Consider the following 115,343-nt stretch of genomic DNA (forward strand, 5'->3'; position numbering starts at 1 on the left):
TGCTTTTAATCGAATACAGCCCAGGCTGAGCCATGTATAGACAAAAAAGAGAGCACCACTATTGTGATGCTCTCTTTTATTATAAAGCGATTTATTAGTAGTCGTTTCTTCTTCCACCGAACTTGTTCTTGTTGTATTGTGCGAACTGAATTTTATCGATCAATAGGATTACTACAGTTCAAGTGTGCGACGCAACAATGTCTAACAGAAATCCCTCAGGTGACCCAATAAAAGACTTGTTTTAGAATTTAGGACAAGGAATATTTTTCTTACCGTCGCTTGCCTGTTTAATGTAAATCAGTGAAATTTCGATGCCGCCACGACTTTGGCTGGCCGTTTTAAGGCTTGAAGTATTAACATCGTAGGTTGCGCCCAGTCTAAAATCAGAAAACTCAAAACCTACGTACGGTATAATGGCATCTTTAAAACGATACCAGCTTCCAATATAAAAGTTTGTAGGATGCTCTTCATCGCCTGTTGCATTTATAGCAACCGCACCACCAATAACAGTTTCATAAGCACCACTTTGGCGACTGTGTAAACCACTGACGTGGAGAACCGCATTATCTGCAATGGGAAAATAGCCGCCGGCATGAAATGTTACTCTTGGGTCTAGAACGTAATATCCGTTTGTGAAAGATTCTTTAGGTCTGTTAATGTGATAAACCGAAAATCCCGCGTAAAAGTTATTGTAGCCTGTTGTTGAGCCGCTATAAAGGAAACCCGCGTTGAAGTCGAAGTAGTTTACATTAAGCTTTGTGTTTGCAAAGGATTCGCCGCTCGGATTTGACCAGTTTCCATCAAGGTCTAACTGGTTTTCAAAATGGAGCCTTGTTGCGTCCAGGCGTTTGTTAGAATATGCGCCCTGGAAGCCGATCCCTATTTGGTGCAAGCCGTCTTCGTCCAGGCCTTTGTGATAGGAGGTGGAGATTGCAAGAAAGTTGCTATTCAAAATACCATCTGCGGTTCTATCGGTCATGGCCATTAAACCTACTCCCCAGGTATCGGTGTAAGGAAGTTTTCCGGAAAGAACGGGGGCGTCAACAGAAACAGTTGAAGTAATAAATGCCTTACTGATTGCAGGCCATTGATTCCGGTAGTTACCGGCCACCCGAACAACTCCATCAAATTTTCCCGTAAGCGCAGGATTTAATGTAAGTGGGGAAGCAAAGAATTGAGAAAAATGGGGATCCTGGCCAAATGACTTTGTGGCCAAAAACAGTCCCATTGCACAAAAGCAGAGAATTTTTTTCATCAGCACAATTAAAATTTAGGGAGCATTACTAAAATCGGGGAATCTCAGTAAAATTTTGGATTAATCTTTTTGCGATCTGCACGGTAAGTTAGAAAAAAAATGGCTTACATCTGCACTTTATTTCCAAAAGCCAAATCACCCGCATCGCCCAGACCGGGAACGATATATCCCTTGGCAGTTAACTCGTCGTCAATGGCTCCGCACCAGATCTTAGCCTTGGGTTCACTGCGGAGAACATACTCAATTCCAACGGTGCACGCAATGGCACAAACAACGTGAATTTCTGCCGGGTGTCCTTCGTCTCTTAAGTACTGAATTGTCTTTACCAATGAAGCGCCGGTCGCGAGCATTGGGTCAGAAATAATCACTGTTCTGTCTTCGAGTTCAGGACATGAAACGTACTCGAGGCTTATTTCGAATGAGCCGTCTTTATGGTGTTTGCGATAAGCTGAAATAAAAGCATTGTCTGCCCTGTCAAAATAGTTAAGCAAGCCCTGATGCAAAGGAAGTCCTGCTCTTAAAATGGTTGCTAAAACGGGTTGCTTGCTGAGAAGATTGCAAACTGATGTTCCAAGCGGCGTTTGAATGTCAGTAGGCGTATAAGCGAGCGTTTTGCTTATTTCTATGGCTGCCACTTCGCCAATCCTTTCGAGGTTGCGGCGGAATCTCATTCTGTCATTTTGGATATCGACGTTGCGTAACTCGGAAACCCAATCACTTAATAACGAATATTGTTTACTTAGGTTGACAACCATTTAATTTTGACTTTTGAATGATTAAATTTCAACTTTGCATCTCAAAACTATAATCTTTCGAGAGAAATTATAGAGATTTCCATCAACAATGTAAATATTAATAAAAATGGTTTATAAAGCAATCGGAATAATGAGCGGCAGTTCGCTGGACGGATTGGATATTGCGTATGTGCACATACAGGAAACAGGTGGTAAGTGGAGCTATGAAATTCAAAATGCTGCGATTTACAGTTATACTTCAGAATGGAGCAATGCGCTAAAGAACGCCGGAAAGCTTTCTGCGCTTGATTTACAGATATTTCATACAAAGTATGGGAGATTTATCGGAGAGCAAATTAACCAGTTTATTGATGATTTTAATTTGCACCATAAGGTCGATCTGATTGCTTCTCACGGTCACACTGTTTTTCACGCGCCGCAAAGTATGATGACCTTCCAGGTTGGGGACGGAGCTTCTATTGCAGCGGTTACGGAGCTTCCCGTAGTAAGCGATCTCCGGTCACTTGATGTTGCGCTGGGCGGCCAGGGAGCTCCTATTGTGCCGATTGGCGAAAAACTTTTATTGAGCGGGTATAATTTCTTTTTAAATCTTGGGGGCATTGCAAATATTTCATTCAATAACCCCGAGAAATATATTGCGTTTGATGTATGTCCTGCAAATGCGGTGTTGAATGCGTTCGCAAAGAAAGATGGGAAAGCTTATGATGAAGGCGGCGCTTTGGCGGCAAAAGGAAATGTGAATGAAAGGATTTTGAATGAGTTGTCTGGTTTGGAATATTACAGTTTGCCATATCCTAAATCTCTGTCGAATGATTTTGGGAAAGACGTTATTTATCCGCTGATAAACAATCATGGTTTATCTACGGAAGATGCACTGGCAACGGCAGTTGAGCACATTGCTTTGCAAACCAAAAAAGCGGCTCAACAAATCATCAAAGATTTTTCGCTGGCAGGAGATCAATATAAATTGTTGGTTTCTGGAGGTGGTGCTTTGAATGATTTCCTTGTAAGCAGATTACGTGAACAATTGGGCGAATGGAATATTGTTGTAGAAATGCCAGATAGAACTTTGGTTGAATTTAAAGAGGCTATCATTATGGCTTTGATTGGCGTATTGCGTTGGCGCGAAGATTACAATGTGCTTGCAAGTGTTACAGGCGCAAAGCGCAACAGCGTTGGAGGTGCATTGTGGCTGGGTGCTTCGTAGTATTGAGGAGACATTATTATCTGATCAAATAAATTTTTTTGTCACATGAGGAAAACAATCTTCGCGTGTTGTATACTGTTAGTATTTGCATTTGGAAGCACGAATTCGAATAGTGTGATACATCTTATCAGTAAGAAGCAGTATGAGAAAATGTTTGCTCATCACAACGCTATATTTACCTATGAGGCTTTCGTTCAAGCGTGTAAAGCTTTTCCAGCTTTCTGCGGTGAAGGCGATGACAAAACGAAAAAGCGGGAACTGGCTGCTTTTTTTGCAAATGCATCGCAAGAGACGACGGGTGGCTGGAAGGATGCGCCCGGTGGCAGAGAGGTTTGGGGCCTGGTGTATACAGAAGAGCAATCCTGTAAAGACGGGCATTGCACTCAATACAATATTTCAGGTACCAGTGATTATAAACCGGTGCCAGGCAAGTCTTATCATGGTCGCGGGCCTTTGCAAATTTCATACACCTACAACTACGGACTCGCTGGCGATGAACTTAAACTTCCATTACTTGATAAGCCTGAATTAGCGAGCACCAATGGTGTCATCTCTTTTAAAACAGCGATTTGGTTTTGGATGAAAGCCCAGGGAGCCAAACCTTCATGCCATGATGTAATGACGGGTAAATGGCAGCCCAATGACAAGGACAAGGAACTACACCGCGAACCTGGCTTCGGCATGACCATAAATATTATCAATGGAGGCGTTGAATGCAGTTCTACTGATCCTGCGATTGTTGACAATAAACAGAACAGGATCGACTGCTATAAATACTACGCCAAAGTTTTGGGCACTACGGTGGATGAGCATTGTGATTGCAAAGGGATGGGAACTTACTAGGAATTAGAAATTAGGAATTAGGAGTTAGGAATTGGGTTGAAACTACTGTATTCGTCGCGAGACGCCTAGGTTCTAACTCCTAATTTCTAATTCCTAACTCCTGTTACAGTCCAAGCACAGACTTCAACTTGGGGTAACCTGTTTTACTTACAGATACTTTTGAACCGTCGCGTAAAGTAGCTATGTAGCTATCTTTTTCATAAACATCGAGTTTGCTTATTTCGTTGATGTTTACGATAAAGGAGCGATGTACACGCACAAACACTTGTGGATTCAGGGTTTTTTCAAAAAATGACATCGTTTTGTTTTTCAAAAAAGCGCCTTCTTTGGTAACAATTTTTACGTAATCATCTGCAGCTTCGAGATAATTGATTGTATCAACAGGAATGATCTTGATCTTACCGCTGTTCTTTACCACCACTCTGTTGTTTTGAGAGGGCGATTCTGCTGCGCTTTCGAGCAATGCCTGCGTGTTTGCCGCACTGCTTTTTTTTGCACCATTGTTATTGGCGGATAAAAATTTTTGAACGGCTTTATCAAAACGCTCTTTGCTATAAGGCTTCAACAAATAATCTATTGCGTGGCTTTCAAATGCTTTGATTGCATATTCGTCAAATGCTGTGGTGAAGATTACAGCAGGTGGTTCTTCTATCAGCTCAAGCATTTCAAAGCCATTTATTTTCGGCATTTGAATGTCGAGGAAAATCAAGTCTGGCTTGTGTTGCATAATGGCTTTCACGCCTTCAAAACCATCGTTGCATTCCTGTGCGATTTCTATATCTGGGTATGTTTGAAGATATTCTTTAACTATCATAATAGCCAAAGGTTCGTCGTCTATAATAACTGCTTTCATCTGTGCTTTTTTATTTCAACTCAAAAATTGTTAGCTCAAACCACCGGTTCAAGTTCTTGCATTTTGGGTTGTGGTATTTTAATGGTGGTTATAAATTGGTGGTCTGTTGCGTTTGTTGTGAGCAGATCATTAGCTGAAAATAACAGAAACAATCTTCTTTGCACGGAGCTTAAACCAAAGCCTGTACCCCTTTTGGGATAAGCAGTTTCAGGATCGAATGGATTTTGCACACAAACGTTAAGGTAACCATTTTCATCTTTGTTGGCTGTGATGCTGATGGTCACTTCACCCATGGTGTCGTACAGGCCAAACTTAATGGCATTCTCAACAATAGGTTGCAGAACCATGGGCGGAAGTTGAAGTTTGCCGGTGTTTTCGTCGCATGTTACAACAGTATTGAGACGATACCCGAAGCGCACTTTCTCAATATCAAGATACAGTTGCAGGTAATCCAGTTCTTCTGAAAGCGTTGTCCATTGCTGGTCTTCTTTTTTTATACTGCCTCGCAAAAAATCGGATAGTTGCTCAATCATTGTGCGCGCTTGCTGAGGTTTAATGCCAATGAGCGCGTTGATCGAGTTAAGACTGTTGAACAAAAAATGCGGTTGTAGTTGTTGTCTGAGCTTGAAAAGTTCTGCATCTTTTGCTAGTTTTTCTATTTCATTTTTGCGATCATCTCTTAGCTTTTGCTCTTTCAATGTGTTTAAGAGAATTGTTAGTAAAGACTGCCAGCCCAACATGATCGCAATCACCCCCATTCTAACCGGAACAGAGGACTGAAAAAACTCTCTGAAGCTTGCATCGTTTCTAAAAATGGCCAACAGTATCAGGTAGTCAATTAAAACCAATATGCCGGTAAGTGCTGCGCAAAAAACGATGAGGTACCAAAGTTTTTCTTTCTGCGGCAAATAATATTGAAAGGTGTTGTTTACGATCATGAAACCGCCTACAAGCAACGTGTTGGTGATACAACTGTCTAAAATTCCAATCTTTAGCGCAAAGCCCATTTTCTGTATGATGATCGCATGCAGGATTCCCCAAATGCACCAACATACTGCAAGAATGCTGTGGAGAACTATGCGCGGAGATTTTGGTACTGTTGCCAAGGTGTTGTGTGTTTAAACTGCTGGAATTGCACTTTTTTCAAGGGAGCCTGTTAGTTTGCCTGCTTTATCTTTTATCATTTTCAGGTAGCCCGATTCATCGCTGTATTCCTGTATTTGGGAAAATACTTCTGCGCCATCTGCAAGTTCTACAATTGGCTGCAAAGTGCAGACATCAATGAATTTCCATTGTACAATTTGCTGGTCATCGTTAAAAAAAGTTTCTGATTCTTTATTTCCGATATTTCTGGCTTTATCAAGTGCCTGCGCCGGATTGACAGCTTTGATCAAGCGAAGTTGTTCGTCAAATTGTGGAGTATGATTGCCATCTCCACATATAATCTGGTACACCAGTTTTGTAAGATACCAATTCATATAATTGAAAGTTGAAAATTGAAAATTGAAAATGGAGAGAACCGAAAGTTGAAAATTGTTCCTTAAAAATTGATAGTGTTCGAAACCTCTTTAGCGTAATCGAATTACAGCATCATTTTCAATTTTCAACTTTCAATTCTCCATTAATTAAAAGCTCGTGATTTCGATTCCGCCGAAGACTGCGTTTGCTTCGAGCAACAATATTTTATCAGAGGCGACCAGGTTTTCCGGACGTTTGTCCTCTACGCCGCCAAACACACTATTGTTCTCCAGTTTGATTTGCCAGTGCGGTGGAACCAATAATCTAACGCTGCCAAACACGGCGCTAACATCCATTCTCGCAACCGTTTCTATTTCGGCTTTCAAAAGATTTATCTCAGAGCTGCCAAACACAGCGTTCACATCCCCACCCAGAAAGTTTTTAGAGATAACACTCTTTCTTGTGCTGGCAAATACTGCGTTTTCATCAATCATGTCTCCATTTACTGGAACTGCCGGTGTGCTATAATCGAACTTCTTATGTTCTTTCCAGTAGCGGTTGATGTCGGTTTGTCTTCTTTTGTCTTTGAAGATGAAGAAAAGACCAAAACATATGATTCCGATCGGCCAGGTGTAGCGATACAAATTCATTTCGGGAAAAAAGTCGCTGACAAGAAAAAAGAGTCCCACTAGAATTGGCATCAGCCATCCTATGCCGTTAAAACGATGCTTAATTCCTATGAGAATACCTACCGCTATTGGTATCATTTGCCATGACAATAACCATGACGGAACAAAAGCGCCCATTTCCCTAGCGATTAATAAACCACCGACTCCGAGCAGGATAATGCCTACAAACACTCTTGGCGTTCTAACTTTTTCGCGGTAATATTTTTCGTTGTCCATTGTGTAAATTTTATTCAAAACTATATCGTGAAAGATAGGTTAACAATTGCATTTAGGCAATTACAGTCAAAACCTCGGTAAGCGACATGAAATTGGCGGTAAAATTTTGCAGATGTCAACAATAGGCTTCACATTATAATAATGCGGCGATGAAAACCTATCCGGCTTATGATTGTTTTTAGTTGTACTTAACGACAAAATTTTACGTCATGGAAAAACTATCAGCTAATACCAATGCGTTGAATTGGTTTGAAATTCCGGTTACCGATACTGCGAGGGCAAAAAAGTTTTATGAAACCATTTTCGACATCAAGATGGAAACAAATGAAATGATGGGAATGGAGATGACTTCATTTCCTTTCACCATGGAGCCCACTGGTAAAGTTTCGGGTGCTTTGGTAAAGGGGCCCATGCACAAACCATCGATGGATGGTGCGGTAATTTATTTAAATGCCAATCCCGCCATTCAAACGGTGGTTGATAAAATTGAGGCCGCGGGCGGAAAGGTCATTATGCCAAAGACATTGATCAACGAAGACATTGGTTACATGGCATTTTTTGTGGACACAGAGGGCAATAGAATGGGATTGCACGCAGGTTCGTAAAATTCCGTAGAGACGCATGAAAATGCGTCTCTTTTAACAACGACGTGTTGCACTACAGCAGACGTTCCTGCGGTGCGACACGCCGCATGGCAGGAGACGCATTTTCATGCGTCTCTACGGGGTAAAAAATGTAAAATTGTCTCCGTCAAACAACCCTTTATCGCTCAGTTTGGCGTGTGGAATTACCAGAAGCGCCATGAAGGAAAGGGTCATGAAAGGTGCTGAAAGGGTAGAGCCAAGAGATTTTGCAGCTCTGTCAATGGCGGCGTATTGTTCTGCAATCGCATAGCCATCTTTATTACTCATTAAACCAGCTACAGGTAGCCCGAGAACCATTTCAACATCTTTTCCAACACAGCTTACGCCACCTTCTTTTTCTATTACGAGATTTACTGCTTTGCACAGGGTTTCATCGTCCACGCCAACAGCAACGATATTGTGACTGTCGTGCGCCACCGATGAAGCGATGGCGCCTTGTTTCAAGCCAAAGTTTTTAATAAAGGCCTTCGCGATCGGAGCAGGATTGTAGCGATTCACCACGACTATTTTCAGTACATCTGTTTGCGTATTGCTAACAATATTGCCATTTTCGACGGTTGGCGGTAATAGCAACTTATTAGTAATTAACTGACCGTCCAGTGCCTCCATTACCACGATTTCCTTTTCTCCGTTCCATTTGGTTGAAAAGTCTTCTACCGTTTTTGGGGAGCAATGAAAATTGTTGATGATGGAAGCCGGTTTAGGAACAATCAGCGATTTGCCGTTTTCAGCGACCAGCTCGCCATCAATAAAAGTCTTAAGCACTTTAAATTTGTCAAGATCTTCAACGGCGATGAAATCGGCTTTATCTCCCTTGCGCAAAAAGCCGACATCCAGCTTGTAATGTTCAATAGGATTGATACACGCTGCCTGCAGGACTTTGAAAACATCAATTCCTTTTTTCACCGCTCTTGCACAAAGCTCATTGATGTGACTTTCCGCAAGACTGTCCGGGTGTTTGTCATCGCTGCAAAACATAATGTTAGCGCTATGCTCATGCAGTAAGTCGACCAATGCTTCAAAGTTTTTAGCGGCGCTTCCCTCCCTGATCAGGATTTTCATTCCATACCTCAACTTATCAAGGGCTTCTTCGATGGTAAAACATTCGTGGTCGGTGCTTATACCTGCGTCAATGTATTGTTTTGCCTGATCACCTCTTAACCCCGGTGCGTGACCATCAACGGGCTTGCCTAAGCGCTTTGCGGCGGCAATTTTTGCCATCACATCTTTATCTTGATGGAGAACGCCCGGAAAGTTCATCATTTCCGTGAGGTATTTGATGTCATCGCTTGCGAGCAATTCTTCAATATCGGTAACGGTAACTTCTGCACCGGCAGTTTCAAAAATAGTGGCTGGCACACAACTCGGAGCTCCAAAGTTGAACTTAAAAGGAACCGTTTTCCCGTTTTCAATCATGTAACGAACGCCCTCCACACCGCAAACATTGGCTATTTCGTGAGGGTCGCTTATAGTGGAGACTGTACCATGCACAACAGCCAACTTCGCAAATTCGGACGGCACGAGCATAGAGCTTTCCACGTGCACATGAGAGTCGATAAAACCGGGAAGTAAATAGGGTAGATTTTTATCAGGCTCTGAAGAGAGGATTGCTATCTCTTTTATCAAGCCATCTTGTACGTTAACAGCTCCTTTAAAAATCTTTTTATTTACTATATCAACGATATTTCCTTGTATGTTAAAATTCATCTGCCAATCACTTTTTGTTTTTACAAATAAAAATCAGTGCACATCTGCCAAATCAGTGTCATCCGTGTGCCTCTCTTCTTAATTCAGGAACGGGTTATTTCTTTTCTCAAATCCAATCGTCGTCGCCTCGCCGTGACCCGGATAAACCTTTACGGCATCGGGTAAGGTAAAAAGTTTTTCCCTGATGCTGTCGATAAGTGTATTATAATCACCACCGGGAAGGTCTGTGCGGCCGATGCTTAGTTTGAAAAGCACATCGCCGGCAATAATAAACTCCTGTTTTTCGCAATAGAAACAAATATGGCCCGGAGCATGTCCGGGGGTAAAAAGAACCTTCAGTTCATCGTCGCCGAGTTTAATTGTGTCACCTTCTGTCAAAAAATGCATAGGACCGCTATAATTTTCAAAAGGAAGGTTGTAATATGTGCCTGAAACGGCTGCCCGTTCAAGCAAGGGGACATCTTTTTCGTTTAAATAAAGTGGTAATTGCCAGGTATCGTGTACGAACTTATTTCCAAAAACGTGATCAAGGTGGCAATGTGTATTTAGCAAATACTTCGGGCTTAGTTTTTGCTGCTCTATAAAATCCTTTAACCTTTCTTTTTCGTTATTAAAATAACAGCCCGGATCGATGACGCAACAATCCAAATTCTCGTTATATAAAACATAGGTGTTTTCCTGAAGGGGATTGAACGCAAAAGTCTTAACTTGTAACATAGATATATTTAACAGTGATTAAGGCGAAAAACCATAATTTTAATTAACAATTAATGGCTATGCAATTTCCGAAGAATAATTTGTTAATGAACGGTTGTCGATATTTTACTTTTCTTATTTTATCCGTATTGCTTGTTTACTCTTCCAGTGATCTGTTTGCCCAGGTGAATACAGTTGAATTTGGAAAAAACAGGGTTCAATACCGAAAATTTAAGTGGGAATATTATCAAACGAACAACTTCAATAGCTATTACAGTCAGGGCGGAGAAGGCCTTGCAAAATATGTGGCTCAAATGGCGGAGGAGGAATTGGGAGGGCTTGAAAAATTTGCGGAGTACGCTTTACAAAGACGGGCCAACATTATTATTTACAACAGTTATGATGATATGCAGCAAACCAATATTGGTTTGGCCGGCGATTTTCAGATCACCGGAGGCAATACTAAATTGGTAAACAACAAAATGATTGTCTACTACAATAGCGATCACGCCAACCTCCGCATCCAGGTAAGGCAGGGAATTGCGAAAATATTATTGGATAACGTGTTGTTTGGAGATGACCTTGGAGAATTTGCTGCAAATAAAGCGCTTCTTGATCTTCCGCAATGGCTCATTGACGGGTATGTGTCTTACGCCGGTGAAAACTGGAGCACAGAACTGGACGATCAATTGAAATCTGTTTTGATGTCTGCCGATTACAAAAATTTTTACCAGTTTGCTTACGCAAAACCACAACTCGCAGGGCATGCTTTCTGGCATTACATCGCAACGAATTACAAACAGGAAAACGTTACTTATTTTTTATACCTCGCCCGCATTTACAGAAATCTGAACACTGCATCGATGCGCATTTGCAAACAGAAGTTCAAGGATGTGCTGCAGGAGTTTATGGATAAAGAATCTGAAAAGTATTACAAAGACATTCGGGGAAGAAGAAATAATCCCAAAGGAAATTTGTCTGTAACAGAGGATATAAATCAGAACAAAGATTTTTTCAACTTTTCCCCTAACCCTGCTCCTAAAAGCCAAACGTATGCAGTGGTAGAATATAAAAGAGGAATAGAAAGAGTTGTGTTGTATGAAAACTACGTGGACAGAAAAGTGCTACTGAAAAATGGAGTTATCAATCCAGATAATAAACCCAATCCTAACTATCCGATGATGGCTTGGGATCCGAAAGGCACAAGGCTGGCGGTAATTTATAATTCTGAAGGGAAGATCAGGTTCTTTATTTATGACATGGTTTCTAAACTGAAAAAGAACAAACAGACAATCGAGGGCTTTGATCAGATACAGGACATGAGTTTTATGCTAAATGCAAATACCTTGTTGTTTAGCGCGGTTAAAAAAGGACAATCCGATATTTATACTTACGACATAGAGAAGAACGAGACGAAACAGATCACGAATGATATTTGGGATGACCTCGATCCATCTTTCGTAGCATTTCCGGGTAAAACAGGGATTATTTACTCATCTAACAGACCTTCAGGAAAAGCAATATCCTCCGATACAGTGTTGCCTTCTCACAACAGGTATAACATTTTTCTTGTAGACAACTGGAACCAGAGCGAGTTTAAGCAAATTTCACAGTTAAGTAATATGCAATGGGGAAATGCCCGTTTCCCGGTTCAGTACAACAACACACACTTCACATTTGTAAGTGACGAAAATGGTGTGGCAAACAGGTTTGCAGGTTTCTTCAGCACCAAACGAGCAGGAGTAGATACCATTTACAAAATAGGAGATGATATACTGAGAAACCCGGATTATAAAGATGTTGATTCATTGTTGCGTGCTCACAAAAAAGATGAGCCGGACACTATATATACATTCTCTGTAACACTGGATTCTGCCTATGTTTTCCCAATGACCAACTATCAAAGTGGCATTAAAGAAACAAAGGCAGCCGGTGAGCGCGGCGTTGTAAGTGAAACAAGACAAGAAGGTGATTTGAAACTGTTATACAGATTAAAGGTTGACGACAGTACTTTGAGAAGAAGAAATGTAAATCCTAAAACAACAGAATACAGGGCAAAGACGATAGCTGATGCGAGAATGAATTCTGCGGAGCTATTGCAGACACAAGACGACCAAAGCAAGAAGCAGAATAACGTTTTTGAGAATGAATTTGAAAACGAAAAACAGGACTCGGCAAAAAATGCAAATCCTGAAAATGGTAATTCGAATGTAGCACCGCCACCCCCAACGGTTTTGGACAAGGCGAAACATTATGATTACAGGTTGAAGTTTTCTGCCGATCAAATTACCACTTCCTTATTCAACAATGATGTTCTTGTTACGAGGTTTGATCCATACACAGGGTCTGTGCCGGTAACGCTTAGCAGCAATAACGGATTCAACGGTATGTTCAGCGTGTCGGTATATGATCTGTTTGAAGACCTGCGTTTCACAGGCATGATTCGTATTCCGTTAATTAACACCGGCGGTAGCGGTTCTGTATCCGTTGGAAATGGTGGGGGACAAACGGGAACGAGTTTGTTTATTCCCGGAACAGGTTCTTTGTTCAACTCAGGCGGCGAGCAAATGGCGAGGTTTGATTATCTGAAAAAGAGAATTGATTACTCTATCATTTACTATCGCAAAACTGATGTGGGTACCGATTACACCGGTCATATAATGAAACAATACACCAACTTGTTCCAGGGTATTATGAAATATCCTTTCAACAGAGTTAAGAGCGTACGCTTTTCATTTGGTGTAAGAAGCGATAAATATGTATACAAAGGAATGTTTGAAGATCCATATTCTGTTCTCATCCCCGATGTAAAACAGCTATATGGTTTGTTCCGACTGGAATATGTTCACGACAACACCGTTCAGAAAACAACTAACATCCTGAACGGCTTGCGTTACAAGGCATATGTCGATTTTAATACAAGACTTAACAAGCAGGAAAATGTTAACCCAACAGGGTTCAACGTTGGCTTCGACGGTCGTTATTACAAACCTATATTCCAGAATTTCATCTGGGCGTTCAGGGCTGCGGGCGATGCCTCTCTTGGTACACAGAAGATTGTGTACTACCTCGGCGGTGTGGATGGCTGGCTTGGACCTAAAGCTTATAGCCAACCTGCGCCTCCAACAAATACGGAATATGCATTCCAGTCACTGGCGGTAAATGTGAGAGGTTACAAACAAAATATAGCCAACGGCAATAATGCATTTGTGATGAATAGTGAGTTCAGGTTCCCTGTATTCAGTACGCTGATTAAGAAGCCGATCAATAATGCCTTTATACGTAATTTCCAGGTAACTCAGTTCATCGATCTTGGAACAGCCTGGGATGGCGAAGTAGGAGGAATTAAAAGGCCGGAGCAAGTATATGGCGAGGGTGATTTGTTAGTGAAATTGAAAGCCGGAGGTGTTGGACCGTTTGTAGGTGGTTATGGCTTTGGTGTACGCAGTACATTGCTTGGCTACTTTATCAGAATGGACACAGGCTGGCCAATGGGAAGATTCTTTGGTGGCAAACCTCTGTTGTATTTCGCCATGGGTGTTGATTTCTAAACGATATTTCAAATAAAGAAAAATATAGATTAAAGCGGTTTCGCTCTGCAAGGCTTGTAGCCTTGCAGTTTTATTTTATTGCCTCTAGCAATGTGTTATCGCCAAAATCGAGTAAAAAATAATCTGATGAAAAAATATAAATGGGGCATTTTAGGTGCTGGAAAAATTGCCGAAAAATTTGCAACGGCCATCGAATACACAGAAGGTGCAGAGCTGTATGCAATTGCATCACGTAATAAACAGAAGGGACAGGATTTTGCTGTAAGGCATGGCGTGTCTGTTGTTTACAACGACTATGAAAGCCTTGCAATGGACGCAAATGTTGATATTATTTACGTGGCCACACCGCATGCTTTTCACTGTGAACATTCCATTTTGTGTTTGCAAAACAGCAAAGCTGTTGTATGCGAAAAGCCCATGGCATTAAGCTATGCGCAAGTAGTGAAAATGATTGGAGCGGCCCGTGAGTACAATGTGTTTTTTATGGAAGGCATGTGGAGCAGATTTATGCCTTCGATCAACAAAGCACTGGAGTTGATTAAGCAGGATGTTATTGGAGAAGTGCAGTACGCAAGAGCCGATTTTGGATTCAATGCTCCGGCAGATGAAAACAACCGCTTGTATAATTTAAAACTCGGCGGAGGATCGTTATTGGATGTGGGCATTTATCCTTTGTTTTTAGCTACCTTATTATTTGGCGAACCAGGTTCCATACACAGCGCCTCAAAGCTAACCAAAACAGGTGCTGACGAGTACTGCAATGCTCTGTTGAAATACAGTGGTGGCAGGTCGGCTTCTATTTTTTCTTCCATCACCATGAACTCGGAAAAAAATGCGGAGATAATAGGAACTAAAGGAAAAATCATTTTACAAGCGCCATGGCATAAAGCAACGGACATGCTAGTCTCACTTAACGACGGAGACAAGCAATCGTTTTCTATGCCGCACGGCAGTAATGGGTTTGAGCATGAAATAATGCATGTAATGGATTGCCTTGATAAAGGTTATAAAGAATCACCACTCATGCCCCATGACTTCACATTGACAATGAGCCGCACGATGGATATTATTTTGCATCAGATGGGAGTAAGTTACAATGACTGAATAACTGATTAACTGAATAACTGAAGGTCGAATTTCAATTTTACAGTACGAATATCAAACATTCAGTTATTCAGTTAATCAGTTATTCAATTGGGCGAATTCAATTCGCCCCTACTGCAATGTCCTTCACATTTCCCGTTCTCTTCAAAACGCCCCAATGTTGGAGTTCTCCTTTGATTGCCTTGCGGAATGATTTGAACAGTATATAATACATCAGCCAGCGGTAAATCAAACGCTGAGGGAACAGCCACCACAGCTTGCCATATTTTTCTTTTTCGAAACTGAAAGCAAGAATGGATACGGCTCCATCTACCAACATAAAGATGAAGTAATACGAAAGTATTTTAGCTGCGTTTCCGGTCAATATGCCGATAATCATAAACACATCTGCTAATGGTGCAATTGCCGGTATCATAAACTGGAAGATGAGAATGTTTGGCAGTGCCAGCCAACCGAGCCATTTGTATTTCCAGTTGAACAACGCGTCACGATTTTTCCAGAAAGTTTGCATAACGCCAAAGCTCCAGCGGAAACGTTGTTTCAAAAACATTTTCAGTGATTCCGGCGCTTCTGTCATCGCGATCGCTTTGTTCTCGTTTTTAACGGTGTAGCCACAACGTAAGATGCGAATGGTTAAATCGCAATCCTCTGCGAGTGTATCTGTAGTAAAGCCACCGGCATCTTCAATGGCTTTTTTGCGGAATGCACCAATAGCACCGGGAACGACGGTAATTGCATTAACTGCCGCAAAGGCTTTACGATCGAAATTCTGACTCGTGATATATTCTATCGACTGCCACTTCGTGAGCATGTTGACTTCGTTACCCACTTTTACATTTCCTGCAATGGCGCCTATTTCATCTGCTCCTGGCAATGTTGTAAGAAACTGCTGCATCAGTTTGGAGATAGCGTCTGGTAGCAGTTTGGTGTCAGCATCAATACAAACTACATAGTCTGCTTTGCTTTGCAAAATGCCATAGTTTAATGCAGAAGCCTTACCACCGTTAGGTTTGGTGAATACTTTTACTTTTGGCTCGTCCGCAAAGAAGTTGCTCACTTTGTCGTAGGTAGCGTCTTTACTGCCATCATCGATAAACAACACTTCAAAATTTGGATAATCTGTTTTGAGCAAATTACTAAGTGAGCTTACCGCATTCACTTCTTCGTTGTAAGCCGGCACAATGATCGATACAAGCGGGAAATCCTTTATTGTTGGCGCTACCAATAGCTGTTTATCTTTTTTATTCTGTCGCGATGCAAGAACTGCCATCAGCAATATCCGCCCAAGGGATAAGAAAATAAACACCATGAATAAAGAGAACAATATTCGTCCGCCCCAGTAGCCAAACTCAGCAAGGTAATAGTTAAACTGCATCAACGTATAACCACTGCCTTTAGGAACCGGCGGCATAAGCTCGTCCTTCTTTTTATGCAACAGTTCAGAAAGCGTGATGAAGGTATATCCGTTGTCTTTAAAATACTTAATGATCCTTGGAAGTGCTTTTACTGTTTGAGTTCTGTTGTCGCCACCCGCATCGTGAAGAAGGATGATACCGCCCATTGTGTCAAGCTCTGCTTTGCGATCAATTATTCTTTGCACAATACTATCCGCACTCACACCAGGCTCCCAATCTTCCGGATCGATGGACTCGCCCACATCCAGATAATTCTTTTGACGCGCCAGTGCCACAGGTACCAATTCTTCCATTGTTTCAGGCATTGCATCCGCATTGTAAGGTGCACGGAACAGAATGGTAGAATGGCCTGTTATCGCTTCAATAAGCAAACGCGTAGATTCAAATTCAATATTGGCTCTTCGCTTACTTACGGTAGCCACATTGGGATGGGAGAATGTGTGGTTGCCAATTTCATGCCCCTCATTATAAATTCGTTTTACAAGAGGAATATTATTCTCTGCATTTATTCCCAAAAGGAAGAACGCGGCAGGTACATGTTCCTGACCAAGAATATCCAGAATTTGCGGCGTGTAAATTGGGTCAGGGCCATCATCAAACGTGAGGAGAACCTGCTTCGGACTTACCTTTCCATATTTTTTTACAACAAACATAGAAGGTAAGCTCAGGTAGTGTTCCTCTGCAATAAGCATTTGTGCAGAATCCAATTCTGTGGTGATCTGTCCGTTTGTGGGAGTAGACAATACATCCAGTATTTCACCATCGCCAATGTAATCCACATCATTACTTGATTCAACGCTGGCGAAATCTCCAAAGTCAAAATGTTGAAGTGCCGCAACACCCATGTCCTTGTCATAAAAGTCCCAAAGGCGACTATCTTCCGAACCAAGACGCCATAACGCAACACCACTCAAGCCATATTCTGTTGCAAAACGCATGGTGTTGAAATTGGTAGCGGCGTCTGTAAAGTAAACTTCATGAGGGGCATCGTTATCGTCGAAATAAGAAAAATGAAGATTGTAAGTGTTGTTGTTGAAATCAATTTTACCCTCACTTTCCCGGGCTGTTGTCAATGCTTCCTGGTAAGTTACGTTAGAAGCCTGTCCATCTTTTGGCCAGTCATAACCATAACCGGCAAGACAAAGAATTATTTTTTCCGAAGGAATATTTTTAGCCGCTTCGTCTACCGCGGCCTCTATCCATTTCTGTGCACTGACAGGGCCGGGAGATGACATGTCGTAAAACTGATCATATGCCATCAGGAAAATGTAGTCATTGCATTTCGCGAGTTCTGTGTAGTTATAGTCCTCATTGAAAGGCATTACATCCTGTGAAACCAGGTAGCCTTTTTCATGAAGGCGGCTATACAATTCTTTCTGGAACGCTATGATCGGCTCATCTTTTTTCTCAACCAGGTCCTCAAGGTCAACGTTGATGCCTGCAAAATTTCCTTTCGATAAAACTTTCAGAATATCCTGGATCAAACGCTCCTTCTTCTTTGGATCGTTAATGATGCGGTGCACTGCCGCGCCATTAAATGTTCCCTGGAAGTTGTTTGAAAGGATCGGCATGACCTTTACTTTCGACTCCTTCATCAGCTGATAGGCGCGATCATCAATATTGGTGTATAAACTATCGCCTTTAGGATCGATGAACATCCATTCAGGGATCACCAGGTTAAGTTTGGAAATATTTCTTCTTAAAGAAAAATAAGATTGTGGATCCCAGGCCACATAAAATGCAGCGCGAATACCACAATTAAAGGGGTAAAAAGGTCGTCCCTCAGCTCCGGTAAAAGGATTGAGTTTATCAACGTCCACCGGGTTTTGAGAATACCTGTTAATATAACAACCAAGCTGCTGGTTCTTGTCCATTTTCGTATCTATATATGAACGGAAGCCTGCATATTGCTTGTTGATCTTATTGTCGCGGAAAAAAGCCTGGTTTGTTTGAAGGATCTTTTTGTACGCCTCATTCTTTTCTTTCAGTTGGGGAATGCTTGGTTTGTAATCACGTACCAATGTAATAGTAATAATTACAATGCCTAAAACAGCCAGAAACAATAAAATACGACTGGTCCATTTAAAACGTTGCCAGCGGGTGGCGGAATTCGTTTGAAAGACCTGTGTAGTAGAAGGGTTCATAATGAAATGATATGAATTGCAAAGTTCTAAAGGAAAAACAAAGAAGCACCTTAATTAACTACCAGTTAACCCTGAAAAAATACTTTTAACAAGATTAATAACTGAATAACTGAGTAACTGAATAACTGATTGGTTAAATGTCGTACAGATTGATTGAGTCAAAGCACGCTGCTATCTGAATAGTTGAATAATTGAAAGATTAGATGCAGTCTCGCTGTATTACCTCCAAACATTCAGTTATTCAGTTACTCAGTTATTCAAATATTCCTACAGATCCAGCTCCAGTCTCAGTCTATCCCTCAGTTCCTTCACCGCCGGGTATTCTTCTGCTATTTTTTGGAACTGTTCTTTAGAGGTAAGCGGCATTTCTACCTTGGGAATAAGATCCTCGTTGAGCTCAACTATAACATTATAAGTAAGTCTGCGGTTACAAAATTTTTCCTGCAAATATTCTGACAGGCCAACACGTTCACCTTCGATGAATTTCTGCTGTAAATTATTGGGGGTAACTATTTCAAAACTTGCATCTGATTTGATCCGCAATACTGCCAGATCAAAGCTTTGGGCCGCCGGGTTTCTTCCTTCTTTAAGTAATACGGAAAAATTGCGCCATACTTCTTCCAAAACACTTTGAGTGAGTGGGATAGCCTGTTGCATTGCGCTGTTGCCATCACCGCCCGTAAACTGCTGGCGCATCTTTGACAGGGAACCAAGTTTGCCACCACCAGACTGCGGCGTCGCAGCTTGCTTAGCGGCAGGAGCAGGCATCGCTGCCGGTTGCTGCGGTTGCGGAGTGGGAGCTTTATATTGAACCTGGGGTTCTTCTATAATCAATTTCGCTCCACCCTGCGCGGCAGGAGGCATTTGCGGTGTACTCTCAACACCGGAAGCGATTTTAAGCTCTACAATCTTCAGATTTTTGAATGCTACAGGTCGTGTAGATTCAGCTATTTTTTTTTTGCTAATCCCGTCTCCGGAACTAGCTAACTCAAGTGCTTGCTGTAAATAGCAGAGTTTGATCAACAAAAGCTCAACATGCAGACGTTTATTTCTTGCCGCTTTATAATTGATCTCAGCCTCATTAAGAGCGTTCAAGGCGCTGATGATATAAGGAATCGAAACTTTTTGAGCAGTAGCTGTATAACGATCCCTGAAGCTTTGTACCACTTCCAGCAATCCCGCAACCTTTGCATCTTTACAAACCAGCAGGTTGCGAAGGAACTCTGCAAAACCATTCAAAACCAGGTCTCCCTCAAAACCTTTACGGTTGATATCATCGTAAAGCAGCATTGCTCCGGCGAGATCCTGTTCCAGCATGCAATCAACCATCTTGAAGTAGTAGTCCGCATCCAGGATATTCAGGTGCTCGAGTGTATTTTGATAAGTAAGTTCACCATTGGTAAAACTCACTATTTTGTCAAGAATACTCAAAGAGTCGCGCATGCAGCCTTCACTTTTTTGAGCGATTACCTGAAGGGCAGCTTTATCCGCATTGATTTCTTCTTTCTCGCAAATTTCTGCAAGGTGATCCACCGTATCGTTGATGGTAATTCTTTTGAAATCGAATATTTGACAGCGACTTAAAATGGTCGGAAGGATCTTATGTTTTTCCGTGGTTGCCAAAATAAAAATGGCGTAGGGTGGCGGCTCTTCCAATGTTTTAAGGAACGCGTTGAAGGCACTTGCGCTCAGCATGTGTACCTCATCCACAATGTACACCTTGTATTTGCCGGCTTGTGGAGCGAAACGAACCTGTTCTACCAGTGCCCGGATATCATCCACTGAGTTGTTGCTCGCAGCATCCAGCTCGTGAATATTTAACGATGTGCCTTCATTAAAAGAAACGCAGGAATGACATTCATTGCAAGCCTCACCATCCGGCGTTGGATTTTCACAGTTGATTGTTTTGGCAAGAATACGGGCGCAGGTTGTTTTACCCACTCCACGCGGACCGCAAAATAAAAATGCATGCGCCAATTGCTGGTTCTTAATAGCATTTTTAAGGGTAGTGGTAATGTGCGATTGCCCTACAACCGTAGAGAAATTCTGAGGGCGGTATTTTCTTGCCGAAACGATGAACTTATCCATGGAAGCGAAGTTAATTTGAAAATGTGGTAATTTGAAAATTTGAAAATGGCCGGCGCGACTCGCTGAGTTGAAAATTAACTCATTAATGATCGAATTAAACAATGTTACAATGTTACTATTTGTGCCGAATGTTACGCAGAATGAATTTTCAAATTAGCACATTTTCAAATTTTCAAATTAAAGCACCGGGTGACGCTTAAACTCCTTAGTTTGGTCAAACATGTACCGATATGTCGTTAAAATCCTGCTGCGGTTGGGCGTGAGGTTTTCGGCTACTGCAATCATTTTGGGATTGAAATCACCTATCCACTGCATTTCGTAGTCCTCGTAGTCCAGTTTTGTTCTGAAATCGATAGAAGCTTCTTCAATAATGTAGCTGTCGATACCCTTTGCCTGCCATTCTGGAACCACGCCAAAAACCAAACCTACACAGCGCTTGTTTTTTGACATTTTCTTGAGCCATAAAAATTTCAGTTTATGCAGCAAATTGAAATTGCCGTTCAGGTGTTTAAACCATTGGTTAAGATCAGGCAGGTTAATGAAAATGGCAATCGGCTCATCTTTATGGTAAGCGAACCAAACAATTTTTTCATCCATCACCATCTTCATTTGCTGGAACATTTTAATACACTGCTCCTTGCTCAATTGCTTGTTGCCGCCGTGGCCGGCCCAGGCTTTGTTATATACAACACAAAAGTCGTCCGCGTATTTTTTCAGATCAGATTTTACCAGATGCCTGCAGGAAAACTCGGGGTCCTTAGCAATGGCAGCATGACGGTCCTTGAATTTTTTCGAAAGCATCTCCTTCGTATGCATGCCAAAGCACACCTGGTCGAAGAATTTTTTGAACCCGTAATTTTCAAATAATGCTTTATAGTAAGGCGCATTAAAATTCATTTTAAATAAAGGTTCCTGAAACCCATGCACCACAAGCCCCCACCAGGCATCACGCTCGCCAAAGTTGATCGGGCCATCCATTGCTTCCATGCCTTTTTTCATGAGCCAGTGTTTAGCCACGTCAAATAGCATATCAGCTGCCTGCTGATTATTAATGCAATCAAAAAAACCAACTCCTCCAACCGGGCCATCATCGCCCTTGTTCTTGTATTTTTTATTGATAAATGCGGCAATACGACCAATTAATTCCCCATTTTCACCCCTTAATATCCAGCGTATGCATTCACCATGACGAAAAGCTTTGTTTTTTGTCTTGTCAAAAACACCATTCACATCGTTATCGATGGGACGGATATAATTTGGAACCGATTTGTTGATAATAACGTTCACCTTGATAAACTCCGTGGCCGTACTTACGTCATTTACTTCGATTAATTGCATAGTAAGTTTTGAGTAATATATTCTTGCAAGTTAGGGTTTCGCAGTTATTTTCAGCTTATCGGTACAACTTTTGGCTCCTCGATTTGTTGGAATAAGATTTGAATTAACACTAGAAAGTTTTAAGAGATAACTATGAGTTTTAACTTATTAAAGAAGATAAAAACTTATAACTTACAACTCAAAACTTATTACTTAACAGATTCTTATTGATAATTTTAGAAAAACTTATTTTATGAGTAGTACTAAATTTCTTGCAGGAGTAATTGTTGGCGCAGCCGCCGGAGTAGCATTGGCCATGTTCATGAACAGTGACAAGGGCCAGGAACTTATTTCAGATATTAAATCTGCCGCTGGAAAAGCAGGTGATAATCTGAAAAATAAATTTAACGACCTGAAAGATCAGGTAGCCGACACCGTGCAAAAAGGAAAACAATACGCACAAGATATAAGCGACGATGCGCAGAACTATACAGCCTAATGTTTAATCATAAAGAATGGACGAACAACAACCCGGCTTTTTTGAGAACGTTCAAAATTTAACCGAAGAATATATACAGGACCGGCTATTACTTTTAAAGCTAAGGGCGGCCGATAAATCGGCGCGCCTGGCTGGCTTATTGGTGTCGTTTCTCATAATTGCCCTGCTTGCTTTTTTTGTGCTTTTTTTCATAAGTATTCTTGTAGGATACTTTTTTGTTTGGGTAACACAAAGCTTGTTTTGGGGATTTGGTATTGTGGCAGGTTTTTATGCCCTGCTGCTAATACTGGTATTTGCATTTAGAAAAAAATACATAGAAAAACTCATAGCAAATATTGTGATAAAAGTATTCTTCGATAGAACCGCAGACGATGATGAAAAAGAAAATTGACCTCTCCCATATCAATTCGCTTGAAGATCTTGCAAAAGAACAGCATGCCGTAAAAGCGCGCATTCGCATGCGTGAGGATGAATTGAAAACGCACTTCAAACAAATACCCAAAGAAGCATTGAAATTTGGTGCCGCTGCTATTGTACCGTCAGTACTTCAAAGCAAGGCCGCTTCTTCCGCATTTGCGGTGGGAAAAAATATCCTTGGAGGCTTGTTTGCCAAAAAAGGAGAGAAGGGAGAAGCAATTTGGACCGCCGTTCGGCAAGCAGGCTTGTATGTAGTTATAAAGCAGGCTTTGAAAATATTTGCTAAGAAATTTTAGAGGAGTTGAGAATGGAGAGTTGAGATTTGAGAGTGATTCGATTTACAAACTCTCAACTCTCCATTCTCAACTCTCAACTACTTGAACATCATCTTGCTCATCTTCGCATCATGCCCATAAATATCATCTCTGAAGTTTAGCTGCCCCTTTCTATCCACAAAGGCTGTGAAATAACCGATGTAAACGGGGATAGGATTTTTTAATGTTACATACTGTTCTTTGCCGCTGTTCATGGCTTTCTGCATTTTTTCATCCGTCCATGAAGAGTCTTTGCGTAAAAGGAACTGTGCCAGTTTGGTTGGTTCGCCCAGTCTTATACAGCCATGACTAAAGGCCCGGCTGTCTTCATTGAACAAACTCTTTGCGGGCGTATTGTGTAAGTAAATATTGTAGCTGTTGGGAAAAAGAAATTTCACCCGGCCAAGTGAGTTTTTGGGCCCCGGTTTTTGCCTTACAATCGGAAGACTTCCACTGTATCCCGTGATTTCCATATTGTGGCCTGCAATGTAATTTTTGTTTCTCCTCATGCCGGGCAACACTTCATTTCTGACAATACTCGTGGGAACGTTCCAATAGGGGCTGAAAACAACATATTTCAAATTGCCCGTGAAGATCACAGTGTTATGCCCTTCTTTTCCCACTACCACATTCATGTTGAAATCGAGATTGCCATTCTCATAAACATATAATTTGTACGCAGGAATATTTACCAGCAGGTAATCGGTTTTCGGCTCTTCCGGCACCCAGCGCAAGCGCTCCATATTGATCATTATCTGGCGGATGCGAAACTGAACGGACTGGTTCATCTCCCGCAATGTAGCGCCGCCTACAACACCGTCTTCCTTCATTCCGTAACGGTTCTGAAAGTTTTTAACAGCCACCTGGAGCGAATCTGTAAACAGCGTCGAGGTGTCTGTTTGCATAAAATCTCCTGTGCGAAAAAGTCGCTTTTTAATAGCCGTAACCGCAGGAGAACGGTCGCCCTTTACAAACTTTTTTTGATCTGGCGCTATAGGCTCCCATGCGCTGTCTTTTTCTATTTTGGAGTATTTCACCAGGTAATCTCTTAGCAGTTTGTATTGCCTGTTTAAAGGTTCATATTCTCCGGTGTTTTTTCCTTTGTTAATGACCACAGAATCCAGCAGGGAAACCATATTTATTTTCTTCCTGGGAATGAACCACTGAAGATCGTTCGGGTTCAGTTCTCTTGAACCTACATATGCACGAGATGCATATCGAAAGAATTGACGCGTAAAAAGCAGCTCGGCACGCAGGCGGCTGGAGTCTGGCAATGCAATGCTATCGTTCTTGGCTGTGGCAGTATCAACGATATTTTGAAGAAAGGGGTTGTATAGGCTGCTGTCGCCGCTATAGCCAATGTAGTCGCTCTGCATGTTCCATAAACTGCGGGTTTGCTCAGCCAGGCCATTTTGAAAGAACCATGCAAATTGATAGTTCCGGCCATTATAAAAACTTCTGAATTGATCTGCCAGCGTATCAGGTATCTGCTCCTTCTGAATAAAACTTTCGAGCGCTGTGCTGTCAAAAAAAAGATCTGAAAACGAGTTGATTTTCTTTATCGTAGTATCCCTTTTTTCAACCTTAAACTTCGGAGAAGTGGACTGGTTACATGCTGCAATGATGACGCAGGCAACAGCCATAAAAAAGACATTATTCTTCAATTTCATATTAATGAATTACGCATAACGAAATTATAAGGAAGTCCTGTAACATAAAACAATAAAAAAGGTTCCTGCTTTTGCAAGGAACCTCTTTTACAAACTATTTGGAAGAAACAATCAGCCAAGCGACTTTAACCAGGCGATCAGGTCTTCTCTTGTTTTGCCTGTTTTTTGTTGCATCTTGCCCAGCCATTCGTCGTCCTTGCCTTCTTCGTATTTTAGATCGTCGTCATTAAGATCAGCAACGGCTTGTTTAAGTTTGCCCTTCCATTCATTAAGTTTTCCTTTAATTTCCAGCTTGTCCATAATCTTCGATTTTGGTAAATAAAAGTCAATACTGTTGTTAGTGTTAGTGTTTCTTTTTTACTGTTAAATAAAATGGAACAAACAATATTGACAGGGTTACCGATTCAAAAACTATTCCCCGCCGGAAATATGTTGGAAAAGATGCATTTGAAGGACCAAATGGTTGCACATTACTCAATCAAAATCAATAATATGTGGTCCGAATTTGAAATTTTTCAATTTCATTTGACCTTTTGTTGAACTTTACCCTTCAACCCTTACCTTTGCGCAAAATTTAAAAGCTCATCTTAAAAGCTTTCTTTATATGTCAACTAACGGAAAGATTAAACAAATCATCGGTGCGGTAATCGATGTTCAGTTCGAAGGGAAGCTCCCTGAAATTATGAATGCATTGGAATTGACTCGTCAAAACGGGGATAAACTAGTGCTTGAAGTACAACAGCATCTTGGAGAAGATAGTGTTCGTTGTATCGCAATGGACGGTACCGAAGGATTGTTGCGCGGTATGGCCGTAGTTGACACTGGAAAAGCGATAGCGATGCCAGTGGGCGAAGGTATCAACGGTCGTCTGTTCAACGTAACAGGTGATGCGATCGACGGTTTGCCTCAGATCGACAAATCAAACGGTCGTCCTATTCACGCTAAGCCGCCGGCTTTCGAAGAATTGAGCACTTCATCTGAAGTTCTTTATACAGGTATTAAAGTGGTTGACCTTATCGAGCCTTATGCAAAAGGTGGTAAAATTGGTCTTTTCGGTGGTGCCGGTGTAGGTAAAACCGTATTGATCCAGGAGTTGATCAACAACATCGCAAAAGGACACGGTGGTTTGTCAGTGTTTGCAGGTGTAGGTGAGCGTACTCGTGAGGGTAATGACCTTATGCGCGAAATGATCGAAGCGGGTATCATGAAATATGGTGACGCTTTCAAACATAGCATGGAAGAAGGCGGATGGGATCTTGAAAAAGTGAACATGGATGAGTTGAAAGATTCTAAAGCTACTTTCGTATTCGGACAAATGAACGAACCTCCTGGAGCACGTGCTCGTGTTGCATTGAGTGGTTTAACAATCGCTGAATACTTCCGTGATGGAGATGGTAAAGGTAAAGGAAAGGATATCCTTTTCTTCGTCGATAACATCTTCCGTTTCACACAAGCCGGTTCTGAAGTATCTGCGTTGCTTGGTCGTATGCCATCAGCGGTAGGTTATCAACCAACTTTGGCTACAGAGATGGGATTGATGCAAGAAAGAATCGCTTCTACTAAAAATGGTTCAATCACTTCCGTACAAGCGGTTTACGTACCTGCGGATGACTTGACTGACCCGGCTCCTGCTACAACATTTGCCCACCTTGACGCGACTACGGTATTGAGCCGTAAAATTGCGGATTTGGGTATCTATCCTGCGGTGGATCCATTGGATTCTACTTCACGTATCCTTACTCCGGCAATCGTTGGTGATTCTCACTACAACACAGCTGACAGGGTTAAATTGATCCTTCAACGTTATAAAGAGCTACAAGATATCATCGCGATCCTTGGTATGGACGAGTTGAGCGACGAAGATAAATTAACAGTAGGCCGTGCACGTAAAGTACAACGTTTCCTTAGCCAGCCGTTCCACGTTGCGGAGCAGTTCACTGGTTTGAAAGGTGTATTCGTGAGCATTGAAGATACAATCAAAGGTTTCAACATGATCATGGACGGTGAAGTGGATGAATATCCTGAAGCAGCGTTCAACCTTGTAGGTACCATCGAAGATGCTATCGAAAAAGGTAAAAAGATCCTTGCTGAAGCACAAGGATAATTAATTTGAAAATTTGAAAATTTGAGAATTTGAAAATTAGGAACTCCGAATTTCAAATCTTCAAATTTTCAAATTGAATAACTTTTAAAGAATGAATTTGAAGATAATTGATAGTACTTTGGGTAATGCACCCGGCATTTTCAAATTTTCAAATCTTCAAATTTTCAAATTGTACAAATGACACTCGAAATATTAACACCTGAAAGAAAGCTCTATGGCGGCCAGGTTTACGGTGTACAGCTGCCGGGAATAGATGGTTTGTTTGAGGTTCTTGATAGACACGCTCCAATGGTTTCCGCTTTGAAAAAAGGCAATTTGAAAGTATTGGTAGATAAAAGTCAGAGCAACACGGTCAACTATTCAATAGAAAGCGGTTTCGTTGAAATATTGCACAACAAAGTAACAGTGCTTGTTGAAGGCGCAAACCTGGTTGATAAATCACACTAAGCGAATTTTGAATTTTAGATATGAGTCGTCTCCAAAAGAGGCGACTTTTTTATTGCCAATAACTGAATTACTGAATAACTGAGTGGTTGATTTTCGATTTTGCATTACGGTTATCGGCCTTCCAGCTCCGCAGGCTTGTATCCTTGCAGTTTCATTTTGTTGCATCCGGCAACATGAATTGAATATTGCCGGAGGCAATAGAATAGAACGGCGAAGCTATAAGCTTCGCAGAGCGTAGATAACTGAGTGGTTGATTTTCGATTTTGCATTGCGGTTTTCGGCCATTCAGTCATTCAGTTATTCAGTCATTCAGTCACTAGAATTTCAAGATCACATCTCCACCCACCGGATACCCCACACACGTAAGCACCCGGCCCTTTGCTATTTCATCGTCCATTAGAACTTCGTTGTAACTCATCCACACTTTGCCGCTAATGCAGGTGGCGGAACAGGTGCCACAGCGGCCAGCTTCGCAGCTGTAAGGTAATGTGATATCGGCTTTTTTAGCAGCTTGCAAAATTGTCTGCGGGTACTGCGAAACAAGATCGTACACATTGCCATTCGCCTCAATGGTGATCATATGCGGAAGCGTGTCTGGCGGCAACTCCTTTGTTTCTACCTTAAATGTTGTAAAGTTCTCCTTGTGAATGTTTGGCCCGGGAACGCCTTCTGCCAATAGCTGAATAGTGGCCATCCGCATGTAATCGAAAGGACCGCACAGATAGAATAACGTTTGGTGGTATGGACAAGTACTGTATTCCTTCAACAATACATTCAACAACCACTTGCTTAACCTTGCCCTTCCGAGATTTTTTGCGTCACTAAAGAGAAACTCAATTGTGAACTTGTTTGGAAATTTTGAAGCAAGCTCTTGTAAGGCTTTATAGAAAATGGTGTCTGCAACACTTCGGTTACTGTATATCAAAACCATTTTCAAATCGGTGTTACTATGGAGCAGTGTTTTTATTAAAGGTAAAACGGGAGTAATCCCGCTTCCTGCCGCAAAGAAAAATATTTGTCTGAAGGCAGAGATGTCATCTGGCAAGGTGAAAAAGCCAGATGCTCCAATGGTTACCAATTCATCCCCCACAGAAGTATTGTCAATGAGTTTGCGCGAGTATTCACCATTATCCAATCGTTTCACCGTGATGGATAGCGGCTCGTTTAGAAGGGGTGTAGACGAAATAGAAAAACTACGCCGTTCCTCCATATCATGCTTTGAAAAAACAAATGTCAAAAATTGCCCGGCTTTATAGGTTATCTGTTTTTCAGCCAAAGGAGCAACCACGAAAGTTTTGCTTTGACTGGTCTCTTCGATAATATTCGTGATTTTCAGATGGATATAAGGTGTTGTCATTGACGGTGTTTTTGAAGAAGCACGCAGATGACGCAGATTGTCATAATTACCGCAGATCTTTTGCGAAAACGATAAAGATTGCTTTGTTTCTGTAAGAAAGATATCAAATCAGTGTTAATCATGACAATCTGCGTCATCTGCGTGCTCCCTCATAAAATTCCATCTTTTTTCCCATCCTCTGCATTTTTAAATTATTTTTACCGACACTCATATGCAAAAAGTAATTGAAGAAATAAAGGCTCTTACGGAGAATGCTTTTGGTGTTTCCGGAGTAGAAGTTGAGGTCCTGCCGCAATCAGGATCAGACCGCAGATATTTTCGCGTGTTTGTAAACGGCAAGTCTTACATCGCCTGTTACGGACCCAATGTGCAGGAAAATAAAACGTTCATCTCCTTCACCAATCAATTCAGGAAGTACAGCATTCCTGTGCCTGAAATTCATGCTATCAACGACCGTTCGGACATATACATACTTGAAGATTTTGGAACTGTTTCTTTGCTGGACGAGTTGGAAAAAAACAAATACAATTCTTACGTGTACGACCTTTTCAAAAAGAGTTTGCGCTCGCTGGCGCAGCTGCAGGTCGTTGCCGGAGAAGGGATAGATTACAACATGTGTCTTACGGCGAAGGAATTTGGCAAGCAGGCGATATTGTCCGATCTCTTGTATTTCAAATACTATTTCCTGGACACGCTGAAGTATCCATACGATAAGCAGGCCCTGTTAAATGATTTCGAGTCGTTGACTGAATATCTTACCAAACAGATCGATCAGCATTTTATGTTCCGCGATTTTCAAAGCAGGAACATAATGATAAAAGATGGCGAAGTACATTTTATAGATTACCAGGGCGGCATGAAAGGCGCTTTGCAGTACGATGTTGCTTCGCTGTTGTGGCAGGCAAAAGCGGAGCTTCCTGAAGACTGGAAAAACGATCTGCTCGATTACTATATCGGTGAAGTGAACCAGTTGCTGGACGAATCCATCAATAAAGAAAAATTTATTTACCAGTACAACGGCTATGTGCTCATACGGTTGTTACAAGTACTCGGAGCATACGGTTTCAGAGGATTGTTTGAACGTAAAGCGCATTTTCTTTCCAGCATTCCACCGGCAATTAATAACCTTAAGTGGTTTGTAGATAACAAGCAAATGGGAATCGTTTTGCCTGAGTTGGAGAAATGCTTGCGTCATTGTGTAAGCGATGAAGTCTTGAAGCGTTTTGAGCCTGTTCGTGCATCAGAAGATTCACCCCTTGTTGTCAAAATAAGCAGCTTTTCTTTTAAGCAGGGCATTCCAGGCGATGAGACGGAAAACGGCGGTGGCTTTGTGTTTGATTGTCGTGGAGTTTTAAATCCCGGTCGCTTTCAGGAATACAAAACACTTACGGGAAGAGATAAGCCGGTGAAAGATTTTCTTGAACAGCAAACAATGATGCCCGAGTTTTTAAACAGTGTTTATAACATCGTAGACATCAGTGTAACCGACTATTTAAAGCGCGATTTTGAGAGCCTGATGGTTAGTTTTGGTTGCACCGGCGGCCAGCACAGAAGTGTGTACGCTGCGGACGCATTGGCGCGCCATCTTAAAAATAAATTCAACGTTAAAGTAGAAGTGAATCATTACGTGCAGGACGCAAAGAATTGGATCAATTAAGTGGAGAGTGGAGAGTTGAGAATGGAGAGTTTTAAAGCCATTCTCAACTCCCCACTCTCAATTCTCCACTCTCAACTCTCAACTCTCTCATGAAGGCAATGATATTCTCCGCGGGTTTAGGTACTCGCTTCAAACCCTGGACAGACAAGCATCCCAAGGCACTCGCCGTTATTAATGGTAAGAGTTTGCTGCAACGCAACATTGAATACCTGCAACAATTTGGTATAACAGATGTGGTGGTAAATGTGCATCACTTTGCTGACCAGGTAATGGATGCGATTTTAAGAAACAAGGGTTGGGGCAGCAATGTTATCATTAGCGATGAACAAGACGTGGTGCTGGAAACCGGAGGTGGTTTGGTTAAGGCAAAAATTTTACTGGAAGGAGATGAGCCGTTCCTAACGGTAAATGTCGACATCCTTACAAACCTTGATATCAGTGCATTTCTTGAGTTTCACAAAAAAGAAAACGCACTCATTTCGATAGCCGTTTTGCAGAGAAAAACTTCTCGTTATTTTTTGTTGGACGAAGAAAGCCATTTGTGCGGTTGGATCAACACTCAGACCGGCGAAGAAAAGATGGTGCATAGAAAAGAAAATCTTCAACAAAAAGCCTATAGCGGCATCGCTATTTTTCAGCCTGAAGTATTTTCATATTTGCCAAAAGAAGGAAAGTTTTCTTTGGCAACTTCTTACCTCGAAATAGCTGCAACTAATACCATCGCGGCGTATGACCATACAGGTGATAAATGGGTAGACGTGGGAAAGCCAGAGTCAGTCGCGATTGCCGAGGCAATGTTTTAGAGGGAGCACGCATTGGCACACAGATGACGCTGATTGGGCTGATTTACACTGATTTTTTATTTGTATGTGTTATATACTTGAAATAGTAATTAAAAGGGTTTGAAATTTGACCAAGTGATCAAATTTCAAACCCTTTTAATTATACGGCCTGCAAGTTTTCAAAACAATTTCACCTATCGGAAAAATCCGTGTAAATCAGTCCAATCAGCGTCATCTGCGTGCTCTCTCTACGCGGCTTGCTTCCCTTCAAACAACCACCATTTTCTCTTGCGTATCTTGATGGTGTAATTGGTTTTAATATATTTTTCGATGTGCGCCATTGCTTCATCAATGCTGTCTGTAAGCAAAACAAGGTTTAGATCTTCTGGTGAAATCGTTTTCTCTTCCGCCATTTTATTCATGTATTCAAACAATGTTTTGTGATATTCTTTTCCAAATAAAACAATTGGGAAATTGATGATCGTTTTTGTTTGCACCAAAGTAAGCGTTTCAAAAAACTCATCCATGGTGCCAAAGCCACCAGGCATGATGATGAATGCGTAAGAGTATTTTACGAGCAATACTTTTCTTACAAAAAAGTGTTCGAATGTTATAGACTTTTGCACATAAGGATTGGGCTTCTGCTCAAACGGCAACTGAATGTTGCAGCCTATAGAATAGCCATTGTTCTCAAATGCGCCTCTGTTGGCCGCTTCCATAATACCGGGGCCACCGCCGGTGAGCGTTGTAAAACTCATATCAGCAATGCGTTTGCCAAATGCTCTTGCTGCTTCGTAATAAGGATGGTCCTCTTTGAATCTTGCAGAACCGAACACTGTAATACATGGTCCCACAAAATGAAGTGTTCTGAAGCCTTTCATGAATTGCCAGAAAACTCTAAGCGCGAATCTGAACTCGTACCCTCGGCTGCGTGGCCCTTCCAGGTAAATCTGTTTCTTTGCCCGAACTACTTTTTTGTCTTTTTCTGCGGTCATTTCTGTTGATCTTTAGTGAAACAATCGAGAGGCAATTCAAATGTAATTAAAAAGTAAAAAGTAAAAATTCAAAAGTAAAAAGGGTGTGAAACCTTGCACAGTTTTGAGTTATTTTTGACTTTTTAATTAAACTTTCTCTATGCGCATTATCAGCTACAACGTAAATGGCATACGTGCCGCGATGAATAAAGGGTTTATCGATTGGTTAAAAACGGATCCCGCAGACATTATCTGTGTGCAGGAAACAAAAGCACATCGCGATAATGTAAACCATAAGGAGTTTACAGATCTCGGATTCCACGATTACTGGTATTCGGCGGAGAAGAAAGGATACAGTGGCGTGGCGATTTTTAGTAAGATAAAACCAGACAATGTTCAACTGGGCAATGGCTATATGCAAAGCGATGCCGAAGGACGCGTAATACGTGCCGATTTTGGGGATGTAACGCTGATCAACGCATATTTCCCTTCCGGAACGAGCGGAGACGAAAGACAGGGCTATAAATACGTTTGGCTGAAGGAGTTTGTAGAATACCTGGACATTCTGAAAAAGACAAGACCAAAAGTGATTGTTTGTGGGGATTATAATATTGCACACAAAGAAATAGATATCCATGATCCGAAAGGAAATAAAAAGTCATCTGGTTTCTTACCGGAAGAAAGGTCATGGATGGATACATTTTTTGTAAACGGATTTACAGACTCGTTCCGCCACATCAACACAGAACCGCATCACTACAGTTGGTGGAGTCAACGCTTTCCTACGGTACGCCTGCAAAACAAGGGCTGGCGCATAGATTACATAAGCGTTACACAAAACCTGACGGATAATATAGCAGATGCAAAAATTTATCCTGATGTTAAGCATAGTGACCATTGCCCGGTGTATTTGGAACTGAAATTCTAAAACAAGTCAAAAGTAAAAATTCAAAAGTCAAAATGGTTTATGCTCATGATACATGAATGAATCGAAGCTTTTTGCCTTTTGAATTTTTACTTTTGACTTCTCAATGACTTCTCAAAAACAATGCGATGAACGACAACATTGGTTTTATATACAACGTAACATCCATGGTAAGCTGGCCTATTCATGAAGCCTGGCTGGAATGGATGCGCACCGTGCATGCGCCGGAAGTACTGGCCACCGAGTGTTTTACCTCTTTCAAAATATTGAAACTGCACGAAATAGACGAGACCGAAGGTCCAACCTATGCTGTGCAATATTTCGCGGAATCAAAAGCGCTTTACAACCGTTATATCTCCCGGTTTTCCCCCGAAATGAGGCAAAAGGGATATGATAAATGGGGCGACGGATTTGTGTCATTCCACTCAGTAATGGAGGTTGTGCACTAATTGTGGATAATAATATTAAGTTTTTAGGCACTATTGGAAAGAAATCGTAAATTCTTTTGAAAGTCAATACTGGCAAGGATTTGGCCCTTTGTGGCCTGAAATCCTTGCCAGTATTGCTTTTGGAGGAATCGCGTATATCTACGCGCCGTTATCATATATTACTGTTTTTCTCTATAATGCTTGTCACGTGCGGGTTTCTGACAAGTTTTGGCAGCATATAAAAGTTGCAAAAAAATTTTGTTGGAAACAAAAAGCGTATAAATTTGTCTTGCTTAAAAAATTTAAATTTCACACTATGAACAAAGCTGAATTAATCGCAAAACTCGCCGATGATGCGGGCATCACAAAAACACAAGCTAACGCTGCTTTGGATTCTTTCACAGAAGCAGTTACTAAATCTTTAAAAGGTGGTGGTAAAGTTACCTTGGTTGGATTTGGTACATTCTCTGTTTCTAAAAGAGCAGCACGTAATGGCCGTAACCCTCAGACTGGCGCAGTTATTAAAATTAAAGCTAAAAAAGTGGCTAAATTTAAAGCAGGTAAAGAATTGTCTGCTAAATTATAATGCTGCCTCAAATTGCATTTAGACCTCGCTCATGCGGGGTTTTTTTATGCCCATGGGTGAGCACGCAGATGACACTGATTGGGCTGATCTACACAGATTTTTTTGATCAAATATTAGACTCTCGTAGAACACGACCCGCTAGTTAATGTTTTGACAGAAAATCTACACAGGCCTGATAAACTGAATTACATACATCTTTGAGGGTTGTTGCACTCGGTTTAGTTGTTCATCAAAGATCTGTGTAGATCAGCCCAATCAGTGTCATCTGCGTGCCAATTCCTAAAATGTATCCCTTCAATGCAGGAAAAACGATATTTTTTGTGCATTTTTGCAGTTCAGTTAAAACTAAAAAATTTTAGATCATGGGTAGAGGTGATAAAAAAACCAAAAAAGGTAAAATCTTTAAAGGCTCATTTGGTAAAAGCAGAGTAGCTAGACCATTACAAGCCAAAAAAGCAGCAGCAAAAAAAGCTAGTGCTCAATAATAAAAAAGGAGTTGAATTTTGATCAACTCCTTTTTTATTAAGTAAAAATTTAAAAGTCAAAAATTAAAAACAGCTTGATTGCCGAAGTCTCCTTTTTGACTTTTACCTTTTGAATTTTAATTTTTATTGCTTGCAAATCTTGACAGCAGGCGCAGTATTTCAAGATACAACCAAACGATTGTAACCATCAATCCAAACGCACCGTACCACTCCATATACTTAGGGGCACCCTGTTTAGCAAGACTATCGATTCTATCAAAATCCAACAATAGGTTCAACGCGGCAATTCCAACTACAAATAATGAGATTCCAATGCCGAGCATGCTACCTCTGTTTCCATCGCTTACCATCATAATATCGATATTGAAGAAACGCAGGACTATGGCTATCAGATAGAAAATTGCGATTCCGGCAGTAGCCATCACAATTATAGATTTCAGTTGTTCTGTAACTTTAATAACATTGAATTTGTACAATACAAACATCGCGATCACTACTCCAAAAGTCAAACCTACGGCCTGGGTAACGATGCCGGGTGCAACTTTCGCAAACGCATTATTATAAATAGCAGAAATGCTTCCCAGAAATACGCCTTCCAGCAAGGCATAGATCGGTGCAAGGAAGCTGCCCCAAACTGGTTTAAAAGTAATAACCAATGCAGCAACAAAGCCTAAAAGCACAGAACCGATCATCCACGGCATAATGTTTACGCCCTGATAAAATGCGTTCCATGTAAATACAGCTGAAGAAATAAGCAGCAATGACATCAGGAAGAATTTATTCATAGTGCCTGATTGTGTCATTACCTGACCATCATTAAAACCGACATTTTCTTGAAATCGTTTTTCGCTTAAAACAGGATTTCCGGACTTAAAAATTGACATAATAGAAAATTTGAAAGACTAAGATATAGAAAAAATCAGAACGCAGATTTTTATGATTGTCATGATAAACACAGATGATAAATCTTAACAAATCATGACAATCATGAAAATCTGCGTTCCTGTTTTGCCCATTAAAAAAGGGAACCACTTTCGCGATTCCCTTTCAAAATTTATAACTCAAAACCTATTAAGCTTCTACCTTCATAGATTTTTGTTGTTTTTTTCTTTCTTCTTCGTCCAAAATGGCTTTACGCATACGGATGAAGTTTGGAGTAACCTCGATACACTCATCGTGTTGGATGTATTCCATGCACTCTTCCAAAGTCATAAGGCGTTTAGGAGCGATGTTGGTTGCAGCATCACTACCACTTGCACGCATGTTGGTAAGTTTTTTACCTTCATTACTGTTGATCACAAGATCACCAGGTTTGTTGTTTTCACCAACGATCATGCCTTTGTATACTTCCTCACCTGGATCTACGAAGAAGAAACCTCTGTCTTGTAGTTTATCCAAAGAGTAACCGGTTGTTGTACCTGCATCTTTAGAGATCAAAACACCGTTGTTACGGCCAGGAATTGGTCCTTTCCATGGTTTGTATTCGCTAAAGCGGTGCGCCATTACAGCTTCACCTGTAGTTGCAGTCAGCATTTGCGTACGCAAACCGATCAAACCACGTGAAGGAATATCGAACTCAAGGTGTTGCATTTCACCTTTTGTTTCCATGATCAACATTTCACCTTTACGGCGAGTAACCAAGTCAATCACTTTAGAAGCAAACTCTTGTGGAACGTCTACTACCAATGTTTCGTATGGTTCAGATTTTTTGCCGTCGATGTTTTTAACGATAACCTGAGGTTGACCTACAGTTAACTCGTAGCCTTCACGACGCATTGTTTCGATCAATACACCTAAGTGAAGGATACCGCGACCGTAAACAAGGAAGCTATCTCCACTATCTGTATCCATTACTCTCAATGCAAGGTTCTTTTCAGTTTCTTTCATCAAACGATCACGCAAGTGGCGGGATGTAACGAATTTACCGTCTTTACCAAAGAAAGGAGAGTTATTGATGCTGAACGTCATGTTCATTGTAGGTTCGTCAACGCTGATAACAGGAAGTGCTTCAGGATTTTCAAAATCAGCGATTGTATCACCAATGTTGAAATCTTCCAGACCTACTACTGCGCAAAGGTCACCAGACAATACTTCTGTAGTTTTTTTCTTGCCCATTCCTTCGAAAACGTACAATTCTCTTACTCTTGATTTTTTGATGCTGCCATCAGCCTGTACAAGAGCAATTGGTTGGTTTTCTTTGATAGAACCGCGGGTAACTTTACCTACAGCAATACGACCAAGGAATGAAGAGTAGTCAAGAGAAGTGATCTGCAATTGCAGTGTACCTTCTTCTACTCTAGGAGCAGGTACATATTTCAAAATACCGTCCAGTAATGGATCGATATTGTCGATTTGAGTCAATGAATCGTTGAACCAGCCATTTTTACCACTACCGTAGTATGTAGGGAAGTTCAATTGTTCTTCTGTAGCATCAAGGTTGAAGAAAAGTTCGAAAACCGCGTCATGCACCTCATCAGGGCGACAGTTTGGTTTATCTACTTTATTGATAACTACGATTGGTTTCAGGTTCAGTTGTAATGCTTTTTGCAACACGAAACGTGTTTGAGGCATTGGGCCTTCGTAAGCATCTACCAGGAGGATTACGCCATCCGCCATTTTCAACACACGTTCTACCTCACCACCAAAGTCGGCGTGACCAGGAGTATCGATTACGTTAATTTTAACGCCTTTATATGTTACAGCCGCATTTTTACTGAAGATAGTGATACCACGTTCCCTTTCCAGGTCATTGCTATCCATTATCAAATCACCTGTTTCCTGGTTTTCACGGAAAACGTGCGTGGTGTGTAAAATTTTATCTACCAGGGTTGTTTTACCGTGGTCAACGTGAGCAATAATTGCTATATTTCTGATTTCCATATTCTTATTTAAGTTACTAAAGAGACTTTAGTTCAGTTCAACAGGGTATAAATACCCGAAATTTAAACAAGGCGCAAAGGTACGAGGATTATATGGGCTAACCAAAGAAAGTATAGTGTTTAAGAATAACATAAAGTAGCCGCAACGGATTTTAAACGGTGGTCAGAAATTGTGCCATGTAATCTTTTAATGAAAATTTTTAATTTGTTATGATAAGTTGCTGAATTGTAATAAGTTCACTTTGGGAAATTTCGACACCTATGCTTTAATCCTCTCACCTTAATCTTAACTTTATATGAAAAGATGGATGCTTGTATTGGGTTTAATTCTGCTTGCTTTGGTAGTAATATATGTTTTGGGGCCTGCGCCATCCAAACCGGAGTATAGTAACAGTCTGCCTGTGGTGCCTTCAAACCCGGACAGTTTGAAAAATTATATAGCCAGCCACGAGTCTGAACATAAAGTAAAGCCCGATAATGAAGCAAGGATTATCTGGGCAAATGATTCCCTGAAGAATGTAACCGAATATGCAATTGTTTATCTGCATGGATTCTCCGCTTCGCAAGCTGAAGGAGCTCCGACGCACACAGATATTGCGAAGAAATTCGGATGCAATTTGTATCTCTCTCGTCTCGCAGAACACGGAATTGATACCGCTGAAGCAATGATCAATCTCACGGCAGATGAATATTGGGAGAGTGCCAAGGAAGCATTGGAAATAGGAAAGAGGCTTGGAAAGAAAGTTATTCTCATGGGCACATCTACAGGAGGTACGCAAGCACTACAATTAGCGGCGGCATTTCCAGACCAAATTGCCGGATTGATCCTGTATTCTCCAAACATTGCTATTAATGATCCCAATGCGTGGGTGCTAAACAATCACTGGGGTTTGCAGGTGGCCAGGAAAGTTTTGGGAAGCGATTACAGAGTATCTGATGATACAAGGCCGGTGTACAAACAATACTGGGATTACAAATACCGGTTGGAAGCTGCCGTGGCCCTGCAGGAGATGATTGAAACCACGATGAACAAAGAAACTTTTGAAAAAGTAAAGCAACCTGTGCTGCTTTTGTACTACTACAAAGATGAACAGCACCAGGACCCTGTTGTAAAGGTTTCTGCGATGAAAGAAATGTTTGGTCAATTAGGAACACCTGCAAATCTTAAAAGAGAAAAAGCAATGCCGAACACTGGCAACCACGTAATAGGCTCCTACATAAAATCCGGCGACGTAGAAGGGGTGAAGAGTGAAACGGAGAGTTTCATGAAGGACATTCTGGGCATGCAGGCAACTAACTAGTGCTCTGTTTCACGCAAAGGCGCAAAGAGAAAACAAAGGACGCAAAGACATGACGATGTTTTTATGTCCTTTGTTTTCTCTTTGCGCCTTTGCGTGAAAACTTCTGCGTGAAATTAAAACAGCTTCATCTGTTCTCCGGGCCTTCGGAATTGTGTAGTGTCTAGTTCCCAGCGCTCTGCGTTCAGGCCGTACAGTTTGCCATATTTTTTGTACTGCATGTTCACCATTGTGGCGATGTGTCCTTCTCCGCGCATGCGCACACCAAAGCGGCTGTCGTTCACTTGTCCATCGTGGCTTTGCTCTATCATGTGCCACACTTTGTCTGCGCGATCCGGGAAATTTTTGTATAGCCAATCATGAAATAAAAACTTGATCGCCCCATTCAATCGTATAAATGTATAAGCGCTAAACGTTGCGCCATTTTCTGCGGCAGCTTTCATGATGCGTTGCATTTCGTGCTCGTTCAATCCCGGGATCATCGGTCCAAGCATTACTCCGGCCCTTACGCCCAAATCGCTTAACTCTTTGATTACTCTTATTCTTTGTTTGCCCGTTGTTGTTCTTGGCTCCATTGCGCGGCGCAGGTCTTCATCAAATGACGTGATGGAGACGAGGATGGATACTAATTTTTTCTTTGCCATTTCCTGCAACAGATCTTTATCCCGCAGCATTCCTGCATTCTTCGTGATCATTCCAACGGGCTGGTTGAATTCGTTGCATACCTCCAGCAATTGACGCGTAATGCCAAACTTTTTCTCAGCGGGTTGGTAACAATCGGTGTTACCACTAATGCTGATGGGCACGCATTCCCATTTGGGATTCATTAAAAATTTGCGAAGCAGTTCCGGCGCATTTTTTTTAACAATGATCTTGCTTTCAAAATCTAGTCCGGCGCTGTAGCCCCAGTATTCAAAAGAGTTTCGGGCATAACAATAAATACATCCATGTTCACAACCCTGGTATGGATTCATGCTGTAAAACATGCCAACATCCGGGCTGTCAACTTTATTTACAATTGATTTTGCTTCTGTAATGATGTATTGAGTGGCTACATTTTCGTCGGTCCAATCGTCAATTCCCTCAACGTGCTCGCGAACGCGTTCGTCTTTCTGGAACTTGTTTTTTGTGTTGTATTGTGCGCCTCTTCCTTTGTGGTAAGCATTTACATTTTCATTCGGATCCACATAATCGGGGTCCATGTTATCACTATTCATGTTCACGGTTTTTCTCTCCTTCTAATTTTTTTATTCGAACAACATACCTTGTCTTGTATTCACCGGAAGATTTTGAAATTCGAATCGATGTAATATCTGGTAAGCTTTTTCTCCAACTGGTCTTTTCAACAGCAACATGCTATCTGCAATAAAACGTCCGGTAAATTCTCTGTGAGAATATTCGAGCCAGCCTTTCTCAAACTGCCATGGCTGCAGCTTTCGTGCAATTGTTACATGTGGTTCGTCAATGAAATGCGGCTTGTTATCTTTATCAAGCTTCATCAGTAATTGTGCAGCGGTTTTAATTTCCCTCACCAGGTTTTTTATCGGCATCTTCGTAGTAACGTTGATAAAAATGGTGTGAGAAGGAAATGACGCATAGTCTTTCAGCTCTACTTTAATAGGATGATAACCCATGGCAACCGGTTTGATCCTGTTGATAATCCTTTCTTCGATCATGCCCCTTTGTGTAAACTTTGCCAGGGTTATATGCGGCTTGCCTCCCAATGCGCTTGGAGCTTGATATGTGTTATAAAATTCCTGTTTGATTTTTTTGATCTTGTTTCTTAATTCTTCATGTGGATTCAATACCAGCAAGTATTCGTTCAATGGATAACTGGGAATTAATGAAACAAGCCTTTTCGTAGTAGTTGAGCTCATGACAAAATATTTAGTATAAATTTACTAATATATTTAGTAATTCAAAAATATTTGAGAAGATTAAATTGCCACAGAGGCACAGAGGACACAGAAAAGAAAAATTTTGGTGAGGCTTTATATGTCGCTAAATGATTGACTGCGGTAGGTGATGAGCAAAAAAAATCGGGAACCACATTTATGATTCCCGATTAACTATTTGAATTTATGTTGTTGTTCGCTTTACGACTACTTCCCTGCAGGCGCCGGCGTAGCTTGAGCAGGCGGCGGTGGAGGAGGCATTGTAGGTGCGCCTAAAGTTTCTTTAGGATGCGGATTGCCGTGGTGACAAGTTTTGCAGCTTATTGCCATTGCAGTATCCAATAAATTAGGGCTACTTGCTTCAAAGAATTTTTTGTTGATCTTCAATGTCATTCTCATCATGTCGCGAGCCTGGTTTTTTTCAGGTTTAGCGTCACTTGCGAAATCCAGTTTTTTAGGATCGGTGGCAGAAGCTGCGTGGCAGAAATTACATCTAACTCCTAATGCATTGTTAAAACCGCGCATAACCTTTTCGAGGTCGTCATGGCTGATGTCTTTTGGAAGAACTTTTAAATTGTTCTTTTTTGCTTCGTTGGGAAATGTTGCGGCAATGCTTATTGCAACGGTGCCAGCTAATGCGGCGATCACAAAAAATTTCTTAGATATCTTCATAAAATGACGTTGTTTAAACTTTATAGAGATAAAATAAAGGCATTCGCCTGACAAAACCATGACAAAAGATTAAAATCTTATGAACGGTAATTGAAAATTATTGAGGAAATTTGCAAAAATCGTTAGCCGTCTAAATATTATATACTCATGTCTACTATCGAAATAGATCCTAAACCCTTACTCACAGCAAAGGACTTTGCTACTGATCAGGAAGTAAGATGGTGCCCGGGTTGTGGAGATTACTCCATTTTGGCCCAGGTTCAAAAGGTAATGCCGGGTTTGGGAGTTCCCCGGGAAAATATTGTTATTATATCAGGAATTGGCTGTAGCAGCCGTTTTCCTTACTACATGAACACATATGGCATGCACTCGATCCACGGTCGTGCAACTGCTATCGCATCGGGATTGAAAGCAACAAGACCGGAACTAAGTGTTTGGATCGTTACGGGTGACGGTGATAGCCTTAGTATTGGCGGAAACCACACTATTCATTTGCTCCGTAGAAATTTTGACGTAAATATTCTTTTGTTCAACAACCAGATTTATGGTTTGACAAAGGGGCAATATTCACCTACATCGGAAGAAAGTAAAGTAACCAAGAGTACGCCGTACGGAAGTATCGATCATCCATTCAACCCTCTGGCGCTTGCAATGGGAGCAGATGCTTCTTTTGTTGCCCGCAGCATGGACCGTGATCCGAAGCATTTGCAGGAAATGCTGGTACGCAGCCACGCCCACAGAGGCGCATCTTTCCTGGAAATCTATCAAAACTGTAACATCTTCAATGATGGTGCCTTTGAAATTTTCACAGAAAAATCCAGCAAACCAACAGAGGCGATCTTCCTTCAACAAGGCAAGCCGCTGGTATTTGGAGCTGAACAAAATAAAGGTATCAAACTAGATGGCTTTAAACCGGTTGTTGTGGAGCTCGGCAATGGCGTAAGTGCCGACGACCTTTGGGTTCACGACGAAAAAGATTTTTACAAAGCACAGATACTGGTGCGTATGTTTGATGATCCTCGCATTGAGGGACACTTACCGCGTCCGTTCGGCGTTTTCTACGAGAATGACAGAGCTTGTTATGAAGATGTGTTGAACCTCCAGATTGAAGAAGTGATTGCAACGAAAGGCAAAGGAGATCTGGACAAGATGCTGAGGGGAAATGAGGTGTGGACGATTAGCTAGGAATTAGAACTTAGGAATTAGGAATTAGATGTTATATAGAATGAGGGCGTGAGTTTTACTTGCGCTCTTTTTTTATCCAGATTTGTCAGATTAAGGGATTTTGGGATTGTGCTACTGATAGCCTAACCTTCACTATAGGGATCGAAAATCATTTTTCAATGTCGTTTCCTTAAAAGTATTTAATAACATCGTTGCTGTTTAAACGAGGCTTCGACAAGCTCAGCCTGACACTCCGCTTTCGCTGTCAGGCTGAGCTTGTCGAAGCCTTCTGGCTGAGGAAACGGCATTGAATTTTTTTTGGTTAATGACCATTCAAAGACCCAATCAGCAATCCCCAAATCTGACGAATCCAGATAAAAAAATAGCCAGCGATTGAAATCGCCGGCCTGTGCTTACCTCTGAAACCACAAAAAGAAAGAGGTGAGTGTATCTGGTTTATCAATAATAATAATTTGGAATAACCGTAGCCTTACCAATGGTAAATCGAAAAATAGTTAACGAGGGAGCCGGGTTATTCGGGGAAAAAGGTCAGATCAAATGTATTTTGGTAAATACAGGAATGGATTCGAATATCTTTATTGCGGACAAGGTATTTATCTGTTACGGAAATTGGAGCAGTTGTGCATGGGATTGGAGGTGTTCCGAAATGGAGATTGGATAAAACTGTTTAGCATCACACGGAACGACTCAGCTATAAATTGCTAGGCTTTAAAATTAAAGACTGTTTAAATAATATGCAAGATTTTTTACAGTAAAAAAAAGTTCTTTTTTTAACACGAATTGCACAATTTGGGTATGCGGGGTAAAAAACCGCACATACCTGTTCGTTATGAAGCATTTGCAAATTCAAATGTTTTCTCTTTTTTGTAGTTGTACCACCACTCCGGTGCGGTTTTTTTCATGAGCGTATCAATGTTTCTCATACCAAAAAGGTTCCAGGCGCCCTTTAATTTCCCCACCACGGAAGATTGTAAAGCCCTAAGGCTCATAGCAAAACCACTGTCGATGTATTCCATATGGTGCCAGTAACCGGCAGGCATAAAAAGTGTGTCGCCGTGCTCCAGGATCACTTCGTAGCCCCTGGCTTTTGCCACTTCCGGGAATTTATTGAGGTCGAGTTTGCTTTTTTGGGGATCGAAATAGTTCTCAAAGTTTGCAAAACTCAATACTTCCCATGGTTTGCGGTAAAGTCTATGCTGTTCTTCAAAAGGAAAAAGAAGTACTCTTTTTCTGCCGGCAAACTGTGTATGCAGGATATGTGAAAGGTCAATGTCAAAGTGCATGTGTGTAACAGAGCCGGCGCCGCCCACAAACAGCATTGGGAATTTCTTTACAAAGCCCCGCATCAGGTCCTCGGGCCAGTCAAAATCATTCACCAGATCCGGCGCATGCTGAAATAAATTGAAAAGGAAAATGCGGAGTTCCACCGGACCTTTCTTTACGAGATCAAGATATTGGCCAAATTTCATGTAATCGTCCGCCTTATTGATAGGAGTAAAGGCGTCACTTTTTACATTGTTATAAACCCCTACTTCCACTTCTCCCACTGCTTGCGTAAAATAATCCCAGTTCCATTTTTCATATGCCGGCCATTGCTTTGCAAGCTGTGTAATCACTATTGGCTTCATTCCATTGTAAAACTCATTCTTAAATTCTTCCGGTGTAATGCTAGCAACTTTAATTACAGGTTTCAGTTCCATAGCGAGAATTTTTAACTACCTAAATTTAATATTAATTCATTGTTAAGTTTAGAATGTGCAGGTGGTTTTTAAGGATAGGAATGCAAAAATAAATTTAAGTAATTTAGTGACATGCTTTTACACCTTCATCCGGAAAATCCACAACCCAGGAACATTAAAACTATTGTTGAATGTCTTAACGATGGGGGTACGATTATATACCCGACTGATACAATTTACGGTTTGGGCTGTGACATATTCCAACACGATGCCATCGAAAAGGTTTGCAGGATAAAGAACATGCAGCCTGCAAAAGCTCAGCTGTCGTTTATTTGCTATGATCTTAGTGACCTAAGTAATTATACAAAAAGCATTTCAACTCCCTTGTATAGAATGCTGAAAACTTATTTACCCGGTCCGTACACTTTTATTTTGCCTGCCAGCAAACAGGTGCCTAAAATTTTAAAGAGCAAAAAAGATACAATTGGTCTTCGTGTGCCGGATAACATCATTGCCCAAACAATGATCAAGGAGCTTGGTCACCCGATATTAAGTACTTCTCTTCCCGGAGAAATGGTGGAAGAATACACCGATCCGGAATTGATGTACGAGAATTTCAAGAACATCGTAGACATTGTTGTAGACGGCGGCATCGGCGGCATTACTCCATCTACAGTTGTAGATTGTACGCAAGACGAGCCGGTATTGATAAGAAAAGGTTTGGGCGAATGGGTAGAGGCGTAAATACCTGAAATTATTTTTTACCTGTGCTCTTTTCTTTCCGAGATGTTACGTATTTTAAGAATCCATTTTTCGTGGACCGTGCCCAACCGGGAATAATATTTTTATCACTCTTTAAAAGGGGAAAAATGGATTTAACACTTAAAGCAAAAGAATACATAGCAGCCATTGAAAGTGGTAAAACGGGAACCGAGCTTTCTTCTTTCTTTCAAAATGATGTAGTGCAAATAGAATATCCCAACCGCTTATCAGTAAGAGGCACAAAACGTGATATTGGTGCTATTTTAGATTCTGCAGAGAAAGTAAAAAAGATAATTGCACGGCAACAATTCATTATTCGCAATGCATTTGTGATCAACAAAACGGTAATCATGGAAATTGACTGGTCAGGAAAACTGGCCATTGCCCTGGGCCACTTAAGAGCCGGCGAGCTACTCAATGCTCACTTTGCTATGTTTCTCGATTATGTGAATGACAAGATAGCGGGCGTGAGGAGTTATGATTGTTTTGAATCCTTTTAATAAACTGAATAACTGAATGACTGAATAACTGAAGGGTTGAACGTTATAAACTCTATTTGAATTTCAACCACTCAGTTATTCAGTTATTCAGTTATTGCTTAATCCCCAGCCTCTTCTTCATCGTCTGCCACACAGGCAAAATATCCGGAGAAAGATTGAAGTATAGAGCAGCTGCGCCAAACAGTGCGACATATACTCCACTTGTTAAAAACAGTGAGAACCAGGAATGCATATTGTGAAATAAGAAATAGCATATAAAATAACAAACAAGCGATATTACGAGTGCGTAAACAGTCTTGATAGTGAAAGGTTGCAGGTTGAATTTTTTCCAAAGGAAGACGATCCTGATCGCATTATAAATGGTGTAGGCAATGAGATTTGAGTATCCCGCGCCGATGATGCCTAAATGTTTTACCAACACAATGTTCAACGGTGCAATCAATGACAAGAGTATGACCCCACACGTAAACTCGAACCTCCAATAGGTGGAAGTTCCAATGATCTGCGAGTTTACGCCTGTACCCATGTCTACAATGAATTTGAAACCGAAAAGCAACACAACCATTTTGCCCTCGCGGTATACTGGATTAAGAGGTAAAATGTCCATCACCGTATCGTAGTTCAGCCAGATAAGTGTAAAAAGGAAAATAGATATCAATAAAAGATTGATGCTGCTCCTTGAATAAATGCGTTGAATGGTGGCGAGGTCCTTGTTTCTCCAGGCTTCCGACAAATAAGAAGTGCTGATGGCAACAACACTTTTTTGCGGAACGCTAATGATGTTTGATATGTAGTTACTCACATCATATATCGCCACAGAACCAATACCCCAGTAGCTTGCAATAGTAAATGTATCCAGGCTGGCGGATAAAGTAGTAATGACCAAACCAGCATATACAAATCCCATGAGCAGGGCCATTTTTTTCCAGTACCTTTTTGTAACCCTGCTTATTTTAAAGGTGAAATGTAATTTTCCAACCTTCATTAAATAGAAAAACAATCCCAAAAAACTGATGCCCCACAGGCAGGAAAAAATTTTAATAAACAAGCTGAAACTGAAGCCGCAAACAATGAACAAAACAATAAGGATAGTAACGGAAATACGGTTGCCGGCTTCACGCAGAAAGTTGGAGATCACCGTTTCCTTTACACTCCACGCATATGCTTCAAGTATATTGAAAAAGAGATAGAAGAAGAGATATGGAAACACCAGGAAGTAATATTGAACAAACAGTGCTGATTTGTCCGAAAACTTTTTGATAACCAACGGTTCAAAAATAAAGCCCACCAATGTTGTCATTACAAACCCAATAAAGGCAAGCACCAGCGCGACTGATAAAAGATCATTGTCCTTATCCTTAAGATTTCCTTTGTAATAGGGCGCAAATTTATAAATAACAGAAGGCAGGGCAAGGCATGCAAAGCTGTTAAATAAATTTCCTGCAATAAGAATAACCCTTGTTAACCCGAACTGGTCGGTGGTGAAAAAATTGTTTCTGGCAAATAAGTAAGTATTGATTGCGCCAAATGCAAAGCCCATATAAATTAAGACGGAGGAAATAATACTTTGGCGCCTAATGTTACTCATGTAAACCGGTTAAATTGTAAATTTTGATTGCAAAGATGGGGAAATTAGGAATTAGAAGCTAGGAATTAGGAATTAGAACAAGCTGAGGATGCGCGTTATAAAATGAGTAGAACCAAGGGGATATTTACTTAGTTGACCATTTCTACTGCTCTAAAATCAATCGAGGTTGTGCGTCCTAATTTCTAATTCCTAGATTCTAATTCCTTAAATTTATAATATGAACGTAAAGGATTATTATAAAATTTTGGGCGTTGACAAAACGGCGACCGCAGAGCAGATAAAGAAGGCCTACCGCAAGCTGGCCGTGAAGTATCACCCTGACAAAAATCCTAATGACAAGGCGGCGGAAGAAAAATTCAAAGAGATTTCTGAAGCTAATGAGGTGCTGGGAGACCCTGAGAAAAGAAAAAAGTACGACCAGTTTGGAGAAAATTGGAAGCAGTATGAGCAACATGGAGGCAATGCCGAAAATTTTGACTGGAGCCAATGGCAGAATAATGGCGGTGGCAATCAGTACTACAGCGGCGATATGAACGACTTTTTTGGCGGGGGTGGCGAAGGGGAGCATGATTTTTCCAGTTTTTTTGAAACGCTTTTCGGACAATCGGGTGGCCGCAGGCAAAGAAGCACGCGACCAGCCAAGGGCAGGGACGTACAAGCAACGATGCAGGTAAGTTTGCAGGAGGCGTATTCGGGTGGAAGCCGGCATATTGAAGTAAATGGCGCAAGACTGAATTTGAAGCTGAAACACGGTCTTTACGAAGGACAAATCATTAGACTTAAAGGAAAAGGCAATCCCGGAATAAATGGCGGCGAGCACGGCGACTTATTAATTTCCATACAAATAACGCCAACGCCTAATTTCGAATTAAAGGGAAAAGATCTTTACACAGATGCCCCGCTTGATTTATACACTGCGGTATTGGGCGGTAAAACAAATGTTACGCTGCTCTCCGGAAACGTCATTAGTATGAACGTTCCCGCCGGCACGGACACTGGAAAGGTTTTCAGGCTAAAAGGTAAAGGTATGCCCGAATATAACCATCCCGACACGGCCGGAGATTTGTATGTAAAAATGGTGGTGCACATACCCACTAATCTTTCAGAAAAGGAAAAAGAACTTTTTATGCAATTAGCTCAACTAAAAACGACTACTAATGCTTAAAATTTATGACTACCTCGACGAAGTATTGCACACGGAAGAATTGATTCCTGAAAAAAGTCCAGAACTTTCATATTCGATACACGAAGTAATGGATCAACTGGGATACAAGGAAGAATCGTCTTATTCTGAACCACTCGAAAGGACACTAAAGGCCTGCATGGCTTTGGGCATTCCCATAAAAGAAAATTTCAGGAAAGTATATTGCTTCGCAAATGGTAAAATGGAGCTGGACCTGCGTTTGTCTGCCATTGCATGCTATTTGTTTATGATCAATTGCAATCCAAACAATCCCCTAGTGGCTAAGGCCCAGTTATTGTTTATGCTAAGAAAGGCCACAATTTGAAAATTTGAAAATATGAGAATTTGAAAATGCTTTTTGTGAAACTTTTCCGCTTATAACTTAACTCTTCAGATATCGAAGTGTGCGTAATTAGTTTCAAGAGAACACAACTAAAGAATTTTCAAATTTTCAAATTCCCATATTTTCAAATAAAGCACCATCTTGAAATCCCAACATCAGGAAAATGCCTCCGAAAATAGCGCACCTAAATATTTCCACTTATTTTTTTCTAAAAATTCGCACGGATAAATATCTTTGATAAGTAACGTCCAATATTTTATCAAAAACATAAACCTGTGCGTAGATTCATACTGACCACATTCATGCCTCTTAGTTTATTGGCATGTAAAGACAACAAAACATCTTCAAAGGCAAATACCGGCACTTCTGCCGATACAACGGCCGCAGTTACCAAAACAGATACAGCAGTTACAAAGAAGAATCTGTCCAATGCAGATTTCAAAAGCTGCGGATTGCCTTCCAATGAATTGGGTAGGATCATGGTACTGGAATACCACCTCATCGGCGACTCCGAAGACAGGTGGAAACGCACGCCTGAAAACTTTCGAAAAGACTTACAAATGCTGTATGATAGCGGCTACTATCCGGTATCTGTACACGATATTGCAACCGGCCACATTGATATTCCAGCCGGCACCACTCCATTTGCACTTACGTTCGATGACTCAAGCCAGGGACAGTTCCGCATGCTGAATGAAAATGGCAAAACGGTGATTGATCCGAAATGCGCCGTTGGCGTAATGGAAGATTTTAAGAAAGCACATCCGGGTTGGCCACTTACCGCAACTTTCTACGTGCTGCCTGCCATCAAACCTACACTTCGTTTGTTTGCGCAGCCAGAGTATAAGAAAGAGAAACTTGAATGGCTGGTGAAAAATGGTTACGAGATTGGTAGCCACAGCTGGTACCACGAGCCTCTTGGAAAATTAAGCGATGCAGATGTACAAAAGCATTTGACAATGTTTGTGAAAGAAATAAAAGCGTATTTGCCAGACTATGAAGTGCACAGCATAGCATTGCCGTTAGGTGTACACGCAAAAAATCGAGCTTTGGAAGAAACGGGTTCATTCGAAGGAACTACTTACAAGCATGAATCGGTTTTGCTGGTAGGTTCTTCAGACAACGTTTCTCCATATAATAAAAGCTTCAGCCGTCTTGGTATTGAAAGAATCCAGGAAGGCGATCAATATTATGGTCCCGGTGCATTCATAAAAAATCAAACCAAACACAAAACAAGATTTGTAAGCGATGGTGATCCTAAAACAATTACGGCGCCTGCTGCAGCAAAAGATCTGCTAAACCCTGCGTTGGAAAAAGAATACAAAATTGTGTGGAACTAAGATATTCACCACTAAGTTCCTTAGAAGCTATTTAACCGCAAAGCTCTCAAAGGCTGCGCAAAGAAAGCGAAGACTGATAAACAATAAAAACCTTCGTTTCCTTTGCGCAAAACTTTGCGGCCTTTGCGGTTAAATGTATTCTGCCCCACCTCAAAATCCTTTCTCCACCTTACCCGCATTGATCAGCGCATCCAGTTGTGCATTGTTTTGTTCCGTAACAGTATAATGTTTTACATCATTGATAAGCGTTTCGTCTATTGCATCCACCATGTTTTTATAACTGGCGTTTGCAGTAGGAGTGATGATGAACACCAGGCCCTCAGAAGAACCTTTTTCTTTTTTTTCAAGTAACGCTTTCTTTTCACGAATCAGTTCTCCAATGCCCGTTTGCTCACTGTAAGAAGTAAATCCGGAGGCGGCGCTATTTAATGCGTCATTCAAATCGCCGTGATAATAAAACACTTTGTTGTTGGCGCCGGGAATTATGGTGAGCGTTTTAGATTGCGCCGCTTTGGTAGCGTCACCATCTGCGGGCGTATAAAATCTCATCGCTTTCACCTGCGTCCACGTTGTTGTAAGAATAAAAAATGTGATCAATAAAAAACCAAGATCAACCATTGGGGTAAGATCAACCCTGGTAGATAATTTCTTTCTTCCATGTTTAGAAGTGCCGGAGGTTAATTGTATGTCTGCCATAGCGGATAGTTTAGAACTAAGATGCAAGTGGGATAATTTTCCATACGGAAGCGAGGAATTAGAAATTAGAAATTAGGAGTTAGGAATTATGAATTAGGGATTAGGAATGCTTTTAGGCGGACATGCTTTGCTGAAATTGACTTTCATGGATGGTGAAAGTGTTTTTCGGTGTGCCGAACTAATTCATAGCAGCTGGCTTTAGCCAGCTGGAACTGTGTGCAGAGCACGCATTTGAATTTTTAAAAAAGATCCGTGTAAATCAGTCTAATCCGTGTCATCCGTGTGCCAACGCTACTGTAAATTTTCTTTTGCGCCCCTGCATCTGTACACCAAAAAATATCGCATCAATTTTCCGCTTTTATACTGTGGAATTTTTACCGGCTCATCTATACTTTCAAATTTGTCTTTATAGATCGGCAAAGGGTCATTGAAAAAATTAGTGGTTGTTATGTAGTAAGCATCATTGCCTTTTTGCAACGCAGGTTTTGTTTGATTAATGAAATAAAACTGGTGGATATCATGCACTTCACCAATCGCCAGAAAGCGATAATGATTTGGTCTTGCTACGTATAAATCAAGATGTGACGCGGGAAACCATTTGTTGCTTATGACGGTAACAGGGCCGTTTGCAGCATGTGTTGAACTATCTTTTTGTACCAGTTGTCTGAAATCTTTTCCAAATCTTTTCCAACCCATCATATCGAGCGTGAAATCATTTTCGCCCAATTTTTTTTCATCCTTACTACCAAGATTAACTGGTGCAAAATCAACAAGAATAAAAGCTCCAATCAACCCAACGATCACCAGCGCATTTGCAGCCATTACACTTTTAGGAATAAAGAAATGGTTGTTCAATAATTTATCCGTCAAATAAATGGCGGTCAAAATGATCAATGCGCAAAAGCCGGGGCCGCTCCAATGCGGTAGTGTGTCCATGAAAAGTGAGAGGCCCAGGAAAAGAGCAATAATCGGAAGACTCATGCATAGCAAAAAAATTTTCTTTCGTTTGGCAAGCCTGATGCCACCGCGAATGCAGGCAACCACCGCTATGACATACAGCACATAGTTGATGGGGTTTTGATAAGCAAAGCCGCCAAATATTTCCCTTAAAAAGCTATCCGTTTGCAAATGAAAACCGTGTTCCGAAACTCTACCGCCATGATATTGAAATGTCATGAAATGGTTGGCAATGTTCCACCCAATAATAGGTGCGAGAAAGATCAGCGAAAGGAAAAACGATACGTAGATTAATTTCACCCGCAGCCATCTTCTATCGAAAAACAAAATGTAGAAGCCAAGGCATCCCCAAATCAAAAGACCATGAATCTTACTTAGCATACAAAGATCTATGCTGAGACTTAGGAGAAAGAAATTTTTTTTAGGAATCGCATAGCCCTTTTCTGAAGCAAAAATTTTCACTGCATAATAGAGTGACAATAGCCAGAAGAAAAGCATCGGCGTATCTGGAAGGATTAGCAGGCCCGTTATCACATTTGCATAAATCGAGCTATTGTACAGCAGTGCAGCGAGATAACCCGCGTTCTTATTTTTTAAAAGTGCAGTGGTTTTAAAGATCAGGTACATGTTTGCCAGTGAAAAAACAAGACCGGACAAACGGATGAACCACTCCTGTTTTAGCATCAGGCCTAAGGTGGAAAATCGTATACAAAGTCCCACTAAAGGCGGATGGTCAAAATAGTTCCAGTCGGGATAGAAAGCATATTGAACATAATAAACTTCGTCGTTGGATAATTCAGTGCCACAAGCAACTATGCTTTTAACGATCCATGTAAAAAGAATAATGGCCCACACCCATTTTGCAGACAATGTTTTTTTGTGTGGCTGTAAAGTAAGAGAGGTCATCTTTTAAAATTAAACGAATCTTTCTACCAATGGCCAGCTGGCTAAAAAAGATTTCTTTACAAATTGGCGACTGGCGATTTTAAATTTGCGCCACATGATAGTGTTATTGTGAAGGTTGTAACAAACAACGGCAGTAAATGTTCCAACAAAAGAACCCGCACAAACATCAGCAGGAAAGTGCTGACCAAGATATACACGTGAGTAACCGATCAACCACGCCGTGAAAAGGAAAATATAAGTTTGCCATTTATGCTTAGCGGCAAGCCCCAGCAATGCAAACATCGCAAAAGCCGTGATGGTATGACCCGATGGAAAACTGTTGGAGCCATGAACCACTACACCGGGAACACTTCTTACAAGGCCCTCTGTGCCGAAATAAGAATGCGGTCTCGGTGCATGGAACATTGTTTTGAAAATGCAGGACAATAAACCAGATACGAGAAAGCTTATTAGTAAACTCCCTGCAAGTCTTTTTTGCTTGATGGTAACAAAAAACATTACAAGAATGAGTGCGCTTATGCCATCACCCAGGAAAGTAAGAGCTTTGAAAAAAATATCGAAGAAGGCGTTGTGGGCATGATTGATTATTACAAAACCTTGAGTCTTCGTAAACACAGATAAATATATAAGGCTTACAATAAACGGCAACCAGTATGCGAATATGCACGGATATTTTCTCAACGGTTCCAAAGAGTATCTGTTTAAGAGGTTCGGTTGATTGTTGCTCATAAGAGATGTATTATTACAAAAATGTTTCGCTTTGTTGCTGTTTCAACTTTGATTGAAAGCGGCGTCTGACAAGGCTTTTGTCGGGTATTTATTTGTAATAAAGGAGTAAAAGTAAAGGTCGTGTATTACGAAATGCTTAAGCGAAGGTTAACGATTGATTACGAATTGCAAATGAGGTGTTATTGTAGAGACAAGGCATTGCCTTGTCTGACGAAACACGCAAATAAAAAGCCCCCGCAATGGCGGGGGCTGTATGCAAAATGAAATATTTGTTATTAAAATTCTGCGGTTTTTGGTGTTCTTGGAAATGCGATTACGTCGCGGATATTTGTCATGCCTGTAACGAACAGCACCATGCGCTCGAAGCCTAATCCGAAGCCCGCATGAGGCACTGTGCCGAAGCGGCGGGTATCAAGATACCACCACAGGTCTTCTGCAGGAACATGCATTTCTTTCATTCTTGCTTCCAGGTTTTCCAGTCTTTCTTCTCTTTGAGAACCACCTACGATCTCGCCGATGCCGGGAGCCAGAATATCCATTGCTGCTACAGTTTTGCCATCCTCATTCAAGCGCATGTAAAATGCTTTGATGTCCTTAGGATAGTTTGTAACGATCACCGGTTTTTTGAAATGCTTTTCCACCAAATAACGCTCATGCTCACTCTGCATGTCAATTCCCCATTTTACCTCGTATTGGAATTTTTTCTTTTTATATGCCGGAGATTGCAACAAAATATCGATCGCTTCGGTATAAGTGATGCGCTCGAAATTGTTGTTCAACACAAACTCAAGTTTTTCGATCAGTCCCATTTCGCTACGCTCAGCCTGGGGTTTTTGTTTTTCTTCTTCAACAAGGCGCTGCGCAAGAAACTCGAGGTCCTCGCGGTTGTTATCCATTGCATACTGAATAATGTATTTGATGAATTCTTCAGCAAGGTTCATGTTGTCCTCCAGATCGGAGAACGCCATTTCCGGCTCGATCATCCAAAACTCTGCAAGGTGACGCGCTGTATTTGAGTTTTCCGCACGGAACGTGGGCCCAAACGTATAAATTTCGCCAAAGGCGGTTGCGCCCAGTTCTCCTTCTAATTGTCCGCTCACTGTAAGGTTGGTTGACTTTCCGAAGAAATCTTCCTTAAAGTTTACAGAACCATCTTCATTACGTGGTGTACCATCAAAAGGCAAAGATGTTACGCGGAACATTTCACCCGCACCTTCTGCATCACTTGCAGTGATGATTGGGGTGTGCAGATATACAAAGCCTTTTTCGTTGAAAAATTTGTGAATAGCGAAAGCCAGCGAGTGGCGCACACGGAACACCGCACCAAATGTGTTGGTACGGAAACGCATGTGTGCAATTTCACGCAGGTATTCAAGGCTTGGACGGTTCCTTAGTTGAAGGGGATATTTTTCTGCATCACTATCGCCCAATATTTCCAGTGTTTTTGCTTTTACTTCAATTTTTTGCCCCTTGCCCATAGACGGAACCACTTCACCCGTTACTTTAACGGACGCGCTGGTAGTAAGTCTTTTCAGTAAAGCCTCGTCAAATTGACCCAATTCTAAAACGATCTGTATATTATTATTAGTGCTGCCGTCGTTAACCGCTAAAAACTGGTTATTACGGAATGTGCGTACCCAACCCATTACCGTTACTTCATGGCCCGTTTGCTCCGAGGCCAGCAATTGCTTCACTTTAATTCTTTTGTTGAACATATACAGATTTTTAAAAGGAGAGCAAATATAAACAATGTCGCGTGAACTGGGTGAATGGTGAATCGTGAATGGTGAATGCAGCAGTCTGGATATCCGTGAAAGGGATTATTAATAAGACCAAAGCGGGTTAAGGCCGGGTAGATCCGAAGAGCCGGTAATCAAGGTAACTGTTAAATCGGCAAATCATCCCCGATTCACGATTGATCATTCACGTCTTCCGGTTAGTCCTGTATTTCCGCCAGTTCGGATTAAGCATCGCAGGAAACGTCCATTTTTGAAGGCAAATTGAGCAATGCGCCCCCTATTCACGTTTCACCATTCACTATTCACGATTTTCCGCCCGCCACAAATAGTTTAATAAATAAATGACTATTAGTAGTTTTAGCGGCTTAAAACTTGACTAAACATGAATAGAAAGAAATTGATGCTTATTGCTACGGCAGCACTAATGGGTGCCGGTGCGATGGCTCAACAGGTGAAATTTGTTGAATACGATCTTGACAACGGATTACACGTCGTTCTTCACCAGGATAAGAAAGCTCCTGTGGTGGCAGTTACGGTTATGTATCACGTTGGATCTAAGAATGAACAGGTGGGCCGCACGGGATTTGCCCATTTCTTTGAACACCTGCTGTTTGAAGGCACCGAAAACATTAAACGTGGCGAGTTCATGAAGATCGTTTCCAGCAATGGGGGCCAGAACAACGCCAATACAACCCAAGACAGAACTTTTTACTACGAAGTATTTCCTTCCAACCAACTTGAGCTAGGCCTATGGCTGGAAAGCGAGAGAATGCTTCATCCGGTGATAAACGAGATAGGCGTGAAAACGCAGAATGAAGTGGTGAAGGAAGAAAAAAGAATGCGTATAGACAACCAGCCTTATGCAAGATTTAATGAAGAGATTTTCAAACGCTTGTTCACAAATCATCCTTACCACTGGCAAACCATCGGTTCTATGGAAGACCTGGATGCCGCGAAACTGGAAGAGTTCCAGGCGTTCTTCAAAAAATTCTATGTTCCCAACAATGCAGTGCTGACAATAGCAGGAGACATCGATGTTGATAAAACAAAGCAACTGGTGGCATCTTACTTTGGCGACGTACCTAAAGGCGCACCGGTAACGCAACCAAGCATCAAAGAAGCGCCCATCACAAAAGAAATGATCGACACGGCTTATGATGCGAACATTCAAATTCCCGCTGTATTTGCGGCGTACAGAACGCCGGGCAGCACAACAAGAGATGCGCAGGTGCTTGGATTGATAAGCAAAGTGCTGTCTGGTGGCGCGAGCTCACGTTTGTACAAGAAAATGGTAGACGATAAGAAGAATGCATTGCAGGTAGCCGCGTTCAATTATTCCCTGGAAGATTATGGCGCATACATTACGCTTGCCTTACCAAACGGCAACGCGAAGCTGGAAGATCTTTTGAAAGATATGGATGATGAAGTTGCAAAATTGCAAACAGACCTGATCAGCGAATCTGACTATCAAAAATTGCAGAATCAGTTTGAGAACGACTATGTGAGTGCCAATACTAAAATGGTAGGGGTTGCTGAAAATCTTGCTGATGGATACACTTTCCACAAAAATACAAACGAAGTAAACGAGGAGTTAAAAGAGGTTCGTTCCATTACCCGTGAAGAAATTCGCGATGTGGCGAAGAAATACCTGAACAAGAACCAGCGCCTCGTACTTTATTATTTACCTAAGAAATAGAAGAAATTAGGAATTAGGAATTAGGAATTAAGGATGGCCGCGGGACAGAGATTATAACGAAAGACAACCATCTTAATGTTTTAGTTCGATTTCATCAATAAGAAAAAATAATTAATGAAATGAGCACGACAACAATTTTGCCCAGCAAAGGCATGATTAGTTTCATGCGAATTCCATCTGGCCAAAATAAAATAAAAAATATTCAGATGAAAAAGATATTCATCATAGCCTCCGCTGCATTGGTCTTCCATGCATCAATGGCGCAAAAAATAGATCGCTCTCAAAAACCAAAGGCAGGCCCTGCCCCGGTAATCACCATTAAAGATCCTGTAAAGTATACTTTGCCTAATGGCATCACCGTATTGGTTGTTGAAAACCACACATTGCCAAAAGTAGCTGCAAGCTATTTCATTGATGCCGGTCCAGTAAAAGAAGGTAGCAAAGCCGGCGTTCTTGGATTAATGGGACAAATGCTGAGCGAGGGAACCACCAAAAGATCAAAGGCTGATTTTGACGAAGCGGTAGATCAAATGGGCGCTGACGTGAGCCTTGGCTCAGGAAGCGCATCTGCATCTGCATTGACACGTTATTTCGACAAAGCGTTTATGCTAATGGCAGAAGGTATGCGTAATCCGGCGTTTACCCAGTCATCATTTGATAAGTTAAAATCACAATCACTGACCGGCCTGAAAGCTAGCGAGCGCAGTGCAAAAGCGATTTCGGGAAGAGTAGTAGGTGCATTGACTTACGGCAAGAATAACCCTTTTGGTGAATTTGAAACCGAAGAAAGCATCAACTCGATAACTCTTGCTGACGTTAAAACTGCTTACAGCAAATACGTAACGCCTTCAAGAGGTTATCTCACTTTTATAGGAGATATTAAACCTGAAGCGGCGAAAGCTTTGGCAGTAAAAGCCTTTGGCGATTGGAAGGGTACTACACTGGCACTGCCAACGGTAGCGAACGTGAACAATCCGGCGCAAACAGAAGTAAATCTTGTAGATGTTCCTAATGCTGTACAGTCTGAAATCACTGTAACCAATCTTGTGAACCTGCCAATGAGCAGCCCTGATTACTTCGCGGTATTGCTGGCAAATAACATTCTTGGTGGTGGTTCCGAGTCACGCTTGTTTATGAACCTTCGCGAAAAGCATGCATTTACTTATGGTGCGTACTCTGGCATTACTGCCGGTCGCTATCAAACAACGTTCGATGCCACGGCTTCTGTGAGAAATGAAAAAGCAGACAGTGCCGTTGCAGAAATTTTGAGTGAGATCAAAAGAATGAGAGATACGAAAGTAACAGACGAAGAGTTGAAAAATGCAAAAGCGCTCTACAATGGAACATTTGCTTTGGGCATGGAAAATACCGGCCGCATTGCAACTTTTGCTACAAACATTTTACTATACAATCTTCCGAAAGATTTCTACCGTACCTACTTGCAAAAAATCAACGCGGTGACTGCGGATGACATTCAACGAGTGTCACAGAAATATTTCAACTACAGCAATACACGTGTTGTCATCGTAGGAAAAGCGGAACAAGTACAGCCTGGATTGAAAAGCCTGGGTTATGCAGTTAATCAATATGATAAATATGCAAACCCTGTTACTGCAATGGCTGCAAAAACAACCAACGTTTCTGCAATGGATGTTGTGAACAACTACATTAAGGCAGTAGGTGGTGAAGCGGCGATAAGAAAAGTAAATACAGTATTGATGAATATGGACATGAGTGTGCAAGGAATGACAATGGATGCAGTTCAAAAGTCAATGAGTCCGAACAAAGAAGTGATGGAAGTGCGCATGAACGGCAATGTGGTAATGAAGGATATGTTTGACGGCGAAAAAGGATATCAAATGCAAGGCCCTAACAAAAGGGATATGGAGGCTAATGATATCGCTGATAAAAAGGCTAAGAAAAACATAGTTGACCAACTGGATTATAAAGAGCCTGGCTATAAGCTGGAAATGAAGGGCATTGAAAAAGTAAATGGCAAAGACGCGTATAAGATAGTAATTACAAGTCCTTCCGGTAAAGCGAAAACTGAATACTACGATGTAACCACTGCGTTTCTTTTAAAACAGGAAACTTCAAGTGTAGCATCAGGAATGGATCTTAGCCAAACGATGCAGTTTGATAACTATACTAAAGTGAATGATGTGCTTTTCCCTTTTGCAATGACCTTAACTGTAGAAGCTGGTGGTAATGCAACCGACATCGCTTTCAAAGTAAAAAGCGTTAAAATAAATGAAGGCGTGACTGCTGACGACTTTAAATAGGAGTAAGGAAAAATAATAATTTTAGAAAATCTACCAGTAAATGGTAGATTTTTTTATTTAGAAAATAAACAGGATTTTCGCTAGCGATCAATGTTCGGCATTCCCCTGCCAGTAAAAACTCTTTCCTCTTAGTATTGGCTTACTCAATCTGTGACGAGTACTTACCTGTAGTTTGTTTTTTTAATCTAAAAATACAGGTATGATTATTTTGGGAATTAATGCACACCATGCGGATTCTTCCGCTGCAATTTTTGTGGATGGGAAAATGATTGCTGCGATTGAAGAAGAGCGTTTTAGACGTGTTAAACATTGGGCCGGTTTTCCGTCTCTCGCCATAGAATTTTGCTTAAAAGAAGCACGGCTACTTATGGAACAGGTTGATTTTATAGCAATAGGCAGAGACCCTAAATCGAAATTGTTTCAGAAGTTATTGTTTTGGAGTTGCCATCCCTTGGCATCATTATCTTATATTCAAAAGAGAATATTTAATTCAAGACAAATATCATCGGGCTTAGTTGAGGATTTATGCAGTTTATCGGGAATACGGACTGAAATAATTGAGCATAAGCTACGACAAGTAGAACACCATCGTAGCCATTTGTCAAGTGCATTTTTCGCTTCTCCCTTCGACGAAGCGGCTATTTTGTCATTGGACGGTTCCGGCGATTTTACAACAACCATGACGGCAATAGGAAAAGGAAATAAAATAGAAGTACTCGATTCCATAAATTTCCCTCATTCAATTGGTATTTTTTACACTGCATTTACTCAACTTTTAGGGTTTCCACATTATGGCGATGAATACAAGGTAATGGGATTAGCGCCATATGGTGATCCAGGATTAACCAACAAGGTTAAAGAGTTAATACAATGGCCCGAAGAGGGCAGGTTTCGCCTTGATTTATCCTATTTAAGGTCACCCGCTAAAGGGTATGCCTTTTATGAAAATAACATTCCAATTGTTCCTTCACTCTTTTCAAAAAAAATGGAAGCAGTTTTTGGAAAAGCAAGGCAGGAGGGCGAACCCTTAACGCAATACCATATGGATTTGGCCGCTTCCGTTCAAAAAGCCACAGAGGAAACAGTATTTAAGCTGCTCACATTTTTACATACCAAAACTGGCTATGATAAAGTGTGTATAGCTGGTGGAGTCGCTCAAAATAGTGTGTTAAACGGAAAAATAACCAGGAATACACCGTTTAAGCAAGTTTATATTCCACCTGCAGGTCACGATGCCGGAATATCTATGGGAGCGGCTTTATACGTACAGCATCATCTTGAAGGTCTTAAAAGACAAGAGCCTATCCATAGTGCTTATACTGGCAGCTATTTCAGTGATGATGTAATAGAAAAGTTATTAAAGGAAAAAGGAGTTGGTTATACAAAAACTGAATGCGATAAACGCTATGCAACGGTTACCGAATGTTTAATAAATGGGGGTGTTGTTGGTTGGTTCAATGGGCGGGCAGAATTTGGACCGAGGGCATTAGGGGGAAGATCCATTCTCGTAGATCCGCGAAGAGGCGATGCAAAAGAAATATTAAATAAGAAAATCAAAAGACGGGAGAGTTTCAGACCTTTCGCTCCTTCAATATTAAAGGAATATGTTGATGAATATTTTGAAGTAAATGACACGGTGCCTTTTATGGAGAAAGTTTTTCCAATAAGAAAAAATAAGCAAGCTACTGTTCCCGCAGTTACACATGTGGACGGAACGGGGCGTCTTCAAACAGTTGATAAACTTATATCTCCTGACTATTATAAGTTAATAGATTGTTTTCGAATAAAAACGGGAGTTCCGATTTTGTTGAATACTTCCTTTAATGAGAATGAGCCAATCGTAAATTCTCCGGAAGAAGCGTTGAATTGCTTTTTGCGTACAGAAATGGATATGTTGGTGTTAGAAAACTTCATAGTGCACAGATAGCATTTTCTTTAGCTGTAGAAGCGGGTGGTAATGCAACTGATATAGCCTTCAAGGTGAAATGTGTTAAGATAAATGAAGGTGTGACTGCCGATGATTTTAAATAGAACAATAAGCCAATTAATAATTAGTAATTAATAATTAATAGGGCAACATTCAATAAAAAGCTCAACTCGCTAAGAGTTGAGCTTTTTACTTTTATGGTTGGTCCCGTTTAGTTTCGCAAACCACCTATTAATTATTCATTATTAATTATTAATTGGATCTGCAAAATGTCCCTCAATAGAAAGCGCCTGAAACGCCCGATGGATGCGCCATCGGGCTTTTTGTTTACATTGGCGTAACATGAGGTAACGATTTGTTCATTTTTGGTTAACGAATCGATAACGCCCGTTAATAGCTTGTTAACAATGCGCAGATACTTTTGCAGCATTCTTAACACAAAGCAAGTTTCGTGAGCAAATACATAACCCTATTAACAATCTCTCTATTACTAACGTGCTTAAGCTGGGCCCAACAAGTTACAAAGGTGTCCGGTAAAGTGCTGGATGAAGAGACATCCTCTCCACTCGTTGGAGCTTCTATCACAGTAGAAGGCATTAAGAAAGGTTACCTCACAGATGTGGAGGGCCGTTTTTTTATAGCCCTTGAGAACGGAAAAACATACAACATAACCATTACCAATGTTGGCTATCTCCCAAAAAAGATAGCAGCCATGCAGGTAAGCACTGATAATAATACGATAGATGTAGTGCTGCAGCGCAACAGCAAGTCTCAGTTGCAGGAAGTGGTTGTAAAAGGAAGCGCAAAAAAAGAAACCATTGCCTCTATATATAGTATTCAAAAAAACAGCGCCTCTATTTCTGATGGTATTTCTGCAGAGATCATTAAAAAATCTCCCGATCGTAATACAAGTGAAGTGTTAAAGCGTGTAAGCGGTGCTTCTGTTCAGGAGAATAAATTCGTAATCATCCGTGGCTTGAACGAAAGATACAACACAGCAATGCTTAACAACAGTATCCTGCCAAGCACAGAGCCTGATAGGAAGGCGTTTTCTTTCGACATCATACCTGCTTCTTTAATTGACAACCTTGTTATTTACAAGTCCTCCACTCCAGATCTTCCAGGTGATTTTTCTGGCGGCGCAATAAAAATTGCTACCAAAGATTATCCTTCGAAAAGATTAAGCGAGTTGTCTGTTAACATTGGCTACAACTCAAAAACCACTTTCAAGAATTTTTATACAGGGTTTCCAAAAGGCAAATATGATGCGCTTGGATTCTTTGATGACTCAAGATTGATACCTGCTCCATATTACAACAGAGGCGGATCTTTTATTAACGAAAAGCCAGAGTTTAAAAGAGAAGTAACTAAAATGTTCTCGAACACATTTGGTTATGAGCCTGCCAACCAAAGTCTTCCAAACATCAGCGTTTCCTACATGGGCGGCAACACAAAAATTCTCGGTGATAATAAAAAGCTTGGCTACATCTATTCGGTTGGCTACGCTAACGGCAGAAGGGTTTCTGAAAGACAGCGTGACGACTACCAGATTGATAAGGTGTTCTTGTATGGTTACAATACTAACAACTACGACGTTAGAAATAATTTAGCGGCATTATTAAACCTTACCTATTCTTACGGAAAGAGCAAAATTTCATTCAAGAACCTGTTCAACAATGACTTCGTAAACACCAGTGCATTGCGTTCAGGAAGAAATGAAGTAAACGGCGCGTCGAACTTTTTCGACATCAAAAGCGTGAATACCGAGCCTGCAAACAACGGTATCTTTAACTCGGTACTGGAAGGTACACACAAACTGCACCAGGACTGGACGCTTGACTGGAATGCTTCTTACGGCCTTACTTACCGTAACCAGCCCGACCAAAAGATACTTACCTATCGTTCGGAAGACAACTCACACGACAATTTTTACTTGAAACTGAACTACGAAAACTCTCCTGAGATCAGGAATGCGGGCCGTGTATATTCATTCTTACACGAGAATATCCTCGGAGCAAACGCAAATCTTACAAAGGAGTTTCGTTTGTGGAACCAGTCGCAGAAATTTAAAATAGGAACTGCGAACTATTATCGCGACAGGTCTTCTGAAGCAAATGCTTTAGGTTACGCATCACTTGATATGTATGGTGTACAGATCTATGAAGGAAAGAACACTTCTTTTAATAACATCTTCAGCCCGGAAAATATTGACGCTTACAATTTGACAGTTGCCAACATTGCAACAAACACCGTGCAGTACACCGGTCAGGCTATGCTGAATGCCGGCTACGTAATGCTCGACAATAAATTCAATGATAAACTTCGCTTAACCTGGGGTGCACGCGTTGAGAATTATCAGCAAACGCTTTCTTCTAAAAACAAAGCAGATATCAAGCTGAACAACCTGGATGTATTGCCTTCTTTCATTTTAACTTATGCGTTGAACAACAGAACGAACTTAAGACTTGCCGCTTCCCAGGCAGTAAACAGACCTGAGTTTCGTGAGTTGGCTTCTTATAGCGTGTACGATTATGATAACAATCTGAGCATTATTGGTAATGATAAATTAGTACGTTCTAAAAATACCAACGCGGACCTTCGCTATGAGTGGTTTCCAGCGGCCGGTGAAATTTTCTCTGTAAGTACGTTCTATAAATTCTTTGATAAGCCTATTGAGCAAACCAACAGAGGTAATGATGTTTTATCTTATGCCAATGCTACGAACTCTAAGGTATATGGCGCAGAGCTGGAAATCAGAAAGAAGCTTGATTTCTTTGGAAACCGCTTCATGGAACACTTCGCTTTCTACGTGAATGCTGCTTACATGAAAGGTTCTGTGAAAATTGATACAGTGGCAATCAATAGCCCAATGCAGGGACAATCGCCATACCTGATCAACACTGGTATTAACTACACTTCGTTTAATGATAATTTCTCTGTCAATGTATTGTACAACAGGATCGGACCGAGATTAAGGTTCCGTGCGATGAGCGGTGCAGCGATGAACATTTTCGAGAAACCCCGCGACGTGATCGACTTGCAGATAGCACAGAAATTCTATCATCAGAAACTGGAAGTAAAATTTACAGTGAGCGATCTGTTAGCTCAGCCATTTGCATGGTACTACAAGTTTGACAGCAATACCTCAAACATTAATTACAAGGCATCTGACGATAGGATCATTACCTCATTCAAATACGGAACAACGGCCATACTAGGCCTGAAATATAATTTCGGCAAATAGCCCTTTGTGATGCCGAAGATTTTAGAAAAACAAGAAAACAAAAACAATGAAAAAGATCGCAGCATTTCTTTTACTAGGATCCTTTGCGTTCAGCATTGGATGTAAAAAAAGCGACAGCTCTCCGGATCCAAGTGGTGGCGGCAACACCGGTGGTGATGTTGTTAACCCGGCTACAAACACTGTGGACATCCGTGGTGTAATTAAAGCAGACAGAAAATTTACCAAAGACAAAACATACCGCCTGCGTGGATATGTGTATGTAACAGACGGCGCAACTTTAACAATTGAGCCAGGTACTAAAATTGTATCTAACAAAGACTCCGCAGGTGTTTTGGTGATCTACAGAGATGCAACCATCGTTGCCGATGGTAATGCAGACAACCCAATCGTTTTCACTTCAAATGAAACTACAAAAGCTCCTGGTGATCTCGGTGGCGTAGTATTGGTTGGTCAGGCAAAAGGTAACAACAACCACACTGTTATTGAAGGTGGTGTTGATGCTGCATTCAGTGCATTTGGCGGTACTAACGATGCGCACAGTTCTGGTACACTCCGTTATGTACGTATCGAGTATGCCGGTAAAGCAGTTAACCCGGGCGATGAAATCAACGGTCTTTCTTTATATGGTGTAGGTTCCGGTACTACTATCGACTACATTCAGGTTATCCGTGGTTTGGATGATGCTTTCGAATTTTTCGGTGGCGCTGTAAACTGTAAACACCTTATCGCTTACAACTGTGCTGATGACGATTTCGATATGGACGACGGTTACCGCGGTATGATCCAGTACGCTATCTCTATCAAAGATCCTAAGTTCACTGATGCAAAAGGTACAACTGGTGATATCTCTAACAACTTTGAAGTAGATAACGTTAACCCATCTAACGGTTTCCAATTGAGCAGAACACCAATCACTGCACCTACTTTGTCAAACTTTACTGCGGTTGGTCCTAATAATGCTTCAGGTACTAGCACAGACTATGGTTATGGCATGCGTTGGAGAAGAGGTGCAAGATTTGTTTTGGCAAACTCAATCGTTATGGGTGGTCAGAAAGCTGGTCTTGATATCGATGATGATTCAACTGCTAACTACTATAAAAATGACACAAGCCGTTTCTACAACAGCTTCTTGCATTCAGTAGCGAACAATTTCCAATTGGGTAACTCAAGCGCTGTAAAAGTTTACGACGTAGCTTCTTTGCAAGCAAAAGTTACAGGTAATGATTTAAGCGCGGTTTACGCAGATCCTGCTGCGATCAAATTAACAGATCCGTTTAACACTGCAGCTCCAAATGTTAAGCCTGCTACTGGTTCACCTGCGCTTTCTACTGCCGGTAAATTTGATTACAGAGGTTTGACAAATGCATTCTTCGATAAAACATCTTTCGTAGGTGCAATGGATGCTACTAACGACTGGACAGCAAAATGGACAGTTTGGAATAAATAATTGATAGGAATTATAAACAACCCTATTTGACCGAATGGTTGCCAACGTGCAACTGTGTGTTAAGAATTAAAAATTCTAATCGCCCCGATTTCAATCGGGGCTTTTATTTTTTTTAGTTGTTAGTTGATGGTTGTTAGTTGTTAGAAAGTAACTGATGTTGCCTCTTTGTTAACACAACGTAACACTCGATTTATAAAGTATGCTTGAACTAAATGCCTAACAACCAACAACTAACAACGAGCAACCCCGATCTCTTAACATTGCGGTAATATTAGGATAACATTGGCTTAATGTTGCCTTAACATTGTGTTCACAGCTGTACTAGAGTTTTGCATAAAATTTAACACACAGATGCAACGTTTACTAGTGCTATGCATAGCCTTCTTGACTATGACGGCAATCACTAAAACCTATGCCCAGGAAACAACTGCTACATTGAGCGGATCAGTTTCTGGTGTCAATGGCGAACCTGCCCAGGGAGCTACCATTCTTGTAAAACATGAACCTACTGGTTTCAAAACAAGCACTCAAGCTAATAACAAGGGAACTTATTTTATACCTAACTTAAAAGTTGGCGGCCCTTACACAATTACTATATCATACGCAGGTTCAAAAACAGAAGAATTCAAAGACGTATACCTTTCATTAGGTAACAACCCAGACATTAACCTTGCGTTCAAACAAAGCAACAGCGAACTGAAAGAAGTAACTGTAGTTGCTGCAGGTAAAAAAACAGCAGCTGCCGGTCTTTCAGTAGGAAAAGTTCAATTGAACACCCTTCCTTCTATCGGTCGCGGTATTGGCGATTTCACAAGACTTACTCCTCAATCAAACAACAACTCATTTGCGGGTAGCAACTTCCGTTATAACAACTTCACTTTGGATGGTGCTATTAATAACGACGCGATTGGTTTCAGTAACTCCGCTGGTGGAACGAGCGGCGGCGGTCAAGCCGGTACTGCAGGTGCCGGTACACGTACAAACCCATACAGCCTTGAAACGATCCAGGAGATACAGGTACAACTTGCTCCATACGATGTAAAGCTTGGTAACTTTACAGGAGGTAGCGTAAACGCTGTAACTAAAAGCGGTACAAACGAATTTCATGGTTCATTATATGGCTTCGGTCGTACACATGCGTTGGTTGGTAAAAGCGTAGACGGTTTGAAAACCAAAATGAGCAATGACTTTTACGATTACCAATCAGGGTTCACTTTAGGTGGTCCGATCGTTAAGAACAAAGCTTTCTTCTTTATCAATGCAGAGCTTGGACGTGGTCAAATGCCTACATTCTACAATGCAGGTGATCCAGGCGCTGCGATGACAAAAGCTGAAGGCGATGCGATCATCAACAAAATGAAAACGCAGTACAACTACGATCCGGGCACTTACACACCAGGCAAAATTTTCACCAACAGTAATAAATTCTTCGCTAAACTGGATTTCAATCTTAGCCCAAAAAGCACTTTGATGGTCCGTGGCTTGTACACTTCTGGTTGGGGTAACAACCTTGAGCGTACTACAACTAACTTCCAGTTCTCTTCTACTGACTTTACTCAACACACCAACAACATTAACCTTGTTGCTGAGTTAAAAACAAAGATCAACAACAACGTAAGCAACCAGGCAATTGTGAGCTACATCAATGTACATGAGTACAGAGATTTTCCAACTCCAATGAACGCTTCTGGTCAGCCTTATGGTGTTCCTGCTACTCCATTCATCAGTATCGACAACGACCGCATTTGGTTGGGTACATGGAGAGAAGCTTCTATCTACAACATGAAGCAACAAACATTTGAGTTTACAGATAACGTAACTGTTACAAAAGGAATCAACAAATTTACTTTCGGTACACACAACGAGTTTTACAAGCTGTCATACGGATTCCTGAACTCATGGAATGGTCGTTGGGAATATTCAGGTGGTTTGAATAAATTCCTTGCTGACCAGCCTTCGCGTATCCGTGGTGTGTTCCCAAGAGACGCAAAAATTGACAATGACAGAAATTCTTTGTACGACAACGTTCCGGGCAGCAGCTACAATGTTAACCTTACAAGCTTGTATGCGCAGGACGAAATTGCCATCACCAAAAAATTCAAGATCACTCCGGGTGTGAGAGTTGACTATCCTTTCTTAGGGAAAAAATTCCCACTCGATTCAGCGTTGAATGGTACAGCCAACTACGTTTCATCTAATCCTACTTATTCTCACACTCCATTTAATGAATTTACTAATAAATGGTTGGGTGACGCTACAATATCTCCACGCTTAGGTTTTAACTGGGATATCAAAGGAAACCAAACATTGGTATTGCGTGGAGGAGCAGGGATCTTCGTAGGTCGTATGCCTTTCGCATGGATGGGTTATGCTAGTACGTTAACAGGTAACAACTTTGGTAACATTGACTACAGACCAGCTTCTGGTACAACAGTTGGTTTGGCAATGAATCCAACAAACCTGTATGATACCGTTTATAAGCATTCCCCTTCTGCAGCAAGCACACGTGAGGTTGATATCGTAGACAACAATTTTAAATTACCTGCGATCCTTCGTTCAAACATCGCAGTAGACTATAAATTCGGTAAAGGATATAAATTGACTTTGGATGCGATGTACACAAAAACCATCCATGATGTGAAGTTCCAGCAGATCAACGTAAAGGATAGTGCTCAGTACTATACTACTGGTCCTACTCAAACGCCTTACTATGTTGGTGGTAAAAACAATTCACAGTACTCTAACGTGTATTTGCTGACAAACACAAGCGAAGGTTACCGTTATAACTTAACTGCACAGTTAAGCAAAGTAACAAACGGAATCCCGGTAGGTAAGTATTCTACATTGAATCTTAACTGGATGGTAGCTTACACTTACGGTATGAGTAAAGACGTTTCAAACGGTATCCGCAACTCATTCCAAAGTAACTACGAGGTGAATCCTTCGATCAATCCGCAGAATACTCCATTGGGTTATTCGAACTTTGATCTTCGTCACCGTATCGTTGCTACAATCAGTGGTGCGTTGAACTGGAGCGCAAGCAACTCTACATCACTTGCATTCTTCTACTCAGGTCAGGCTGGTAGCCCGTATTCATTAATTTATACAAATGCACCATTTGGTAACTCATCAAATGCTCCATTGCCTTACATTCCTAAAGATCAAAGCGATATTCAATTGGCTGATTACAAAAAATCTGATGGAACAACATACACGGCAGCTCAACAGTACGCTGATTTGAATAAATTCATCGAAGGTGATAGCTACCTGAGCAAACACAGAGGTCAGTATGCAGAGCGTAACGGTTTGCGTACTCCATGGAACCACCAACTTGATATGAAGATTATGCACGAATTAAAATTGGGTGGTGGTAAACACTCACTTCAATTCAGCTTCGATGTGTTGAACGTATTGAATCTGATAAGCAACAGCATGGGGCACATTACGTTTGTAACCAACGTTAACAACTATACTGTTAACTTCCTGAAATTCGCTAATGACGGTTCAGGTAAAGCTCCGGGTTCACCAGCTTCTGGTTACTCACCAACATTCAACTTCTTGCCACCACCTGCAGGTGTTGATCATTACTACACTAATGATCCTATCAACTCTCGTTGGCAAGGTCAGTTCGGTATCAAATATTCTTTCTAAAATATTATATGCTGAAAACGGAAAGAGGTCGTCGAAAGACGGCCTTTTTTATTGCCTTATAGTGTAGTGTTTGAAAGTGCGCAATTAGGAATTAGGAATTAGGAATTAAGAATTCCGCGCATTCAACTAAGCCCCAGCGGGGCGGCACGTTAGTAGCTCCATAATAAAATTTGCAACCATAATACCAGCCCCAGCGGGGCGACATGTTAAACCGGCCCGTAGGCCGGAAATAGTAGGCAGGCAATGCTATTACTAGCTTACTATTACCTAAATGTTAATCCCTACACGCCTTTCCAACTTCTAATTCCTAATTTCTAATTCCTTCTTTACTTTCGTAACACAACACTAAAAACCTACATCATGCAAATAGCCTTCTTCTCCACCAAATCTTACGACAGGCAATATTTCGATGCGTGCAACAAAGAACACAACATTATTTACATAGAAACACAACTGAACGAGCAAACAGTTGCTCTTGCTGAAGGAAGTGATGCCATTTGTGCGTTTGTAAATGATGTATTGAATAAAAAAGTTATTGCTGAACTCGCCAGGCTCAACATCAAACTCATTGCCATGCGTTGCGCAGGTTACAACAATGTGGATCTGGAAGCGGCAAAAAAGAACGGCATTTCCGTTGTACGCGTGCCGGCCTATTCACCGTATGCAGTTGCGGAACATGCGCTGGCACTTATAATGACACTCAACCGCAAAACACACAAGGCATATAACCGCGTAAGAGAAGGAAATTTTTCCCTCGAGAAGCTCACCGGTTTTGACCTCTATGGGAAAACGGTTGGCGTTATTGGTACAGGAAAAATAGGACAGATATTTTGCGACATCATGGTAGGAATGGGTTGCAGGGTGCTGGCATTTGATGTCATTGCGAACAAAGAGCTGATGGCAAAAGGAGTGGAGTATCTGCCCTTGATAGACCTGTTGCCACAGTGCGAAATTATTTCATTGCATTGCCCTTTAACAGAGCAAACCCGCCACATCATCAATGAAGAAACACTCGGCATGATGAAACAGGGCTCAATGCTCATTAATACAAGCCGCGGCGCATTGGTAGATACCAAGGCTGCTATTGAAGCATTAAAAACCGGCCAGCTCGGGTATTTGGGCATTGACGTATATGAACAGGAAGAAAAATTATTTTTTACCGATTGGAGTGAAGCCGTTATCCAGGACGACGTAATCATGCGCCTGATGAGTTTTCCCAACGTATTGATCACTGCCCACCAGGCCTTTTTCACAGAAGAAGCCCTCGAACAAATTGCAGAAGTTACCCTCAATAACATCAAAGCGTACGAAACTGGCAAGGAATTAGCTAATAAAGTCATCTAGTGAAGTTTTGAGCCGTTCTGCAAAGAAATTAGAGTGCTTTGGTCACAAATAGATTTCTCGCAGCGGACGCAACGGAGCCGCGACACAGAGAGGTAATTCATGAAGTTCGTTGAACATTGTTATCGTCAGATGAGTGATTTTAGCAAAGTAAATGAACTGGACCTGTGTTCACCCGCCGCTCCGCCGCGATCGCTGCGAGAAAAAAACTTTGACCATTCTAAAAGAGCTTTCTCCTATTTTTGCAGGGCTTAAAACTAAATTAAACAGTACATGAAGAATACTCCTTTTACCCAAAAACACATTGCTCTGGGTGCAAAAATGGCTCCGTTTGCAGGCTACAACATGCCTATTTCCTACACTGGTATCAACGACGAACATGCAACAGTGCGCAACAACGCTGGTGTTTTTGACGTAAGCCACATGGGCGAATTCATCTTAAAAGGAGAAAATGCGCTGGATCTTATTCAGCGGGTAACAAGCAACGACGCTTCAAAACTCGAAGCCGGAAAAGCACAATACAGCTGTCTGCCAAACGAAAACGGCGGTATTGTAGACGACCTGCTGGTATATTGCATTGAACCCAACAAAGTGTACATGCTGGTAGTAAACGCTTCCAACATTGAAAAAGACTGGAACTGGATATCTGCACGCAACACTAAAAATGTTGAAATGCACAACATTTCCGACAAAACCTGTTTGCTTGCAATACAAGGGCCAAGTGCTACCAAAATATTACAACCACTTACTGAAGTAGACATCCTTAATTTGAAATACTACACTTTCGTAAAAGGAACTTTTGCGGGAGTTGAGAATGTTTTGATCAGTGCCACTGGTTATACCGGCGCTGGCGGAGTGGAGATCTATTTTGAAGACAAAGACGGCGCAGCAGAGAAGATCTGGGACGCTATTTTCGAAGCAGGCACACCAAAAGGAATGAAAGCAATCGGCCTCGGTGCAAGAGATACTTTAAGATTGGAAATGGGCTTCTGCCTTTACGGAAATGATATTGATGATACAACCAGCCCGCTGGAAGCAGGTCTTGGCTGGATCACCAAATTCACAAAAGACTTCACCTCAAAAAGCACTTTTGAAAAACAAAAGGCAGAAGGCATTAAAAGAAAACTGGTAGGCTTTGAAATGATCGACAAAGGAATTCCGCGCAGTCACTATGAAATAAAAGATGCAGAAGGAAATGTTTTGGGATTTGTTACATCCGGTACGCAATCGCCAAGCCTTGGAAAAGCACTGGGCCTGGGCTATGTAGCTACTTCACACGCAAATCTCGATACAGAAATTTTCATTGCTGTACGCGATAAATTGTTGAAAGCAAAAGTGGCTAAAATACCATTTGTATAACTGATATAATTGCCGGCTATCTGAATGATTGCTGGCAATTTTTTTTAATTTCCTTAATATGCCAACAATCCATATCACTACGTTTATAGCCGCCCCTATTGAAAGAGTTTTTGATCTTAGTAGAAGCATTGATCTGCACAAAAAATCAATGTCCCACACGGAAGAACAGGCAATAGCCGGCACCATTTCCGGCCTCATCGGCATTAATGAAACAGTGACATGGAAGGCAAAGCACTTAGGAAAGAAAAGAGTGCACCAATCAAAAATTACCGCACTCCAGAAACATGAAATGTTTACAGACGAAATGACAAAGGGCGATTTCAAAAGCATGAAACACGACCATCATTTTAAGCCCGTGGCAAATGGAACAATAATGGTAGACCTCATTCACTTCGAGGCACCCTATGGCTTTATTGGAAAACTGGCAAACAAACTCTTTCTGACAAAATACCTGAACAAACTAATAGAACAGAGAAACGCGGTCATCAAAGAATACGCTGAATCTGAAAAGTGGAAATTGATTTTGAATTAGAGTTGTTTGTTGATAGTTGTTAGTTGTTAGGATTTCTAAAGTAAGTTGCATCCCCAACAAACCTCTATCAACTAACAACCAACAACTAACAACCTAACAGATGAATAAACCAACCCTTTTTACTTGTCTTTCCCCTGCTTTATTGCATTTGTACGATTTGAATCAATCTGTAGTCGTGATCATCGATGTGTTCCGGGCAACATCCACCATTTGCACCGCGTTATACAATGGCGCAAAGGCAGTAGTGCCGGTTGCAGACGTAGAGCGTTGCAAACAGATTGGCGCCGAGATTGGTGGTATTACAGCAGGTGAAAGAGATGGAAAAGTAATTCCGGGCCTGCAGTATGGAAACTCCCCCGCAGAATATCCACGTGATTTTATTGAAGGCAAAACGCTTGTACTTACCACCACCAATGGAACCAAGCTCCTGCACATGGCCCTGGAATGTGGCGCAGCCGACGTCGTGACCGGTTCCTTCCCCAATCTTTCAGCAGTATGTGACTTTCTTGTAAAACAAAATAAAAATGTGATTCTCGGCTGTTCCGCCTGGAAGGATCGCTTCAACCTTGAGGATACTTTATTTGCAGGGGCTGTAATCAGCAGCGTGAAAGAGCACTTTACCATTCACTGCGATTCTTCTTTAATGGCAGAAAACATGTACGAACTGCATAAGGACGACATGGAAAACTTCATCCAGCTTACCACACACTGGCACCGCCTCGCAGCCTACGGCCTCCAAAAAGACCTTCAGTACTGTGTTACAAAAGACGTAGCCAACGTTTTGCCTCTCTATAAAGATGGGGTGCTGGTTGTTGGCTAATTTGAAGATTTGAGGATTTGAAAATTTGAAAATGCATTATAGGAAGCACTGGGAAAATTTTTCAGCCATTTTTGACCAGCAAGAGGTAACCACTTAGTTACAATGCTACACCTCCCATTTTCAAATTTTCAAATCCTCAAATTTTCAAATTAGGCAGAGTCCTACACAGAGTATAGTTCCAAGGGCAACCCATCCGGGTCCGCAAAAAACGTAAACTTCTTCCCTGTATATTCATCAACTCTCACCGGTTCTGTTTCTATTCCCTTTGCATTCAGGTCGGCGATGGTGGCTTCAATGTCATCCACTAAAAAAGCAAGATGCCTGAGCCCGCATGCTTCCGGTCTGCTTGGCCTTGCCGGAGGATTGGGAAAGGAAAAAAGTTCAATCACGTAGTGGCCATTCAAAGCAAGATCAAGCTTATATGAATTCCTCTCTTTGCGATACACCTCCTGCATAACGGAAAGGCCCAGCTTATTTACGTAAAAATCTTTCGACGCTGCATAATCGCTGCAAATGATAGCAATATGATGAACATTTTGTAGAGCCATTTGTATAATTTGTAAACGAAATTGTGGGTTATTTTTTTATTAGAAAAATTCAGATTTCAATTAACTTTAAGGCATGCAGCATTTGTTTCGCACATTTACAAAACGCTTCTTCATCATCTCAAATATAGTAGTGGCAGCCCTATTCCTGCTGGCTTGCTGCACGGCATTTCTCAATCCCGATACTTTCTGGTTCATCTCGCTACTGGGCGTTACGTTTGTGGCCTGGTTGATTATGAACGTTGGTTTTGTAGTATTCTGGCTCTTATTCAAATCTAAATGGGCGATTCTATCATTTGTGGTGTTATTAGTTGGTTGGCCGCAAATAAATGCATGCTTCGCTTTTCATCCCTTCGCAAAATTTGATAAAAAGAAAAAGCCCAACAGCATTCGCGTGATGCAGTGGAACGTTGCCCGCTGGGACGAAATGAACAAATACTGGGCCCCCGGAAAAGTGTCCAAGAGAAAAAAAATGTTTGAGTACATCGCCAGCAACGACATCGATATATTGTGCGTGGAAGAATTCTTTGAATCAAACAACACAAAAGAATTCGCAAAGAACATTCCCTATATAACTGACACACTGCATTTTCCTTATCACTACTTCGCAATGGATCACAGGCGGTGGGATAGTTTATATGAAACCGGTGTGTGTATATTTTCCAAATATCCCATCGTAGATACTTTTAGAAAACGTTACGGCGGTCCCGATTCTTTAAAAAACAATGAAAGCTTTATCTGGACAGACATTGACGTAGAAGGGAAACGGATTCGCGTGTTTGCGACACACATGCAGTCAATGTTGTTTGGAGGAAAAGAATACAGGCAGATAAAACAACTGCGCCAATCCACCGACAGTGCCGTTGTAAATACCAAAGGGATAATCAAAAAATTCCGACGAGCCTACGCCTTGCGCATGCACCAGGTGAATATAATAAAACCGGTGCTTGACAATAGCCCTTATCCCGAAATTATGTGCGGCGATTTTAACGAAGTACCTAACTCTTATATATACTTTCAAATGAAAGGCAATCGACAGGATGCCTTCAGTAAAAAGGCATTTGGCATAAGCAGAACATTATCTTTCATTTCGCCCACACTTCGTATAGACTACATCTTGCCCAATAAACAATTCAAAGTACTGCAGTACAAAAGTGATAAAGTCGCGCTCTCTGATCATTATCCGGTGATTGCGGACCTACAGTTGCCGGAGTAGTTGAGAGTTGAGAGTTGAGAGTTGAGAGTTGAGAGTTGAGAGTTGAGAGTTGAGAGTTGAGAGTTGAGAGTTGAGAGTTGAGAGTTGAGAGTTGAGAGTTGAGAGTTGAGAGTTGAGAAAAATACATCTTTACAAGATACGAAATTTGCATTAGTATAGTAAATGACTGAACAATCAATTAACTCTCCACTCTCCATTCTCAACTCTCCATTAAAAAAAATGCCCGGCATAGACATGCCAGGCGAATTGATCGTACCCTTTAAAACTATACGCTCTTAAATGAGTTTGATAAATTTTTTTAAAAAGCCCTGATTGGAAAAAAAGGGCTTTGGTTGTTGATGAATGTACCCTTTAAAGTATGATTGAATAAATTAGTTAGACTTAATAAAGCGCTGTTCGAATTCCTCATTAAAGCAAGTCGCTACCAGCAAATATTTTCCTGCAGCAAGATCTTTCACGCTTATGTATGATTGTTTGTCTGCGCTTTCTGTTTGCCATGTTTTTACCTCTCCGCCATCTGCAGTGAAAAGCTCATAGCTAACCTTTTTCTTTTGCCAGTTCTTAGGAAGCGACAACACAAGAGAATCTGTAATCGTGTTTACAAACGGACTTGAAACTGTTTGCTGTTTAATTTTAGCCTTGCGAAATGATTTTACTTCAGACAGTTTAAAATTGTTCAGGCTATCTACAATGCGTAATCTATAATAAATTGTTTTGTGAGAATTCTTTGCAACCTTATCGCTAAAAAGATAAGCCTGTTTCTCCGAAGTGCCAGTGTTAGCAAATACGATAGCAGCATCTTTGTAATTTTTGCCATCAAGGCTTTTTTCAATAACAAAATAATTCAGAGCCCCTTGCTGACCAGAAATCCAGTTAAGGCAAACTTTATTGTTGTTGATATTGATGGAAAAATTTTCTACGCTACTTGTTCCAGCAGGTGTATTAGAAGCAAACGAGTTAGAAGAAAATAGTATGGTTGAGCCCGCGAAAGCGAGAATGGGCAAGTGTTTTGTGCATGATTGTAATACAACAGAGATCACCTGTTGAAATGGGTACAAAGTTTTCATAATTAAAATTTTATATGCCGAGTGCGACTGTGCGAACTGCTACATAGCATACCGGAAAACATTTGTTCTTCTGTAGGAATTGAAAAAAATAAATCTTGAAAATAGGTACGGTTATTTCTTGGGGAATTGGAGAGATGTGTAGCAAAGATTAAACGGGATTTTTGAAAATGCAAGCTTTTTATTTTTTTTCTTTTTTTCAGACAATAAAAAGTCGCCGTAATGAAATTGAAAATCAATTCATTGCAGCGACAATATTTTTTTTCAAAAAGAAACAGGCTAACGGGAACTCTTATGCGCCAGTGTACAATCCAACACAAATTGCAGTGGCCAGCAATACATTTTTATCAAACATTTTTGCAAATTCGGTGGCGCAAAATGTATCATGAACATTTTTCTTGTTAATGATTGCAACTACATGATTATACACATCATGCATTGCAAAACTGGTATTGGCAGAATTTCCAACGATTTTGGCAACATGCATTTCATTGCTGTTGATCACATTGAAAGAAATTCTTTTGAAGTTTGATTTTGGGCAAATCGTATAGACAAGGCTGTTGTTTTTATCGAAAATATTAAAACGTTTTTGCCAGATGGCATTTGATCGATGAACACTTGCCAGTGTATTTCCATCTGCACTTGTTATTTTGAATGCGTATGAATTTGTCTTATCGATCAGAAAAAAATCGAAAAATTTCTGCGCCCTTGATTTTTCATGAACTATGCTCGCAAAGAATTCACCGTTCTCGCTACAGACCTTATACTGATTAAAAAATTTTTTGTAATCAATGTCTACAGCCACGCTTGACTCTTTTTTTAGGAATCGGGTCTCAAGAATTTTATCCACGTTTTTTTTGCCAAATTTCATATTAGAGGTAAATGTTGCATATATAAATGGGACATAAGTCTTTTAAAAAGAGCCAATTTTTGGACAAACGGGTGAATTTGCAAGGCGCCGAAAATTTGTTGAGGTAGAGAAAATGAAACTCATATGCTCGCGGCCCGTTAACCTAATTGAAAATCGTTCAGGTTTGGAACTTGCACAATCTGCTGACTCCGTTGGTGTAATCTTCGTTTTATTCAATAACGGATAACTTATCTTTGTTCCATGGCAGAAGCTTCAGCGAAGAAAAAAATCTTTGATTTTGCGTTATTAAGAAGAGTTTTCCAAATAGCGGCACCTTATAAAAAGAAAATATACTTGTCCATTTTTCTTGCCATCCTGCTCGCTATATTTTCTCCAATACGCCCATATCTCATACAACTCACGGTAAATAAATACATTAAGAACGGACTGCTTCAAATGATCGTTGATATCACGATCATTCAAATCGTATTGTTGCTCATTGAAACCGGCGTGCGGTTTTATTTCTCATTTATTACAGCCTGGCTCGGTCAATCCGTTGTAAAGGATTTAAGAGTAAAAGTGTACAACAAAATACTAGGTCTTAACCTTTCCCAATTCGACAAAACGCCAATAGGCACGCTTACCACTCGTACAATCAATGACATAGAATCGATCAATGATATTTTCTCCGATGGATTGATTCCAATTATTGCAGATCTGCTTTCTATTTTATCCATCCTGATAGTCATGTTTTTGGTGGACTGGAAACTGGCGCTGATAAGTCTTTCTCCATTTCCATTTATAATCATCGCCACCTACTTTTTCAAGGAAAGCGTAAACAAATCCTTCATCATGGTTCGTAACGCGGTGGCAGCCTTGAACGCATTTGTGCAGGAGCACCTTACGGGAATAGCCATTGTGCAGGCTTTTGCGGCAGAAGAAAGAGAATTTACAAAGTTCAAAAAAATCAATCGCGAACACCGCAACGCCAATATCAAAGCAATTTTTGCCTACTCGGTTTTCTTTCCTGTTGTCGAAATAATTCTCGCAGTTTCCACGGGCCTCTTGGTATGGTGGGCCGCCACCCAGGCCATGAATTTGCCGGCAGATAAAGCCCTGGCGCTTACAGGTAAAATGATCTCTTTTATATTGTATTTGAACTTGTTATTCAGGCCGTTGCGGGTAATTGCCGATAAATTCAACGTCCTGCAAATGGGAATGGTTGCCAGCGAGCGTGTATTCAAAGTGCTTGACAACCAGGATTATATTAAGAAACAAGGAACATATGCGCCAACCGAAATGAGAGGGAAAGTTGATTTTGATAAGGTTTGGTTCAGTTATGTGGAAGACAAGTATGTGCTGAAGAACATTGATTTTACCATACAACCAGGTGAAACAGTGGCACTTGTCGGACATACAGGAAGCGGTAAAACATCCATTATCAGTCTCTTAAACAGACTTTACGCAATACAAAAAGGAGAGATTAAGATTGATGATGTAAACATCAATGACTATTCAGTTGAAGCGCTTCGTGGTAAAATAGGTATCGTTTTGCAGGACGTCTTCCTGTTTTCCGGGTCGGTAATGGATAACATCACGTTGCGAAACAAAGATATTCCGTACCAGAAGGTAGAGGAAGCGGCAAGGCTTATCGGCGTTCACGACTTTATCATGCAACTACCGGGCGGCTATGATTATAATGTAATGGAAAGAGGAAGCACACTGTCAATGGGACAAAGGCAGCTGATTTCGTTCATAAGGGCATTGTTATACGAACCCTCGATTCTTGTACTAGACGAAGCAACCTCAAGCATAGATACTGAAAGTGAGCAACTTATACAACATGCGATCGATACGCTTATCACCGGACGCACAGCCATAGTAATAGCACACAGGCTCTCCACCATTCGTAAAGCAGACAAAATAATAGTACTCGACAAAGGGGAAATCAAGGAAATGGGCACCCACGACGAGCTATTGAATCTGGGCGGATTTTACGCTAAATTGCATAGTCTGCAGTTTGAAAAACAAAAAGCGGCGGCCGTTCAAATCAGGTAATGGATATCAATAACCACAATACGAACAATAATCTCCCTTCCGACACCTCCAAAGCGGAAAAGAAACTGCTTATCCCAAAAACAGATGAGGAGAGGTTGCGCGAAGACATATGCCGCTCGGATATGGAGAAGTTTCTTCTTTTCAGCCGGATGCTTAAGCGCAATGTAATGATTAAAAGAGCAAAAATTACTCACAAGGATTAGAACCTGATAAGAATCAAAGAAATCAGGAAAAATACTGAGAGCTGACAGAAAGTAGGCCCTTTTTGAACATAGAAATAACTTTTTTTCGTTTTCAACTGTCTATTTTCCAATTTTTAGCCATCCATCCTTATCTTTGCCGCAAATTTCAGAACAGGTATGACCCTCAGAAGTGTTAAATCTTTACTGGTTGCGGCTTTCAGCCTACTCAGTGTCTTTTTTTATAATGCGTCAATGGCTCAACCAAAAGAGCATGAAACGCACGAACAAGCAAACGCTGACCATAAAGAAGGTCATTCCGAAGAATTCAATGCAGGTGATGCGATCTTGCACCACATTGCAGACTCACACGAATTCCATTTTTTCACTTTGGGTGAAAAGCATTTCACAATGCCTTTGCCTGTTATTGTTTACTCTCCTCAACGCGGTTTAAGTGTATTCTCTTCTTCTAAATTTGAAGAAGGTGAAGTTGCTTACAATGGTTACAAATTAGAACACGACAAGATCGTAGCGGTTGATGCAAACGGTAATGTGGATGAAAGTGTGAAAGCATACGACTTCTCCATTACTAAAAACGTATTTCAAATGCTCCTTGCCGTTATCCTTCTTATCTGGATGATGACGAGCATTGCAAAAAAATACAAAGCACAAGGTCACAACGTTGCTCCGTCTGGCTTCCAGAATGCAGTGGAGCCGGTTATCACCTTCGTTCGCGACGATGTTGCGAAACCAAATCTTGGTCACAAGTATGAAAAATACATGCCTTATTTATTAACTGTATTTTTCTTTATCCTTATTAATAATATTATCGGCCTTATTCCAGGTTCAGCAAACGTAACAGGTAACATTGCCTTTACCGCTTTGCTGGCATTAATTTCTTTTATTGTGATTATGATCAGCACGAACGGTCACTTCTGGGGTCACATCTTCTGGCCTCCCGGCGTACCTTTCCTTGTAAAACTGATTCTAATCCCTGTAGAGTTGTTAAGTATCTTTATTAAACCAGCAGCATTGATGATCCGTCTTTTTGCGAACATGACAGCTGGTCACATTGTTATACTTAGCTTTGTTTCCTTGATTTTCATTTTTGGTCAAATGACAACGGTTGCCGGCTGGGGTTTCTCTCCTGTGTCTGTTGCTTTCTCCGTTTTCATTTACGTAATTGAAATATTGGTTGCCTTTATCCAGGCGTTCATCTTCACGAACCTTACCGCCGTATTTATCGGTCAGGCATTCGAGGGGGAGCACCATGATGAGGCGCACGCTCATTAATAAATAAAAAGGCTTAAGCGTGAGGTATAAAGTGTAAGGAGTTGCTTCTGAAACTTATAACTCAAAACTTAAAACTCAGAACTTATAACTTTTTTTATAAATCTCAAAACTCAAATTGTATGTCAATGATGGTTTTATTAGAGGCAGGTATGGCACAGTTCGGTGGTGCTATCGGTGCTGGTCTTGCTGCTATCGGTGCAGGTATTGGTATCGGTCAAATTGGTAAAGGTGCAGTTGAATCAATCGCTCGCCAACCAGAAGCCGCTAACGACATTCGTGGAAACATGATCCTGACTGCAGCGTTCATCGAGGGTGTTGCCCTTTTCGCTGTAATCGCAGGTCTTTTGGCTGTATTGGCTAAATAGTCCACGTAAAAGAATTCTGCACTCAACGCACAGGGCCGAGAGTGCAGTTTTTCTATAAAGTAGTTTTGAGAAAAAAAGTCAGTTTAAAAATTACAACTATCAAATAGCTTATATATGGAATTACTAATGCCCGCTTTAGGCTTTTTCTTTTGGACACTTGTTGCTTTCATTATCGTGTTCCTGATTTTGAAAAAGTTTGCATGGAAACCAATCCTTACAACTTTGAGTGCGAGAGAAAAAAATATTGCTGATTCTATCGCTACGGCAGAAAGAGTGAAAAACGAAATGGCGCAAATGAAGAGCGAAAACGAAGCTTTGATGGCGCAGGCTCGTGAAGAAAGATCTGCTTTATTGAAAGAAGCCCGCGATGCTAAAGACAAAATCGTTCACGAAGCGAAAGAGCAGGCAAAAGCAGAAGCAGCTAAAATTGTAGCAGACGCTCAGGCTGTGATCAACCAACAAAAAATGGCTACGCTGGTAGAACTTAAAAATCAGGTTGGTGTATTGGTTTTGGATGTTGCAGAAAAAGTATTGCGCAAAGAACTGGGTAATAAACCAGAGCAAGAGCAGTACATCCAGCAACTTGCAAACGACATCAAACTGAACTAAATATTATTTCAAGCGTAAACATTCCCTGGTAAGAACCAGTAAAGCAAAATGCAAAACCTACGTTTAGCAACAAGATATGCAAAGTCACTTTTCGAACTGGCAGTTGAAAAAGGCCAGGTTGATACAGTGTATAATGATATGCTCGTTTTGCAGGCCATCTGCAATGCAAGCCCGGAGTTTAAGAGAATATTGAACAGCCCTATTATAAAAGCGGATAAAAAGAAAAGCATTCTGGAAGCGGTTACCAGTGGTAAAATAAGCGAAATGACCGCTCGTTTCAACACACTGCTTGTGCAAAAAGGCCGTGAGAGTGAGATGTCTGATATTATTACCGCTTTCGTTAAAGAATACAAAGTTTACAAAGGAATTAAAACATTAAAGCTCACTACAGCTGTTCCCGTAAGCGACGAAATAAAGAAAGAACTGATCGAAAAAGTTCAGAAAAAAACCCAGGTTAAAAACATAGAGCTTGAAGAAGTAGTAAACCCTGATATAATCGGCGGCTTTATATTGCAGGTAGATGATATGGAAGTAGACACAAGTGTTAGCTTCTATCTTAATCAGGTTAAAAAGCAGTTCTTAAATAACGACTTTGTTTACAAGATAAAGTAAAGGAAAATGAATTGAGTTAAGCTCGATTCAAAAGCGACCTCTAACGATTGATATTTAAAAATTAAGTTAACAACATAAACATTCATTCGATATGGCAGAAATTAAACCCGATGAAATATCGGCGATATTGAGGCAGCAGTTGAGCAACTTCACCGCTGCTGCAGACCTGGAAGAAATGGGTACCGTTTTACAGGTAGGTGACGGTATTGCCCGTGTATATGGATTGGGTAATGTACGCAGTGGAGAGTTGGTTGAGTTCGATAATGGAGTTCAGGCTATCGCCATGAACCTTGAAGAAGATAACGTGGGTGTGGTATTGATGGGTGAAGTAGGCGAAATCAGAGAAGGTGCTAAAGTGCGCCGTACAGGTTTGATCGCATCTATTAACGTAGGTGAGGGCATGCTTGGACGTGTTGTAAACACTTTGGGTAACCCAATCGATGGTAAAGGTCCGATCACTGGTGAGCGTTACGAAATGCCTCTGGAGCGTAAAGCGCCGGGTGTAATTTTCCGTGAGCCGGTAAAAGAGCCTTTGCAAACTGGTATTAAAGCTATCGATGCGATGATCCCTATTGGTCGTGGTCAGCGTGAGTTGATCATTGGTGACCGTCAGACTGGTAAAACAGCTATCGCGATCGATACCATCATCAATCAGAAAGAATTTTTCAAAGCAGGCAAACCTGTTTATTGTATATATGTTGCGATCGGTCAGAAAGCTTCTACCATCGCAGGTGTGATGAAAACATTGGCAGACAACGGCGCGATGGATTACACTGTAATCGTATCTGCATCCGCATCTGAGCCAGCTGCGTTGCAGTTCTACGCTCCATTTGCTGGTGCTGCGATAGGTGAGTTTTTCCGTGATACTGGTCGTCCGGCTTTGATCATCTATGATGACCTTTCTAAACAAGCTGTGGCTTACCGTGAGGTATCCTTGTTGCTTCGTCGTCCACCGGGACGTGAGGCTTATCCAGGTGACGTATTCTACCTGCACAGCCGTTTGCTGGAAAGAGCTGCAAAAGTTATCAATAAAGATGACGTTGCTAAAAAAATGAATGATCTTCCTGATTCGATCAAACATTTGGTAAAAGGTGGTGGTTCTTTGACTGCTTTGCCAATTATCGAAACACAAGCTGGTGACGTATCTGCATATATCCCTACAAACGTAATTTCAATTACAGACGGTCAGATCTTCCTGGAAGGTAACTTGTTCAACGCAGGTATCCGTCCGGCGATCAACGTAGGTATCTCTGTAAGCCGTGTGGGTGGTAGCGCTCAGATCAAATCAATGAAAAAAGTTTCTGGTACATTAAAACTTGACCAGGCGCTTTACCGCGAAATGGAGGCTTTCTCTAAATTCGGTGGTGACCTTGATGCTGCTACTAAACTGGTGTTGGACAAAGGTGCACGTAACGTGGAAATCCTTAAACAACCTCAGTACTCTCCATACACTGTAGAGAAACAAGTTGCGATCATCTATCTTGGTACACAAGGTTTGTTGCGTGAAGTTCCTGTAAGAAGAGTGAAAGAATTTGAACAACAGTTCCTCTCAGAACTGGAAACAAAATTCCCTGATGTATTGACTGATTTCAAAAAAGGTAATTTACCTGATGACGGAATCAAGAAAATGGTGGAGTTGGCAAGACATATCATTCCTCAGTACAAATAAGATCTACCCGATCATATATCATAAAGGCCGTCTCGAAAGAGATGGCCTTTATTTTGTCTTAGCTTTTGGTTGGAGTATTACCCGGGTATTTGCACTCAAATTTCCGGTAGACGTAGGAAAAGGCTGGTTTTTTTTATATTTTGGAATAACCTCCCCTAAAATTAAACTTTTGAGCTATGAAAAAGGTTCTTCTATTATTATCCGCGATACCGCTTTTGACAATCTCATGTCGCAAGTCGCATGACACTGACCCAACCCAAAAAGTAACAAAGACTATAACCATACAGCCAGATGCCAGCACCGGACAAGATTGCACGGTTGCTTATCGCGAAACTGATGGCGGCGTTCGTGCCGCCGGTAATATGAACGCGCTTCACAACCTTGTTGCGGCAAGAGCAACATGGAATGCTTCCGGAGCAGGAGAAGGTACGGAGCGCGGCTATATTAAGTTTGCAGCGCTCGATACAATTCCTCAGAAGGCCACTATTAAATCAGCGAAACTTTATTTATATGGAGTTGAATCCAGTTCTGAAATCACAGCAGGAAACTCGGTTTATCCTGGTTCCAATTATTCATCATTTGGTGATAACAAAACATGGTTAAAAAGGGTAACTGCTAACTGGGATCAAACAACTATTAACTGGAACAACAAACCAGGTACTGTAGAAGATAACAAAGTAGAGTTGCCGGTATCTACAATGCAGTGGGGTTTCGACGTTACTGATATTGATGTCACAGCAATGGTGCAAGACATGGTCACAAGCAATCATAATTATGGTTTTTGCTTACAGTTGCAGGTGGAGCAGATTTACAGGTTCTTACTGTTTGGGACATGCGAAGTTGCCAACGCGTCAAAACGTCCAAAGCTTGTTGTTACTTACGAATATGTTCCCGGCGAAAAGTCGAATACTCCACAACCTGTCACAAAAACTTCAACTATGCAACCGGGCGCAGACAAAGGACAGGATTGCACAGTTGCCTATCGTGAAACAGATGGTGGCGCACGTGCTGCCGGTAATATGAATGCCCTTCAAAACCTGGTTGCAGCAAGAGCAACTTGGAATGCTTCGGGAGCGGGTGAAGGCTCTGAGCGTGGTTATATAAAGTTCGTCGATATAGATTCAATTCCGGCCGAGGCTACCATTAAATCAGCCAAGCTTTCTTTGTACGGAGTTGATGCAAGCATAAGTCCTGAGATCACGGCGGGCAACTCATATTATCCAGGTTCTGGTTATGCTTCATATGGCGACAACAAAACATGGTTAAAAAGAGTAGCTGCTAACTGGGATCAAGCAACTATCAACTGGAACAATAAGCCGGTTACTGTTGAAGAAAATAAAGTGGAATTGCCATATTCTGCAACCCAATGGAACTTTGATGTAACGGATATTGATGTTACAGCGATGGTGCAGGACATGGTTACAAAAAAGCAGAATTATGGATTTTGTTTTCAATTGCAGGTAGAACAGATTTACAGGTTCCTGGTATTTGGAACGAGCGAAGTGGCCAATGCAGCAAAACGTCCGAAGCTAGTGGTTACATATGAGTACACCCCCAAGAACTAATTTTATAGTAAATAGTAAATGGAAACAGCAAGTCAACGCTTGCTGTTTTTTATTTGGATAAATCGACGTTTTGTTATGTAATTCATATCGCATAGGCATCATAGATAAAAAGCTGCTGTATGAGCCCTAAGATTACGTTGCATATAGATAATCCCTGCCAGCAAGATTGGACAAAAATGACGCCACAGGAAAAAGGCAGGCATTGTGCCCTTTGCAATAAAACGGTAACTGATTTCAGTCTTTGGAGCGATAAACAGATAATGGCCTACCTGAAAAAGAGCCACACTGAAATTTGCGGACGATTGCAACCTCATCAACTCGACCGAACTTTAGATTTGAAGAAATCAAATGACGAGATTTCTAAACTCAAACTTGTCTTCACTTTTCTAACGAGTTTCTGGATAGGAATCAACGTGAAGGCTCAAGGCAAAATGCCAATAAAGCATAAAGAGCTGATTGCAAGAGAAACAAAACGAGGGCAAATTCATCCCAAAGAGTTTTCAAAAAAAGATAGTGTATCGTTGTCGGGGTTTGTAAAAGACCAAAGGGGAAATGCCGTCAGCAGTGCGATCATAAGCATAAACGGAATTGCGTGTTGCATAACGGATAGCCTGGGCTATTTTGATCTGAGTAAAACAACTGGCCTAACGCGGGACAGCATAGATATTGCAATCTCTGCAGTTGGCTATGCAACAACATACATGAAGCAGCCAGTGGATAATTCTACGAAAATGGACGTTGTACTAAATGATATTGAAATTGCCTGTCCCGCTAAAGAATATAATTTGGGTTCATTGTTAGAGGGCCGTGTAGGCGGTATATCTTTCAAAAAAAGATCTATTGTTGATCGATTTATATTTTCATTGAAATCAGCGGTCACTAAAAAATAATAGACAAGGGGCAATGCGGTATTCTTTTTAATGGATTTATGCAATCGGATTTTTTTTGCATCCTTCTATAAAATTGCCATATGAGTACTAAAACAAGTCTGCACATCGCCGATCCCTGCCATGAGGATTGGAATAAAATGAGCACCACAGACAAAGGCAGGTTTTGCCAAAGTTGCTCCAAACAAGTGGTTGATTTTAGCCTGCTAAGTGACAAGCAAATTCTGGAATATTTCTCCAAACAGAAAGGGAATACGTGTGGGCGTTTCCGTGATGACCAGCTTGACAGGCCACTGGACAAGCAACAGGCGAAGGCCAAAGTGTCTCTGTGGAAGTGGATTATGACAGTGGGTTTTGGATTTTGGTTCAGCAATAAAGCCGTGTCACAAACAGGAGAAACACAATTAAAAACAGACTCAAAAACGCAGCTCGTGGATGCACCGCAGGATGTGGTGTATTTTGGTATGGTGGCTTCTGTGGAAGGAAAGGAGTATGTTGACCAAAAGACTCACAAGAATTTGCATATAAAAGGAACGGTAGTGAACAATGCAAATGAGCCATTGGCCGGAGCCAGTATTTCGCTAAACGGTAAAGCTTATAAAGTTTCAGCAAGTGATGGAACATTCAGTATTAATGCGAAAATTCCGATAAGTAAAGACAGTGTTGAGTTATCAGTTTCCTCTATTGGTTATGAAACAAAAAATGTAAAAGTTTTATCTGCCAGCAAAAAGGATATGTTGGTGGAAATGATTCCCAAAGCTGCAGAACTGAAAGAAGTTGTTGTGGTGGCGTATCCTTCTACCAGATGCACGATGGTTATGGGCGGAGCCATTGGAGTTAGTACAACCGTATTCACACAGGTCGTTGATTCAGTTAAAAAGGTAACCGGCAACGGTTGGTTTACTGCTTATCCTAATCCAGCGCGAAAAGGCGGAGCAATTAACATACAATTAAAAGAAGAAGGCAATTATTCCCTCCAATTAATCAGCAACTCATCCCAACTAATTTCATCGCAAAAAATAACGTCTGCCAAGGGCCAGCTTTTTCAATTGCAAATATCAGCATCTCTTGCTTCTGGCATTTATTACATTAGAATGGTGAATGAACAAACGGGCAAGCTGTATACGGACAAGGTGGTGGTGTTGTAGAATTGTTATTTAATTGAAAATTGAAAGTTGAAAATTGAAAATTGTCGGTTCGTAAAGCGCAAGAAACAATACCTCTATTCGTTTGTTTCCTACCCTCAAAACTTGTTCTCCATGCGCAACGGTTAACAACTCTTAATTTTCAACTTTCAATTTTCAATTTTCAACTCTCTAAGGCTCTATCTTTGCTCATCCGTTTATTTAAAAAATCAACCAATGATAGCAACAAAAGCGTATGCAGCTCAAAGTGCCATAACTCCTTTGGCGCCTTATGATTTCGAGCGCAGGGATGTTAGACCAGATGATGTTCAGATAGAAATTCTTTATTGCGGAGTTTGTCACTCAGACCTTCACCAGATAAGAAACGAGTGGGGCGGTTCTATTTATCCAATGGTGCCGGGACATGAGATTGTCGGCAAAGTGGTAAACGTAGGATCGAATGTAACAAAGTTCAAAGTGGGCGACATTGCCGGCGTGGGCGTGTTGATCGATTCATGTCGTGTGTGCGATCATTGCAAACAGGACCTCGAAAACTATTGCGTGGAAGGAATGACCGGCACGTACAACGGTTACGAGCGCGATAAAAAAACAATTGCACAAGGCGGTTACTCTACACAAATTGTTGTGGACGAAAAGTACACTTTGAAAATTTCTCCAAATGCAGACCTTAAAGGTGTTGCTCCGCTGCTGTGTGCGGGTATCACCACCTATTCACCTTTGCGTTATGTTGGTGTGAAAGAAGGCACAAAAGTAGGCGTTGTTGGCCTTGGCGGTTTGGGTCACATGGGTGTTAAATTTGCTGCTTCATTTGGTGCAGAAGTAACCATGCTAAGCACTTCAAAATCTAAAGAAGCCGACGCGAAAAAATTAGGCGCTCACAATTTTGCACTGACTACAGATGCGGAAGGAATGAAAAAATACCACAACTATTTTGATGTGATCCTTGATACAGCCTCTGCCAATCACAGCTATGAACAATATCTGGATTTGCTGGCCCTCAATGGTAAACTGATTGTTGTTGGGTTGCCTGAACAACCTTCACAAGTAGGTGCATTCAAATTGCTGAACAATCGCAGAAGCATTATCGGCTCTATGATTGGTGGTTTGAAAGAAACGCAGGAAATGCTTGATTATTGCGCTGAAAAAAATATCACTGCTGATGTAGAAGTCATCAATATTCAGGATGTTAACGATGCATACGAAAGAATGCTAAAAGGAGATGTGAGGTATAGGTTTGTGATTGATATTGCGTCTTTGAAGTAATTAATAATTAATAATGAATAATTAATAGACGCATCTTCGAACTAAGGGAGTGACATTCTTTCGAGATTAGACATAAAGCAAGGGCCGCATTCAATAACGAATGCGGCCCTATTAATTATCAATTATTAATTATTAATTTTCCTCCACTTCCACTTGCTTCTTATAAGCCTTTATAAACAGCGCTCCCAAATTCTTATACGGCGGAATGTAATCTTCAAACCTGCTTTTGGCTTCGCCGGAAAAACGTTTGGATAAGTCGCTCCACATATTCATCCATTCGATGTTTTTGCCATTGCGGATCGCTTTGTTGATCTCTTCTAATATAGGTTCATTTACCGTTCTTGTGCCCACTTGCTTGGAAGAAATGATGTGCGCATCTTCACTGATGGAAAGCACTTCGTGTAAATTATTATACCCGCCACAAGAGCCGAGGATCACAATTTTTGCCGAAGGCTGAATTTGCTCCAACGAATACTTTACGTGATAGCTGTGACCACGGTGTATGAAGATGGTGGGGTGAATGTCCTTTGAGTCAAGATATTGATCCAATGCTGCCTGTGCTTTTGCATCGGGATCATTTTCGCCATACAATGGTTTGTTGGCAAATATCCAAACCGGTTTGCCTTTTGTAGATTTGATCGTTACCCAGTTAGGATTTTCAGCAACGCTCCACTCTGGCCTTCCGCGAAACAGGCTCATGAAGTTGGCGTAAGAATTTTGTCCGTCCTTATCCTCATCACCATAAAAGAAAACCTGCTGAACAATGCGTCCGCTGTCATCCACCAATGCATTGTAATTAACAGAGTAAATAGGAGGTATGCCGAGCTTTTGGGCAAGGTCGATATTCTTGCTGGTATCTGCAGATTCAAACAACGTTTTTTCCAGCATATATACCACTTGTCCGTTCTTGTCATTGTTCCTCTGGCAACGGGTAAAGTTCCAGTTGGCTTCATCCAGCATCAACTTTGCCACTTGTTTGTTCTTTTCGAAAATGCTGCTGTAAGAATCCGCCACGTCTACGGCATCTTCCATGTTTTTGGCGGTTGCAGATTTTTCGAGCCCGAACATAAACGCACGCATCAAAGATGTTGCATTTTCCTGTGGCATAGATTTCAGAAAATCATTCAAAGTGTTATAAGCTGCGGCCATTTTGATGAACTTCCTGAAATAATCTGCATTTACGCTCAAAATCAGACTATCACCACGCGGCACTTTCATTTTTTGGAATATGCGCTTGAAAACGCCGATATAGCTGGATGTGTAAATTTCTTCTTCACCCAACACGCACAAATAGTAAAGCTCCTGCGCATTCAGCGGGTCAAGTACTTTAAATCTTACAGGATCAGGGCTGTCATGCAGGCCATTAATCTGGGAAATGAAAGTGTTTTTTGCTTTGCTCACCATCATTTTAGTAAGCGCATCCATTTCCATCGGAGTATCTTTTTGCGGTCCTATTACGCGTCCCACATAATCGATCCTTGTTTTTACCAGCAACTTGTAATAGCTGATGTCATTTTCCTTTTGCTTGTCAATTTCCTCGATGGTGATCTTGTTTTTTACCAGCATGTCGAGGAATGGGAAATACAGCTGTCCGCTTTTGCTTTTGGACAACAGCACTATTGTTTGCACCAGCGAATCCTGGTTTGAATGTATTCTTCCACTCAGCTTGTCATGCGCAGAGGCGAAGTCATACAATCGCATCGGGTCGTTGTGCGCAGCCACGGCGATCAAACTGTCGGTAAAAGGAAGATCAGTATTTGTTTTGAGCGTATTTAAAATTTCATCGGGGTGGTTTGACAGATATTTTCTGATGATGATGATCTTAGAAACCTGCGTTCCGGGATTTTCCGGCAATATTGCAAAGCAATCGATCAATATTTTTCCAACGGCATAAATGTTATTGTTTACCACTGGTTCAATGCTTTGGCCTTTTTCATCCAACGCCATTCCCTGTTCAAATCCATTTACCAGCGCCGGCGCCATGGTAGCGGGAAAATCACGCTTGCGATAATTTGTCACATATCCTTTAACCATCGTTTCCAGCCCACGCAGGTACTTGATTTTTGCATTGTGCGAAAGGGTGGAGTCCAGTTCTATTGTTTTCTGCAGCTCATCTACTTTGTCAATAAGGGCGTATTCTATTTGAAGGTTTACGGTTTCATCCCGGGCGATCATTATAGTAGAATCTGTTTTCCCATCAAGTGAGTAGACTTTTTTCTGATATTTATCTATTCCATCGTGAAAAAGCACCCGTCGTTTGTCAACAGGGTAATCGTTCTGCGCATCTGCATTCTGTAATAATGCCAGGCCAAGGAGCAGGGCTATTAATTTATTCATAACTAACGGGTTCCAATTATCAGCAAAAATACTATCAATAAATATACCTGCCTTAACATTAAGGTAATACAGGCCGGATTTGCCTGTAGCTTAACAATTTCATAATCGAATTCGTAATTTATGCATTATGGCGTAAATTAACTTTGCGTAAACAAATTGTTAAATGGAATCCAAAGGAAAAAAGGTACTTATAGCTGATGACGAGCCGGATATATTGGAAATCATTGGATATAATCTGGAAGGGGAAGGCTACAACGTGTACACCGCGAAAGATGGCGATGACGCCTTGAACAAGGCGAAACTGGTTAAACCGGACCTTATTATTTTAGACATCATGATGCCCAAGAAAACGGGCGTAGAAGTGTGTGAAATTCTAAGATCACAGCCAAACTTTAAAGAAACACTGATCATTTTCCTTACAGCCCTGAGCGACGAATCTTCACAGGTAAAAGGTTTTGACAAAGGTGCTGATGACTATGTGAACAAACCAATAAGCCCGAAATTATTGCTGAGCAGGGTAAATGCGCTTTTCAGAAGAGTAAGCAAACCTTCAGACGAAAATGGCAGCGGCGTTTTGACAATTGACAAAATTGTAATTGATCCCGTGAGGTTTATAGTGAAGGTGGGAGATGAGGAAATTACATTGGCGAAAAAAGAGTTTGAATTGCTGTACTTGCTGGCTTCAAAACCAGGACGAGTTTTTTTAAGAAACGAAATATTAAACCAGATCTGGGGCAACGAAGTGATTGTTGGTGACAGAACCATCGACGTACACATCAGAAAAGTTCGCCAGAAATTGGGTCTGGATTGTATAACCACCGTGAAGGGTGTTGGTTACAAATTTGACCTTCAATAAATTACTTACCTAAGTAAAAAGTAAAAATTAAAAAGTCAAAAAAGGTACTTCGCAGAGGTCCTTTCTTTTTGATTTTTTACTTTTGAATTTTTACTTTTTATACATGTCTGTTGCAAAAAATCTTTCCCCCCGGCAAATAGCCGCTATCAACGCGGCGTCTATATCAGTATTGGTGGCAATTGCCAACTTCATTTTTATTGGTAATTGGTGGGTGGCTTTGCTTACCCTGATCATACTTTATACTGTAGCCTATTTTCTCATACTGTTTTTTTTGCAGCAGTTCATTTACCGGAGGATAAAGCTGATTTACAAGTTCATTTATGAAACAAAGGCAAGCAAAAAGGAAGAGGTTTACTACAAATACATTATTCCACATAAAAGCATTGACGAAGTAAGTCAGGATGTTGAGAAATGGGCCGCACAAAAAAGTGACGAGATTGACATTCTCAAGAAAAATGAAGCTTACAGGAAGGAGTTTTTGCAAAACCTGGCGCATGAGTTCAAAACGCCCATTTTTGCCATCCAGGGTTATGTAGATACGCTGTTGAATGGAGCGATGGATAATCCCGAGGTTAGAAAAAGATTCCTGGAAAATACGGCCCGCAATGTTGACCGTCTGGTTCACCTCATGAACGACCTTGATGAGATTTCCAAGCTGGAAAGAGGCGAGCAGATCTTGTATAAGCAAAACTTTGTAATACAGGATCTTATAAAAGAAGTCTACGAATCTTTGTCCATTAAAATGACCGAAAAGCAAATTCGCACTTCCATTAAGAAAGGCTGCGAGGCTCCGGTAACGGTTTTTGCGGATAAAGAAAAAGTAAGACAGGTGCTTATCAACCTTATCGATAATGCCCGCAAATATGGGAAAATAGAGGGCAATATTGTTGCCAGCGTTTACAAGACTGAAGGCGACAGAATTTTGGTGGAAATAAGCGACGATGGAATAGGCATTGAGAAGGAACACCTGCCACGCATTTTTGAAAGATTTTACCGCACAGATAAAGGTCGCAGCCGCGACAAAGGAGGCGCCGGCCTCGGTCTCGCTATTTGTAAACACATCATAGAAGCTCACGGACAGGCCATGCACGTACGCAGCACGCCAGATGTGGGAACGACTATTGGGTTTACGCTGGAAAAGAAGAAAGACCTGTAGTTAATTGAAAATGGAAAATTGAAAGTTGAAAATTAAGCTGGCCACCCATTTTCAACTTTCAATTTTCAATTTTCAATTAATAAAAAAACCGCTTCATAGACATGAAGCGGAAACTGCATGAGAAAATTCTATTCTTTGCTCAATTAAAACCATTTGATTAACACAACAAGTAAATAAGAGCAGTACAAAAGTATTCCCCCATTATTACGTAATGATTACCCAAACATTACGCAATAATTAAATTGGCGGGGGAACGGAATTTGCATGTAATTGTCAATGGTGAATCGTGGATTGTTGGTACCTGATTAATGAGACAATCACAAGTAAAGACCTATTTACGATCCACGTTTCACCATTCACTTTCCTGCTTACTTCAAATATTTCATTTCCAATATTCTGGCTCTTTCTTTCAAAATAGTTAAACTCTTAAGTCATTAGTTTGTTCTACTCGTTCACAGGTTAGTTCTCCTCCCTTCGAAGGCTCATCCCCATAACTACTTGATCCTATTTCTTAAAATTAAAAAAACAAAGTCATGGCATTCAGTCTTCTCGATTCTGTAAAAAACTACTTCCACAGCGATTTTATCAGCAAAGCAGCCTCGCTGTTGGGAGAAAACAATGTTGCCGTTAGCAAAGCCGTAAATGCAGGTATACCGGCAGTGCTTGCCGGCATTATAGGCAATGCGCAGTCCGATGGGGGCACCAACCTGTTGAATGCGGCCAAACAGGCAGCAGCGTCTGGCATGCCAGAGGCTCCCGAAAATCTTTTCTCCGGCGCCGGAAGCAGTTTGCTCAGCACAGGTTCGTCATTTATAAGCAGCATATTTGGTAATAACAGTGGCGTGATCGGAAACCTGATCTCCAATTTTTCAGGCATAAAATCATCAACCGCAACCAGCATTCTGAGCGCCATTGCTCCTATAGCATTGGGGTTTATAGGCAAGGAGGCAACAAGTAATAATCTGTCGGCCAGTGGGCTTACAAATTGGCTCGGTTCGCAAAAACAGGATATTTTAAATGCATTGCCTGCGGGATTCACATTACCAACACTTGGTAAAACGATGAGACCGGCAGACACGGCTTACAATGCTAGTTTGCCACCTGCTGAAAAATCTGGCACTAACTGGTTGCTGTGGCTATTGATTGCGATTGTGCTGATAGCATTGTTATGGTATCTGATGCGCAGTTGCAACAAAAATGTACCGCCTCCACCACCTGCTGATACTACCAATGTAATGAAGCAGGATACGACAACTGTAAGCGCTGTTCCACCGGCAGCTCCTGCGCGTGAATCATTGAAAGTAAAACTACCTGATGGCACCGAGTTGGATGCCTGGAAAGGAGGTATAGAAGACAAACTGGTAGCCTTCCTGAATGACGAGAATGCAAAACCAGGTAAAGATGTATGGTTCGATTTTGACGATTTGAACTTTGAAACAGGAAGCGCCAAAATTACACCTGAGAGCCAAAAGCAGATCAATAATATAGCTGCCATTTTGAAAGCCTATCCAAAAGTAAAAATCAAGATAGGCGGCTATACAGATAAGACAGGCGATAGCTCAGCGAACATGAAATTGTCAACCGACAGGGCTAAGGCAACTTCAGATGCCATTAAAGCTGCAGGTGCAAAAGGTGCCCAACTGCTGGGTGGAGAAGGCTACGGATCAATGTATGCGAAAGCCGCAGCAGATGCTTCTGATGAAGAAAGAAAAATGGACAGACACATATCTGTAAGCGTGAGGGAGAAGTAAAAAAAGCTTGATTTGATAAATAAATGCCGGTCTTCGTGATCGGCATTTTTAGTTGTTAGTTGATAGTTGTTGGTTGTTAGACTTTAGGAGTAATATTCCTACTTAATAGGCGGATGAAATTCAATTCTTAAAATTTATCTTTCAAGCCCAACAACCAACAACTATCAACCAACAACTTCTATATTTGCATCGATGTCAAATCCCAGTTTAAATAACGACAAATCGCAATTATCTGCTGCCGAGAAGGAGTTTGAGAATAACATAAGGCCGAAGCAGATTGCCGAATTTTCGGGTCAGCCACAGGCAATTGAAAATCTTAAGATTTTCATCAAAGCCGCCAAAATACGCGGTGAGGCATTGGACCACGTGTTGTTTCATGGCCCTCCGGGTTTGGGTAAAACAACATTGTCGAGAATTGTGGCGAATGAATTGGGTGTAAACATTAAAGAAACATCCGGACCGGTTATTGAAAAGCCGGGTGACCTTGCCGGATTGTTGACCAACCTCGAGCCAAATGATGTTTTGTTTATTGATGAGATACATCGTTTGAGCACCGTTGTAGAAGAGTATTTGTATGCGGCGATGGAAGATTATCGCATTGACATTATGATCGATAGTGGCCCTAATGCAAGAAGTATACAGCTTTCATTGAATCCATTTACTTTAATAGGCGCCACTACAAGAAGTGGTTTGCTGACTGCACCGCTGCTATCAAGGTTTGCCATAAAATCAAGACTTGAATATTACAATGCCGCTACGCTAAAAAAGATTATTGAGCGTGCTGCAGGTATTTTGAATACTAACATCACATCTGACGCGGCCGGAGAAATAGCACGTAGGAGCCGCGGAACACCTCGTATCGCAAATGGTTTGCTTCGTCGTGTGCGCGACTTTGCACAAGTGCTGAACGACGGGCAAATTGATCTGGGCATTACGCAACATGCATTGAAAGCATTGAATGTAGATGAATACGGATTGGATGATATGGACAATCGCATTCTCAACACAATCATTGAAAAATTCAAAGGCGGTCCTGTTGGTATTTCAACCATCGCCACTGCTGTAGGTGAAGAACCCGGCACACTCGAAGAAGTCTACGAACCATTCCTGATCCAGGAAGGGTTTATTCAGCGCACTCCCCGCGGCCGCGAGGTAACCGCCAAAGCGTATGAGCATCTGGGTAAGAAACCGGGGCGCGGAAGTAATGACCAGCTTCTATTCTAAATTTTTTATTACCACTAAGGCACTAAGGACACTAAGCCTCACTAAGGTATATTTTGATCAAAGGGCACAAGGAGTAGTTTATTTCTAAACTCATCTCTTATGTTCTCTCTAATTGTATTTTATTCTTAGTGAGGCTTAGTGTCCTTAGTGCCTTAGTGGTGAATTCCCGCACCCGCACTATCACAAAATCTACCTTTTTTCTGTTGATTCTTTTCCCCGCACATATAACTCTCAAATTTTTACGAACTGATTTTTAGAAGTTTATAAAATCAGGGAATCATTTTTTTGCAAAAGGCAGCAACAACATTACAAAACTGACTAATTGTCGAAAAGGAGATTTTTATGCAGAACAAAACAATGATGCAGTTTTTCGAGTGGTATTGTTCACAGGATGACTGTTTATGGAAGGAGTTAAAAGAAGAAACTAACAGGCTCGTAGAACTCGGTATTACTTCTCTCTGGCTGCCACCCGCTTACAAGGGAATGAAAGGCATTTCATCTGAAGGCTACGATGTGTATGATCTTTACGACATCGGTGAATTCAATCAACAAGGAACGGTTCGCACAAAGTATGGTACGAAGCAGGAATATATTGATGCTGTAAAAACAGCTCGTGCCGCAGGTTTGAAGATATATGTGGATATTGTATTGAATCACATGGGCGGAGGTGAACGTGAAGTAGTTAGAGCAAGAAAAGTAAATCCTGATAACAGAAATGAATTTATAAGTGATGTGGTGGATCTCGAGGCACACACGAAATTTTCATTTCCCGGAAGACGTGGAAAGTACTCGCAATTTCAGTGGGATCATACATGCTTTACCGGCATTGATGCCATTGAAGAAGGGCACCAGCAGATATACAGCATTCAAAATGATTTTGGTGAAGGCTGGGAAGATATCTTTCATGACGAAAAAGGGAACTTTGATTTTCTTATGTTGTCCGATATAGAATTCAGAAATCCACACGTAAGATATGAGTTGAAAAAATGGATCAAATGGTATTATGACACTGTGCAATTTGACGGGTTGCGACTAGATGCAGTGAAACATATTCCGCATCACTTCTTCAACAACTGGATAGATTATATCAAACGCGAAATCGATCCTGATTTATTTTTTGTTGGCGAGTGTTGGTTTACTGAGACCAATCACGAGCTCCTGAAATACATTGAAGTAACGGAAGGCAGAATGCATTTGTTTGATACTGTGCTCCACCATAAATTTCATTACGCTTCACGGATAGGAAGTGACTATGACCTTACCACCATTTTCAATAACACACTTATTGCCGCAAAACCAGAGCTCACTGTAACATTTGTTGAGAACCATGATACACAGCCACTGCAAGCATTGGAAGCAGTAGTCGAGCATTGGTTCAAACCAATTGCATACGCGATCATATTGCTGCGGCAAGAAGGCTATCCATGTATTTTTCATCCCGATCTGTATGGAACAAATTATGTGGGCCAGGGCTGCGATGGCAACTACTATGACATCCATTTGCCTAAAGTAGATGAATTGGAAAAACTACTATTGCTAAGAAAAGATTACGCTTACGGTACACAACGTGACTACATAGACAATTATCATTGCATCGGCTGGACACGCGAAGGAATTGCAGAAAAGAAGAACTCAGGCATAGCTGTTCTAATTTCCAATAACGGCGAACAACACAAACGCATGGAAATAGGTAAGCGACATGCCGGAAAAGTATTCGTTGATTGTTTCGAACATCACCACGGCACTGTAACCATTGATGAACATGGCTTTGGGGAATTTCATGTGGCGCCGTCGAGTGTATCGGTGTGGGTGGAGCGAATTAATAATTAATAATTAAGAATTAATAGAGCGGGATCACCGGTGTAAGCTGCATCGTCTATTTCTAAAAGGCGAGGGTTACATCCTGTAAAGAATGTAACCCTATTAATTTTTAATTATTAATTATTAATTCTTCCTACTATTTGTCCCACCAAATCCTTCCCGTCAAATCATCCTTGCCATTTAAGCCGGACTGCTGTGATACTGCGGCTTTATAATTTGTGCCATTGATGGTTTGCTCGGTAGTTGGATAGCCTTGCCTGCGGGGGATGGCAATGTTGTTGTTATTTGGTGCAGGCGACAAACTTGGATAACCCGTTCTTCTCCACTCGGCCCATGCTTCGTAACCGTTGGTATACAGGTGCACCCATTTTTGATAGCCGATTTGTTTCAGTGCATCCGTTGCACTGTACTTCACGGAAGGTTGCGCCATTAACACCGCGAGGCCGGTAGTATCGCCTGTGTCGGTTGGATCATAATTCTTTTCAGGAGGATTGCCGCTTGCATTGTAGTCCTTCAAATAATTTCTGTTCCATTGTCTTATGGAAGCTTCAATCCCTTTGTTGTAAAAGGTTTCAGCACTTGCATCGCCGCCGCTGATCCAGCCAATTTTTGCTGCTTCGGCCTGGGCAAATAAAAGTTCCGCATAGGTGACGATGAATGTTGGCGCATTTTGCGAGCGTATGTGCAATCCGGTGTAAGAGACATCTGCTGTTTTAATATTTGCAATGGCATCGCCATCAAGTCCGTAAGGAACGCCCACGTAATCGCCATGACTGTTCTTTTCTGCAAATGTTGGCAGGCGCGGATCTTTAAGCGGCTTCATATAGTTAACCAACGTTGCGCTCGTCCAATACCATTGGCGGTTTTGCACTTCATCGACAGTGTACCAATAATTTTCGTAATTGGCCTCCGGCAAATGTGCGTACACAGCACTCTCACTGTTGTCTGAAAATACACCTGCTTGCATGGCATCATTAAATTGAGCCTTGCCCGTTGTCGCATCAATCTTCGACAATCGCAGTGCCATGATCATACGAATGGAGTTGGCGAACATTCGCCATTTATCCATGTCTCCATCATACAGAACATCACCTGTTACAGCATTTCCATTATCAATTTGCGCAACAGCTTCTTTTAACTCTTTAAAGAGATCAGTGTAGATGTCCTGTTGCTTGTCGTAAGTAGGCGTGAGATTGTCTTTCCCTTTCAATGCATTGGTGTAGGGAATATCGCCCCATCTGTCTGTGATTTGCCAGAAATAATAGGCCTTCAAAATTCTTGCAACTGCTTTCTGATTTGCTTCAGAACCTTCGTTTACATTGTAGCTTTTTGCATTAAGGATGGTGTACAAATTCTCCAGCGGTTGTGAGTAAATATCATAGAAATCAAAACTCACAACAGTGTATCGTGAGTTGTCTGTGTAAGGAAGCTCGGCCCAATGCTGTGCATAGAGTATGCCATAAGATGACTCGATTTCATCGGCCATGTGATTGATCGCATATGTGAGCAATTGAGCGTTTGATGCATTGGTTGGCGCATTCGGATTGACATTGATGCTATCAGGAAATTTGGTACAACCCGTTTGGCCAATACTTATTGCAATGATAAAAAGTATATAGATTAAGTAATTTTTCATGACGTGTTGTTTAAAAATTAACATTAAGATTTAAACCATAGGAACGAACTGTAGCCAGCTGCCCAGTCTCCAGCCAATTCAGCGAAGACGCGCCGGTAGCCAGTTCTGCAGGATTCACGCCCTTGGGTGCCTTCTGCCATATCATGAAAGGGTTTCTGGCGATAAACGCAATGTTGATACTCCGGAAAGGAAGCTTCGCGTAGTTTGCTTTTGCAAATGTGTAGCCGAGGCGCATCTCCCTCATTCGAATGTAAGAAGCATCATAGGCCCACTCTTCATACACTTGCGTGCCGATTGTATTTCTGTAGTAAGTTCTTGCAGAAACATAGGCTGTAACGTCCTGGCCGGTTGCTGCGGAAATACCCTCTACTTTAAAGCCGCCTCCGTCTGCCAATGGATCGCGTATATTTTTTCCTTTGTCATTCGTTGCTGCTGTTTCAGCAGCCTGTCCGCTTTTAACCGCAAGCATTCTTGTCCAGCTGATAAATTTGCCACCGCTTTGAAAATCTATATTGGCAGTGAAGTCAAAGTTTTTCCAATTCACGGTGTTCTGCCAGCCTCCTGTGAATTTTGGAACTGCTGTGCCAAGGTTATGGCCTGTTTCATATAGCGGCATGTTGTTCGTGCCCAGCAATATCTTTCCAGTTTTGGGATCGCGTTTATAACCATTGCCAACAATGGTTCCAAACGCCTCGCCAACATTTGCCAGCAAATACATGCTTACCCTGGCATACGTATTTTGATCGAGCAATAAAGAATTCAAACCGGGATACAATTCAAGTATTTTGTTCCTGTTGTACGCATAGTTGATAGTAGTGCTCCAGTTTGTATTTTTTGTTTTTACAGGAATGGCATTGAGTGTTAATTCCAAACCTTTGTTTTGGATGTTGCCTGCATTGATCACATAAGTTTGATAGCCGCTGGCTCCGGAAATATCAAGGTCAAGAATGGCCGATTTGTTTTCCTGGTGATAGTAAGTGGCGCTAATACCTAAGCGATCCTTGAAAAAGCGAAGATCAACGCCTGCTTCATAGGCTGTAGAGAGGGAAGGCTCCAATGAGCCGTTGGAAAGACTATCAGGCACATACTCAGGGAAATTACCATTGTACGGCGAACCAAGATTATAGAAGGACGTTGTTTTGTATGGCAGAAGATCTGCGCCGGCTTGCGCAAAACTCAAGCGCAACTTGCCATAGGAAAGCGGTTGCCATTTCAACAACTCGCTAAACACAAAGCTTGCAGAAACTGATGGATAAATATAGGCATTGTTATCCGGAGGAAGCGTTGATGAAATATCCCTGCGCAAAGTCGCATCTAAAAAGTATGTGTTGTTGTAACCGAGTGTTAAAGAACCGTACGCACTTCTTACTTCTTTCTTTCTCAAATAATTTTCAACGTTTGGTCTTTCCAAAGAGTTCGAAATGTTGTAGAAGCCTGGAGTAACAAGGCCGCCAACAGTTTCCTGGTAGAGGTAGGAATAATTCTGTTTCAAAATATTTCCACCCAAAGCAGCCGCTACAGAAAACTTGCCGAACTCTTTATTATACTGCGCCAGGAACTCGTAGTTGTTTTCTTTGTTTTCATATTTGCCGATAGAAAACATGGGCGTTCCTCTGCCGCCTTCTGCGTTACGTTTATCAATATTTTGTGTGTAGTTGTCCTGCCTTATAAAACCGCTAACCTGCAAGCCGGGAATAATGGTGTAGCTAACACCAACATTGCCAAAGAACCGGTCTCGCGAGTCATGAGCGGGATTTTCGTATGCATCAAAATAGGGGTTGTTCCAGTCGATCGGCGTCATGTCTTCGTAAATGCCCTCATCATTAGGATCGTTTACGTTCCATTGGTAAAAGGTCCCATCTGAATATTTGTACTGCTTAAGCTTATTCATATCAAGGTTGCGCTCGAACCACTGGTACATATTTCTTGAACCCAAAGCCTGGTAACCTTGCGAGGGCCGTTGGGCACTGTTGTTTGCGTAATTGAGGTTTGCTGAAACACTCAGGTTCGGCAACACGTTAATGGTTCCATTCAAGCTGAGATTATTTCTTTTTAACCATGTGTTAGGTTCAATGCCCTTGATCGTAGTATTGTTGTAAGACAAACGGAAGCTGGTGTTTTCTCCGCCTCCGGCAAATGAAATGCTGTTGTTGATGGTATGACCTGTTTCAAAATAATCTTTGATGTTATCCGGCTGTGGAACGAACGGCGTTGCTTTTCCAAAGTCGGGATCGGCAGGGTAGAAGCTGTACTGATGCCTTACCGGCGTGCCATCCATCTTGGGTCCCCAGCTTTCATCCCAAGTGCCATCAACGTATTTTGTTTCTACGCCGTTTATATCAATGGTTGGGAAATTCAAGCTGGAGCCGGCTCCGTAAATGTCTTGCAACGGCATATAATTTCCAGCCTTATCCAAAGTAAAAGAAGAACTGAAGTTGACAGTCGGTTTTCTGTTCCTGCTTCCTTTTTTCGTGGTGATCATAATGGCGCCGTATTGGCCGCGCAATCCATACAAAGCGGCGGCAGAAGGTCCTTTTAGTACGGTGATGGATTCAACATCATCGGGATTGATGTCCTGCGCAATGTCACCATAGTCGCGCCCGTTTTTAGTCGCATAGTTAGTGTTGGAAAACGGGGTTCCATCAACAACTATCAAAGGCTCGCCTTCGCCCGTGATGGAGTTTATACCACGCAGTTGGATCTTTTGGGTGCCACCCATGCTGGCGGCAGAAGAACCTGAAAGCTGTACGCCGGAAATTTTTCCTGCAAGCGAGCCAAGAACGTTTTGCTCCTTGGCCACCGTAAGATTTTCTCCGCTTATTTGTTGCGTAGAATACCCGATGGAACGATCTTTTCGGGTAATGCCGAGCGCTGTTACCACTACCTCTGACAAATTCCCTCCTTGTTGTAAAGCAACATTGTAAGAGTTGCCGGAAGTAAGGTTTACTTCTTGCGAAGCAAAGCCTGTGGATGAAATTTCAAGAACAGGATTGCTTCCGGACACTTCGATCCTGAAGTTTCCTTTTTCATCTGTGCTGACTGTTTTTTGTGTTCCTTTCTGGTGAACCGTGGCAAATGGTACAGGACTGTTTTTTGCGTCCTTTACAGTGCCGGTGATAAGCCGTGTTTGACAAATGGCCACATGCTGCTGAAGCACTAGCAGGCATAGGAATGCCAGTGTAATTGCTATTCTCATGGCAGATCGGTTTTTTTTAAGGTTAGACAATATATGGTGTTAAGAATAAACGCTCTAAGCGGTAAGCAATCGCAGGATGGTCACTCAGTTGTTGGTTGTTAGTTTTTAGTTATTAGGCGTCGGGTGTAATACTCAATATAAAATGAGGATGGTTAGTGTAATGCTGAATGCCGGTCTTTAAAGTCTAACAACTAACAACCAACAACTAATAACTGTCTTTAGTGGAATCTTCTACTGTGGAAAAGAGGCAAAATGTTGTGCAATAATCAATTAATACAAAATAGCTATTAGTTTCCATAAAGTAAACAGGTATGTATACCTGTTTTTTAAATTTTTTATAAATGGCGTTTCGCTGGCAATATTTACCTTCGGTGCTTCTTCCACTAACCTGTCGCCCCGCTGGGGCTTGTTGAAACATTCGAAGAGTTTACAGACAGCCCCAGCGGGGCAGCACGTTAGTAGAAAATGTTAGGCAACGTCGAATCAAATATCAGCCCCGTAGGGGCGACATGTTAAATGTCGCGAAGCGAAAGATGTTCAGCCTCACGCCATGGTTCGTGTCTTCACGAACGATCAATTGCGCGGTGGTCCGTGGAGACACGAACCACGGCATTCCGTTCGGATTTTCTAAATTTGCTAAAACAACAGATGATTTGAGTAGTCTAAAATCCCTGGCATCGCAAACTTTCTGGTACGGTGCCAGTTCCATAGCAGCACGGTTTTTGAGTTATTTGCTTACGCCATACCTTACCGCGATAATGACCGGTGTTGATTACGGTGAAATGAGTATTGTATACGCGGCTATCCCATTCCTTAATGTAATATTTACATACGGCCTTGAAACGGCTTTCTTCCGATACATGCAAAAGGAGCAATACAAAGGGCAGGTTTACAGCACGAGCTGCATGTCTATCATTGTTTCTACTGCAATGCTTGCCTTGGTCATGTATCTTGGGCGCGACAGCATTGCCACGTTGCTCACTATAAAAAATCATCCGGAGTATGTTACGCTGAGCATAATGATCATTTCCATAGATGCTTTAACTGCTCTGCCTTTTGCCAAACTAAGATTGGAAGGAAGACCATTGAAATTTGCAGCCATACGTATTGCGGGCATCCTTATCAATATCGGATTTGTGGTTTTGTTTTTGTCTATTCTACCAGCTTTCAAAAAAGCAAACCCACATCATCCGATTTCTATTTTTTACAGGGAAGATGAAAGCGTGAAGTATTATATCATAGCGAACCTCATTGCCTCTGCTTCTACATTTCTGTTGTTGTCGAAAACGTTTTTTTCTTTTTCGTGGAAATTCGATTTGCGTCTGTGGAAAGAAATGATGACCTATTCGTTGCCACTGATCATTGTAGGCTTTGGCGGTGTTATCAATGAAACATTTGACCGCGTAATGCTTGGCTGGTGGTCGCCCGCATTAACACCAGATGCTAAAAAGCTTGACGTTGGAATTTACAGCGCTTGTTATAAACTCTCTTTGCTGATATCGCTTTTTGTGCAGGCATTCAGGATGGGGGCGGAGCCTTTCTTTTTCAAGCAGGCAGAAGTGGGCAATGCCCAAAAGACTTACGCACGCGTAATGAAATTTTTTGTGATCACTATTTGTGTAATGTTTCTCGTAGTTGTGCTTTATCTGGATGTTTGGAAAAACTTTATCCGCAACCCTATCATGTGGCAGGGCCTGAAAGTAGTGCCTGTCTTACTGCTCGCCAATATGTTCCTGGGCATTTACTATAACCTTTCCATCTGGTACAAGTTAAGCAATCGCACCATGGCCGGAGCTTATATTACCATCATCGGCGCGGCCATCACACTTTTGATCAACTATTTCTTCGTACCACATTTCAGCTATGTGGCGTGTGCGTGGGCAACCTGCATATGTTATGCCACCATGATGATCATTTCATTTATCTGGGGACAGAAAGAATATCCTGTTCCTTATGCATGGAAAAAACTTGTCGCGTACATCGTCATCGTTGTCTTACTTTACTTCATACAACGACTCTTTTATTTCATCGTTCCAAACAAATTAGCGAGCATGGCATTCGGAACCATTCTGCTTTTAGGCTACATCAGTTTCATTCTTAAAGTGGAGAAGAAAGAGTTTCAGCGGCTACCGGTAATTGGGAAATTCTTAAAGTAATTAATAATTAATAAAGAATAATTAATAGGGTTGTTTGCGAAATTATTTGCAAACAGTACAAAACAAAAGAGCTCAACTTTAATACAGTTGAGCTCTTTTAGTGACTGACACTCTATTAATTACTAATTATTAATTATTAATTGGCAGCAGTTCCTCCAATCTCCTTCAACATCTCTCTCACCGCTGCCTCTATCTGCACGTCCTTACCATTCAAGAAATCTTCGTAAGGCAAAGGCACTTTAATATCTGGCTCAAGTTGCAAGTTTTCTGTAGGTCTGTTTTCTTTGCCGATAGTAGCTACCATTGGAATGCCAAAGACTATTGTTGGATCGATTTGTTGCTCCCACCAAACCGCTGTACCGGTTCCCGGAACAGGCATGCCTATTAGTTTGCCAATGCCATTTTGTTTGTAGACATATGGGAAAATGAATGCGTCGCTATAATTGCCCTCACTCATCAATACGCAACTTGGTTTGGTCCAGCGACCCATTGGCTCACCATCACCAAGTCGGTTGCCTTGCGGAGCAAAATCGAGATAGCGCTTGCCACTCAGGAAAGTTGCCAGGTCATCGTGCAGCCAGCCACCGCCGTTAAATCTTGTATCAACGATCAACGCTTTTTTATTAAAGTTTTTACCAAGAACCGCGTCAAATGTATTGCGGAAACTAGCGTCGTTCATGCCTTGTACGTGTACATAGCCAACTTTGCCATCGCTGAGTTTATCAATCATTACTTCCATTTTCTTGGTCCAGCGTTTGTACATCAGTGCCACTTCTTCTCCCATAGAAATTGGTTTAGCAGTTTCCTGCCACTTAGCACTAGCACCATCAGAAAGGTCAAGCAAAATATTTCTGTCAACCTTGCGGTTAAGCAATGAAGCAAAATCAATACTGTCTGTAACCGGCATGCCATCTATCTTTTCAATGATAGTGCCGTTTTTGATTTTGCTGTAAGATTTATCAAACGGTCCTCCCGCAATTACTTCAGAGATCTTGATGCCCTTGCCGGTATATGTTTCATCATAGATCAAACCCAGGGAGGCAGTTGCATCACCGTTTGGATTCATTGGGCTGTAACGTCCGCCGGTATGTGAAGCGTTTAATTCACCCAGCAGTTCACTCAGCAATTCCTGGAAGTCGTAGTTGTTGCTGATGTGTGGTAAGAAGCGTGCGTAGTTGCTCGTCATCATTTTCCAGTCTACTTTATGCAGAGAAGTATCATAAAATTTCTTTTGCACCTGGCGGCATACGTGATTGTAAATGTAGGCGCGCTCTTCTGCCTGGTTCAGCACCATGTCTGCGTTAATGCCTATCGGGCTTACTTTTCCATTTTCATCCACTTTTACAATGGAACCTTTATTCAATACAAAAACAGCCTTGCCATCTTTTGTCATTTCAATGCCGCTTTGTGTGCCGCCAAGCTTTGCCAGTACTTTCGTTTCATGCGTTCTTGGCTCTGTTACCCAAAGGTCAAAACCTTTTTCAAAGGCAGACAGGTAATACACTTTTTCGCCATCAGGCGTAACTGCATAGTCAGAAACAGTAGAACTATTGATCGTTAATTTCGCTACGCGATTTTCCATGTTATCAATATCAGGGTTCCAGCTCTTCAAAGATGTAGCCGTGTCTTTGTGCGAAGGACCAACCTTCTTCGAAGCGTTGGCATCTGCTGTTTTATTTTTTTCAGCCTTTTCCTTTTCAGCTTTCTCTTTGTCTTCTTTTTCTTTCAGCAGTGTAAAATCATCTTTGCTCAATTTGAATCTTTCATATTGGTCCTGATCGAAGAAGCCAACATAAATATCTACTTCGCGGCTTCCTTGCATGGCAAGCGATTTGCGGCCTTCTTTAGAGCTTACCCAGCTTAATGCTTTTCCGTTCCAGCTCCATTTTACATTGCCCTGTCCAAAGCCGCTTGTCAATGGATGTTGAATGCCGTTGCTGGCATCTGCTTTTAGTAAAGCGACATTTGAGGTGAACCAATTGCCTTCCTGGTCGTCGCTTACGAGCCACTGGCTGTTTGGGCTCCAGTCGAAGTTCCAGTCGCCATCGCTGTAAGAATAGTTGCGTCCCTTTGGCAAAACTGTTCTCGATTGTTTCGAAGCAATATTGTAAACCTTCAGAATGTTGCGCTCTTCTACATACGCAATTTCTTTTCCGTCTGGAGAATACTTTGGTTGAAATTCTTCTGCAGCCGTAGCAATAATTGGCTCTTCTTTTAAAACAGTAGAAGCGAAGAAATAAGGCTCGTCTTTATTCACAATGGAAGTGCTGTAGATGTCCCAGCTGTTGTTTCTTTCTGCTGCATAGATAACGCTTCGGCCATTGGGGTTCCATTGCACCATGCGTTCTTGCTGCGGCGTATTGGTAATTCTTTTTGTTTGCGTACCATCTACGCTGGTTACAAAAACTTCGCCTCTGCTCACAAATGCGACTTCTTTTCCGTTTGGAGACAAAGCAAACTCTGTAACATTTCCACTCACAGGAAGATTTTTTTCAATGCCTTGTCTGCCGTCGTTGTTTATCTGAATATTCACTTTTGCGGCAGCGCTTCCTTCTTTCAATGTATAGATCTCTCCATTGTAAGTAAAACAAAGAGTGTTGTCTTTGCTTGCACTTAAATGACGAACAGGATGCGTTTTAAAATCTGTGAGCTGTTGCTCTGCACCAGCCGCTACAGGCATTTTATATAAATTCTGGCTGCCTTTATTTTCACTCAAATAATAAATGGATTGATTGTCGCTGCTAAATAAAGGTTCGCGATTTTCGCCCTGGTGCGTGCTTTTTTTCGTGAATGTTTTTTTATCGACATCCATTATCCATATATCGCGACATACAGAAGAAGTCTGGTGCTTGCGCCACGGATCTTCATAACCTTTTCTATCCTGGAAAACGATTTGTGTTCCGGCATTGTTGTAGTGCGCATTTTCAAAACCGCCTGCACTGATCAGCAAGGCACGTCCGCCTTTGGTGCTTACACTGTAAAGGTTTTGAAAAAGACGTGGGCTATAAAACAAAATGTCACTCGCAGGCACAATGCGTGAACTACCGAAAATGACTTTCTTATCATCTGGCGAAAAGTCGTACGGGTAATCGCTGACGCTGTTGTAAGTCAGGCGAACCGGAACGCCGCCTGTTGCCGGCATCACGAACACATCAAAGTTTCCATAGCGGTCACTTGCAAATGCGATTGATTTTCCATCGTGGCTCCATACAGGCATCATGTCCTGTGCCTCGTGAATGGTAAGTGGCACTGCGGTTCCGCCTGATGTTTGGACAACATAAATGTCTCCTTTATAGCCGAAGGCAATGTTTTTTCCATCCGGGCTGATGGCGGGGTAGCGCATCCATAGAGGGTTTTCCTGCGCGGTAAGGGCAAGGGAGGTTACTGACAGCAGTAGTCCTAGTAAGTACTTCATGTTCAAGTTTTTAGTTCCTAAAATTAATTAATGGCTGTGTTTATACAATAGATATTCGACAGAGGTGAAATGAAAAGGATAGATGGTAAAGTAATAAACATGCGCAACATTTCGTAACTTATAGTTGTTATTTATAAAAAGAGGTGGTTATGGCATGTGCAAATAAAAAACTGATCGAGTCCTTGAGGGAAACGGCTTCCCGCCTTCGTAACGGGGCATATTATGCATGGGGACATCATGGCGGATGTAATTGCGGCAACTTGCTGCAGGTAGTGACTTCGCTAACGAAAGAAGAAATTCTGAGTTATGCGCATACTACGCGTGGTGAATGGACTGAGATCGCCGAAGAGTTTTGCGAAACCTCGCTCACCCCGGCATATGTGATGATATCAAAACTGGAAGCTATTGGCTTAACGCCTACTGATATACACAATATCGAATACCTGGAAGATGCAGAAGTTTTGGGCAAGCTATCCGGGGGCTTCAGATGGTTGAAGAGGAACGACAGGGCCGATGTGATCGATTACTTCGAGGCCTTTGCCGATTTACTGGAAAGCAAGCTTCGCCAGCATGATGGCCAGCAGCTTTTAAAAAACCTTATTGATGAAGAAGTAGAAAAACCAACCATGTACGTGTAACACAGGCAGCTCGTAGAAATATTGTAAGCAACTCTACCAGCTTACCCTAGCGTATTTAGGACCTCCAGCAATGGGGGTTCTTTTTTTTAATAACTGAATCACTGAATGACTGAATAACTGAGTGGCTGAAATTCGTAGTAAATGATTGTATTGAAACATTCAGTTATTCAGTTATTCAGTTATTTTTCAATCATGCTGTTACACAATCATTAATTACATTGCATTATAAACAGCCCCCTATGCTCATCAGCGCGGTTTTAAAAAAATATCAATCGACATTTCATCCGGTAATTAAATTGAAACAAGGTGAGGAGATAGCTGCGTTGGATCTTTCTGCAAAGAATGTTGAGCTTACAGAAGATGTTTTTACAAACACACAATCTTTTAGTCAATTCATAGAAAACGAGCGACGCAAAGCAAATGCGGCCTATCTCGCAGGTGGTTATGATGAGTTAAGAAGCATTTATGGTAAAAGCGATCTTTTTAATGGTGAAGAGCCGAGGCGGCTTCATTTAGGTGTCGATATCTGGGGAAATGCCGGTACGCCGGTTTATTGTTTCCTTGGGGGAATGGTGCACAGCTTTGCTTTTAATGACAATGACGGCGATTACGGCGCCACACTTGTATTACTCCACCAATTAGATGGAATAGCCTTCTATACCTTGTATGGCCACATCAGCTTGCGCGATATTGATGCGATAAGGCCGGGTCAATATGTTTCCATTGGACAGGAAATAGCGCATTTCGGAGAGCCTCATGAAAACGGCAACTGGCCGCCACACCTTCATTTTCAGGTGATTGCAGACATGGAACTGAAGAAAGGCGACTATCCGGGTGTTTGCAAATTTTCCGAAAGAGAAAAGTATTTAGCGAATTGTCCCGATCCGAATTTGATTTTACAAATAACTGAATAACTGAGTAACTGAATAACTGAGTGGTTGAAAGTCATAGTGAATGATTGTGATGAAACGCTCAGTTATTCAGTTACTCAGTTATTCAGTCAGTCTCTCTAATGTTGCTATTCTGTTAATCAATTATGCAATGATTCTATTATTCGTAATTAAACCCCTATCTTTGCACCGCAATTGAGATATATCGCATAAGTAATTGAACATATTTTCTGCTACGCAAGTCCGCAATTAGTTAGTTAAGTATTCTTTTTACGCTGCTGTTTTACCTCAAGGTTATTTATTTAAATTTTAATTAGTTAGAATGAACATTTATGTTTCAAATTTAAGCTTCAACGTTCAGGATGAAGACTTAAGAGAGTTTTTTGCAGAATATGGTGAAGTAACCTCTGCTAAAGTGATCACCGACAAATTCACTCAAAAAAGCCGTGGCTTTGGATTTGTTGAAATGCCAAACGACGAAGCTGCTCAAAAAGCAATCGCTGAATTGGATGGTGGTGTTGTAGAAGGCAGAACAATCCGCGTTACAGTTGCTAAACCTCGTGAAGAGAGCAGCAACAGAGGTGGCGGTGGTTCTTTCCAAAAAAGAAGCTTCAGCAACAACAGATACTAATCTCTGTTTATAGACTTATAAATAATGGCTCACCAGTGGTGGGCCATTATTTTTTTAATGACTGAATAACTGAATAAACTGAATAACAGAGTGGTTGAAGTTTGTAGTGCATAACTGCACCTGAACTTTCAGTTATTCAGTTATTCAGTCACTATTTGCGCTACCTTGCATCCCTTATGCCAAGTACAAAAAAGACTGCCGCACTTAGTTTTATCTTCATCACTTTACTGATTGACGTTACAGGTTTGGGAATCATTGTTCCTGTAATGCCCAAGCTGATTGAACAATTGGTGCATGGTGATCTTAGTGTCGCCTCTAAGTATGGCGGTTGGCTTACGTTTGCCTATGCCATCATGCAATTTGCATGTTCTCCAATTATTGGCAACCTGAGCGATCGTTATGGAAGAAGGCCTGTGCTGTTGTGCTCGCTTTTGGGGTTTGGTATAGATTATTTGTTCCTTGCGTTTGCTCCTACTATTTGGTGGTTATTTGTCGGTCGCATCATTGCAGGAATTACAGGGGCAAGCTTTACCACTGCATCAGCCTATATTGCAGATGTAAGCACTAATGAAAACCGCGCACAGAACTTTGGAATGATTGGTGTCGCGTTTGGACTTGGTTTTATCATCGGGCCCGTGTTGGGCGGTTTGCTTTCAGGCTTTGGCACTAAAGCTCCCTTCCTTGCTGCTGCCGGATTAGCCTTGTTAAACTTTTTATACGGGTTCTTCATCCTCCCCGAATCGCTTCCGAAAGAAAACCGGAGAAAGTTTGAATGGAAACGTGCGAATCCATTGGGTTCTTTAATGGCACTTAAAAAATATCCTTCTGTTTCAGGTCTTGTTGTTTCTATTGTGCTGATTTATATCGCGTCCCATGCCGTACAAAGCACCTGGAGTTTTTATGGAATGGAAAAGTTTCATTGGAGCGAAAAGATGGTCGGCATTTCACTGGGTGTGGTGGGTTTTTGTGTAGCGCTTGTGCAGGGCGGTTTGATACGTGTGGTAATTCCAAAACTTGGCCAGGAGAAAAGCGTTTACACCGGCTTGGTATTGTATAGCGTCGGAATGTTGCTATTTGCTTTTGCTTCGCAAGGTTGGATGATGTTTGTATTTACCGCGTTTTACTGCCTTGGCGGTATTGCCGGTCCGGCATTGCAGGCCATCATATCAGGAAATGTGCCAAGAAATGAACAGGGAGAGTTACAGGGCGCATTGACAAGCTTGATGAGCGCAACTGCTGTGATTGGTCCGTTGTTGATGACTTACCTGTTTTCAACATTTACTAAAAAAACGGCACCTATCTATTTGCCTGGCGCTCCGTTTTTGGCGGGAGCCATTTTAATTACCATAAGTGCCGTTCTTGCATACAGGGCTTTGCATCCCGGTCGTACAGTTGCTGAAAGAGTTCCGGCAAATAACGAGAAATAGCGTTATTGTTCCTGGTCGCCAGAGCCAATTTCATCGATCATTTGGTCATAGCCCGCTATATCTGGTTTTTTGCTTAATGCGTTTCTGATAAGATAGTAGGAGCCAAAAGCAAAGCCGTAACCTACTAATAAGGCCAGATAAATATTTTGTTGACCAAGCAGCATAAGACCAACCACGGCACCTAGTATTTCAGCAAGAAACCATGATATGATCATTATTGTGACCCATTTTCCTTTCGATTCGCCTTTGTCCAGTGCAAGCGCACCAATTTTTTTGGAATAGTAAATTATTAGAATTATTTCCAGCATTTTTTCAAGTTTAAGCGGGGCAAAATAGCATTATTTTTTAAATAACTTGAGAAGTACACAATTGGATTTTTGAGGGCCGAAACCTACAGCCCATCGCAAGCGAAAATATGTGCTGTAACATCTTAATTCACTGCCGTTTGGCTTCAGCCAATGATAAAATAGAAACAAAAGCCCTCTAATTCCCAATTCCTAATTTCTAATTCCTATTTGCCTCCTTATCTTTGCCGCATGGATCAGTTGATAGAAAAAATAAAACAGTATAAAGAAGAAATTGATGCAGCTGTAATAGACGGCGCCGCATCTTTGGAAGAATACCGTATAAAATTCCTTGGGACAAAGGGTATATTGAAAAACCTTTTCGGGGAAATGAAATCTGTTGCCAACGAAAACAAAAAGGAATTTGGCCAAATTCTGAATGATTTCAAGCAACATGCTGAAGCCAAATACGAACAATTTAAAGAGCTTACATCGGCTAACGGCGATTCTGCCGCTTCATCCCTTGACCTTACTTTGCCGGGAGATGTGATTCCTGTGGGAAGCCATCACCCAATCTCTATAGTGCGCAATGAAATCGTTTCTATTTTCCAGCGCCTCGGCTTTGCAATTGCAGAAGGCCCTGAAATAGAAGACGATATGCACAATTTTACCGCATTGAATCTTCCTGAAAACCACCCTGCACGCGATATGCAGGACACTTTCTATATTTCACAAAACCCAGATTGGTTGCTGCGTACACACACGAGCAGCGTTCAGGTACGCGAAATGGAAAAAGGAAAATTGCCAATCCGCATTATTTGTCCGGGTCGTGTTTATCGCAACGAAACGATCAGCGCAAGGGCGCATTGCTTCTTCCAGCAGGTAGAAGGTTTGTACATCGACGAAAATGTGAGCTTTGCAGATCTTAAGCAAACGCTTTATTTCTTCGTACAGGAAATGTTTGGTAAAAATGTAAAAGTGCGTTTCCGCCCGTCATATTTCCCATTCACCGAGCCAAGCGCAGAAATGGACATCAGCTGTCTTATTTGCGGTGGCAAAGGCTGTAACGTATGTAAACACACAGGCTGGGTGGAGATTTTAGGTTGTGGAATGGTTCACCCTAAAGTATTGGAGAACTGCGGAATCGACAGCAACAAATACACAGGCTTCGCTTTCGGTATGGGCATTGAGCGCATCACCATGCTGAAATACCAGATAAAAGACTTGAGATTATTTAGTGAGAACGATGTGAGATTTTTGAAGCAGTTTACGTCTGCGACGTAGGTTTGCCACTGAGGCACAGAGAATACAGAGAAGTTATTTTAACGCAAAGGGCTCAAAGTATTGTGCAAAGGAAACGAAGATATTCGCCCTTCCTTTGCACAATACTTTGAGCCCTTCGATTGAAAAAAAGTATCGCTTAATAAATTTCGGTTTCTTCTGTGCCTCAGTGGCAATCCTAAGGACGCGAAGCGTTCCCCATTTTCAACTTTCAACTTTTAATTTTCAATTAACCAACTTTCTCCCACTCGCCACTCTTGTGATTAAATTGCTTTAGCACCTTTGCAGGATTTCCCGCAACAATTGTATAATCATCTACATTTTTTGTAACCACACTGCCCGCGGCAATCACAGAGAATTTTCCAACACGCACACCGGCAGTTATTACAGCATTCGCACCAATCCAGCTACCTTCTCCGATAATGATTTCATTGGTAGTACAGGGCTGGTATCTGAAAGCCGTTTGTACATTATCAAAGCCATGATTAAGGCCGGAGATAACCACATTCTGTGCCGTCATCACATGATCTTCAATGGTAACAGGGCCAATCACCACATTGGACGCACCAAGAAAAACATGGTTGCCAATGTGTAAGGCGCCAAGACCATTATTAAGTAAAGTGAAATCTTCCACCACCGAATCGTGACCAATTGTAAACGCTTTGGAAGGAATAAGATCGAGCCTGGCGTACTTAAATATTTTTGTGTTTTTACCGCGCTGGTGGTAAAACGGATTTACAAATTTACGCACCCACCATCTTGGCCGGATCTCATTTTTAGCAAATAACATTCTATGTGCTACATTCTTTAATGCCGAGTTCGATTTAATTGTAGTGATAAGCGTCATAGTGATTAATTTCAAAGGCCTAACGCCTAATGCTTAACGCTTAACGCAATTGAGTAACTTAGCGTCTGCGTTATGCGTTTCGCATTTGCGTTGCGCGTTTTGCATTAAGCGTTTTGCGTTCCACCAAGGTAACAAACCAATTCTATTTATCAGAGAGGCACACGCATTATTTTATAAACATTTAAACATGAAGAAATTACTAACTGCCGCATTTTTCATTCTCGCCATTACTCCCGTGTTTTCACAAAGCAAAAATGAGGAGGCAATAAGAAAAGTCCTTAATGACCAGCTGCAGGCGTGGAACAGAGGCGATATTGATGATTTTATGAAAGGTTACTGGCACAGCGATTCGTTGATGTTTGTTGGCAAGTCGGGTATTACATATGGTTATCAAAACACGCTCGATAATTACAAAAAGAACTACAAGGATACGGTGCAGATGGGCAAACTTTTCTTTGAAATACTACAAGTAAAGCCGCTTTCTGCAGATACATACTTTGTTGTAGGGAAATGGTTCCTGAAAAGAAGTGTAGGGGATATTGGCGGTATTTATACCCTGTTGTTTAAGAAAATCAATGGCCAGTGGATGATAATTGCGGACCACAGCAGCTAGAGGGTGTTAGCCCCAAAAACTAACCACTGAGGCACTAAGGCCACTTAGTTGCACTAAGGGTTTCCTTAGTGAGGCTTAGTGCTCTTAGTGCCTGAGTGGTAAATCTTTGAGATCTGAGTCTGGAACTCAGCCTTCGGCGTCGGGCTGTGCTTGCCGACGCCTCGAAACCAACCATTCATCAGGGTTTCCGACTATTAATTCTTAATTCTTAATTATTAATTCAAAAAACTCTTTACGTTTGCCGGATTAAAACACTTGATTAAAACATGAAGAAGATTTTAGCAGTGATTGCGCTGTCAGTCACTTTACTACGAAGCTATGCCGATGAAGGCATGTGGTTACCGCTGCTGCTGGGTCAGCAGGTGTATAACGACATGGTAAAACGTGGCCTTAAACTGAAACCTGAACAACTTTATAGCATTAACAAGGCTTCCATTAAAGATGCGATCATCATTTTTGGAAACGGTTGTACAGGAGAGATTGTGAGCAAGCAAGGTCTTATTTTCACCAACCACCACTGCGGATATGCCGCAATCGCCGCTGCAAGTTCTGTTGAACACAACTACCTGCGCGATGGTTTCTACGCAAAATCTTTCCAGGAAGAGATTCCCGCACAAGGCTTAACTG

93 protein-coding genes (1 of these 93 running past the window's edge) are annotated in these 115,343 nt (G+C 41.5%); 58 read left to right on the top strand and 35 right to left on the bottom strand.

Translation table 11 applies throughout. The annotated features are described in order from the left end of the window. Window positions 1–241 precede the first annotated feature (241 nt). On the bottom strand, window positions 242–1,255 hold the full coding sequence (locus KTO63_RS12690; RefSeq protein WP_217791682.1) for a PorP/SprF family type IX secretion system membrane protein: 1,014 nt from the start codon (window positions 1,253–1,255) through the stop codon (window positions 242–244). 104 nt (window positions 1,256–1,359) lie between these two features. Continuing rightward, entirely contained in the window at window positions 1,360–2,010 is a 651-nt protein-coding gene (gene upp / locus KTO63_RS12695; protein WP_217791683.1) for a uracil phosphoribosyltransferase, read from the bottom strand. A 106-nt stretch (window positions 2,011–2,116) separates the two neighbouring features. Here upp and KTO63_RS12700 point away from each other — a divergent pair, with 106 nt between their 5' ends. Both KTO63_RS12700 and KTO63_RS12705 read left to right on the top strand, forming a co-directional pair. Continuing rightward, entirely contained in the window at window positions 2,117–3,217 is a 1,101-nt protein-coding gene (locus KTO63_RS12700; protein WP_217791684.1) for an anhydro-N-acetylmuramic acid kinase, read from the top strand. A 45-nt stretch (window positions 3,218–3,262) separates the two neighbouring features. Beyond that, window positions 3,263–4,060, top strand: a complete 798-nt coding sequence (locus KTO63_RS12705; RefSeq protein WP_217791685.1) for a chitinase — start codon at window positions 3,263–3,265, stop codon at window positions 4,058–4,060. A gap of 103 nt (window positions 4,061–4,163) precedes the next feature. Here the strand turns inward: KTO63_RS12705 and KTO63_RS12710 are convergent, their stop codons facing one another. From KTO63_RS12710 to KTO63_RS12725, 4 genes are all read right to left on the bottom strand, one after another. Continuing rightward, complete coding sequence (locus KTO63_RS12710) at window positions 4,164–4,913, bottom strand: LytR/AlgR family response regulator transcription factor (RefSeq protein WP_217791686.1); 750 nt, start codon at window positions 4,911–4,913, stop codon at window positions 4,164–4,166. Window positions 4,914–4,948: 35 nt separating this feature from the next. Then, on the bottom strand, window positions 4,949–6,019 hold the full coding sequence (locus tag KTO63_RS12715; RefSeq protein ID WP_232373157.1) for a sensor histidine kinase: 1,071 nt from the start codon (window positions 6,017–6,019) through the stop codon (window positions 4,949–4,951). 12 nt (window positions 6,020–6,031) lie between these two features. Continuing rightward, window positions 6,032–6,391, bottom strand: a complete 360-nt coding sequence (locus KTO63_RS12720) for a DUF4288 domain-containing protein (RefSeq protein WP_217791687.1) — start codon at window positions 6,389–6,391, stop codon at window positions 6,032–6,034. A 147-nt stretch (window positions 6,392–6,538) separates the two neighbouring features. Beyond that, on the bottom strand, window positions 6,539–7,276 hold the full coding sequence (locus KTO63_RS12725; protein WP_217791688.1) for a LiaF transmembrane domain-containing protein: 738 nt from the start codon (window positions 7,274–7,276) through the stop codon (window positions 6,539–6,541). 209 nt (window positions 7,277–7,485) lie between these two features. Between KTO63_RS12725 and KTO63_RS12730 the strand changes: the two genes are divergently transcribed. Then, a complete protein-coding gene (locus KTO63_RS12730) occupies window positions 7,486–7,881 on the top strand; it encodes a VOC family protein (protein ID WP_217791689.1) in 396 nt (131 codons plus the stop codon). 114 nt (window positions 7,882–7,995) lie between these two features. Here the strand turns inward: KTO63_RS12730 and ade are convergent, their stop codons facing one another. After that, window positions 7,996–9,627, bottom strand: a complete 1,632-nt coding sequence (ade, locus tag KTO63_RS12735) for an adenine deaminase (RefSeq protein WP_217791690.1) — start codon at window positions 9,625–9,627, stop codon at window positions 7,996–7,998. Between the two features lie 78 nt (window positions 9,628–9,705). Continuing rightward, window positions 9,706–10,344 (bottom strand): MBL fold metallo-hydrolase, encoded by a 639-nt coding sequence (locus tag KTO63_RS12740; protein ID WP_217791691.1) that lies wholly within the window; start codon window positions 10,342–10,344, stop codon window positions 9,706–9,708. A gap of 53 nt (window positions 10,345–10,397) precedes the next feature. Here KTO63_RS12740 and KTO63_RS12745 point away from each other — a divergent pair, with 53 nt between their 5' ends. Together KTO63_RS12745 and KTO63_RS12750 are read left to right on the top strand one after the other, a co-directional pair. Next, window positions 10,398–13,874, top strand: coding sequence for a hypothetical protein (locus tag KTO63_RS12745; RefSeq protein ID WP_232373158.1), 3,477 nt, complete (start codon window positions 10,398–10,400; stop codon window positions 13,872–13,874). A 126-nt stretch (window positions 13,875–14,000) separates the two neighbouring features. Continuing rightward, on the top strand, window positions 14,001–14,978 hold the full coding sequence (locus KTO63_RS12750; protein WP_217791692.1) for a Gfo/Idh/MocA family protein: 978 nt from the start codon (window positions 14,001–14,003) through the stop codon (window positions 14,976–14,978). Between the two features lie 100 nt (window positions 14,979–15,078). Here KTO63_RS12750 and KTO63_RS12755 read toward each other — a convergent pair whose 3' ends face one another. The 3 genes from KTO63_RS12755 to KTO63_RS12765 form a co-directional block, all read right to left on the bottom strand. After that, a complete protein-coding gene (locus KTO63_RS12755) occupies window positions 15,079–18,537 on the bottom strand; it encodes a polysaccharide deacetylase family protein (protein ID WP_217791693.1) in 3,459 nt (1,152 codons plus the stop codon). A gap of 267 nt (window positions 18,538–18,804) precedes the next feature. Next, complete coding sequence (locus KTO63_RS12760; protein ID WP_217791694.1) at window positions 18,805–20,625, bottom strand: DNA polymerase III subunit gamma/tau; 1,821 nt, start codon at window positions 20,623–20,625, stop codon at window positions 18,805–18,807. A 177-nt stretch (window positions 20,626–20,802) separates the two neighbouring features. Next, window positions 20,803–21,963 carry a hypothetical protein gene (locus tag KTO63_RS12765; protein ID WP_217791695.1) on the bottom strand — a complete coding sequence of 387 codons (1,161 nt, stop codon included), beginning with the start codon at window positions 21,961–21,963 and terminating at the stop codon, window positions 20,803–20,805. A gap of 232 nt (window positions 21,964–22,195) precedes the next feature. Between KTO63_RS12765 and KTO63_RS12770 the strand changes: the two genes are divergently transcribed. The 3 genes from KTO63_RS12770 to KTO63_RS12780 are packed head-to-tail and all read left to right on the top strand — an operon-like array spanning window position 22,196 to window position 23,154. Beyond that, window positions 22,196–22,441 carry a YtxH domain-containing protein gene (locus tag KTO63_RS12770; protein WP_217791696.1) on the top strand — a complete coding sequence of 82 codons (246 nt, stop codon included), beginning with the start codon at window positions 22,196–22,198 and terminating at the stop codon, window positions 22,439–22,441. 16 nt (window positions 22,442–22,457) lie between these two features. Further along, entirely contained in the window at window positions 22,458–22,832 is a 375-nt protein-coding gene (locus KTO63_RS12775; protein WP_217791697.1) for a phage holin family protein, read from the top strand. Then, window positions 22,813–23,154, top strand: coding sequence for a hypothetical protein (locus KTO63_RS12780; protein ID WP_217791698.1), 342 nt, complete (start codon window positions 22,813–22,815; stop codon window positions 23,152–23,154). The genes KTO63_RS12775 and KTO63_RS12780 overlap by 20 nt, the downstream gene beginning before the upstream one ends. A 77-nt stretch (window positions 23,155–23,231) precedes the next feature. On the opposite strand, the gene KTO63_RS12785 is transcribed toward KTO63_RS12780, so the two are convergent. Beyond that, a complete protein-coding gene (locus tag KTO63_RS12785; RefSeq protein ID WP_217791699.1) occupies window positions 23,232–24,842 on the bottom strand; it encodes a L,D-transpeptidase family protein in 1,611 nt (536 codons plus the stop codon). A 111-nt stretch (window positions 24,843–24,953) separates the two neighbouring features. Next, window positions 24,954–25,142, bottom strand: a complete 189-nt coding sequence (locus KTO63_RS12790) for a CsbD family protein (RefSeq protein ID WP_217791700.1) — start codon at window positions 25,140–25,142, stop codon at window positions 24,954–24,956. A gap of 304 nt (window positions 25,143–25,446) precedes the next feature. On the opposite strand from KTO63_RS12790, the gene atpD reads away from it, so the two are divergent. Next, entirely contained in the window at window positions 25,447–26,946 is a 1,500-nt protein-coding gene (gene atpD, locus KTO63_RS12795) for a F0F1 ATP synthase subunit beta (RefSeq protein WP_217791701.1), read from the top strand. 177 nt (window positions 26,947–27,123) lie between these two features. Then, window positions 27,124–27,393: an ATP synthase F1 subunit epsilon gene (gene atpC, locus KTO63_RS12800; protein WP_217791702.1), complete on the top strand. Its 270-nt coding sequence runs from the start codon at window positions 27,124–27,126 to the stop codon at window positions 27,391–27,393. A 316-nt stretch (window positions 27,394–27,709) separates the two neighbouring features. On the opposite strand, the gene KTO63_RS12805 is transcribed toward atpC, so the two are convergent. After that, window positions 27,710–28,750: a ferredoxin--NADP reductase gene (locus tag KTO63_RS12805; RefSeq protein WP_217791703.1), complete on the bottom strand. Its 1,041-nt coding sequence runs from the start codon at window positions 28,748–28,750 to the stop codon at window positions 27,710–27,712. Window positions 28,751–28,961: 211 nt separating this feature from the next. Between KTO63_RS12805 and KTO63_RS12810 the strand changes: the two genes are divergently transcribed. Beyond that, entirely contained in the window at window positions 28,962–30,407 is a 1,446-nt protein-coding gene (locus tag KTO63_RS12810; protein WP_217791704.1) for a RapZ C-terminal domain-containing protein, read from the top strand. 89 nt (window positions 30,408–30,496) lie between these two features. Then, window positions 30,497–31,210: a nucleotidyltransferase family protein gene (locus KTO63_RS12815; RefSeq protein ID WP_217791705.1), complete on the top strand. Its 714-nt coding sequence runs from the start codon at window positions 30,497–30,499 to the stop codon at window positions 31,208–31,210. 227 nt (window positions 31,211–31,437) lie between these two features. On the opposite strand, the gene KTO63_RS12820 is transcribed toward KTO63_RS12815, so the two are convergent. Continuing rightward, on the bottom strand, window positions 31,438–32,184 hold the full coding sequence (locus tag KTO63_RS12820) for an LOG family protein (RefSeq protein ID WP_217791706.1): 747 nt from the start codon (window positions 32,182–32,184) through the stop codon (window positions 31,438–31,440). Between the two features lie 139 nt (window positions 32,185–32,323). Here KTO63_RS12820 and KTO63_RS12825 point away from each other — a divergent pair, with 139 nt between their 5' ends. The 4 genes from KTO63_RS12825 to KTO63_RS12840 all read left to right on the top strand — a co-directional run bounded on the left by KTO63_RS12825 (window position 32,324) and on the right by KTO63_RS12840 (window position 34,587). After that, window positions 32,324–33,091: an exodeoxyribonuclease III gene (locus KTO63_RS12825; protein ID WP_217791707.1), complete on the top strand. Its 768-nt coding sequence runs from the start codon at window positions 32,324–32,326 to the stop codon at window positions 33,089–33,091. Between the two features lie 125 nt (window positions 33,092–33,216). Then, window positions 33,217–33,537 carry a DUF4286 family protein gene (locus KTO63_RS12830; protein WP_217791708.1) on the top strand — a complete coding sequence of 107 codons (321 nt, stop codon included), beginning with the start codon at window positions 33,217–33,219 and terminating at the stop codon, window positions 33,535–33,537. 187 nt (window positions 33,538–33,724) lie between these two features. Continuing rightward, entirely contained in the window at window positions 33,725–34,102 is a 378-nt protein-coding gene (locus KTO63_RS12835; protein ID WP_449580023.1) for an HU family DNA-binding protein, read from the top strand. 362 nt (window positions 34,103–34,464) lie between these two features. Continuing rightward, complete coding sequence (locus KTO63_RS12840; RefSeq protein WP_217791710.1) at window positions 34,465–34,587, top strand: 30S ribosomal protein THX; 123 nt, start codon at window positions 34,465–34,467, stop codon at window positions 34,585–34,587. Between the two features lie 116 nt (window positions 34,588–34,703). Here the strand turns inward: KTO63_RS12840 and KTO63_RS12845 are convergent, their stop codons facing one another. Then, complete coding sequence (locus KTO63_RS12845) at window positions 34,704–35,471, bottom strand: Bax inhibitor-1/YccA family protein (protein ID WP_217791711.1); 768 nt, start codon at window positions 35,469–35,471, stop codon at window positions 34,704–34,706. Window positions 35,472–35,658: 187 nt separating this feature from the next. After that, window positions 35,659–37,467 carry a translational GTPase TypA gene (gene typA, locus KTO63_RS12850; protein ID WP_217791712.1) on the bottom strand — a complete coding sequence of 603 codons (1,809 nt, stop codon included), beginning with the start codon at window positions 37,465–37,467 and terminating at the stop codon, window positions 35,659–35,661. Between the two features lie 295 nt (window positions 37,468–37,762). On the opposite strand from typA, the gene KTO63_RS12855 reads away from it, so the two are divergent. Beyond that, window positions 37,763–38,767, top strand: coding sequence for an alpha/beta hydrolase (locus KTO63_RS12855; RefSeq protein ID WP_217791713.1), 1,005 nt, complete (start codon window positions 37,763–37,765; stop codon window positions 38,765–38,767). A gap of 113 nt (window positions 38,768–38,880) precedes the next feature. On the opposite strand, the gene KTO63_RS12860 is transcribed toward KTO63_RS12855, so the two are convergent. The 3 genes from KTO63_RS12860 to KTO63_RS12870 all read right to left on the bottom strand — a co-directional run bounded on the left by KTO63_RS12860 (window position 38,881) and on the right by KTO63_RS12870 (window position 41,331). Beyond that, on the bottom strand, window positions 38,881–39,981 hold the full coding sequence (locus KTO63_RS12860; protein ID WP_217791714.1) for a PA0069 family radical SAM protein: 1,101 nt from the start codon (window positions 39,979–39,981) through the stop codon (window positions 38,881–38,883). Window positions 39,982–40,011: 30 nt separating this feature from the next. Further along, window positions 40,012–40,641, bottom strand: a complete 630-nt coding sequence (locus tag KTO63_RS12865; protein ID WP_217791715.1) for a 2'-5' RNA ligase family protein — start codon at window positions 40,639–40,641, stop codon at window positions 40,012–40,014. Between the two features lie 225 nt (window positions 40,642–40,866). After that, window positions 40,867–41,331, bottom strand: coding sequence for a c-type cytochrome (locus KTO63_RS12870; RefSeq protein ID WP_217791716.1), 465 nt, complete (start codon window positions 41,329–41,331; stop codon window positions 40,867–40,869). Window positions 41,332–41,478: 147 nt separating this feature from the next. On the opposite strand from KTO63_RS12870, the gene KTO63_RS12875 reads away from it, so the two are divergent. Beyond that, the gene (locus tag KTO63_RS12875) at window positions 41,479–42,516 is read left to right on the top strand and encodes a 2-oxoacid:ferredoxin oxidoreductase subunit beta (protein ID WP_217791717.1); all 1,038 of its coding nucleotides are present in this window, start codon (window positions 41,479–41,481) and stop codon (window positions 42,514–42,516) included. Between the two features lie 827 nt (window positions 42,517–43,343). Here KTO63_RS12875 and KTO63_RS12880 read toward each other — a convergent pair. Then, entirely contained in the window at window positions 43,344–44,216 is an 873-nt protein-coding gene (locus KTO63_RS12880) for a cupin-like domain-containing protein (protein WP_217791718.1), read from the bottom strand. Between the two features lie 111 nt (window positions 44,217–44,327). On the opposite strand from KTO63_RS12880, the gene KTO63_RS12885 reads away from it, so the two are divergent. Both KTO63_RS12885 and KTO63_RS12890 read left to right on the top strand, forming a co-directional pair. Continuing rightward, a complete protein-coding gene (locus KTO63_RS12885) occupies window positions 44,328–44,939 on the top strand; it encodes an L-threonylcarbamoyladenylate synthase (protein WP_217791719.1) in 612 nt (203 codons plus the stop codon). Window positions 44,940–45,064: 125 nt separating this feature from the next. Further along, complete coding sequence (locus tag KTO63_RS12890) at window positions 45,065–45,457, top strand: nuclear transport factor 2-like protein (protein ID WP_217791720.1); 393 nt, start codon at window positions 45,065–45,067, stop codon at window positions 45,455–45,457. A gap of 91 nt (window positions 45,458–45,548) precedes the next feature. Here KTO63_RS12890 and KTO63_RS12895 read toward each other — a convergent pair whose 3' ends face one another. Further along, on the bottom strand, window positions 45,549–47,045 hold the full coding sequence (locus KTO63_RS12895) for a polysaccharide biosynthesis C-terminal domain-containing protein (RefSeq protein WP_217791721.1): 1,497 nt from the start codon (window positions 47,043–47,045) through the stop codon (window positions 45,549–45,551). Between the two features lie 217 nt (window positions 47,046–47,262). Between KTO63_RS12895 and KTO63_RS12900 the strand changes: the two genes are divergently transcribed. From KTO63_RS12900 to KTO63_RS26285, 3 genes are all read left to right on the top strand, one after another. Then, window positions 47,263–48,210 (top strand): DnaJ C-terminal domain-containing protein, encoded by a 948-nt coding sequence (locus KTO63_RS12900; RefSeq protein ID WP_217791722.1) that lies wholly within the window; start codon window positions 47,263–47,265, stop codon window positions 48,208–48,210. After that, complete coding sequence (locus KTO63_RS12905; protein WP_217791723.1) at window positions 48,203–48,553, top strand: hypothetical protein; 351 nt, start codon at window positions 48,203–48,205, stop codon at window positions 48,551–48,553. Before KTO63_RS12900 ends, KTO63_RS12905 begins: the two co-directional genes overlap by 8 nt. 293 nt (window positions 48,554–48,846) lie before the next feature. Then, window positions 48,847–49,911 (top strand): polysaccharide deacetylase family protein, encoded by a 1,065-nt coding sequence (locus KTO63_RS26285; RefSeq protein ID WP_217791724.1) that lies wholly within the window; start codon window positions 48,847–48,849, stop codon window positions 49,909–49,911. A 150-nt stretch (window positions 49,912–50,061) separates the two neighbouring features. Here KTO63_RS26285 and KTO63_RS12915 read toward each other — a convergent pair whose 3' ends face one another. The 4 genes from KTO63_RS12915 to asnS all read right to left on the bottom strand — a co-directional run bounded on the left by KTO63_RS12915 (window position 50,062) and on the right by asnS (window position 54,914). Beyond that, complete coding sequence (locus tag KTO63_RS12915) at window positions 50,062–50,607, bottom strand: ExbD/TolR family protein (protein WP_217791725.1); 546 nt, start codon at window positions 50,605–50,607, stop codon at window positions 50,062–50,064. A 291-nt stretch (window positions 50,608–50,898) separates the two neighbouring features. Further along, a complete protein-coding gene (locus KTO63_RS12920) occupies window positions 50,899–52,470 on the bottom strand; it encodes an ArnT family glycosyltransferase (protein ID WP_217791726.1) in 1,572 nt (523 codons plus the stop codon). 9 nt (window positions 52,471–52,479) lie between these two features. Next, on the bottom strand, window positions 52,480–53,199 hold the full coding sequence (locus KTO63_RS12925; protein ID WP_217791727.1) for a phosphatase PAP2 family protein: 720 nt from the start codon (window positions 53,197–53,199) through the stop codon (window positions 52,480–52,482). A gap of 275 nt (window positions 53,200–53,474) precedes the next feature. Then, on the bottom strand, window positions 53,475–54,914 hold the full coding sequence (asnS, locus tag KTO63_RS12930) for an asparagine--tRNA ligase (protein WP_217791728.1): 1,440 nt from the start codon (window positions 54,912–54,914) through the stop codon (window positions 53,475–53,477). Window positions 54,915–55,320: 406 nt separating this feature from the next. Here asnS and KTO63_RS12935 point away from each other — a divergent pair, with 406 nt between their 5' ends. The 10 genes from KTO63_RS12935 to KTO63_RS12980 all read left to right on the top strand — a co-directional run bounded on the left by KTO63_RS12935 (window position 55,321) and on the right by KTO63_RS12980 (window position 73,237). Further along, complete coding sequence (locus KTO63_RS12935) at window positions 55,321–56,634, top strand: M16 family metallopeptidase (protein WP_217791729.1); 1,314 nt, start codon at window positions 55,321–55,323, stop codon at window positions 56,632–56,634. Window positions 56,635–56,840: 206 nt separating this feature from the next. Next, window positions 56,841–58,916 carry a M16 family metallopeptidase gene (locus KTO63_RS12940; protein WP_217791730.1) on the top strand — a complete coding sequence of 692 codons (2,076 nt, stop codon included), beginning with the start codon at window positions 56,841–56,843 and terminating at the stop codon, window positions 58,914–58,916. A gap of 199 nt (window positions 58,917–59,115) precedes the next feature. Beyond that, on the top strand, window positions 59,116–60,843 hold the full coding sequence (locus KTO63_RS12945) for a carbamoyltransferase family protein (RefSeq protein WP_217791731.1): 1,728 nt from the start codon (window positions 59,116–59,118) through the stop codon (window positions 60,841–60,843). Between the two features lie 451 nt (window positions 60,844–61,294). Further along, window positions 61,295–64,087 carry a TonB-dependent receptor gene (locus tag KTO63_RS26460; protein WP_217791732.1) on the top strand — a complete coding sequence of 931 codons (2,793 nt, stop codon included), beginning with the start codon at window positions 61,295–61,297 and terminating at the stop codon, window positions 64,085–64,087. Window positions 64,088–64,133: 46 nt separating this feature from the next. After that, window positions 64,134–65,534, top strand: coding sequence for a hypothetical protein (locus KTO63_RS12955; protein WP_217791733.1), 1,401 nt, complete (start codon window positions 64,134–64,136; stop codon window positions 65,532–65,534). A gap of 351 nt (window positions 65,535–65,885) precedes the next feature. Next, window positions 65,886–69,185 carry a TonB-dependent receptor gene (locus KTO63_RS12960; RefSeq protein WP_217791734.1) on the top strand — a complete coding sequence of 1,100 codons (3,300 nt, stop codon included), beginning with the start codon at window positions 65,886–65,888 and terminating at the stop codon, window positions 69,183–69,185. 360 nt (window positions 69,186–69,545) lie between these two features. Then, complete coding sequence (locus KTO63_RS12965) at window positions 69,546–70,529, top strand: 2-hydroxyacid dehydrogenase (protein WP_217791735.1); 984 nt, start codon at window positions 69,546–69,548, stop codon at window positions 70,527–70,529. 270 nt (window positions 70,530–70,799) lie between these two features. After that, complete coding sequence (gene gcvT, locus KTO63_RS12970; RefSeq protein ID WP_217791736.1) at window positions 70,800–71,885, top strand: glycine cleavage system aminomethyltransferase GcvT; 1,086 nt, start codon at window positions 70,800–70,802, stop codon at window positions 71,883–71,885. A gap of 58 nt (window positions 71,886–71,943) precedes the next feature. Next, on the top strand, window positions 71,944–72,417 hold the full coding sequence (locus KTO63_RS12975; protein ID WP_217791737.1) for an SRPBCC family protein: 474 nt from the start codon (window positions 71,944–71,946) through the stop codon (window positions 72,415–72,417). Window positions 72,418–72,517: 100 nt separating this feature from the next. Next, entirely contained in the window at window positions 72,518–73,237 is a 720-nt protein-coding gene (locus KTO63_RS12980; RefSeq protein ID WP_217791738.1) for a 2-phosphosulfolactate phosphatase, read from the top strand. Between the two features lie 161 nt (window positions 73,238–73,398). On the opposite strand, the gene gloA2 is transcribed toward KTO63_RS12980, so the two are convergent. Then, window positions 73,399–73,785, bottom strand: coding sequence for an SMU1112c/YaeR family gloxylase I-like metalloprotein (gene gloA2 / locus KTO63_RS12985; protein ID WP_217791739.1), 387 nt, complete (start codon window positions 73,783–73,785; stop codon window positions 73,399–73,401). A gap of 73 nt (window positions 73,786–73,858) precedes the next feature. Here gloA2 and KTO63_RS12990 point away from each other — a divergent pair, with 73 nt between their 5' ends. Continuing rightward, on the top strand, window positions 73,859–74,998 hold the full coding sequence (locus tag KTO63_RS12990; RefSeq protein WP_217791740.1) for an endonuclease/exonuclease/phosphatase family protein: 1,140 nt from the start codon (window positions 73,859–73,861) through the stop codon (window positions 74,996–74,998). 371 nt (window positions 74,999–75,369) lie between these two features. On the opposite strand, the gene KTO63_RS12995 is transcribed toward KTO63_RS12990, so the two are convergent. After that, window positions 75,370–76,065 (bottom strand): hypothetical protein, encoded by a 696-nt coding sequence (locus tag KTO63_RS12995; protein WP_217791741.1) that lies wholly within the window; start codon window positions 76,063–76,065, stop codon window positions 75,370–75,372. 289 nt (window positions 76,066–76,354) lie between these two features. Next, complete coding sequence (locus KTO63_RS13000; RefSeq protein ID WP_217791742.1) at window positions 76,355–76,867, bottom strand: LURP-one-related/scramblase family protein; 513 nt, start codon at window positions 76,865–76,867, stop codon at window positions 76,355–76,357. Between the two features lie 306 nt (window positions 76,868–77,173). Between KTO63_RS13000 and KTO63_RS13005 the strand changes: the two genes are divergently transcribed. From KTO63_RS13005 to KTO63_RS13055, 11 genes are all read left to right on the top strand, one after another. After that, window positions 77,174–78,970: an ABC transporter ATP-binding protein gene (locus KTO63_RS13005; protein ID WP_217791743.1), complete on the top strand. Its 1,797-nt coding sequence runs from the start codon at window positions 77,174–77,176 to the stop codon at window positions 78,968–78,970. Next, entirely contained in the window at window positions 78,970–79,173 is a 204-nt protein-coding gene (locus KTO63_RS13010; protein WP_217791744.1) for a hypothetical protein, read from the top strand. Before KTO63_RS13005 ends, KTO63_RS13010 begins: the two co-directional genes overlap by 1 nt. Window positions 79,174–79,404: 231 nt before the next feature. Then, complete coding sequence (gene atpB, locus KTO63_RS13015; RefSeq protein WP_232373159.1) at window positions 79,405–80,442, top strand: F0F1 ATP synthase subunit A; 1,038 nt, start codon at window positions 79,405–79,407, stop codon at window positions 80,440–80,442. Between the two features lie 149 nt (window positions 80,443–80,591). Then, a complete protein-coding gene (gene atpE / locus KTO63_RS13020; protein ID WP_232373160.1) occupies window positions 80,592–80,807 on the top strand; it encodes an ATP synthase F0 subunit C in 216 nt (71 codons plus the stop codon). 114 nt (window positions 80,808–80,921) lie between these two features. Then, window positions 80,922–81,416, top strand: coding sequence for a F0F1 ATP synthase subunit B (atpF, locus tag KTO63_RS13025; protein ID WP_217791747.1), 495 nt, complete (start codon window positions 80,922–80,924; stop codon window positions 81,414–81,416). 48 nt (window positions 81,417–81,464) lie between these two features. Then, window positions 81,465–82,028 carry an ATP synthase F1 subunit delta gene (gene atpH / locus KTO63_RS13030; protein WP_217791748.1) on the top strand — a complete coding sequence of 188 codons (564 nt, stop codon included), beginning with the start codon at window positions 81,465–81,467 and terminating at the stop codon, window positions 82,026–82,028. Between the two features lie 91 nt (window positions 82,029–82,119). Continuing rightward, the gene (gene atpA / locus KTO63_RS13035) at window positions 82,120–83,697 is read left to right on the top strand and encodes a F0F1 ATP synthase subunit alpha (RefSeq protein WP_217791749.1); all 1,578 of its coding nucleotides are present in this window, start codon (window positions 82,120–82,122) and stop codon (window positions 83,695–83,697) included. 176 nt (window positions 83,698–83,873) lie between these two features. After that, window positions 83,874–85,262: a DNRLRE domain-containing protein gene (locus KTO63_RS13040; RefSeq protein WP_217791750.1), complete on the top strand. Its 1,389-nt coding sequence runs from the start codon at window positions 83,874–83,876 to the stop codon at window positions 85,260–85,262. A gap of 260 nt (window positions 85,263–85,522) precedes the next feature. After that, window positions 85,523–86,152, top strand: coding sequence for a carboxypeptidase-like regulatory domain-containing protein (locus KTO63_RS13045; protein WP_217791756.1), 630 nt, complete (start codon window positions 85,523–85,525; stop codon window positions 86,150–86,152). An 80-nt stretch (window positions 86,153–86,232) separates the two neighbouring features. Further along, entirely contained in the window at window positions 86,233–87,297 is a 1,065-nt protein-coding gene (locus KTO63_RS13050) for a carboxypeptidase-like regulatory domain-containing protein (RefSeq protein ID WP_217791758.1), read from the top strand. Between the two features lie 213 nt (window positions 87,298–87,510). Further along, the gene (locus tag KTO63_RS13055) at window positions 87,511–88,557 is read left to right on the top strand and encodes an NAD(P)-dependent alcohol dehydrogenase (protein ID WP_217791759.1); all 1,047 of its coding nucleotides are present in this window, start codon (window positions 87,511–87,513) and stop codon (window positions 88,555–88,557) included. A 132-nt stretch (window positions 88,558–88,689) separates the two neighbouring features. On the opposite strand, the gene KTO63_RS13060 is transcribed toward KTO63_RS13055, so the two are convergent. Next, window positions 88,690–90,894 carry a hypothetical protein gene (locus KTO63_RS13060; protein ID WP_217791761.1) on the bottom strand — a complete coding sequence of 735 codons (2,205 nt, stop codon included), beginning with the start codon at window positions 90,892–90,894 and terminating at the stop codon, window positions 88,690–88,692. Window positions 90,895–91,057: 163 nt separating this feature from the next. Between KTO63_RS13060 and KTO63_RS13065 the strand changes: the two genes are divergently transcribed. The 5 genes from KTO63_RS13065 (at window position 91,058) to KTO63_RS13085 (ending at window position 97,711) form a co-directional block, all read left to right on the top strand. Further along, window positions 91,058–91,750, top strand: a complete 693-nt coding sequence (locus KTO63_RS13065; RefSeq protein ID WP_217791762.1) for a response regulator — start codon at window positions 91,058–91,060, stop codon at window positions 91,748–91,750. 103 nt (window positions 91,751–91,853) lie between these two features. Beyond that, window positions 91,854–92,906 (top strand): sensor histidine kinase, encoded by a 1,053-nt coding sequence (locus KTO63_RS13070; protein ID WP_217791764.1) that lies wholly within the window; start codon window positions 91,854–91,856, stop codon window positions 92,904–92,906. Window positions 92,907–93,439: 533 nt separating this feature from the next. Then, window positions 93,440–94,657 carry an OmpA family protein gene (locus tag KTO63_RS13075; protein ID WP_217791765.1) on the top strand — a complete coding sequence of 406 codons (1,218 nt, stop codon included), beginning with the start codon at window positions 93,440–93,442 and terminating at the stop codon, window positions 94,655–94,657. Between the two features lie 192 nt (window positions 94,658–94,849). Next, window positions 94,850–95,881: a Holliday junction branch migration DNA helicase RuvB gene (gene ruvB, locus KTO63_RS13080; protein ID WP_217791766.1), complete on the top strand. Its 1,032-nt coding sequence runs from the start codon at window positions 94,850–94,852 to the stop codon at window positions 95,879–95,881. A gap of 342 nt (window positions 95,882–96,223) precedes the next feature. Next, window positions 96,224–97,711 (top strand): alpha-amylase, encoded by a 1,488-nt coding sequence (locus KTO63_RS13085; protein ID WP_232373161.1) that lies wholly within the window; start codon window positions 96,224–96,226, stop codon window positions 97,709–97,711. Between the two features lie 127 nt (window positions 97,712–97,838). Here KTO63_RS13085 and KTO63_RS13090 read toward each other — a convergent pair whose 3' ends face one another. Together KTO63_RS13090 and KTO63_RS13095 are read right to left on the bottom strand one after the other, a co-directional pair. Then, window positions 97,839–99,338 (bottom strand): SusD/RagB family nutrient-binding outer membrane lipoprotein, encoded by a 1,500-nt coding sequence (locus KTO63_RS13090; RefSeq protein WP_217791767.1) that lies wholly within the window; start codon window positions 99,336–99,338, stop codon window positions 97,839–97,841. A gap of 10 nt (window positions 99,339–99,348) precedes the next feature. Continuing rightward, window positions 99,349–102,534 (bottom strand): SusC/RagA family TonB-linked outer membrane protein, encoded by a 3,186-nt coding sequence (locus tag KTO63_RS13095; protein WP_217791769.1) that lies wholly within the window; start codon window positions 102,532–102,534, stop codon window positions 99,349–99,351. Window positions 102,535–103,187: 653 nt separating this feature from the next. Here KTO63_RS13095 and KTO63_RS13100 point away from each other — a divergent pair. Continuing rightward, window positions 103,188–104,690, top strand: coding sequence for an oligosaccharide flippase family protein (locus KTO63_RS13100; RefSeq protein WP_232373162.1), 1,503 nt, complete (start codon window positions 103,188–103,190; stop codon window positions 104,688–104,690). 136 nt (window positions 104,691–104,826) lie between these two features. On the opposite strand, the gene KTO63_RS13105 is transcribed toward KTO63_RS13100, so the two are convergent. Then, entirely contained in the window at window positions 104,827–108,105 is a 3,279-nt protein-coding gene (locus tag KTO63_RS13105) for a S41 family peptidase (protein WP_217791773.1), read from the bottom strand. 149 nt (window positions 108,106–108,254) lie between these two features. On the opposite strand from KTO63_RS13105, the gene KTO63_RS13110 reads away from it, so the two are divergent. The 4 genes from KTO63_RS13110 (at window position 108,255) to KTO63_RS13125 (ending at window position 111,691) form a co-directional block, all read left to right on the top strand. Beyond that, window positions 108,255–108,743 (top strand): hypothetical protein, encoded by a 489-nt coding sequence (locus KTO63_RS13110; RefSeq protein ID WP_217791774.1) that lies wholly within the window; start codon window positions 108,255–108,257, stop codon window positions 108,741–108,743. 239 nt (window positions 108,744–108,982) lie between these two features. Continuing rightward, window positions 108,983–109,657: a peptidoglycan DD-metalloendopeptidase family protein gene (locus KTO63_RS13115; RefSeq protein WP_217791776.1), complete on the top strand. Its 675-nt coding sequence runs from the start codon at window positions 108,983–108,985 to the stop codon at window positions 109,655–109,657. Window positions 109,658–109,955: 298 nt separating this feature from the next. Continuing rightward, a complete protein-coding gene (locus KTO63_RS13120) occupies window positions 109,956–110,264 on the top strand; it encodes an RNA recognition motif domain-containing protein (RefSeq protein ID WP_217791777.1) in 309 nt (102 codons plus the stop codon). A 176-nt stretch (window positions 110,265–110,440) separates the two neighbouring features. Then, window positions 110,441–111,691: a TCR/Tet family MFS transporter gene (locus KTO63_RS13125; protein ID WP_217791779.1), complete on the top strand. Its 1,251-nt coding sequence runs from the start codon at window positions 110,441–110,443 to the stop codon at window positions 111,689–111,691. Window positions 111,692–111,693: 2 nt separating this feature from the next. On the opposite strand, the gene KTO63_RS13130 is transcribed toward KTO63_RS13125, so the two are convergent. Then, window positions 111,694–111,999 (bottom strand): hypothetical protein, encoded by a 306-nt coding sequence (locus KTO63_RS13130; RefSeq protein ID WP_217791780.1) that lies wholly within the window; start codon window positions 111,997–111,999, stop codon window positions 111,694–111,696. A gap of 228 nt (window positions 112,000–112,227) precedes the next feature. Here KTO63_RS13130 and pheS point away from each other — a divergent pair, with 228 nt between their 5' ends. Beyond that, the gene (gene pheS / locus KTO63_RS13135) at window positions 112,228–113,259 is read left to right on the top strand and encodes a phenylalanine--tRNA ligase subunit alpha (protein WP_217791782.1); all 1,032 of its coding nucleotides are present in this window, start codon (window positions 112,228–112,230) and stop codon (window positions 113,257–113,259) included. Between the two features lie 226 nt (window positions 113,260–113,485). On the opposite strand, the gene KTO63_RS13140 is transcribed toward pheS, so the two are convergent. After that, window positions 113,486–114,103: an acyltransferase gene (locus tag KTO63_RS13140; protein ID WP_217791784.1), complete on the bottom strand. Its 618-nt coding sequence runs from the start codon at window positions 114,101–114,103 to the stop codon at window positions 113,486–113,488. Between the two features lie 187 nt (window positions 114,104–114,290). On the opposite strand from KTO63_RS13140, the gene KTO63_RS13145 reads away from it, so the two are divergent. Together KTO63_RS13145 and KTO63_RS13150 are read left to right on the top strand one after the other, a co-directional pair. Then, window positions 114,291–114,716: a YybH family protein gene (locus KTO63_RS13145; protein ID WP_217791788.1), complete on the top strand. Its 426-nt coding sequence runs from the start codon at window positions 114,291–114,293 to the stop codon at window positions 114,714–114,716. A gap of 266 nt (window positions 114,717–114,982) precedes the next feature. Beyond that, window positions 114,983–115,343 carry the 5' portion of a S46 family peptidase gene (locus KTO63_RS13150; protein WP_217791789.1) on the top strand. 1,808 nt of this gene lie beyond the right edge of the window, so the window shows 361 of its 2,169 coding nt (coding positions 1–361); its start codon is at window positions 114,983–114,985; its stop codon lies beyond the right edge, outside the window.

This window comes from Pinibacter aurantiacus, from assembly GCF_019130065.1.
Taxonomy (GTDB): Bacteria; Bacteroidota; Bacteroidia; order Chitinophagales; family Chitinophagaceae; genus Pinibacter; species Pinibacter aurantiacus.

Bases quoted from the DNA above. Each gene is read 5' to 3' on its own strand.
- KTO63_RS12690 (WP_217791682.1), bottom strand. From the start codon at position 1,255: ATGAAAAAAATTCTCTGCTTTTGTGCAATGGGACTGTTTTTGGCCACA.
- upp (WP_217791683.1), bottom strand. From the start codon at position 2,010: ATGGTTGTCAACCTAAGTAAACAATATTCGTTATTAAGTGATTGGGTT.
- KTO63_RS12700 (WP_217791684.1), top strand. From the start codon at position 2,117: ATGGTTTATAAAGCAATCGGAATAATGAGCGGCAGTTCGCTGGACGGA.
- KTO63_RS12705 (WP_217791685.1), top strand. From the start codon at position 3,263: ATGAGGAAAACAATCTTCGCGTGTTGTATACTGTTAGTATTTGCATTT.
- KTO63_RS12710 (WP_217791686.1), bottom strand. From the start codon at position 4,913: ATGAAAGCAGTTATTATAGACGACGAACCTTTGGCTATTATGATAGTT.
- KTO63_RS12720 (WP_217791687.1), bottom strand. From the start codon at position 6,391: ATGAATTGGTATCTTACAAAACTGGTGTACCAGATTATATGTGGAGAT.
- KTO63_RS12725 (WP_217791688.1), bottom strand. From the start codon at position 7,276: ATGGACAACGAAAAATATTACCGCGAAAAAGTTAGAACGCCAAGAGTG.
- KTO63_RS12730 (WP_217791689.1), top strand. From the start codon at position 7,486: ATGGAAAAACTATCAGCTAATACCAATGCGTTGAATTGGTTTGAAATT.
- ade (WP_217791690.1), bottom strand. From the start codon at position 9,627: ATGAATTTTAACATACAAGGAAATATCGTTGATATAGTAAATAAAAAG.
- KTO63_RS12740 (WP_217791691.1), bottom strand. From the start codon at position 10,344: ATGTTACAAGTTAAGACTTTTGCGTTCAATCCCCTTCAGGAAAACACC.
- KTO63_RS12745 (WP_232373158.1), top strand. From the start codon at position 10,398: ATGGCTATGCAATTTCCGAAGAATAATTTGTTAATGAACGGTTGTCGA.
- KTO63_RS12750 (WP_217791692.1), top strand. From the start codon at position 14,001: ATGAAAAAATATAAATGGGGCATTTTAGGTGCTGGAAAAATTGCCGAA.
- KTO63_RS12755 (WP_217791693.1), bottom strand. From the start codon at position 18,537: ATGAACCCTTCTACTACACAGGTCTTTCAAACGAATTCCGCCACCCGC.
- KTO63_RS12760 (WP_217791694.1), bottom strand. From the start codon at position 20,625: ATGGATAAGTTCATCGTTTCGGCAAGAAAATACCGCCCTCAGAATTTC.
- KTO63_RS12765 (WP_217791695.1), bottom strand. From the start codon at position 21,963: ATGCAATTAATCGAAGTAAATGACGTAAGTACGGCCACGGAGTTTATC.
- KTO63_RS12770 (WP_217791696.1), top strand. From the start codon at position 22,196: ATGAGTAGTACTAAATTTCTTGCAGGAGTAATTGTTGGCGCAGCCGCC.
- KTO63_RS12775 (WP_217791697.1), top strand. From the start codon at position 22,458: ATGGACGAACAACAACCCGGCTTTTTTGAGAACGTTCAAAATTTAACC.
- KTO63_RS12780 (WP_217791698.1), top strand. From the start codon at position 22,813: ATGATGAAAAAGAAAATTGACCTCTCCCATATCAATTCGCTTGAAGAT.
- KTO63_RS12785 (WP_217791699.1), bottom strand. From the start codon at position 24,842: ATGAAATTGAAGAATAATGTCTTTTTTATGGCTGTTGCCTGCGTCATC.
- KTO63_RS12790 (WP_217791700.1), bottom strand. From the start codon at position 25,142: ATGGACAAGCTGGAAATTAAAGGAAAACTTAATGAATGGAAGGGCAAA.
- atpD (WP_217791701.1), top strand. From the start codon at position 25,447: ATGTCAACTAACGGAAAGATTAAACAAATCATCGGTGCGGTAATCGAT.
- atpC (WP_217791702.1), top strand. From the start codon at position 27,124: ATGACACTCGAAATATTAACACCTGAAAGAAAGCTCTATGGCGGCCAG.
- KTO63_RS12805 (WP_217791703.1), bottom strand. From the start codon at position 28,750: ATGACAACACCTTATATCCATCTGAAAATCACGAATATTATCGAAGAG.
- KTO63_RS12810 (WP_217791704.1), top strand. From the start codon at position 28,962: ATGCAAAAAGTAATTGAAGAAATAAAGGCTCTTACGGAGAATGCTTTT.
- KTO63_RS12815 (WP_217791705.1), top strand. From the start codon at position 30,497: ATGAAGGCAATGATATTCTCCGCGGGTTTAGGTACTCGCTTCAAACCC.
- KTO63_RS12820 (WP_217791706.1), bottom strand. From the start codon at position 32,184: ATGACCGCAGAAAAAGACAAAAAAGTAGTTCGGGCAAAGAAACAGATT.
- KTO63_RS12825 (WP_217791707.1), top strand. From the start codon at position 32,324: ATGCGCATTATCAGCTACAACGTAAATGGCATACGTGCCGCGATGAAT.
- KTO63_RS12830 (WP_217791708.1), top strand. From the start codon at position 33,217: ATGAACGACAACATTGGTTTTATATACAACGTAACATCCATGGTAAGC.
- KTO63_RS12840 (WP_217791710.1), top strand. From the start codon at position 34,465: ATGGGTAGAGGTGATAAAAAAACCAAAAAAGGTAAAATCTTTAAAGGC.
- KTO63_RS12845 (WP_217791711.1), bottom strand. From the start codon at position 35,471: ATGTCAATTTTTAAGTCCGGAAATCCTGTTTTAAGCGAAAAACGATTT.
- typA (WP_217791712.1), bottom strand. From the start codon at position 37,467: ATGGAAATCAGAAATATAGCAATTATTGCTCACGTTGACCACGGTAAA.
- KTO63_RS12855 (WP_217791713.1), top strand. From the start codon at position 37,763: ATGAAAAGATGGATGCTTGTATTGGGTTTAATTCTGCTTGCTTTGGTA.
- KTO63_RS12860 (WP_217791714.1), bottom strand. From the start codon at position 39,981: ATGAATAGTGATAACATGGACCCCGATTATGTGGATCCGAATGAAAAT.
- KTO63_RS12865 (WP_217791715.1), bottom strand. From the start codon at position 40,641: ATGAGCTCAACTACTACGAAAAGGCTTGTTTCATTAATTCCCAGTTAT.
- KTO63_RS12870 (WP_217791716.1), bottom strand. From the start codon at position 41,331: ATGAAGATATCTAAGAAATTTTTTGTGATCGCCGCATTAGCTGGCACC.
- KTO63_RS12875 (WP_217791717.1), top strand. From the start codon at position 41,479: ATGTCTACTATCGAAATAGATCCTAAACCCTTACTCACAGCAAAGGAC.
- KTO63_RS12880 (WP_217791718.1), bottom strand. From the start codon at position 44,216: ATGGAACTGAAACCTGTAATTAAAGTTGCTAGCATTACACCGGAAGAA.
- KTO63_RS12885 (WP_217791719.1), top strand. From the start codon at position 44,328: ATGCTTTTACACCTTCATCCGGAAAATCCACAACCCAGGAACATTAAA.
- KTO63_RS12890 (WP_217791720.1), top strand. From the start codon at position 45,065: ATGGATTTAACACTTAAAGCAAAAGAATACATAGCAGCCATTGAAAGT.
- KTO63_RS12895 (WP_217791721.1), bottom strand. From the start codon at position 47,045: ATGAGTAACATTAGGCGCCAAAGTATTATTTCCTCCGTCTTAATTTAT.
- KTO63_RS12900 (WP_217791722.1), top strand. From the start codon at position 47,263: ATGAACGTAAAGGATTATTATAAAATTTTGGGCGTTGACAAAACGGCG.
- KTO63_RS12905 (WP_217791723.1), top strand. From the start codon at position 48,203: ATGCTTAAAATTTATGACTACCTCGACGAAGTATTGCACACGGAAGAA.
- KTO63_RS12915 (WP_217791725.1), bottom strand. From the start codon at position 50,607: ATGGCAGACATACAATTAACCTCCGGCACTTCTAAACATGGAAGAAAG.
- KTO63_RS12920 (WP_217791726.1), bottom strand. From the start codon at position 52,470: ATGACCTCTCTTACTTTACAGCCACACAAAAAAACATTGTCTGCAAAA.
- KTO63_RS12925 (WP_217791727.1), bottom strand. From the start codon at position 53,199: ATGAGCAACAATCAACCGAACCTCTTAAACAGATACTCTTTGGAACCG.
- asnS (WP_217791728.1), bottom strand. From the start codon at position 54,914: ATGTTCAACAAAAGAATTAAAGTGAAGCAATTGCTGGCCTCGGAGCAA.
- KTO63_RS12935 (WP_217791729.1), top strand. From the start codon at position 55,321: ATGAATAGAAAGAAATTGATGCTTATTGCTACGGCAGCACTAATGGGT.
- KTO63_RS12940 (WP_217791730.1), top strand. From the start codon at position 56,841: ATGAAAAAGATATTCATCATAGCCTCCGCTGCATTGGTCTTCCATGCA.
- KTO63_RS12945 (WP_217791731.1), top strand. From the start codon at position 59,116: ATGATTATTTTGGGAATTAATGCACACCATGCGGATTCTTCCGCTGCA.
- KTO63_RS12955 (WP_217791733.1), top strand. From the start codon at position 64,134: ATGAAAAAGATCGCAGCATTTCTTTTACTAGGATCCTTTGCGTTCAGC.
- KTO63_RS12960 (WP_217791734.1), top strand. From the start codon at position 65,886: ATGCAACGTTTACTAGTGCTATGCATAGCCTTCTTGACTATGACGGCA.
- KTO63_RS12965 (WP_217791735.1), top strand. From the start codon at position 69,546: ATGCAAATAGCCTTCTTCTCCACCAAATCTTACGACAGGCAATATTTC.
- gcvT (WP_217791736.1), top strand. From the start codon at position 70,800: ATGAAGAATACTCCTTTTACCCAAAAACACATTGCTCTGGGTGCAAAA.
- KTO63_RS12975 (WP_217791737.1), top strand. From the start codon at position 71,944: ATGCCAACAATCCATATCACTACGTTTATAGCCGCCCCTATTGAAAGA.
- KTO63_RS12980 (WP_217791738.1), top strand. From the start codon at position 72,518: ATGAATAAACCAACCCTTTTTACTTGTCTTTCCCCTGCTTTATTGCAT.
- gloA2 (WP_217791739.1), bottom strand. From the start codon at position 73,785: ATGGCTCTACAAAATGTTCATCATATTGCTATCATTTGCAGCGATTAT.
- KTO63_RS12990 (WP_217791740.1), top strand. From the start codon at position 73,859: ATGCAGCATTTGTTTCGCACATTTACAAAACGCTTCTTCATCATCTCA.
- KTO63_RS12995 (WP_217791741.1), bottom strand. From the start codon at position 76,065: ATGAAAACTTTGTACCCATTTCAACAGGTGATCTCTGTTGTATTACAA.
- KTO63_RS13005 (WP_217791743.1), top strand. From the start codon at position 77,174: ATGGCAGAAGCTTCAGCGAAGAAAAAAATCTTTGATTTTGCGTTATTA.
- KTO63_RS13010 (WP_217791744.1), top strand. From the start codon at position 78,970: ATGGATATCAATAACCACAATACGAACAATAATCTCCCTTCCGACACC.
- atpB (WP_232373159.1), top strand. From the start codon at position 79,405: ATGGCTCAACCAAAAGAGCATGAAACGCACGAACAAGCAAACGCTGAC.
- atpE (WP_232373160.1), top strand. From the start codon at position 80,592: ATGGCACAGTTCGGTGGTGCTATCGGTGCTGGTCTTGCTGCTATCGGT.
- atpF (WP_217791747.1), top strand. From the start codon at position 80,922: ATGGAATTACTAATGCCCGCTTTAGGCTTTTTCTTTTGGACACTTGTT.
- atpH (WP_217791748.1), top strand. From the start codon at position 81,465: ATGCAAAACCTACGTTTAGCAACAAGATATGCAAAGTCACTTTTCGAA.
- atpA (WP_217791749.1), top strand. From the start codon at position 82,120: ATGGCAGAAATTAAACCCGATGAAATATCGGCGATATTGAGGCAGCAG.
- KTO63_RS13040 (WP_217791750.1), top strand. From the start codon at position 83,874: ATGAAAAAGGTTCTTCTATTATTATCCGCGATACCGCTTTTGACAATC.
- KTO63_RS13045 (WP_217791756.1), top strand. From the start codon at position 85,523: ATGGCCTACCTGAAAAAGAGCCACACTGAAATTTGCGGACGATTGCAA.
- KTO63_RS13050 (WP_217791758.1), top strand. From the start codon at position 86,233: ATGAGTACTAAAACAAGTCTGCACATCGCCGATCCCTGCCATGAGGAT.
- KTO63_RS13055 (WP_217791759.1), top strand. From the start codon at position 87,511: ATGATAGCAACAAAAGCGTATGCAGCTCAAAGTGCCATAACTCCTTTG.
- KTO63_RS13060 (WP_217791761.1), bottom strand. From the start codon at position 90,894: ATGAATAAATTAATAGCCCTGCTCCTTGGCCTGGCATTATTACAGAAT.
- KTO63_RS13065 (WP_217791762.1), top strand. From the start codon at position 91,058: ATGGAATCCAAAGGAAAAAAGGTACTTATAGCTGATGACGAGCCGGAT.
- KTO63_RS13070 (WP_217791764.1), top strand. From the start codon at position 91,854: ATGTCTGTTGCAAAAAATCTTTCCCCCCGGCAAATAGCCGCTATCAAC.
- KTO63_RS13075 (WP_217791765.1), top strand. From the start codon at position 93,440: ATGGCATTCAGTCTTCTCGATTCTGTAAAAAACTACTTCCACAGCGAT.
- ruvB (WP_217791766.1), top strand. From the start codon at position 94,850: ATGTCAAATCCCAGTTTAAATAACGACAAATCGCAATTATCTGCTGCC.
- KTO63_RS13085 (WP_232373161.1), top strand. From the start codon at position 96,224: ATGCAGAACAAAACAATGATGCAGTTTTTCGAGTGGTATTGTTCACAG.
- KTO63_RS13090 (WP_217791767.1), bottom strand. From the start codon at position 99,338: ATGAAAAATTACTTAATCTATATACTTTTTATCATTGCAATAAGTATT.
- KTO63_RS13095 (WP_217791769.1), bottom strand. From the start codon at position 102,534: ATGAGAATAGCAATTACACTGGCATTCCTATGCCTGCTAGTGCTTCAG.
- KTO63_RS13105 (WP_217791773.1), bottom strand. From the start codon at position 108,105: ATGAAGTACTTACTAGGACTACTGCTGTCAGTAACCTCCCTTGCCCTT.
- KTO63_RS13110 (WP_217791774.1), top strand. From the start codon at position 108,255: ATGGCATGTGCAAATAAAAAACTGATCGAGTCCTTGAGGGAAACGGCT.
- KTO63_RS13115 (WP_217791776.1), top strand. From the start codon at position 108,983: ATGCTCATCAGCGCGGTTTTAAAAAAATATCAATCGACATTTCATCCG.
- KTO63_RS13120 (WP_217791777.1), top strand. From the start codon at position 109,956: ATGAACATTTATGTTTCAAATTTAAGCTTCAACGTTCAGGATGAAGAC.
- KTO63_RS13125 (WP_217791779.1), top strand. From the start codon at position 110,441: ATGCCAAGTACAAAAAAGACTGCCGCACTTAGTTTTATCTTCATCACT.
- KTO63_RS13130 (WP_217791780.1), bottom strand. From the start codon at position 111,999: ATGCTGGAAATAATTCTAATAATTTACTATTCCAAAAAAATTGGTGCG.
- pheS (WP_217791782.1), top strand. From the start codon at position 112,228: ATGGATCAGTTGATAGAAAAAATAAAACAGTATAAAGAAGAAATTGAT.
- KTO63_RS13140 (WP_217791784.1), bottom strand. From the start codon at position 114,103: ATGACGCTTATCACTACAATTAAATCGAACTCGGCATTAAAGAATGTA.
- KTO63_RS13145 (WP_217791788.1), top strand. From the start codon at position 114,291: ATGAAGAAATTACTAACTGCCGCATTTTTCATTCTCGCCATTACTCCC.